This window comes from Rhizobacter sp. OV335 (assembly GCF_900142965.1).
Lineage (GTDB): Bacteria > Pseudomonadota > Gammaproteobacteria > Burkholderiales > Burkholderiaceae_C > Rhizobacter.
The window spans coordinates 56,025-168,306 of record NZ_FRCQ01000009.1; the positions used below are offsets into that span (position 1 = coordinate 56,025).

General features: G+C 68.5%; 98 protein-coding genes, 1 other RNA gene and 2 pseudogenes (2 of these 101 only partly in view). 56 read left to right on the plus strand and 45 right to left on the minus strand.

Annotated features, from left to right (window positions below; all coding sequences use genetic code 11):
- The 5 genes in view from BUE42_RS11630 to BUE42_RS11650 are tightly spaced (at most 42 nt apart) and all read right to left on the minus strand, a layout consistent with a single transcriptional unit that may run on beyond the window.
- On the minus strand, positions 1-418 hold the 5' portion of the coding sequence (locus tag BUE42_RS11630; protein ID WP_200798947.1) for an outer membrane protein transport protein. 944 nt of this gene lie to the left of the window's left edge; 418 of the gene's 1,362 nt are visible here — the first part of the coding sequence; the start codon lies at positions 416-418; the stop codon falls past the left edge of the window.
- 42 nt (positions 419-460) lie between these two features.
- On the minus strand, positions 461-1,288 hold the full coding sequence (locus BUE42_RS11635; RefSeq protein ID WP_073465272.1) for an oxidoreductase: 828 nt from the start codon (positions 1,286-1,288) through the stop codon (positions 461-463).
- On the minus strand, positions 1,289-4,384 hold the full coding sequence (locus BUE42_RS11640) for an efflux RND transporter permease subunit (RefSeq protein WP_073465273.1): 3,096 nt from the start codon (positions 4,382-4,384) through the stop codon (positions 1,289-1,291). It lies immediately after the preceding gene.
- Complete coding sequence (locus tag BUE42_RS11645) at positions 4,381-5,538, minus strand: efflux RND transporter periplasmic adaptor subunit (RefSeq protein ID WP_083614080.1); 1,158 nt, start codon at positions 5,536-5,538, stop codon at positions 4,381-4,383. The genes BUE42_RS11640 and BUE42_RS11645 overlap by 4 nt, the downstream gene beginning before the upstream one ends.
- Positions 5,535-7,016: an efflux transporter outer membrane subunit gene (locus BUE42_RS11650; protein ID WP_159445406.1), complete on the minus strand. Its 1,482-nt coding sequence runs from the start codon at positions 7,014-7,016 to the stop codon at positions 5,535-5,537. Before BUE42_RS11650 ends, BUE42_RS11645 begins: the two co-directional genes overlap by 4 nt.
- 77 nt (positions 7,017-7,093) lie before the next feature.
- On the opposite strand from BUE42_RS11650, the gene BUE42_RS11655 reads away from it, so the two are divergent.
- A complete protein-coding gene (locus BUE42_RS11655; RefSeq protein ID WP_073465276.1) occupies positions 7,094-7,750 on the plus strand; it encodes a TetR/AcrR family transcriptional regulator in 657 nt (218 codons plus the stop codon).
- A 131-nt stretch (positions 7,751-7,881) separates the two neighbouring features.
- Positions 7,882-8,886, plus strand: coding sequence for a phage tail tip lysozyme (locus BUE42_RS11665; RefSeq protein ID WP_235002279.1), 1,005 nt, complete (start codon positions 7,882-7,884; stop codon positions 8,884-8,886).
- Between the two features lie 75 nt (positions 8,887-8,961).
- Here the strand turns inward: BUE42_RS11665 and BUE42_RS11670 are convergent, their stop codons facing one another.
- A complete protein-coding gene (locus tag BUE42_RS11670; protein WP_073465279.1) occupies positions 8,962-10,125 on the minus strand; it encodes an epoxide hydrolase family protein in 1,164 nt (387 codons plus the stop codon).
- A 100-nt stretch (positions 10,126-10,225) separates the two neighbouring features.
- On the opposite strand from BUE42_RS11670, the gene BUE42_RS11675 reads away from it, so the two are divergent.
- Positions 10,226-11,122: a LysR family transcriptional regulator gene (locus BUE42_RS11675; RefSeq protein ID WP_073465394.1), complete on the plus strand. Its 897-nt coding sequence runs from the start codon at positions 10,226-10,228 to the stop codon at positions 11,120-11,122.
- Between the two features lie 122 nt (positions 11,123-11,244).
- On the opposite strand, the gene BUE42_RS11680 is transcribed toward BUE42_RS11675, so the two are convergent.
- A complete protein-coding gene (locus BUE42_RS11680) occupies positions 11,245-11,679 on the minus strand; it encodes an EamA family transporter (protein ID WP_073465395.1) in 435 nt (144 codons plus the stop codon).
- Between the two features lie 277 nt (positions 11,680-11,956).
- Positions 11,957-13,633 (minus strand): BamA/TamA family outer membrane protein, encoded by a 1,677-nt coding sequence (locus tag BUE42_RS11685; RefSeq protein ID WP_143171448.1) that lies wholly within the window; start codon positions 13,631-13,633, stop codon positions 11,957-11,959.
- 232 nt (positions 13,634-13,865) lie between these two features.
- On the opposite strand from BUE42_RS11685, the gene BUE42_RS11690 reads away from it, so the two are divergent.
- Positions 13,866-14,285 (plus strand): VOC family protein, encoded by a 420-nt coding sequence (locus BUE42_RS11690; RefSeq protein ID WP_073465281.1) that lies wholly within the window; start codon positions 13,866-13,868, stop codon positions 14,283-14,285.
- Between the two features lie 19 nt (positions 14,286-14,304).
- Here the strand turns inward: BUE42_RS11690 and BUE42_RS11695 are convergent, their stop codons facing one another.
- The 3 genes from BUE42_RS11695 to BUE42_RS11705 form a co-directional block, all read right to left on the minus strand.
- Positions 14,305-14,865 carry a cytochrome b/b6 domain-containing protein gene (locus tag BUE42_RS11695; RefSeq protein WP_073465282.1) on the minus strand — a complete coding sequence of 187 codons (561 nt, stop codon included), beginning with the start codon at positions 14,863-14,865 and terminating at the stop codon, positions 14,305-14,307.
- 4 nt (positions 14,866-14,869) lie between these two features.
- Complete coding sequence (locus BUE42_RS11700; RefSeq protein WP_073465283.1) at positions 14,870-15,145, minus strand: PepSY domain-containing protein; 276 nt, start codon at positions 15,143-15,145, stop codon at positions 14,870-14,872.
- A 197-nt stretch (positions 15,146-15,342) separates the two neighbouring features.
- A complete protein-coding gene (locus tag BUE42_RS11705; protein ID WP_073465284.1) occupies positions 15,343-16,257 on the minus strand; it encodes a hypothetical protein in 915 nt (304 codons plus the stop codon).
- A 75-nt stretch (positions 16,258-16,332) separates the two neighbouring features.
- On the opposite strand from BUE42_RS11705, the gene BUE42_RS11710 reads away from it, so the two are divergent.
- Positions 16,333-17,196 carry a class I SAM-dependent methyltransferase gene (locus BUE42_RS11710; RefSeq protein WP_073465285.1) on the plus strand — a complete coding sequence of 288 codons (864 nt, stop codon included), beginning with the start codon at positions 16,333-16,335 and terminating at the stop codon, positions 17,194-17,196.
- A 13-nt stretch (positions 17,197-17,209) separates the two neighbouring features.
- On the opposite strand, the gene BUE42_RS11715 is transcribed toward BUE42_RS11710, so the two are convergent.
- Complete coding sequence (locus tag BUE42_RS11715) at positions 17,210-19,243, minus strand: PAS domain-containing hybrid sensor histidine kinase/response regulator (protein ID WP_073465286.1); 2,034 nt, start codon at positions 19,241-19,243, stop codon at positions 17,210-17,212.
- 83 nt (positions 19,244-19,326) lie between these two features.
- Between BUE42_RS11715 and BUE42_RS11720 the strand changes: the two are divergent.
- A pseudogene (locus BUE42_RS11720) lies at positions 19,327-19,455 on the plus strand (TRAP transporter substrate-binding protein); the annotation flags it as partial.
- Between the two features lie 79 nt (positions 19,456-19,534).
- Positions 19,535-19,738: pseudogene (locus BUE42_RS11725) on the plus strand (DUF6691 family protein); the annotation flags it as partial.
- Between the two features lie 10 nt (positions 19,739-19,748).
- On the opposite strand, the gene BUE42_RS11730 reads toward BUE42_RS11725, so the two are convergent.
- From BUE42_RS11730 to BUE42_RS11740, 3 genes are all read right to left on the minus strand, one after another.
- Positions 19,749-22,004 carry a sensor histidine kinase gene (locus BUE42_RS11730; protein WP_073465288.1) on the minus strand — a complete coding sequence of 752 codons (2,256 nt, stop codon included), beginning with the start codon at positions 22,002-22,004 and terminating at the stop codon, positions 19,749-19,751.
- 28 nt (positions 22,005-22,032) lie between these two features.
- Positions 22,033-22,767 (minus strand): LuxR C-terminal-related transcriptional regulator, encoded by a 735-nt coding sequence (locus BUE42_RS11735; protein ID WP_073465289.1) that lies wholly within the window; start codon positions 22,765-22,767, stop codon positions 22,033-22,035.
- A 192-nt stretch (positions 22,768-22,959) separates the two neighbouring features.
- A complete protein-coding gene (locus BUE42_RS11740) occupies positions 22,960-23,934 on the minus strand; it encodes an NADPH:quinone oxidoreductase family protein (protein ID WP_073465396.1) in 975 nt (324 codons plus the stop codon).
- Between the two features lie 85 nt (positions 23,935-24,019).
- On the opposite strand from BUE42_RS11740, the gene surE reads away from it, so the two are divergent.
- Genes surE through rlmD form a run of 5 tightly spaced genes read left to right on the plus strand, consistent with a single transcriptional unit; the run spans position 24,020 to position 29,017 of the window.
- A complete protein-coding gene (gene surE, locus BUE42_RS11745; protein WP_073465290.1) occupies positions 24,020-24,775 on the plus strand; it encodes a 5'/3'-nucleotidase SurE in 756 nt (251 codons plus the stop codon).
- Complete coding sequence (locus BUE42_RS11750; RefSeq protein WP_073465291.1) at positions 24,772-25,578, plus strand: protein-L-isoaspartate(D-aspartate) O-methyltransferase; 807 nt, start codon at positions 24,772-24,774, stop codon at positions 25,576-25,578. Before surE ends, BUE42_RS11750 begins: the two co-directional genes overlap by 4 nt.
- A 14-nt stretch (positions 25,579-25,592) precedes the next feature.
- Positions 25,593-26,537, plus strand: coding sequence for a peptidoglycan DD-metalloendopeptidase family protein (locus tag BUE42_RS11755; RefSeq protein ID WP_073465292.1), 945 nt, complete (start codon positions 25,593-25,595; stop codon positions 26,535-26,537).
- Between the two features lie 35 nt (positions 26,538-26,572).
- Positions 26,573-27,628, plus strand: coding sequence for an RNA polymerase sigma factor RpoS (gene rpoS / locus BUE42_RS11760; protein WP_073465293.1), 1,056 nt, complete (start codon positions 26,573-26,575; stop codon positions 27,626-27,628).
- A 45-nt stretch (positions 27,629-27,673) separates the two neighbouring features.
- On the plus strand, positions 27,674-29,017 hold the full coding sequence (gene rlmD, locus BUE42_RS11765; protein ID WP_073465294.1) for a 23S rRNA (uracil(1939)-C(5))-methyltransferase RlmD: 1,344 nt from the start codon (positions 27,674-27,676) through the stop codon (positions 29,015-29,017).
- 64 nt (positions 29,018-29,081) lie between these two features.
- Here rlmD and BUE42_RS11770 read toward each other — a convergent pair whose 3' ends face one another.
- Positions 29,082-29,789: a Bax inhibitor-1 family protein gene (locus BUE42_RS11770; RefSeq protein WP_073465295.1), complete on the minus strand. Its 708-nt coding sequence runs from the start codon at positions 29,787-29,789 to the stop codon at positions 29,082-29,084.
- Positions 29,790-29,986: 197 nt separating this feature from the next.
- Here BUE42_RS11770 and BUE42_RS11775 point away from each other — a divergent pair, with 197 nt between their 5' ends.
- Positions 29,987-30,388 carry a GlcG/HbpS family heme-binding protein gene (locus tag BUE42_RS11775; RefSeq protein ID WP_073465296.1) on the plus strand — a complete coding sequence of 134 codons (402 nt, stop codon included), beginning with the start codon at positions 29,987-29,989 and terminating at the stop codon, positions 30,386-30,388.
- A 21-nt stretch (positions 30,389-30,409) separates the two neighbouring features.
- Here BUE42_RS11775 and BUE42_RS11780 read toward each other — a convergent pair whose 3' ends face one another.
- Both BUE42_RS11780 and bfr read right to left on the minus strand, forming a co-directional pair.
- Positions 30,410-30,616: a (2Fe-2S)-binding protein gene (locus BUE42_RS11780; RefSeq protein ID WP_073465297.1), complete on the minus strand. Its 207-nt coding sequence runs from the start codon at positions 30,614-30,616 to the stop codon at positions 30,410-30,412.
- A 119-nt stretch (positions 30,617-30,735) separates the two neighbouring features.
- Positions 30,736-31,215: a bacterioferritin gene (gene bfr, locus BUE42_RS11785; protein ID WP_056814305.1), complete on the minus strand. Its 480-nt coding sequence runs from the start codon at positions 31,213-31,215 to the stop codon at positions 30,736-30,738.
- Between the two features lie 303 nt (positions 31,216-31,518).
- Between bfr and carA the strand changes: the two genes are divergently transcribed.
- The 4 genes from carA to BUE42_RS11805 all read left to right on the plus strand — a co-directional run bounded on the left by carA (position 31,519) and on the right by BUE42_RS11805 (position 37,002).
- On the plus strand, positions 31,519-32,688 hold the full coding sequence (carA, locus tag BUE42_RS11790; protein ID WP_235002281.1) for a glutamine-hydrolyzing carbamoyl-phosphate synthase small subunit: 1,170 nt from the start codon (positions 31,519-31,521) through the stop codon (positions 32,686-32,688).
- A complete protein-coding gene (gene carB / locus BUE42_RS11795) occupies positions 32,681-35,947 on the plus strand; it encodes a carbamoyl-phosphate synthase large subunit (protein ID WP_073465298.1) in 3,267 nt (1,088 codons plus the stop codon). The genes carA and carB overlap by 8 nt, the downstream gene beginning before the upstream one ends.
- A gap of 82 nt (positions 35,948-36,029) precedes the next feature.
- A complete protein-coding gene (gene greA, locus BUE42_RS11800) occupies positions 36,030-36,506 on the plus strand; it encodes a transcription elongation factor GreA (protein ID WP_073465299.1) in 477 nt (158 codons plus the stop codon).
- A gap of 49 nt (positions 36,507-36,555) precedes the next feature.
- Positions 36,556-37,002: a DUF4149 domain-containing protein gene (locus BUE42_RS11805; RefSeq protein ID WP_073465300.1), complete on the plus strand. Its 447-nt coding sequence runs from the start codon at positions 36,556-36,558 to the stop codon at positions 37,000-37,002.
- A gap of 15 nt (positions 37,003-37,017) precedes the next feature.
- Here BUE42_RS11805 and BUE42_RS11810 read toward each other — a convergent pair whose 3' ends face one another.
- Complete coding sequence (locus BUE42_RS11810; RefSeq protein WP_073465301.1) at positions 37,018-37,491, minus strand: YhbY family RNA-binding protein; 474 nt, start codon at positions 37,489-37,491, stop codon at positions 37,018-37,020.
- A gap of 33 nt (positions 37,492-37,524) precedes the next feature.
- Here BUE42_RS11810 and BUE42_RS11815 point away from each other — a divergent pair, with 33 nt between their 5' ends.
- From BUE42_RS11815 to glmM, 4 genes are all read left to right on the plus strand, one after another.
- On the plus strand, positions 37,525-38,226 hold the full coding sequence (locus tag BUE42_RS11815; protein WP_073465302.1) for an RlmE family RNA methyltransferase: 702 nt from the start codon (positions 37,525-37,527) through the stop codon (positions 38,224-38,226).
- A gap of 99 nt (positions 38,227-38,325) precedes the next feature.
- Entirely contained in the window at positions 38,326-40,227 is a 1,902-nt protein-coding gene (gene ftsH / locus BUE42_RS11820; protein WP_073465303.1) for an ATP-dependent zinc metalloprotease FtsH, read from the plus strand.
- Between the two features lie 65 nt (positions 40,228-40,292).
- On the plus strand, positions 40,293-41,135 hold the full coding sequence (gene folP, locus BUE42_RS11825) for a dihydropteroate synthase (RefSeq protein WP_073465304.1): 843 nt from the start codon (positions 40,293-40,295) through the stop codon (positions 41,133-41,135).
- A gap of 48 nt (positions 41,136-41,183) precedes the next feature.
- Positions 41,184-42,515, plus strand: coding sequence for a phosphoglucosamine mutase (glmM, locus tag BUE42_RS11830; protein WP_073465305.1), 1,332 nt, complete (start codon positions 41,184-41,186; stop codon positions 42,513-42,515).
- A 5-nt stretch (positions 42,516-42,520) separates the two neighbouring features.
- On the opposite strand, the gene BUE42_RS11835 is transcribed toward glmM, so the two are convergent.
- On the minus strand, positions 42,521-43,006 hold the full coding sequence (locus BUE42_RS11835) for a fasciclin domain-containing protein (RefSeq protein ID WP_073465306.1): 486 nt from the start codon (positions 43,004-43,006) through the stop codon (positions 42,521-42,523).
- A 213-nt stretch (positions 43,007-43,219) separates the two neighbouring features.
- Between BUE42_RS11835 and pstS the strand changes: the two genes are divergently transcribed.
- The 7 genes from pstS (at position 43,220) to phoR (ending at position 49,868) form a co-directional block, all read left to right on the plus strand.
- The gene (gene pstS, locus BUE42_RS11840) at positions 43,220-44,257 is read left to right on the plus strand and encodes a phosphate ABC transporter substrate-binding protein PstS (protein ID WP_073465307.1); all 1,038 of its coding nucleotides are present in this window, start codon (positions 43,220-43,222) and stop codon (positions 44,255-44,257) included.
- A gap of 109 nt (positions 44,258-44,366) precedes the next feature.
- The gene (gene pstC / locus BUE42_RS11845; RefSeq protein WP_073465308.1) at positions 44,367-45,344 is read left to right on the plus strand and encodes a phosphate ABC transporter permease PstC; all 978 of its coding nucleotides are present in this window, start codon (positions 44,367-44,369) and stop codon (positions 45,342-45,344) included.
- Entirely contained in the window at positions 45,341-46,204 is an 864-nt protein-coding gene (pstA, locus tag BUE42_RS11850) for a phosphate ABC transporter permease PstA (protein WP_073465309.1), read from the plus strand. Before pstC ends, pstA begins: the two co-directional genes overlap by 4 nt.
- 18 nt (positions 46,205-46,222) lie before the next feature.
- Positions 46,223-47,008 carry a phosphate ABC transporter ATP-binding protein PstB gene (gene pstB, locus BUE42_RS11855; RefSeq protein WP_047588656.1) on the plus strand — a complete coding sequence of 262 codons (786 nt, stop codon included), beginning with the start codon at positions 46,223-46,225 and terminating at the stop codon, positions 47,006-47,008.
- A 14-nt stretch (positions 47,009-47,022) separates the two neighbouring features.
- The gene (gene phoU, locus BUE42_RS11860) at positions 47,023-47,730 is read left to right on the plus strand and encodes a phosphate signaling complex protein PhoU (RefSeq protein WP_073465310.1); all 708 of its coding nucleotides are present in this window, start codon (positions 47,023-47,025) and stop codon (positions 47,728-47,730) included.
- 34 nt (positions 47,731-47,764) lie between these two features.
- Positions 47,765-48,472, plus strand: a complete 708-nt coding sequence (gene phoB, locus BUE42_RS11865) for a phosphate regulon transcriptional regulator PhoB (protein WP_073465311.1) — start codon at positions 47,765-47,767, stop codon at positions 48,470-48,472.
- Positions 48,473-48,509: 37 nt separating this feature from the next.
- A complete protein-coding gene (phoR, locus tag BUE42_RS11870) occupies positions 48,510-49,868 on the plus strand; it encodes a phosphate regulon sensor histidine kinase PhoR (protein WP_073465312.1) in 1,359 nt (452 codons plus the stop codon).
- Position 49,869: 1 nt separating this feature from the next.
- Here phoR and BUE42_RS11875 read toward each other — a convergent pair whose 3' ends face one another.
- From BUE42_RS11875 to trxA, 4 genes are all read right to left on the minus strand, one after another.
- The gene (locus tag BUE42_RS11875) at positions 49,870-51,528 is read right to left on the minus strand and encodes a hypothetical protein (protein WP_073465313.1); all 1,659 of its coding nucleotides are present in this window, start codon (positions 51,526-51,528) and stop codon (positions 49,870-49,872) included.
- 137 nt (positions 51,529-51,665) lie between these two features.
- On the minus strand, positions 51,666-51,926 hold the full coding sequence (locus BUE42_RS11880; RefSeq protein WP_073465314.1) for a type B 50S ribosomal protein L31: 261 nt from the start codon (positions 51,924-51,926) through the stop codon (positions 51,666-51,668).
- Between the two features lie 103 nt (positions 51,927-52,029).
- Complete coding sequence (gene rho, locus BUE42_RS11885; protein ID WP_073465315.1) at positions 52,030-53,292, minus strand: transcription termination factor Rho; 1,263 nt, start codon at positions 53,290-53,292, stop codon at positions 52,030-52,032.
- A 273-nt stretch (positions 53,293-53,565) separates the two neighbouring features.
- Positions 53,566-53,895 (minus strand): thioredoxin TrxA, encoded by a 330-nt coding sequence (gene trxA, locus BUE42_RS11890; RefSeq protein WP_047511552.1) that lies wholly within the window; start codon positions 53,893-53,895, stop codon positions 53,566-53,568.
- A 172-nt stretch (positions 53,896-54,067) separates the two neighbouring features.
- On the opposite strand from trxA, the gene BUE42_RS11895 reads away from it, so the two are divergent.
- The 7 genes from BUE42_RS11895 (at position 54,068) to BUE42_RS11925 (ending at position 66,947) form a co-directional block, all read left to right on the plus strand.
- On the plus strand, positions 54,068-56,647 hold the full coding sequence (locus BUE42_RS11895) for a PD-(D/E)XK nuclease family protein (protein WP_073465316.1): 2,580 nt from the start codon (positions 54,068-54,070) through the stop codon (positions 56,645-56,647).
- Complete coding sequence (locus BUE42_RS11900; RefSeq protein WP_073465398.1) at positions 56,644-59,913, plus strand: UvrD-helicase domain-containing protein; 3,270 nt, start codon at positions 56,644-56,646, stop codon at positions 59,911-59,913. The genes BUE42_RS11895 and BUE42_RS11900 overlap by 4 nt, the downstream gene beginning before the upstream one ends.
- 119 nt (positions 59,914-60,032) lie before the next feature.
- Positions 60,033-61,904, plus strand: a complete 1,872-nt coding sequence (locus BUE42_RS11905) for an HDOD domain-containing protein (RefSeq protein WP_073465317.1) — start codon at positions 60,033-60,035, stop codon at positions 61,902-61,904.
- 36 nt (positions 61,905-61,940) lie between these two features.
- On the plus strand, positions 61,941-64,355 hold the full coding sequence (locus BUE42_RS11910; protein WP_073465399.1) for a serine/threonine protein kinase: 2,415 nt from the start codon (positions 61,941-61,943) through the stop codon (positions 64,353-64,355).
- Positions 64,356-64,400: 45 nt separating this feature from the next.
- Positions 64,401-64,799 carry a DUF2177 family protein gene (locus tag BUE42_RS11915; protein ID WP_073465400.1) on the plus strand — a complete coding sequence of 133 codons (399 nt, stop codon included), beginning with the start codon at positions 64,401-64,403 and terminating at the stop codon, positions 64,797-64,799.
- A 156-nt stretch (positions 64,800-64,955) separates the two neighbouring features.
- Positions 64,956-66,518: a protein kinase domain-containing protein gene (locus BUE42_RS31575; protein ID WP_083614083.1), complete on the plus strand. Its 1,563-nt coding sequence runs from the start codon at positions 64,956-64,958 to the stop codon at positions 66,516-66,518.
- Between the two features lie 177 nt (positions 66,519-66,695).
- Entirely contained in the window at positions 66,696-66,947 is a 252-nt protein-coding gene (locus BUE42_RS11925; protein ID WP_143171449.1) for a hypothetical protein, read from the plus strand.
- 18 nt (positions 66,948-66,965) lie between these two features.
- Here BUE42_RS11925 and BUE42_RS11930 read toward each other — a convergent pair whose 3' ends face one another.
- A complete protein-coding gene (locus BUE42_RS11930) occupies positions 66,966-67,889 on the minus strand; it encodes a LysR family transcriptional regulator (protein WP_073465320.1) in 924 nt (307 codons plus the stop codon).
- A 115-nt stretch (positions 67,890-68,004) separates the two neighbouring features.
- Here BUE42_RS11930 and BUE42_RS11935 point away from each other — a divergent pair, with 115 nt between their 5' ends.
- Complete coding sequence (locus BUE42_RS11935; protein ID WP_073465321.1) at positions 68,005-68,931, plus strand: alpha/beta fold hydrolase; 927 nt, start codon at positions 68,005-68,007, stop codon at positions 68,929-68,931.
- A 145-nt stretch (positions 68,932-69,076) separates the two neighbouring features.
- Positions 69,077-72,307: a glycoside hydrolase family 3 N-terminal domain-containing protein gene (locus BUE42_RS11940; RefSeq protein ID WP_200798948.1), complete on the plus strand. Its 3,231-nt coding sequence runs from the start codon at positions 69,077-69,079 to the stop codon at positions 72,305-72,307.
- Between the two features lie 6 nt (positions 72,308-72,313).
- Here the strand turns inward: BUE42_RS11940 and BUE42_RS11945 are convergent, their stop codons facing one another.
- Both BUE42_RS11945 and BUE42_RS11950 read right to left on the minus strand, forming a co-directional pair.
- A complete protein-coding gene (locus tag BUE42_RS11945) occupies positions 72,314-73,744 on the minus strand; it encodes a hypothetical protein (protein WP_143171450.1) in 1,431 nt (476 codons plus the stop codon).
- Positions 73,745-73,872: 128 nt separating this feature from the next.
- Positions 73,873-74,619, minus strand: coding sequence for an SDR family oxidoreductase (locus tag BUE42_RS11950; protein ID WP_073465324.1), 747 nt, complete (start codon positions 74,617-74,619; stop codon positions 73,873-73,875).
- Positions 74,620-74,746: 127 nt separating this feature from the next.
- Between BUE42_RS11950 and BUE42_RS11955 the strand changes: the two genes are divergently transcribed.
- Both BUE42_RS11955 and BUE42_RS11960 read left to right on the plus strand, forming a co-directional pair.
- Positions 74,747-75,721 (plus strand): LysR family transcriptional regulator, encoded by a 975-nt coding sequence (locus BUE42_RS11955; protein ID WP_073465325.1) that lies wholly within the window; start codon positions 74,747-74,749, stop codon positions 75,719-75,721.
- 79 nt (positions 75,722-75,800) lie between these two features.
- Positions 75,801-77,387 (plus strand): FAD-dependent oxidoreductase, encoded by a 1,587-nt coding sequence (locus BUE42_RS11960; protein WP_235002282.1) that lies wholly within the window; start codon positions 75,801-75,803, stop codon positions 77,385-77,387.
- On the opposite strand, the gene BUE42_RS11965 is transcribed toward BUE42_RS11960, so the two are convergent.
- From BUE42_RS11965 to BUE42_RS11980, 4 genes are all read right to left on the minus strand, one after another.
- Complete coding sequence (locus tag BUE42_RS11965; RefSeq protein WP_073465327.1) at positions 77,347-77,823, minus strand: MarR family winged helix-turn-helix transcriptional regulator; 477 nt, start codon at positions 77,821-77,823, stop codon at positions 77,347-77,349. The genes BUE42_RS11960 and BUE42_RS11965 overlap by 41 nt on opposite strands.
- A 128-nt stretch (positions 77,824-77,951) precedes the next feature.
- Positions 77,952-78,830: a hypothetical protein gene (locus BUE42_RS11970; RefSeq protein ID WP_143171451.1), complete on the minus strand. Its 879-nt coding sequence runs from the start codon at positions 78,828-78,830 to the stop codon at positions 77,952-77,954.
- Between the two features lie 129 nt (positions 78,831-78,959).
- An RNA gene (gene ffs / locus BUE42_RS11975) (signal recognition particle sRNA small type) lies at positions 78,960-79,057 on the minus strand.
- Between the two features lie 33 nt (positions 79,058-79,090).
- Positions 79,091-80,212 (minus strand): AIR synthase-related protein, encoded by a 1,122-nt coding sequence (locus tag BUE42_RS11980; RefSeq protein WP_073465328.1) that lies wholly within the window; start codon positions 80,210-80,212, stop codon positions 79,091-79,093.
- A gap of 96 nt (positions 80,213-80,308) precedes the next feature.
- On the opposite strand from BUE42_RS11980, the gene dnaX reads away from it, so the two are divergent.
- From dnaX to recR, 3 genes are read left to right on the plus strand one after another with little or no spacing between them, the layout of a single operon-like run.
- Positions 80,309-82,198: a DNA polymerase III subunit gamma/tau gene (dnaX, locus tag BUE42_RS11985; protein WP_073465329.1), complete on the plus strand. Its 1,890-nt coding sequence runs from the start codon at positions 80,309-80,311 to the stop codon at positions 82,196-82,198.
- A gap of 19 nt (positions 82,199-82,217) precedes the next feature.
- Positions 82,218-82,544, plus strand: a complete 327-nt coding sequence (locus BUE42_RS11990; protein ID WP_073465330.1) for a YbaB/EbfC family nucleoid-associated protein — start codon at positions 82,218-82,220, stop codon at positions 82,542-82,544.
- A 3-nt stretch (positions 82,545-82,547) separates the two neighbouring features.
- Positions 82,548-83,135 carry a recombination mediator RecR gene (gene recR, locus BUE42_RS11995; protein ID WP_073465331.1) on the plus strand — a complete coding sequence of 196 codons (588 nt, stop codon included), beginning with the start codon at positions 82,548-82,550 and terminating at the stop codon, positions 83,133-83,135.
- Between the two features lie 16 nt (positions 83,136-83,151).
- On the opposite strand, the gene BUE42_RS12000 is transcribed toward recR, so the two are convergent.
- Both BUE42_RS12000 and gloB read right to left on the minus strand, forming a co-directional pair.
- A complete protein-coding gene (locus BUE42_RS12000) occupies positions 83,152-84,723 on the minus strand; it encodes a transglycosylase SLT domain-containing protein (RefSeq protein WP_083614085.1) in 1,572 nt (523 codons plus the stop codon).
- Positions 84,723-85,493, minus strand: a complete 771-nt coding sequence (gene gloB / locus BUE42_RS12005; RefSeq protein ID WP_073465332.1) for a hydroxyacylglutathione hydrolase — start codon at positions 85,491-85,493, stop codon at positions 84,723-84,725. Before gloB ends, BUE42_RS12000 begins: the two co-directional genes overlap by 1 nt.
- Here gloB and BUE42_RS12010 point away from each other — a divergent pair.
- Complete coding sequence (locus tag BUE42_RS12010) at positions 85,492-86,388, plus strand: class I SAM-dependent methyltransferase (protein ID WP_073465333.1); 897 nt, start codon at positions 85,492-85,494, stop codon at positions 86,386-86,388. The two genes, gloB and BUE42_RS12010, sit on opposite strands and share 2 nt — an antisense overlap.
- Positions 86,385-86,855 (plus strand): ribonuclease HI, encoded by a 471-nt coding sequence (rnhA, locus tag BUE42_RS12015; protein ID WP_073465334.1) that lies wholly within the window; start codon positions 86,385-86,387, stop codon positions 86,853-86,855. Before BUE42_RS12010 ends, rnhA begins: the two co-directional genes overlap by 4 nt.
- A gap of 1 nt (position 86,856) precedes the next feature.
- Here rnhA and glp (BUE42_RS12020) read toward each other — a convergent pair whose 3' ends face one another.
- The 4 genes from glp (BUE42_RS12020) to BUE42_RS31580 are packed head-to-tail and all read right to left on the minus strand — an operon-like array spanning position 86,857 to position 90,650.
- Positions 86,857-88,149 carry a molybdopterin molybdotransferase MoeA gene (gene glp / locus BUE42_RS12020; RefSeq protein WP_200798953.1) on the minus strand — a complete coding sequence of 431 codons (1,293 nt, stop codon included), beginning with the start codon at positions 88,147-88,149 and terminating at the stop codon, positions 86,857-86,859.
- Positions 88,146-88,709: a GNAT family N-acetyltransferase gene (locus tag BUE42_RS12025; RefSeq protein WP_073465336.1), complete on the minus strand. Its 564-nt coding sequence runs from the start codon at positions 88,707-88,709 to the stop codon at positions 88,146-88,148. The genes glp (BUE42_RS12020) and BUE42_RS12025 overlap by 4 nt, the downstream gene beginning before the upstream one ends.
- A complete protein-coding gene (moaA, locus tag BUE42_RS12030; protein WP_073465337.1) occupies positions 88,706-89,827 on the minus strand; it encodes a GTP 3',8-cyclase MoaA in 1,122 nt (373 codons plus the stop codon). Before moaA ends, BUE42_RS12025 begins: the two co-directional genes overlap by 4 nt.
- Positions 89,828-89,882: 55 nt before the next feature.
- Positions 89,883-90,650, minus strand: coding sequence for a C40 family peptidase (locus tag BUE42_RS31580; RefSeq protein WP_083614092.1), 768 nt, complete (start codon positions 90,648-90,650; stop codon positions 89,883-89,885).
- 129 nt (positions 90,651-90,779) lie between these two features.
- On the opposite strand from BUE42_RS31580, the gene BUE42_RS12040 reads away from it, so the two are divergent.
- Complete coding sequence (locus tag BUE42_RS12040; protein ID WP_073465338.1) at positions 90,780-92,678, plus strand: propionate--CoA ligase; 1,899 nt, start codon at positions 90,780-90,782, stop codon at positions 92,676-92,678.
- Here the strand turns inward: BUE42_RS12040 and BUE42_RS12045 are convergent.
- The 3 genes from BUE42_RS12045 to BUE42_RS12055 form a co-directional block, all read right to left on the minus strand.
- On the minus strand, positions 92,675-94,357 hold the full coding sequence (locus BUE42_RS12045; RefSeq protein ID WP_073465339.1) for a PhoH family protein: 1,683 nt from the start codon (positions 94,355-94,357) through the stop codon (positions 92,675-92,677). The two genes, BUE42_RS12040 and BUE42_RS12045, sit on opposite strands and share 4 nt — an antisense overlap.
- Before the next feature lie 181 nt (positions 94,358-94,538).
- Complete coding sequence (locus BUE42_RS12050; RefSeq protein WP_073465340.1) at positions 94,539-95,012, minus strand: peroxiredoxin; 474 nt, start codon at positions 95,010-95,012, stop codon at positions 94,539-94,541.
- A 78-nt stretch (positions 95,013-95,090) separates the two neighbouring features.
- The gene (locus tag BUE42_RS12055; RefSeq protein WP_073465341.1) at positions 95,091-95,465 is read right to left on the minus strand and encodes an Mth938-like domain-containing protein; all 375 of its coding nucleotides are present in this window, start codon (positions 95,463-95,465) and stop codon (positions 95,091-95,093) included.
- 121 nt (positions 95,466-95,586) lie between these two features.
- Here BUE42_RS12055 and BUE42_RS12060 point away from each other — a divergent pair, with 121 nt between their 5' ends.
- The 10 genes from BUE42_RS12060 (at position 95,587) to clpB (ending at position 105,811) form a co-directional block, all read left to right on the plus strand.
- Complete coding sequence (locus tag BUE42_RS12060; protein WP_143171452.1) at positions 95,587-96,132, plus strand: hypothetical protein; 546 nt, start codon at positions 95,587-95,589, stop codon at positions 96,130-96,132.
- Positions 96,133-96,231: 99 nt separating this feature from the next.
- Positions 96,232-97,458: a pyridoxal phosphate-dependent aminotransferase gene (locus tag BUE42_RS12065; RefSeq protein WP_073465403.1), complete on the plus strand. Its 1,227-nt coding sequence runs from the start codon at positions 96,232-96,234 to the stop codon at positions 97,456-97,458.
- A 68-nt stretch (positions 97,459-97,526) separates the two neighbouring features.
- Positions 97,527-98,852, plus strand: a complete 1,326-nt coding sequence (locus BUE42_RS12070) for a homoserine dehydrogenase (protein ID WP_073465343.1) — start codon at positions 97,527-97,529, stop codon at positions 98,850-98,852.
- On the plus strand, positions 98,849-100,255 hold the full coding sequence (thrC, locus tag BUE42_RS12075; protein ID WP_073465344.1) for a threonine synthase: 1,407 nt from the start codon (positions 98,849-98,851) through the stop codon (positions 100,253-100,255). Before BUE42_RS12070 ends, thrC begins: the two co-directional genes overlap by 4 nt.
- Positions 100,256-100,262: 7 nt before the next feature.
- Positions 100,263-100,793, plus strand: coding sequence for a molybdopterin-guanine dinucleotide biosynthesis protein B (gene mobB / locus BUE42_RS12080; protein WP_073465345.1), 531 nt, complete (start codon positions 100,263-100,265; stop codon positions 100,791-100,793).
- The gene (gene glp / locus BUE42_RS12085) at positions 100,765-102,036 is read left to right on the plus strand and encodes a molybdopterin molybdotransferase MoeA (RefSeq protein WP_073465346.1); all 1,272 of its coding nucleotides are present in this window, start codon (positions 100,765-100,767) and stop codon (positions 102,034-102,036) included. The genes mobB and glp (BUE42_RS12085) overlap by 29 nt, the downstream gene beginning before the upstream one ends.
- Complete coding sequence (locus BUE42_RS12090; RefSeq protein WP_073465347.1) at positions 102,033-102,284, plus strand: MoaD/ThiS family protein; 252 nt, start codon at positions 102,033-102,035, stop codon at positions 102,282-102,284. The genes glp (BUE42_RS12085) and BUE42_RS12090 overlap by 4 nt, the downstream gene beginning before the upstream one ends.
- A 1-nt stretch (position 102,285) precedes the next feature.
- Complete coding sequence (gene moaE / locus BUE42_RS12095) at positions 102,286-102,768, plus strand: molybdopterin synthase catalytic subunit MoaE (protein WP_073465348.1); 483 nt, start codon at positions 102,286-102,288, stop codon at positions 102,766-102,768.
- Positions 102,765-103,166 carry a fluoride efflux transporter CrcB gene (gene crcB, locus BUE42_RS12100; protein ID WP_073465349.1) on the plus strand — a complete coding sequence of 134 codons (402 nt, stop codon included), beginning with the start codon at positions 102,765-102,767 and terminating at the stop codon, positions 103,164-103,166. Before moaE ends, crcB begins: the two co-directional genes overlap by 4 nt.
- 53 nt (positions 103,167-103,219) lie before the next feature.
- Positions 103,220-105,811, plus strand: a complete 2,592-nt coding sequence (clpB, locus tag BUE42_RS12105) for an ATP-dependent chaperone ClpB (protein ID WP_073465350.1) — start codon at positions 103,220-103,222, stop codon at positions 105,809-105,811.
- Positions 105,812-105,817: 6 nt separating this feature from the next.
- Here the strand turns inward: clpB and BUE42_RS12110 are convergent, their stop codons facing one another.
- Positions 105,818-107,206 carry a hypothetical protein gene (locus BUE42_RS12110; RefSeq protein WP_143171453.1) on the minus strand — a complete coding sequence of 463 codons (1,389 nt, stop codon included), beginning with the start codon at positions 107,204-107,206 and terminating at the stop codon, positions 105,818-105,820.
- Between the two features lie 197 nt (positions 107,207-107,403).
- Here BUE42_RS12110 and nadB point away from each other — a divergent pair, with 197 nt between their 5' ends.
- Complete coding sequence (gene nadB / locus BUE42_RS12115; RefSeq protein ID WP_073465352.1) at positions 107,404-109,020, plus strand: L-aspartate oxidase; 1,617 nt, start codon at positions 107,404-107,406, stop codon at positions 109,018-109,020.
- Here nadB and BUE42_RS12120 read toward each other — a convergent pair.
- The 4 genes from BUE42_RS12120 to BUE42_RS31585 all read right to left on the minus strand — a co-directional run.
- Positions 109,017-109,304: a late competence development ComFB family protein gene (locus tag BUE42_RS12120; protein ID WP_073465353.1), complete on the minus strand. Its 288-nt coding sequence runs from the start codon at positions 109,302-109,304 to the stop codon at positions 109,017-109,019. The two genes, nadB and BUE42_RS12120, sit on opposite strands and share 4 nt — an antisense overlap.
- A 110-nt stretch (positions 109,305-109,414) precedes the next feature.
- Positions 109,415-110,287: a carboxylating nicotinate-nucleotide diphosphorylase gene (nadC, locus tag BUE42_RS12125; protein ID WP_073465404.1), complete on the minus strand. Its 873-nt coding sequence runs from the start codon at positions 110,285-110,287 to the stop codon at positions 109,415-109,417.
- Positions 110,287-111,396 carry a quinolinate synthase NadA gene (gene nadA / locus BUE42_RS12130; RefSeq protein WP_073465354.1) on the minus strand — a complete coding sequence of 370 codons (1,110 nt, stop codon included), beginning with the start codon at positions 111,394-111,396 and terminating at the stop codon, positions 110,287-110,289. Before nadA ends, nadC begins: the two co-directional genes overlap by 1 nt.
- 32 nt (positions 111,397-111,428) lie before the next feature.
- A protein-coding gene (locus BUE42_RS31585; protein ID WP_083614087.1) for a roadblock/LC7 domain-containing protein crosses the window boundary here: on the minus strand, positions 111,429-112,282 show its 3' portion. The gene runs 412 nt beyond the window's last position; only the last 854 of its 1,266 coding nucleotides appear in the window; its start codon lies beyond the right edge, outside the window; it ends in the stop codon at positions 111,429-111,431.

The window sequence follows — 112,282 nt, forward strand, 5'->3', positions numbered from 1 at the left end:
AAAAGCCCAGGTGGATTCGATCCGTCACAGGCGTGTGGAAGTACAACGACGGCACCGCGGCGGTGTCGCCGGCGTTGCCGCCTTGCCCGCCGGACAGCGGGCGGCCCAGCGCGTCTGTGCCCGTGCCGTCGAACTTGACGGAGTAGTCGATCACCGCGATGTCGGCCTGGATCAACCGGCCGTTCAGCAGTGTCATGGCGGCGGGGTTGTTCGCGATCACGGTGGCGTCTGCGCCTTCGCTGATGGAGCCCGCGAAGGCGCGCCCCTGGCCGGTGGCGCTCTGCTCCTTGAGCTGGAAGGCAGCCGCATTGGCCGTGCCGACGCAGGCGAGGCTGGCCGCGATGGCGAGCAGCGTCTGATGTCGTACCTTGATGGAGTTCATGGGGGTGTCGGCCTCGGGGTGGTGTCGTGTGTTCATCTGATGTTTCCTTGCGCGTCGGCGAACGAAGGTGGGGCCGACCTACGCCGGCATCCGCAGCTGCTTGCGCAGGCTCTTGTCAAACGCGGAGGCCGGAACGAACCGGCGAAGCAGGCTCACCTGCCGTGCGAAGCCACCGGCGGCGTAGCGGCGGCGCGGGTTGGCCGCGGTGCAGGCCTTCAGGACGGTCTGGGCGACCGACTCCGGCGAGTCGGCGTTTTTCATCACGTCGCGCATGACGGCCTCCGCGTTCGAGCGCGCGGACCTGTAGTTGTCGAGCGGCTGGTCAGCCTGGATGAGATTGCTCTCGAACGAAGTCCGCGTGTAGGCGGGTTCGACGAGCACCACCCTGACACCCGCGTCCCTGATCTCATGGTCCAGCGACTCGGAATAGCCTTCCACGGCGTGCTTGCTCGACGCATACAGCGCCATGTAAGGCGCCGGGATCAGTCCCATGACGGAGCTGATGTTGACGATCCGGCCCCGACCCTGCCGGCGCATGACGGGAAGCACGGCCTTGGTGGTTCGCATCACGCCGAACACATTGACGTCGAAGAGTGACTTCGCCTGCTCGAGGGATGACTCCTCCGCCCCGCCCATCAGCCCGACGCCTGCGTTGTTGACCAGCAGATCGATGCGACCGGCCTTGGCAAGCACTTCGCTGAACGCGGCTTCGACGGACGCATCGCTGGTGACATCGCAAACCAGGTACTCGACACCCGCGGATTTCGATGGCGGCGGTTTGCGACAGGTGCCGAAGACTCGGTATCCGGCCCGCGCCAGTGCGAGCGCGGTGGCCTCTCCAATGCCGCCCGATGCGCCGGTGATGATCGCGACGCGCCCCTCTTGCTGCGTGTGGTCGTTGGACATTCATTGCTCCTTGGTTGAAAGGTGGTTGATGCCGGGGCTGTCACGCCGCACGCGGAACCAGGCGGCGTACAGCGCCGGCACGAAGACGAGGGTGAGCGCCGTGGCCACGACCAGGCCGCCCATGATCGAGATGGCCATCGGTCCCCAGAAGACGCTGTGCGTGAGCGGGATCATGGCCAGCACCGCGGCGGCGGCGGTCAGCACCACGGGGCGCGAGCGCCGTACCGTGGCGTCGACGATGGCGGTCCAGGGCGCCACGCCGCGCGCGATGTCCTGGTCGATCTGGTCGACCAGGATGATCGAGTTGCGCATGATCATGCCGCTCAGCGCAATCACGCCCAGCAGCGCGACGAAGCCGAATGGCGCCTGGAACAGCAGCAGCGCCGGCACCACGCCGATCAGCGCCAGCGGCGCCGTCATGAACACCATGAACAGGCGTGAAAAGCTCTGCAGCTGGATCATCAGCAGCGTCAGCATCACCGCGAACATCGCCGGGAACACCGCGAACAGTGCCTTGTTGGCCTTGTCGCTCTCCTCGATGGCGCCGCCGTCCTCGATGCGGTAGCCCGTGGGCAAGCTGTCGACGATGGGCTGCAGCGACGGCCGGATCTTCGCGGTGGCGTCCGGACCCTGCACGCCGTCGACGACGTCGCTGCGCACGGTGAGCACCATGTCGCGATTGCGCCGCCACAGCACCGGCTCTTCGAAGCCCGGCTCCACGCGGGCCAGCTGCGACAGCGGAACGGTCGCGCCGCTGCGCGTGAACACTGGCAGGTCGCCCAGTTGACCGATGCTCTTGCGCTCCTCGGGTGTCGCTCGCACGACCACGTCGATGAGCTCTTCGCCGCGGCGGATCTGCGTCACCGGTGCGCCGTCCAGCGCGGTCTGCACCAGGCCCTGGATGTCGGCAGTGGACAGGCCCAGCAGCCGTGCCTTGTCCTGGTCGACGTGGACCTGCATCGAGCGGACCTGCTCGTTCCAGTCCAACTGCGTGTCGCGAACCAGCGGGCTCTGGCGCACCGCGTCGCGCACCTTGTAGGCGATCTCCCGCACCTGCGCCTTGTCGGGGCCGATGACGCGGAACTGGACCGGGAACCCCACCGGCGGGCCGAACTCCAGGCGCGTGACGCGCGCATTGACGTCCGGCAAGGCCTCGCCCTTGGCGAACAGGTCCATCAGCCGGGCGCGCACCCGTTCGCGCTGTTCAATGCCCGCCGTCTTGACGACGAACTGTGCGAACCCCGGGTTCGGCAACTCCGGCAGGATCGACAGATAGAAGCGCGGCGTGCCGGCACCGGTGTACGCGGTGAAGAATTCGATGTCCGGGTCTTTCGCCAGTCGCGCTTCGAGCAGCTTCACCTGGCGCTGCGTCGCGGCGAAAGACGCCCCTTCGCGCAGCCTCAGGTCCACCAGCAGTTCCGGCCGCGATGCGGTGGGGAAGAACTGCTGCTGTACCGTCAGCATGCCGGCGCCGGCGATGGCGAAGACCAGCACCGTGGCACCGAGCACCCAGGCCCGGTGCTGCACCGCCCCATCGATGACGGCGCGCAGCCGGTGGTAGACGGGCCGGTCGTAGACGTCGTGGTGTATGCCCGTCTCCGGATTCCCCAGGTTCTTCGGCAACAGCAACACGCCCAGGTACGGCGTGAAGATCACGGCCACCAGCCACGACAGGATCAGCGCCACCCCGACGACCCAGAAGATGCCGCCCGCGTACTGGCCGGCGATCGATTTCGCGAAACCCACCGGCATGAACCCGGCCGCCGTGATCAACGTGCCGGTCAGCATCGGAAGCGCCGTGGTCGTGTACGCGTAAGTGGCAGCGCGCAGGCGGTCCCAGCCTTCCTCCAGCTTCACCACCATCATCTCCACGGCGATGATGGCGTCGTCGACCAACAGGCCCAGCGCGATGATCAGCGCGCCCAGCGAGATGCGGTCCAGGGCCCAGCCGGCGGCGTGCATGACGGCCGCCACCAGCCCGAGCACCAGCGGCACCGACGCGGCCACCACGACGCCGGTGCGCCAGCCCAGGAACAGGAAGGACACGGCCAGCACGATGGCCAGCGCCTCCAGGAACGAGCGCTCGAATTCCCAGACCGATTCCTCCACCACGCGCGGCTGGTCGGCGTACTGCTGGATCTGCACGCCCGCCGGCAGCTCCTGCCGCACCTGCGCCAGCCGCTGTTCCAGCGCGCGCCCGAAGTCGAGCACGTTGCCGTTGGCCTGCATCGTCACGCCGATGGCCAGCACCGGCACGCCGTTGTGGCGGATGGTCAGGCTCGGCGGATCCTCGTAGCCGGTGCGAACGGTCGCGATGTCGGCCAGCCTCAGCAGCTGGCCGCCCACTTCCAGCGTCACGTTGGCAACGTCAGCGGTGCTGTGCAATCCGCCGTCCACGCGCACCTGCACGCGGTCGTGCGTGGCATCGGCCGAACCGGCCGGGGCCACCAGGTTCTGGCGCGCCAGCGCGTCGAACACGGTGGTCGGCGCGATGCCGAGCGCGGCCAGCCGCCGGGTCGACAGCTCCACGTACACGCGCTCGGCCTGCTTGCCCAGGATGTCGACCTTGCCGACACCGTCCACGCCCTGGATGCGCCGCTTCACGTCTTCGGTGACGGTCAACAGCTCGGCCATCGACAGCTCGGGCGCGCTCAACGCGTAGAGCACGCTGTAGCGGTCGTTGTACTCGTCGTTGAAGAAGGGCCCGCGCACGCCGTCGGGAAACTCCTGGCGCACATCGGCGATCTTCTTGCGCACCTGGTACCAGGCGTTGTCGAGCTCCGCCTTGCTGGAGCCGCCCTTCATGTACAGCGTGACACCGCCATAACCCTGGCGCGAAAAGCTGCGCACGGATTCGAAGTGATCCAGCTCCTGCAGCCGGCGCTCGATGCGGTTGAGCACCTGGTCTTGCACGTCCTGCGCGGTGGCGCCGGGCCACACGACGATGGCCGTCATTTGCGGCACGTCGAAGTTGGGGTCCTCCAGGCGGCCCAGCCGGCTGAAGGACAGGACGCCGACGATGAGCGTCGCGATGATCAGGAACAGCACCATCGGCTGGTGCGTGACGGCCCATTCCGAGAGATTGAAGCGCTTCATGACTGCCCTTGCGAGCCGCTCTTGGCAACGGGGGCGGGCCCGGCTTCGGGCGAACGTTCGACGGCCCGCACCTTGATGCCGGCATCGAGCTTCTGGGCACCGACGCTGACCACCCGGCTGCCGGTGGCCAGGCCGGTGACGCGCACCGATGCGTCGTCCATGCCGACCACCTGCACGGGCTGGAACGCCAGGCCCGAGCCCTGGGCATCCAGCACCCAGACGCCCGCGGAGCCGCTGGCCTTCACCAGCGCAGTGACCGGCAGGGCGGCCGTCGCCGCACCCACGGTCGGGTCGGACAGGTTCAGCTGCATGGTGCTGCCCAGCGGCAGCGCCGCGACCTGCGCGCGCGATTCGGGGGTCGCGGCATAGCGCACGCGGAAGGTGCGGCCCTGCGCGTTGGCCAGTGGCGAGAGTTCGCGCAGCACCAGCCGCAGCGGCGCTTTGGCGTCTTGCGCCGCGCCCTGCCAGGGCGTGGCCACGGCGGCGAGGGTCCGCGCCCGGCCCACCCATTCCTCCGGCAGGTCGGCGACGATCTCGCGCTCCCCGTCACGGGCCAGCGACAGCACGGCTTGGCCCTCGGCGACCACCTGGCCGCGCTCGAAGCGCAGCGCCGTCACCACGCCGGCATAGGGCGCCACCAGCGTGGCATAGCCTTCGCGGTTGCGCGCCAGGTCGAGCTGGCGGCGGGCCTGGTCCAGGCGAGCCGCAGCCGCGTCGGCTCGCGCCTTCTGGCGCTCATGGTCGGCAGCGCCCACCGAACCGTCGGCGAGCAGGCGGCGCATGCGCGCCTCGTCAGCCGCGGCCTGTTGCGCATCCACGGAAGCCGCCTGCACCTGGTCGGCAGCGGCCCTCGCGCCCAACTGATAGTCGGCTGGATCGAGGCGAGCGAGTGCCTGGCCGGCCTTCACGACATCACCGAGCTCGACCAGTCGCTCGACCACTTTGCCGCCGGCGCGAAAACCCAGGTCCGTCTCGACACGAGCTCGAACCACGGAGGTGAAGGCGCGGGTTTGCGCGGACGCCGTCTGGGTCACCGTGGTCACGAAGACCGGCTTGACGATGGCGGCAGGCGCGCCGGGCTCGCTGCAGGCGGACAACAGCGCGCTGGCAGCGGCCATGACCGTGAGGGTCACGGCGGGGGAGATCCTGTTCATCGGGGCGTCCTTGCGGCAAGAGAAGTCGTGACGGCAGCGGCCGGAGGCGGCGCGAAGCCCCCGCCCAGTGCCTTGTAGAGTTGAACGTCGGCCAGCACCTGCTGAAGGCGGCTGCCCGACAGGGCGAGTTCGCTGGCCAGCACTGAACGCTGGACGTCCAGCAGCACCAGCAGGTCGATCTGGCCTTCGCGCTGCAGCGACTGGGCACGCTGCAGCGAGCGGCGGCGGTGATCGACGGTGCGGCTCAGCGCGGCGGCGCGCTCGGCTTCTTCGGTGCGCACCAGCAGGCTGTCCTCGACTTCCTGCACGGCCACCAGCACCGCCTTCTGCCAGGCCAGCAGCGCCTCGTCGGCCCGCGCCGACTGCACGCGGATGCCGGCGTCGATGCGCCCGCCATTGAAGATCGGCGCGGCAAACGCCAGCGCGACGTTCGAGAAATGCACCGGCGCGAGATCCAGCGCGTTCAGCCGCAGGTCCTCGCGGCCGAACAGGGCGCTCAGGAACAGCTTGGGCCACCACTGCGCGCGTGCCTCGGCGCCGCGCAGCGTCTCGGCCGCGACGCGCGCCTCGGCGGCGATCAGGTCGGGGCGACGCCTCAGCAGTTCGCTGGGCTGGCCGGTCCCGATGTCGCGCACCGAGGGCCACACGAACGCTGCGCCGTCGTCGACGACGCGTGCCGATGGGTTGCGGCCCAGCAGCACGGCCAGCCGGGTCTGCGAGACGCCGGCCAGCACCCGCAGCGGAGGCACCTGCGCGTCGAGCGCCTCGGCCTCGGCACCTGCGCGGTCGAGATCGAAGGCGCTGGCCTCGCCTTCGCGCTGGCGGCTCGCCACGCGGGTTGCCGTCTCGCGCTGGGCCGCGGCCAGTGCCTGCACGATGCGCAGCTGCTCTTCAGCGCTGCGCAGCACGAAGTACTGCCGCGCCACCTCGCTGGCCACCAGCAAGCGCGCGCCGTCGACGCCCGCGGTGGCGGCCGCGGCGTCGGCTTGCGCCGCATCGCGCGCAGCGCGCACGCCGCCGGCCAGGTCGATCTCCCACGCCACGTCGACGCCGGCGCGAAACGCGCGCGTGTCGGGCTGCCCCTGCTTGACCGGATCGGGCAGGCCGCTTTCGCTGCGCGAGGCCGACGCCTGCAGGCCCACCGTGGGCCACAGGCGCGAGCCCTGGGCATCGCGGCCCGCACGGGCCTGGGCGACGCGTTGCAGGGCGATGGCCACATCCTGGTTGGCGGCCAGGGCTTCGTCGACCAGCGCCGTCAGCGCCGGGTCGCCGTAGCCGGCCCACCAGGCGCCGTCGAAAGCCTGGCCGGCCACGGGCGCCGGCGTGCCGTGCGCAAAGGCGGCGGTCAGTGGCACCGACGGCGACGGGGGCTGCACGGGCGCCACCGAGCAGGCCGACAAGAACACCAGCGCGGCCAACGCCACGGGGCGGATCGCCCGGGTGCCGGGGTCGAGGCTGCGATGCAGGGGGGGCGTCATGAAGTGATTCATATACTGGACGATTGAGTCCAGTAAATGTACTCGACCAATAATGGACTTTCAAGTACATTAAATAGATGCCCAGGAACGAAACCGAGAACGATGCCGCGCCGACGCCGCGCCGCGGCAGGCCGCGGGACCCCGAGCGCGACCGCCGCATCCTGGATGCGGCGCGCAGGCACTTCTATGCGCACGGCCTGGCGCGATCCAGCGTGGACGCGATCGCCGCCGACGCCGGCGTCTCGAAGATGACCATCTACAGCCACTTCGGGTCCAAGGAGGGGCTGTTCGAGGCGGAGGTGCGCGACCGCACCGAGCGCGTGGTGGGCGGCCTCGCGGGCGCCGAAGCGCTGGACGCGAAGCAGCCGCAGAAGGCGCTGCTGGCCATCGGCGAACAGTTCCTGACGCTGGCGCGCGAGGACGAGGCGCTGTCGCAGTTCCGCTCGCTCTACGGCGCCGCGGGGGTACAACCCGAGGCCTGCCGGGCCTTCTACCGGCAGGGAGCCGACCGCTTGATCGGCGACCTGGCCGCGTACCTGCGCCGCGCCGACGCGGCCGGCGCGCTGAAGGTGCGGCACCCGCGGCAGGCGGCGGACCTGTTCCTGTCGATGTTCCTGGGCGATGGCCACATCCGGGGGCTGCTCATGCTCGACATGCCGGATGCCAGGGAGAACCGGGCCCTGTTGCGCGAGGCGGTCAGGGTGTTCATGGCGGCCTACGCGGAAGGTGGATGACGCGGCAGCAACCCGCGCAATGGGCTTCGCACTGCCGCACGGCGTTTCGCGCCGGCCGCCCCCGTGAGGGACGTGACGGGCCGAGCATGGCGGACATCACAACACCGCTGGCCAGCCTGAAGGAGATCCCCATGAGCGTAGGCGTCATGTCGCCGATGTCCCACTTCGGACCCATGGGTCATTGCGGCTCGATGGGCCACATGGGATCCCAGGGCGCCACGCATGCCGGTGGCTGCCACCCGGTCGACGAGTCGGCCGAGGCGCAATTGAGCACCGAGCTGCCGAGCGAGGATGCCTCGGTCGAAGGCGCCTGCGGTGCCGAAGGCCAGGACGGCGAGATGGACCCGAACGCCACCACGATGAACCCGCAGCTGCTGGAGATGCTGGCGTACATGATGATGCAGTTCATGGCTGCCTTCCAGCAGACTCCGTCGTCGGACGGAGGCGGTGGAGGAGGAGGCGGCGGTGTCTCGGGCCTTGGCGGCGTGGGAGGCGGTGGCGGGGGGTGGGGCGGCGGCGAGGCCGTGGCCGCCGCACCGGTAGAAGGCGCGAATCCCGGCGCGCAGGCGGTGCCGCAGCCCGAGCAAGGCCCCGCCGCGGTGACCGAGGCGCCGGCGCAGCCGGCCACCGGTGGCGGCGATGCCGGTCCGCTGAGTGGCGCGGCCCAGACCCAGGCATTGCAGCCGGGCGAAAGCCTGCAGGTCGCGCAACAGTGGAAGGACAACCTGAAGAAGGACTTCGGCCTGAACGACGCGCAGGCCGCCGGCATCGTCGGCAACCTGTGGCACGAGAGCGGCGGCATGAATTCCGGCATCACGCAGGGCGGCGGCATCGGCGGGCCGAACGGCAACATGGCCGACGACAACGGCAACGGCTATGGCATCGCCCAGTGGGGCGGGGTGCGCAAGCAGGGCCTGATCGACTTCGCCAAGGCCAACAACGTCGACCCGTCGAGCCAGGCCGCCAACTACGGCTACCTGAAGCAGGAGTTGCAGGGCGAGTACAAGGGCGCGATCGACGCGGTGAAGGGCACGAACGACGTGGCCGGCGCCACCGCGGCCTTCTGCAACAGCTTCGAGAAGCCGAGCGATCCGCAGATGGCGTCGCGGGTGGAGCACGCGATGAAGCTGGGCTGAGCGGGCATCAGTCAAGCTCGATGGCGCCTGCCTCTCCGGCACAGGCAGGACGCCAGCCGTTCCCTATCCCCTGGGTCAATGTATTTGCTCGAACGTCTTTCGAATGTCGTTCACGAGAACATCCGGTTGCTCCATGGCCGCGAAGTGCCCGCCGGCCGCGCCCTCGTTGAAATACACCACCTGGCTGTATCGCCGCTCGAGCCAACGACGTGACTTGCGCACATGCTCCTTCGGCAGCATCGTGAAGCCCGTGGGAACCGTGATCGGGCCGGGCGGCTGCCCTCCCGCAGGGCCACCCGCCTTGGCCAGCTCCCAGTAGAGCCGGGCCGCGGAAGCCCCGGAATCGTTCAGCCAATACATCATGACGTGGTCGAGTATCTCGTCCTTGGTGAACGTCTTCTCCGCATTGCCAGGCGTGCCTCCCGTGTCCTGGAACATCGCGTAAATCCACGCGGCCAGTCCCGCGGGCGAGTCCGCCAACGAGTAGCCGAGGGTCTGTGGTCGTGTCGATTGCACCTTGGCGTAGCCTGAGAGCTGATCCCAGAACTGGCCGGCGTCCTTCAGCATCTCCTTTTCGGCAGGCGTCGCTTCGGCGGCTTCGGCAGGCGTGGTCATGAACATCGCGAAGTTCAGGTGCATGCCCACCAGACCCTTGGGTCGCTTTCGGGCGATCGCGTCGCACACCCCGGCGCCCAAGTCGCCCCCCTGGAGCGCCCAGCGATCCTCATGGCCAAGACGCCGAACGAGCTCAATCCAGGCGTCGGCAATGCGCGGCAAGCCCCAGCCGGTGGCAGTGGGCTTGCCCGAAAATCCGAAGCCCGGCATCGACGGGGCAATGACATGGAAGGCCTGTGGCCGTGCTCCGTCGCGCGACGGCGGATGGGTCAGCGGCTCGATCACTTTCTTGAACTCCAGCACCGAACCGGGCCAGCCATGGCACAGGACAAGAGGGAGCGCATCCGGATGCGGCGACCGCGCATGAAGGAAGTGCACCGTGAGGCCGTCGATCTCGGTGGTGTATTGGCCAACCCGATTCAGCAGGTATTCAGTCTGTCGCCAGTCGTAGGCGGTGCGCCAGTGCTCGCACAAGGCGCGCATGGTTCCGAGACGGACACCCTGCGTCGTGTCCTCGACTGTCTCCTTGTCGGGGAATCGGGTGCGCGCCAGTCGTTCGCGCAGATCGAGGAGTTGCGCTTCAGGTACTTTCAACTGGAAGGGGGAGATGAGGGCTGTGTTCATGGGTGGCTTCTTTTCCGGTTCATGCATCGTAAGAAGCCGAGTCGTGCCGTCATAGCCACAAGGTGTGGACGCGTTGTTCCAGACATGGAACGATCGGGGCATGCAACTCTCCGATCTGAGGATCTTTCTTCGCGTGCTCGACAGCGGCTCGCTTTCGGGGGCGGCGCGTGCAACCGGCCTACCCAAATCGTCGATCAGCCGCGCGCTGAATCGCCTGGAGACCGACGTGGGCGCGGCTCTGCTCGACCGCTCGGGACGGCGCGTGAAGGTCACTGACGCAGGTAGCGCGTTGCAGCCGCACGCAGTGTCTCTGCTGAGCGCTGCCGAAGAGGCTCAGGCGTCAATCGACAGCACCGCCGGGCTGTTGCGCGGCACGCTCAAGGTGAATGCCCCGTTTGCACTCGCCGCCATCTTGCTTTCGCCCATGCTCGCGGACTTCCTGAAGCGGTATCCAGACCTCGACCTGGTGCTGGAAGTCGATAACCGCAAGGTCGATCTCGCCGCCGAAGAGGTTGACGTCGCCTTGCGTATCGGCCCGCTACCCAACTCGGAGCTCGTCGCACGCCACCTCACGGACATGGCGCTGTGGACGTGCGCCAGTCCTGCTTATCTGGTGGCGCACGGAACGCCCCACGAACCGTCGCAGCTGAGTGCCCATCGCCTGCTGTCACGCATCAACCAGCCCGCGCGCTGGCGCTATACCTCGGCAAAGGGCGAGCACATCGAAGTCAGCGTGCCTCCCCGCACCGTCATCCCCGATGTCGCCGCGCTGTTGCCGATCCTCGTCGGCGGCTGTGGCATCGGCCGACTGCCAGACTTCCTCGCGGCGCCAGCCGTCCGGGACGGCTCACTGTCGCGATTGCTGCCAGACCACGCGTCGGATGTCGTCGAATTGCACGCCGTCTACACGAACCGGAAGACGCTTTCGACGAAGGCGCAGGTCTTCATCGATGCCGTTGCTGGTCACCTGTCCGAACTGCAGCGAACGTGGAAATAGGCAGCCTCGACGTGCGCAGCTGGTCAGGCACCGGGTTCCTGGGTTGAACTCAGCGCTGCGCCAGCGGACCCATGCCGATCTGCTGCTTGCTGCTCACGGCGACGCATCCGGGTCCGCACGCTTCAGCGCCTGATCGACAGCACCAGCACCCCGCCCGCCACCATCGCGATGCCGGCCCATTCGCGCAGGCTCGGCCGCTCGCCGAGGAACGCGAAGGCGAACACCGCGACCAGCACCAGGCTCAGCTTGTCGACCGGCGCCACCTGCGACGCATCGCCGATCTGCAGCGCCCGGAAGTAGCAGACCCACGACGCCCCGGTGGCCAGGCCCGAGAGCACCAGGAACAGCCAGGTCCTGCCCGGCAGGTCGAGCGGGTTCGACCACTTGCCGGTCCCCGCCACGAAGGCCGCCAGCACGACCAGGATCACGCTGGTGCGCACCAGCGTCGCGAGGTCGGAGTCGACGCCCCGGATGCCGATCTTCGCGAAGATCGCCGTCAGCGCGGCGAACGCGGCCGACAGCAGGGCCCATTGAAACCAGCTGGCCGGCATGTTCATGTCAGGCTCCTTGCAGTTGAGAGAACGCCACCCGCACCTCCAGCCCCCCCGTGCGCCTGCGGCGTGTGCAGGCTGACGCTCGTGATGGCGCTCGGCGATCGCGCGCACGATCGCCAGGCCCAGGCCGCTGCCGCCGCCCTCCGGGACCAGCGACTGCGCGTTCTCGACCAGATTGTCGAGCAGCACGCGCAGCTGATGGGCGTCGGCCTGCACCCTCGATGCCGCCACCGACTGCGAGACGTTCTTCAGGTCGGCGTCGAACACCTCGTTCATCTCGTCAGAAACTGCGCTTGGCCTCGACGATGAACTGCACCTTCTTGATCGACTTGTCGCCGTCCATCGGGAAGGCCGCGTCCACGTGCACCACGGTGCCCAGGCCCGAGCGGCTGTTGCCCAGGCGCAGCCCGAAGCCCGCGTCGCGCAGCAGCCCCTGGGCCGAATCGCCCGGCCGCACACCGTCCCAGGTGCGGCCCATGTCGTAGAACACCGCGCCGCCGACGTGGAACAGCCGGAACGGGAACCAGTCGGAGTAGGCCCGCTGCTCGATGGTCGCCAGCCAGCGGCCGCTGCCGCTCTGGTAGCGCAGCGGGTAGCCGCGCAGCCCGGTGTCGCCACCGAGCGTGATCTGCTGGTCGGGGTCGAGCCGCACGCCGCGGTCGATGCCGATACCGGCAAACAGCGAGCGCTGCGGCGACTGCCGCAGGTACCAGCGGCCCGACAGCTTGAACAGGCCGCCGCTCACGCCCTCGCGCTCGACGCGGCCTTCGGCCGTGCCCGCCAGCAGCCAGGTCTGCGACGGGCTCGGCATCCAGCCCTTCGAGAAGCCGGCATCGAACACGCCGGCCGTGCGGTCGGAGCCGAGCCGGCTGGAGGCTGCGCCGAGCCGGCCGCGCACGTTCCAGCCCAATGCGATGTCCTCGGTCTTGCCGATCTGGTCCTGGTTGTGCGTGGCGATGAACTGGTCCTCGATCCAGCCGACGCCGATCCACGGAACCAGCAGGCGCCGCCCGTCCGGCGCGACGCTGGCGCTGCCCTGCGCAGGCAGCGCGGCGTAGCGCTGCTCGTCGAAGGTCAGGCCGGCGGTCCAGCGCAGTGCGGCGCCGTCGTGCAGCCCGTCGGACCAGCCGGTGTAGGCCGTCGCGTGCCGGGCGGCCACGTCGTACTGGTTGACGACCTGGCCTTGCGAGTACACCGAGTCGGTGCGGCGCTCGTTGCTGAGCGACAGGCCGCCGGCGCGGCGTGTGTCGAGCGCATAGAACGGCTTCTCGATCGCCAGCTTCTGCGCGCGCCCGTCGCTGTTGTCGTCGTACTCGCCCGTCAGCGTCCAGCGGCTGCCGAGCAACTGGTTGTCCTGGTAGGTCAGCGCTTTCGACCTGCGGTCGACGCCGGAGTGGATGTCCAGCCCGAGCTGCTTGCCGCGGCCCATCAGGTTGGTCTCCTGGATGCCGACGCTGCTGCTGTTGCGCCCGCCCTTGCGGCCGAACGACACGCCGGGCTTCAGCGTCCACACGTCCTGCGTGGCCACCACGATGTCGACCACGCCGTCGTGCACCGCGGCCACGCGGATGGCCGCGTCGCGCAGGTAGCCGTTGGCGCGCAGCGTGCGCTCCGATTCGCGCAGCAGCCGCGCGCTGTAGCGCTCGCCGGGCTTGAACAGCAACTGCTGCTCGATGGTCTCGCGCCGGGTCTGGATGTGCAGCCAGTTGGCGAGGCGGAACGCGGCGTTGTCTTCTTCGTCGAGCCGGGTGTCGAAGATGTCGAGGTTGTCGACGCGGATCTCGCCGATGACCGCGCCGGATTGCTCCAGGCTTTCGTCGGAAGGCAGCTCGGTGGTGGCGGGCGCCACCGGGTCGTCGTCGGCGCGCGCGGTCGACAGGCACATCGCACCGCAGGCGATCAGGCCGGCGAGAAGGCCGGCGGGAAGGGTCGGAAGGCGTCGTGTCTGGCTCGGCATGCATGCACTGTGCAAAGCCGAGGGTTAGTCGATCCTTAAGACATTGCGGCCAGTCCCCCGGGTCGTGGGAGATCGCACGGAATGCGGCGCGCGCCAAGTCGCAACCAGGTGCGCGGGGCCGATGTGGCCGCGATCACGAACTTGTCGATTCGCGCGGAGGTCGAACGTCGTACGGGTGGAGCCTGCGAAGCAGGACGCTTCCGCCCTTTCCACATCACCAGGAGCCCCCCCCGTGACCAAGATGATCTTCGTGAGCCTTCCCGTGACCGACCTCGCCGCCTCGATCGCTTTCTACAAGGCGCTGGGATTCGAACAGAACCCGCAATTCAGCGACGACACCGCGGCCTGCATGGTCTGGAGCGAGACGATCCACGCGATGCTGCTCACCCACGCCAAGTGGCGCACCTTCACCGAGCGGCCGATGTCGCCCGCCGGCACCAGCAAGGTCATGCTGGGCCTCACCGTGGACAGCCGCGAGGCCGTCGATCGGATGAACAAGGCCGCTGCCGAGCACGGTGGCCAGGCCGATGCGAACCCCGTGCAAGACCTCGGCTTCATGTACGGCCGGGACCTGGCCGATCCCGATGGGCACCTGTGGGGAGCGATCTGGATGGATCCGGCGGCGATGCCCTCGGACAACCAGGCTGCCTAGCTTCGATGGATCAGGTGTCTCACGGGTCGCGCCGCGCGGCCCGAGGACGCTTGCGCCCGCTGAGCATCGCCGCGGGCAGGTTCTCGCGCCAGCGCCAGCTCATCGCGGCCACGCCGGCCAGGTGCATCGCGACCGAGACCATCAACGTGTCCGCGAGCCAGGCGTGCAGGTCCTGCACCTGTTCATCGCCCCAGAAGGCATCGAGCCGGCTCATCCAGCCGGTCAGCCCGAGCAGCAGCACCAGCAGCCACAGCAGCCAGACCATCCACAGGCCCAGCGGGTTGTGTTCCAGCGTGCGCGGCGCGCCGCCGCGCAGGTAGCCGAGGGTGTCGCGCAGCGAGGGCTTCAGTGCGCGCCAGCCGCCGGGGCCGTGGTGCCGTGCCGCCCACAGGCAGCGCAGCGCGACCACGCCAACCGCCACGTAGCCGGCGAGCCGGTGCCACCGGTCGCCGTCGTCGCGCACCAGGTTCAGCACCACCAGCGCTGCGAGGCCCCAGTGGCACAGGCGGACGACCAGGTCCCAGACGCGGACGCGGTCATCGGCTGCGGGCGACGGCGCCTCGGGTCCGGAGACCGGCATCGGCCTACTTCTCGATCTCGGACTTCACCGGTTCCAGCGTCTTGGCATCGAAGTAGATCTCGACCTTCTTGCCTTCCTTGTTCTTGCCGTAGATCTCGTAGCAGTTGCCGTCGACCTTGAACTTCTTGATTGCGTAGCCCTGGCCTTCGAGCTTGGCCTTGGCGTCGGCTTCCTTCATCCATTCGGCCTTCGGGTAGGCCTTGCAGTCGGCCTTGGCGAAGGCGCTGAGCGGCGCGGCCGCGGCAATGCCGATCAGGGCGGCGAGGGCGAGTGGCTTCATGGCGGGCCTTTCGACGAAATCAGGGTGGGCTCGAAGTATGCACGTGCAGCAGCACGAAGCCGCCGACCAGGGTGCGCTCGGTGACGCTGCGGAAGTGCGCGAGGCCGGCGGTGTCATCCCGCAAAGGAGCGGATGACCATCAGGTTCACAAAAGCCACGGTCGTCTACGAGATGAACGACTTGGCGGCGAGTGAGGCTCAACCGCTGAGCAGCTTCGTCAGCCGCAGGGTCCTCGATGCAGCGGTCGGGCCTTGCGCGTCCGACGGGCCCGGCGTCTTCTCCTGCACGGTCACCAGCAAGGACCCATCGTCAGCCGTTTCGGCTGTCATCTTGAAGCGCGCCAGCTCCTGGCCGCCCGCGTCGCAGACCACGAAATCCAGGCCCATCGGCCAGACATTGGTGTCGAGCTCGTACCGCAGCGAGCGTCCGGACACGTCGTCACCGCCGCCGATCGTCTGCCCCTTCAACTCCAGGAATGCATGGCCATCCTCCAGCAGGCGAACGGAGAGCAGCTTGCCTGCCTCGTCGAGCCCGGCCCAGGTGCCCATCAGCTTGCGCCTGTATGAAGCATCGTCGCGCCTCATCACGTCGTCGCTGCAGTCCACGGTGACCGAGCTGCCGAAGTCCACGCGCGCGGTCGCACCTGAAACGACCGCCGTGGCGTGGATGGGTTTGCGCTGCAAGCGAGTCTCGCGCCGGCCTGCAGGGCCTGCGTCCAACGAAAGCAGCCCGTCCTTGTCCCAGCCCAGGGAGAGTTTCACCGCGTCGCCCATGCGCAGCGTCTGGAGGAGCTCGGTTGCACTGTTGCTGCGACCGAACAAGAAGGTCTGGGCGAGGTCGAGACGGTCCGGATCGCGATCGCCCAGCAACGAGGCCCGGTAGATGGGCTCATCGTTCGCATCGCGCAGCGTGATCGCGATCATCGCGGTCCACTGGCCCTCCGGAGTGGCGTTGAGCATCTGCATCGATCCGAGCAGGAAGGTCTTGTCCTCCTCCGTCTTGATGTCGCAGAGCTTGAAGTGGCCGCCTCTTGCGGACATTTCAACCGGTTCGGCGTGCACGGCAGCTGCCAGCGCCAGGCAGGCGGCGCTGATGAATCTGGGGAATGTCATGCAGAGATTATTGCCGCCGAACAAGTGCTCCCAAGTTGCGAGACTATCCTTCACCTCTTCACGAAAGCTGAAGGCATGACCACACCCGCAGCAGACAGCGACACCTTCAAGGCAGCCGTGCAGGCCCACTGGGACGCCGCGGCCGGCAGCTGGGACGCGCATTCGCCCGACATCCGCGCCTGGTTGCGCGGCGCGACCGACGCGATGATCGCCAAGGCCGGCGTCGTGCCAGGCTCCCGGGTGCTCGATGTCGCGGCCGGTGCGGGCGATCAGACGCTCGACCTCGCCGAGCAGGTCGGCCGATCCGGCGCCGTCGTGGCGACCGATCTGGCGCCGGCGTTCGTCGCGATCGTCCAGGACCGTGCTGCGCGTGCCGGGCTCCCGCAGGTGCAATGCCAGGTGGCCGACGGCGAGGACCTGCGCGTCGACGAAGCCTCGTTCGATGCGGCAGTCTGTCGGCTCGGTCTGATGCTGTTCCCGAATCCTCTGCAGGGCCTGCGTGAAATGCATCGCGCGCTGCGGCCGGGCGGCGGTGTCTGCACCGTGGTGTTCTCGGTGCCGCAGAAGAACCCCTGCATCTCGATCCTCACGGCCACGGCGCTCAGGCACGCAGGGCTGCCGGCGCGCGACCCCTTCGCACCCGGCAGCTTGTTCAGCCTCGGGCGCCCCGGCCACATCGACGACCTCTTCCGCACGGCAGGCTTCCGCGATGTCGCGACGACGGCCGTGGAGGCCGTGTTCCGCATGCCGTCCGTCGACCACTACATCGCCTTCGTGCGCAGCTCGGCGAGCCCGATTCTCCAGATCCTCGCGGGCCTCGGCGACACGGCGGCCAAGGCCGCGTGGGACGACATCCGGGCGCAACTGCAGGCCTTCACCACGCCGACCGGCTGGGCCGGCCCGAACGAACTGCTGATCACGGCGGCGCGGCGCCCTTGAGAGCCCCGGGCGCTCAGCGCCCCACCAGATTCGCCACCACCAGCACCAGCTCGGTCACGTCGAACGGCTTCGCCAGGTGGGCCTGGTAGCCCGCGAGCAGTGACTTCTTGCGGTCCTCGGCGCGCGCGAAGGCCGTCAGCGCCAGCGCCGGAATGCGCTCGTGGCGCGTCTCGCTCGCACGCAGCGCGCGCATGAACTGGTAGCCGTCCATCGTCGGCATGCCGATGTCGCTGACGATGACGGCCGGGCGGGCCCGCTCCAGCCCCGCCAGCGCCTGCTGTGCCGACGCGAAGGGCGTCACCTGCGCGCCCTGGTCCTCGAACACACGCTGCAGCAGGTCGCGCGCATCGGGCTCGTCGTCGATGATGAAGGCATGCACCCCGCCGAGCCGAGGCAGGGCGGGCAGGTCCGCGGCCGGCGCGGCCTCTTCCACCGTTGGCACCGCATCCACCGATTGCACGCGCTGTGCCTCCTCGGCTTCCAGTTGCGCATGCGAGACCGGCAGGTCGACCACGAAGCTGGCGCCGTGGCCCTCGCCGGCGCTGGTCGCCCGGATCGTGCCGCCGTGCAGCTCCACCAGCTGCCGGCAGATCGCCAGCCCCAGGCCCAGGCCGCCGAAGGCCCGCGTCGTCGAGCTGTCGTTCTGCGAGAAGCGGTCGAACACCTGCGGCAGAAAGCTCGCCGGGATGCCGATGCCGTTGTCGGTGACGCTCAGCGTCAGGCGCTGGCCGTTGCGCTGCAGCGCGACCTGCACCTGCCCGCCCTGCGGCGTGAACTTGATCGCGTTGGTGAGCAGGTTCCACACCACCTGCTGCAGGCGGCTGCCGTCTCCGCGCACCGTCGGCGCGTCCGGGTCGAGCCGGGTCGCCAGGCGGATGTCCTTGGCCTCGGCGGCGGGCCGGGCCGAATCGACGGCCGCCTGCACGACCTCCAGCAGCGGCACCTGCTGCGCATCGAGCCGGATCTTGCCGGCCATGATGCGGCTCAGGTCGAGCAGGTCGTCGATCAGCTTGACCTGGGCCCGCGCGTTGCGATCGATCACGTCGATGGCGCGTGCCAGATCGACCGGCTGGCCTGCTTTCTCGGCCCGGCGCAGCACCTGGGTCCAGCCGAGGATGGCGCTGAGCGGCGTGCGCAGTTCATGCGACAGCGTGGCCAGGAACTCGTCCTTGACGCGCGTCGCGCGCTGCGCCTCCATGCGGGCGCTGCGCTCGGCCTGCAGCAGTTCGTCGCGCTGCCGGCTGGCGAGTTCGGCCGCCGCGGCGTCCCGGCGCTCGGTGAGGTCGCGGGTCAGCTTGGCGAAGCCGAGCAGCCGGCCGTCGTCGTCGCGCAACGCGGTGATGGTGACGTTGGCCCAGAACATCGAGCCGTCCTGGCGCACCCGCCATCCTTCGTCGATGAAGCTTCCCTTCTCGGTCGCCACCAGCAACTCGTGGTCGGGCCAGCCGCTCGCGCGCGTTTCGCGCGGATAGAAGACCGAGAAGTGCCGGCCGATGATCTCGGCGGCCGCGTAGCCCTTGATGCGTTGGGCGCCGACGTTCCAGGTGGCGACCATGCCGTTGGCATCGAGCATGAAGATCGCGTAGTCGGACACGCCCTCGACCAGCAGCCGGAAGCGCTCCTCGCTGCGGCGCAAGGCCTCTTCATGGCCGCGCCGCTGCGTCAGGTCGCGCGTGACCTTGGCGAAGCCGACGAGCCGCCCGTCGGGCGCGCGCATCGCGGTGATGACGACGTTCGCCCAGAACTGCGAGCCGTCCTTCCTGACGCGCCAGCCTTCGTCCTCGAAGCTGCCGGTGGCCTGCGCCACCTCGAGCTCGTGCGCGGGCAGGCCGCGTGCCAGGGCTTCGGGCGGATAGAAGCGCGAGAAGTGCTGGCCGATGATCTCGTGCGCCCGGTAGCCCTTGAAACGCTCCGCACCGGCGTTCCAGGTGACGACCCGGCCGTGGATGTCGAGCATGAAGATGGCGTAGTCCCGCACGCTCTCGACGAGCAGGCGGAAGCGCGCTTCACCGTGCAGGGAGGGGTCCGCGGGGAGGTCGGCGGTCATGAGGCCGCACCCTAGCACAGCGAACGGCCTGCGCCGAGCCCTCGAAGGCCTGCTTCAGGCGGCCCGCTTCCGCAGCAGCGTGGAGGATGTCGGCCCCGGCGACGACCTCGCTGGCCGGCATCGTCAAGGAGTTCGGGCTGGTCGATTTCCCGTTCACCGTCGGCAGCTTCGCGCAGGCCGATGCGCTGCTCGACGGCCCGCTCGGGCAGGCGCGACGACCGTGTTCATGGCCGCCGGGTTCGCCGTGGTGTTCGTGGTCCGGCATGTGCTGACCCCTGTCGGGGGCGCGCTGTGATGCGCGTCCTGGTGCTCGGCAGCCTGCTGTTCGGCATCGGCTGGGGCCTCGCCGGCTTCTGCCCGGGGCCGGGGCTGGTCGCGCTCGGCATGGGCGAGTTCAAGGCGCTGGTGTTCGTCGCCGCGATGCTCGCGGGCACGGGCCTCTTCGAACTGATCGAGGGGCGACGCGGCGCGGGGCGGCTCACCGCGGACCGGTAGCGGCCCGCCGTCAGTGCCTCTCGGTCAGCTGCCGTATCGTCACCCGGCAGCGGATCCCGACCGCGCCGGCTTCCTTCCACTCGACCTCGCCGCCCAGCTGCTTCACCCGCTTGCGCACGCCACCCAGCCCGAGCCCGTGCGCCCAGGCCTGCGGGGTGCGGCCGATGCCGTTGTCGGTGATGGTCAGCTCGAGCCCGTCCTGCAGCAGGTGGAACTCGATGTCGACGCGGCGCGCCTTCGCATGCGCGATCGCATTGCTCACCAGCTCGCGCATCACGCGCGTCAGCGCCGACCACTGCACCACCGTCAGCGAGATGTCGCGGTCGAAGGTCAGGTTCCAGCCCAGCTCGATGTGCGCCGCGGTCAGGCGCTGCGTCAGGTCGGCCTTCCATTCGGCCGCGGCATGCGACAGCGGGTGGTTCGGCGCGGCGAGCCCGCGCGTCAGCGTCTTCAGGTCCTGCAGCGTGTGCCGCACGTACTCTTCCATCTCGGGCGACTGTGCCTTGTACATCAGCGTCAGCAGCCGCGCGCCGATGTCGTCGTGCAGGTCCTGCGCGAGGCGCAGGCGCTCCTCGCTGCGACCTTGCTCCACGGCCTTGTCGAACGCGATCGCCCGCCGCAGTTGCTCGAGGATGCGCTCGGCCAGCCGCGCGTCTTCGGACGTGAAGAGCCGCCGCCCGCGGTGCGCGAAGCGCAGCACCACCGAGCACGGCAGGCCGTCGCCGACGCCCGGCAGCTGCGGCACCGGCACCACCAGCGTCGAGCCGTCGCCGGCCACGCGTGCGCTGCGCGTGGACTTCTCGACCACCACCGCCTCCATCGGCTCGAACAGCTCGCGCAGCAACTGCATCAGCATGTCGGACGCGCGCTCGGGGTGCGTCTCGACCTCGCGCGCCATGCGGTAGAGCTTCTCGAACATGCGCTCGGTGGTCAGCACGTTGCTGCCGAGCAGCTGGTTCAGGATCCACTGGCGCGCACCCGAGTAGATGCCCAGCGACAGGAACAGCGCCAGCGTCACCGACGCGAACTGGCCGAGCGAGAACACCGCGACGAACAGCAGGTCGAGCGAGGTCGCGATGGTGCTGACGGCCGCCAGCAGCGAGAACTCGCGCATCACCTGCTGCGATTTCGACAGGAACGGCACCAGCAGCAGCAGCGACGCGAAGAACACGTACCAGATCGCCGGGCCGATGTTGGCCATCTGCTGCTGCACCGATGGCAGCCGGTGGCCCGCGGCGATGGCGATCGACAGCAGCGCCCAGGTGCTGATCGCCATCACGCCGAAGCGGCGCATCACGACCGCGAACGGATGCGGCTCGCGCCGGTACCACCAGCTCAGCAGGCCGAGTGCCACCAGCCCCAGCAGCAGGACGCCACCCTGTGCCCACCACCACGCGCCGCGCAGCGATCCGCCGGCGCACAAGACCGCCAGCAGCAGCGCGATGCCCCAGCCGGCCCACGCGATGCGCCGCCCGCCGGCCGGTGGTTGCTGTGCCGGATAAGCGGCGTGCACCAGCGCGGCGGCCGTGAGCAGGTCGAAGGCCAGGCGCAGCGGCAGGTCCCAGCGCAGGAAGCCGAGCGGCAGCCCGAGCTGCAGCGTCGACTCGACCGCCATGAAGGCGAGGCTGCCGGCCTGGCACAGCGAGGCCACGGCATACAGCAGGTTGCGCATCGACGGCTTGGCCAGCAGCACCACCATCGCCACCAGGTACAGCGTCAGGCTCAGCGCCGACAGCACCCAGAACATCATGCCCAGCCGCGTGAGCCCGCGCGGCTGCAGTGCCAGCTCGACCTGCCGCCCGCCGATGAAGAAGACCCGCACCGCACTGCCGCCCATCACCGCGGCGACCTGCTGGTGCTGGTCGAGGTGGCGCTCGCGCTGCGCATCGTTCGTGATCCAGCGCGGCGAGCGCTGCAGCGCCAGGCCGTCGACGATCGCGACCTGCCCGTTGTCGTTCAGCAGGCCGACCAGCGCGCGGCCTTCGAGCGGCTTCAGCGCAGCGTCGTCGGTGTGCACCAGTTCGATCTCGCCCTGCGCGCCGACGCGCCAGTCGGCCGGCAGGTGCGGCTGGGCGGCGAGCCAGCGCGCCGTCATCACCAGCGCCACGCAGCCGAGCAGCGCGGCCACCACCAGCAGGCGCAGCCGCCAGCCCATCCAGCGCGACAGGCGCTGGTCATCGCCGAGCGCGTGGTCGATCAGCCCGGAATCGAGTGCGGAATCGGTGTGGGTGTGCAGGCTCGCCGGCCGTGACGCGGGGGTGTCCATGCGCTGTCAGCCCCGCAGGGCCATGGACCTAGACGAGGCCCTGCTTGCTGGCCAGCACGGCCGCTTCGGCACGGCTGGACACGTTGAGCTTCTTGTAGATCGACTTGATGTGGTCGTTGACCGTGAACCACTTGATGCCCATCAGGTTCGCGATCTCCTTGATCGTGAAGCCCTTGCTGAGGTAGGTCAGCACCTCGCTCTCGCGCGGGGTCAGGCGCTCGTGGTCGAGCGGTGCGCCGCGGCCGAGCGGCATCGGGCGGCTGCTCTGGAAGCCCGACGGTGCCGGCTCGGACAGACCGCCCATGCCGCCGGGGCCCTGGCGGAAGTGGCCGAGCAGGCGCCGCGCGATGGCCGGCGACAGCGGCGGCTGGCCGCGCACGATCTTCTGCAGTTCCTCGACCAGCACCTCGAAGCGGTCTTCTTTCAGCAGGTAGCCGTCGGCACCGCATTGGAGCGCGGGGAACAGGTGGTCGTCGTCGGAGTACAGCGTGGTGACGATCTTGGTGGCCGGGTAGCGGGCCAGCTCGGCCAGCAGCTCCATGCCGTTGCCGTCGGGCAGTTCCAGGTCGACCAGGATCAGCTTGAACGGATCGGTCGGCGCGTCGATCTTCTGGCGGTCGGGCAGGCCGATGTGGCGGCGCGCGCTCTCGAGGTCGCCGGCCTCGGTGATGGCGATCGTGTCGCTGAAGCTTTCGCGCACCACGCGGCACAGGAAGCTGCGCGCGACGGGATTGTCTTCAACGATCAGGACCTTGATTGCCATGCCATGGTGCCGGGGGTGAACGGAGGGGACGCGGGGCGCGTCCAGCATCGTAGCGCACTCGACCCCGCGCAAACTGTGTCCAGCCGTGTGCGGCGCGGCTCGAGCCCCCCTCGGGTGAAGGGGTGCGATGGTCGGAGCGGCGGCCCGCATCCCCCCGGGGATCGGTCGACGTACCCGTCGACCGAGGGGCGGTCATGTCACCATCACGATCTTGCCCTGCACTTGGCGGCTGCCCATGCGGGCGAAGGCATCCGACAGACCGCTCATCGGCAGCGTGCGGTCGATCGCCGGCTTGATCTTGCCCTGCGCATACCAGCCGGCCAGCTCGGCCAGCGCGCGGGCGTTGTTCTTCGGCTCGCGGCGCGCGAATTCGCCCCAGAAGACGCCGACGATGGACGCACCCTTCAGCAGCGCGAGGTTCAGCGGCAGCGCCGGGATGCCGCCTTGCGCGAAGCCGATCACCAGGTAGCGGCCGCGCCAGGCGATCGAGCGGAACACCGGCTCGGCGAGGTCGCCGCCGACCGGGTCGTAGACCACGTCGGGGCCCTTGCCCTGGGTCAGCGCCTTCAGTTCTTCGCGCAACTGGCCGCGGCTGTAGTTGATGGTCTCGTCGGCGCCGAGCTGCTTGCAGAAGCCGCACTTCTCGTCGGTGGACGCGGCGGCGATCACGCGTGCGCCCGCGGCCTTCGCGATCTGGATCGCCGCGCTGCCGACGCCGCCGGCCGCGCCGAGCACCAGCACGGTCTCGCCGGGCTGCAGTGCCGCGCGGTCCATCAGCGCATGGTGCGTGGTGCCGTAGGTGCACAGGAACGCGGCCGCGTCCTCGAACGCGAAGCCCGGCGGCAGCGGCATCAGCAGCGCGGCGTTCACGCAGGCGTGCGTCGCGAAGCCGCCGGTGCCGGCGAACGCGGCCACCGCATCGCCGACCTTCAAGTGTTTGACGCCTTCGCCGACGGCCTCGACCACGCCGGCGTACTCGGCGCCGGGCACGAAGGGCAGCGGCGGCTTGATCTGGTACTTGTTCTGGACGATCAGCAGGTCCGGGAAGTTCAGGCTCGCGGCACGGATCGCGACGCGCACCTCGCCGGCGGCCGGCTGCGGCGTCGGCAGGTCTTTCCAGGTCAGCGCTTCGGGGCCGATGGGGTTCTCGCACAACCAGGCTTGCATCGTCATGTCTCCTTGGGGTCGGCGAATGATAGGCAGGCGAGTCGCGTGCGCGCGTCGCGCAGGTGACGAGTCCTACAATCGCCCGATGCGCATTCTGATCGCCAACGACGACGGCTACCTCGCCCCCGGCCTCGCGGCCCTGGTGAAGGCCTGCGAAGGGCTCGGCGAGATCGACGTGGTGGCCCCGGAGCAGAACGCGAGCGGCACCTCGAACTCGCTGACGCTGCACCGGCCGCTGTCGGTCTTCACCGCGGCCAACGGCTTCCGCTACATCAACGGCACGCCGTCCGATTGCGTCCACGTCGCGCTGACCGGGCTGCTCGAGCACCAGCCCGACCTGGTGCTCTCGGGCATCAACAACGGCGCCAACATGGGCGACGACACGCTGTACTCCGGCACCGTCGCCGCCGCGATGGAAGGCTTCCTGTTCGGCATCCCGGCGATCGCGTTCTCGCAGGTCGAGAAGGGCTGGGGGCAGGTCGATGCGGCGGCGCGCTTCGCACGCTCGCTGGTCGAGCAGGTGATCGCGCACCCGCCGGCGCCCGGCGCCTGGCTGCTCAACGTCAACATCCCGAACCGGCCCGACGCGATCGAGCTGCCGCGCCGCATCACGCGGCTGGGCCGCCGCCATGCGAGCGAGCCGGTGGTCTGCCAGCAGAACCCGCGCGGCGAGCCGATCTACTGGATCGGGCCGGCCGGCGACGTGCGCGAAGCGGGCGAGGGCACCGATTTCCATGCCACCGCCGACGGCTGCGTGTCGATCACGCCGCTGCAGGTCGACCTGACCGACCATGCCCGGTTGCCCGCGTGGCGGCAGTGGTCGCAAGCGGTGGGTGCATGAGCGAAGCACCGAAGCGACCGAAGTTCCCGCTGCAACTCGATCGGCTCACGCCGCCGGCCAAGGGCCGCGAGGTGCTGCGGCCGCAGCGGCCGGTGCAGCAGGCGGCGATGGCCGCCACGCAGCGTGTGGTGCCGACCGGCCTCGGCCTCGATTCGGCCGGCGTTCGCCAGCGCATGGTCGACCGGCTGCGCAGCGGCGGCGTGCGCGACGAGCTGGTGCTCGGCGCGATGGCCCGCGTGCCGCGCCATGCCTTCGTCGACACGGCGCTGGTCAACCAGGCGTATGAAGACACCAGCCTGCCGATCGGCCTCGGGCAGACCATCTCGAAGCCGTCGGTGGTGGCCCGCATGATCGAGCTGCTGATGGCGAGCCCCGCCGCGCGCACGCGCCGCACGCTGGGCCGCACGCTCGAGATCGGCACCGGCTGCGGCTACCAGGCGGCGGTGCTGGCGCAGCTGTCGCGGCAGGTGCTGTCGGTGGAACGGCTCAAGCCGCTGCACGACAAGGCGCGCGAGTTGCTGGCGCCGCTGCGCTTGACGGACATCCGGCTGGTGTATGGTGACGGGATGCGGGGCCACCCGCCGAACGCGCCGTACGACAGCATCATTTCGGCCGCCGGCGGCGACAACCTGCCGCAGGCCTGGCTCGATCAACTGGCCGTCGGCGGCCGCCTGGTGGCCCCGGTGCAGCGGGCTGCAGGGCAGGGCCAGGTGCTGGTGGTGGTCGACAGAACAGAGGGTGGCTACGAGCGCACGGTCCATGAGGCCGTGTTGTTCGTCCCCCTAAAATCAGGAACGGATTGATGACAGTGGCATTGATGGCAAGCACCCCGATTCCCGCGGCAGCGCGCCGCCGTTCGATCAGTCCGCGGTCGATCGCCATCGTGCTGGCGGCGCTCGCGCTCGCGGCCTGTTCGTCGCCGAAGGTCAAGGCGCCGGTCGAGGATCGCGGCGGCATCCGGGCGCCGGTCACGACGGCGGGCGGGTCGCAGGGCACGCCGATCGCGACGCCTGTGCCACCACTCGTCACGCCGGACGGCGTGAAGCCGCTGCCGGGCGCCGAGAACGCCGGCAAGCCCGGCTTCTACACGGTGAAACCAGGCGACACGATGATCCGTGTCGGGCTCGAGACCGGCCAGAACTGGAAAGACCTGATCAAGTGGAACAACCTCGACAACCCGAACGTCATCGAGGTCGGCCAGGTGCTGCGCGTCGTGCCGCCGGGTGCCGATCCGAACGCGGTGGCCACGCGCGGCGTGACCGCCGCGAAGATCGACGTGAAGCCGCTCGATGCGCCGCGGGCTGCTTCGGGCGCCTCGGGTGCGGCGGGGGTGTCGACGGCCTCGACGCCGGTCGCGGTGCCCCCCGCGGCAGCGGCCACCCCGCGCGATGACGACGACGTCAACTGGCAGTGGCCGGCCGCCGGCCCGGTGGTGACCGGCTTCGACGACGTGCGCAGCAAGGGCCTGTCGATCTCCGGCAAGGCCGGCGATCCGGTGCTGGCCGCGGCCGACGGCCGCGTGGTCTATGCCGGGTCCGGCCTGCGCGGCTACGGCAACCTCGTGATCCTGAAACACAACAGCACCTTCCTGACGGCCTACGCGCACAACCAGGCGCTGCTGGTCAAGGAAGACCAGACCGTGCGCCGCGGCCAGAAGATCGCCGAGATGGGCACCACCGATTCCGACCGGGTGCTGCTGCATTTCGAGATCCGCAAACTCGGCAGGCCGATCGATCCGGCCAAGCTCCTGCCGCCGCGCTGACGCGCGGCCCACCTTCCTCCAGCCCGGGCAACAGCATGGCCAAGAAGCGCAGCACACTGAACGGGCATGCGCTGGGCCAGGAGGCCGCGGTCAGGCCGCCGCTGCCGGTGCTGAGGGGGGGCGATGCGCAGGGCGAGCCGGCCGAGCCTCCGGAAGCGCCGCCTGACGGCGACCCGCGGGAACAGGCCGACGCAGCGTCCGACGATGCGCGCCCGGTGATCGAGATCGCCGCCGGCGATGGCGAGGTCGGCAACACGCTGCAGACCTATCTGCGCGACATCCGCCGCGCCCCGCTGCTGACCCCGCAGGAAGAGTTCGACACCGCGACGAAGGCGCGTGCCGGCGATTTCGCGGCGCGCCAGTTGATGATCGAGCGCAACCTGCGGCTGGTGGTCAGCATCGCGAAGAACTACCTGGGCCGCGGCCTGCCGATGACCGACCTGATCGAGGAAGGCAACCTCGGCCTGATGCACGCGATCGGCAAGTTCGAGCCGGAGCGCGGGTTTCGCTTCTCGACCTATTCGTCGTGGTGGATCCGCCAGAGCATCGAGCGCGCGATCATGCACCAGGCCCGGCTGGTGCGGCTGCCGGTGCACGTGGTGCGCGAGCTGAACCATGTGGTGAAGGCCCGCCGCGCGCTCGAAGCCGACGGCCTGCACGGCGACGGCACCGACAAGCCGGTGCGGGTCGAGGACATCGCGTTGCGCGTCGGCCGGCCGGTGCAGGAGGTCAGCGACCTGCTGAAGTTCGCCGAGCTGCCGGCCTCGCTCGACGCGCCGATCGACCGCGAGAACTCCGAATCGATGATCGACAGCGTGGCCGACGAGGGCGCGAGCGATCCGCTGTCGACGACGCTGAACCACGAGATCGACGTGCTGCTGCAGCACGGGCTCGACGAGCTGAACGACCGCGAGCGCGAGGTGCTGTCGGGCCGCTACGGCCTGCGCGACCGCGAGCCCGAGACGCTGGAGGTGCTCGCCGAGCGCCTGGGCCTGACGCGCGAGCGCATCCGGCAGATCCAGCAGGAGGCGTTGGTCAAGCTGAAGCGCCGCATGGCGCGCAGCGGGATCGACCGCGATTCGATCTTCTAGGCGGGGAGCTGAAAAACGGCGCCGGCGGCCTGAGACAATCGCCGGATGACAGCAAGCGATGAATGGCTGACGGTCGAATCCCTCGACCTCGAAGCGCAAGGCGTGGCGCACAACGCGGAAGGCAAGGTGGTGTTCATCGAGGGCGCATTGCCCGGTGAGCAGGTCCAGGTCAGCGTGGGGCGCCGCAAGAACAACTGGGAACAGGCGACGATGACGGCGCTGCGCCGCGAGAGTTCGCAGCGCGTGACGCCCGGCTGCCGGCATTTCGGCACCTGCGGCGGCTGCAAGATGCAGCACTTCCACGTCGGCGCGCAGGTCGCGACCAAGCAGCGGGCGCTCGAAGACGCGCTGTGGCACCTCGGCAAGACGAAGGCCGAGCGCGTGCTTCGGCCGATCGAAGGGCCGGCCTGGGGCTACCGCTACCGCGCGCGGCTGTCGGTGCGGCATGTCGTCAAGAAGGGCACGGTGCTGGTGGGTTTCCACGAGCGCAAGTCCAGCTACGTGGCCGACATGGACAGCTGCGAGGTGCTGCCGCGCCACCTGAGCGACCTGCTGCTGCCGCTGCGCGTGCTGATCACCGCGATGGACCAGCGCGACCGGCTGCCGCAGATCGAGGTGGCGATCGGCAGCGAGGTCACGGCGCTGGTGCTGCGGCACCTCGAGCCGCTGAGCGACGGCGACCTGCAGCGGCTGCGCGAGTTCGCGGCGGCGCACGCCATCCAGTGGTGGCTGCAACCCAAGGGGCCGGACACGGTGCACCTGCTCGACGAAGGTGGCCCGCCGCTCGCCTACGGGCTGCCGGAATTCGGCATCACGATGCCGTTCAAGCCGACCGACTTCACGCAGGTCAATCACCAGATCAACCAGGTGCTGGTGTCGCGGGCGCTGAAGCTGCTCGCCGCCGGGCCGGACGAGCGGGTGATCGACTGGTTCTGCGGGCTCGGCAATTTCACGCTGCCGATCGCGACGCAGGCGCGCGAGGTGCTCGGCATCGAGGGCAGCGAATCGCTGGTCGCGCGCTCGCGCGAGAACGCGCAGGTCAACGGGCTGGCGCACAAGACCTCGTTCGTCGCGCGCAACCTGTTCGAGATCACGCCGGCCGAACTGGCCGCGTATGGCAATGCCGAGAAGTGGCTGGTCGACCCGCCGCGCGAAGGCGCGTTCGCGCTGACCAAGGCGCTGGTCGACCTGCACGCCGATCCGGCGGTGGCACCGGGCTACCTGCCGCCGAAGCGCATCGTCTACGTGAGCTGCAACCCGGCGACGCTGGCGCGCGATGCCGGGCTGCTGGTGCACCAGGGCGGCTACCGCTGCACGGCGGCCGGCGCGGTGAACATGTTCCCGCACACGGCGCATGTGGAAAGCATGGCCGTCTTCGAGCGGGACTGATAGGCGGCGCCGAAAAAGCAGAAGGGGCCCGAGGGCCCCTTCCTTGTTCGGTCAACGGATCCGCTTATTCGCGGTCGCCGCCGAAGATGCCGAGCAGGTTCAGCAGATTGACAAACACGTTCAGCACGTCAAGGTAGATCGCGAGCGTTGCCGACACGTAGTTCGTCTCGCCGCCATCGATCACGCGCTTCATGTCGTAAAGCATGTACGCCGAGAAAATCACGACCGCGAGGGTCGAGACCACCATCGAAAGCGCGGTCATCTGGAAGTAGATGTTGGCCAGGCTGGCAATGATCAGCCCGATCACGGCGACGAACAGCCACTTGCCCCAGCTGGCGATGTCGCGCTTCATCGTGGTGGCTAGCGTGGCCATGCCGAAGAACACGAGGCCGGTGCCGCCGAATGCCAGCACGATGAGCTGGGCGCCGTTGCGATAGCTGCCAAGCACGCGCCCGATCGTCAGCGACAGGATCAGGCCCATGAAGAACGTGAAGCCCAGCAGGACCGCGACGCCGAGACCCGAGTTTTGAGTGTGCTTGATCGCGAAGATGAAGCCGAAAGCGACGGCCAGGATCGCGACGAAACCGAGCAGCGGGCTGCCGACCAGCAGGGCGCCGAAGTTCATCGTGACGCCGAGCCATGCACCGAGGACGGTTGGCACCATCGACAGTGCGAGCAGCCAGTAAGTGTTGCGAAGGACCCGGTTGCGCTGTTCAGCGCTCGGAACCGAGCCGATGTAGCCGCCGTAGGCAGCTTGCAGGTTGTCGTTCATGAATCCTCCAGAGAGTCGAACCACGGGTATGGACCCGGACGGCGCATTGTAGTTCCCGGTAACAACTGACATGGGATGACATGGATCCCTGCGCCGCATTGGTTGGCGCCGGCGCAGGGGTGTTCTGCGCCCGTGGGCCTTGGCCGGGCCGGCGCTGTCGCACTACAGTGCGGCTTTCCCAACTCCTGCCCCTGCGCATGAACAGCAAACCCGTGTTGACCCTCGACGACGTGAAGCGCATCGCCGCCGCCGCCGAGGCCGAGGCCTTGAAGAACCAGTGGGCCGTGACGATCGCGATCGTCGACGACGGCGGGCACCTGCTGTGGCTGCAGCGGCTGGACGGCGCGGCGCCGATCTCGTCGCACATCGCCCCGGGCAAGGCCCGCACCGCGGCGGTCGGCCGCCGCGAGAGCAAGGTCTACGAAGACATGATCAACCAGGGCCGCAGCGCCTTCTTGAGCGCGCCGACGCTGGAAGGCATGCTCGAGGGCGGCGTGCCGATCGTGGCGCAGGGCCAGTGTGTCGGTGCGGTAGGCGTCAGCGGGGTGAAGTCGAGCGAGGACGTGCAGATCGCGAAGGCAGGGATCGCGGCGCTCTGATCCGCGCCCGGGTCGCCGTCGTCAGGCGGCGATCTTCAGCGGGATGATGGTCATCCCGCCTTGTGCGGTGCCGGCGGTCTCGAACACCTCGCGTGCGCAGTCTTCGCAGCGGCCGCAGCAGGTGGCGACGCCGGTTTCCAGCTGCAGGGAGTCGAAGCTGTCGCACCCACCCCGGACATGCCGTTCGATGTCCCGGTCGGAAACGCGTTCGCAGACACACACGATCATCAGATGCACTCCCGGCCGCCGAGCGAGGGCCGATGGAGGCATCTTAAACAAGAACGATTCGCACTTCAAGCTTGGGGGCATCCCCGCACCGCGGGGGTGCGAGGAATCGGTCACGGGGCTCAGGCTTCGACTTCACCCATTTGTGACTGGAGGTAGTTCTGCAGGCCGACCTTGTCGACCAGGTCGAGCTGCGTCTCCAGGAAGTCGATGTGCTCCTCGGTGTCGTCGAGGATTTCCTGCAGCAGGTCGCGCGAGACGTAGTCGCGCACCGTCTCGCAGTGGGCGATGCCGTCCTTGATGGTGGCCTGTGCGCCTTGCTCGGACTTCAGGTCGCACTGCAGGATCTCGACGGTGTCTTCGCCGACCATCAGCTTGCCCAGGTCCTGCAGGTTCGGCAACCCGTCGAGCGTGAAGATGCGCGTCATCAGCTTGTCGGCATGCTTCATCTCGCCGATCGACTCGGCGTATTCCTTGGCGGCCAGCTTGTCGAGGCCCCAGTGCTTGAGCATGCGGTAGTGCAGGAAGTATTGGTTGATCGCGGTCAGCTCGTTCTTCAGCTGCGCGTTCAGGTGTTCGATGACTTTGGGGTCGCCCTTCATGTGAGGCTCCTTCTTGTTGGGTGTGAGAGGTCGGATCAGCGCGCATTATCGGAGTCGATCGTCGCGCAACGAAACGCAAATCCGACTGCTGCGCTCGCGTTGCACACGGCAATCGCTCGCATTCGTGTGCTGCATGCGCCGCTCAGGGTCAACCCTCGAAGCTCGTCTATAATCCCGCGGTTTACCTGCAACCCGCCCGCCCCAGCGAAACCCTCGCCGTTTCCTGTCGAAAACTCCCCCAGTTTTCTCCCCGGTCCGACGCTCGAGAAGAGCAGAGCTGGGCGCGCACCAACGGAGATACGTGTGCCGCCTCAACTGCTGACAAACCCAGGACAGGCTCTGCTGGCACTCGCGGACGGAACGGTCTTTCAGGGCGTCTCGATCGGCGCGCCCGGCGAGACCATCGGCGAAGTGGTGTTCAACACCGCGCTGACCGGCTATCAGGAAATCCTGACCGACCCGAGCTACTGCCGCCAGATCGTCACGCTGACCTATCCGCACATCGGCAACTACGGTGTCAACGATGAAGATGTGGAAGCCAACCGCGTCTTCGCGGCCGGCCTGATCATCAAGGACCTGCCGCTGCTCGCGTCGAACTTCCGCCAGACGATGACGCTGGCGCAGTACCTGCAACGCGAAGGCACGGTCGCCATCGCCAACATCGACACCCGCCGCCTGACGCGCGTGCTGCGCACCCGCGGCGCGCAGAACGGCTGCATCGTCACGCTGGCCGTCGGCCAGGCCGTGACCGACGAGATCCGCAACGGCGCCATCGCGAAGGCCAAGGCCGCGCCCAGCATGGCCGGGCTCGACCTGGCCAAGGTGGTCAGCGAGACGAAGCCCTACGACTGGACCGAGACCGAATGGACGCTCGGCGAGGGCTACGGCACGCTGAAGGATCCGCGCTTCCACGTCGTCGCGTACGACTTCGGCGTCAAGCGCAACATCCTGCGCATGCTCGCGGCCCGCGGCTGCAAGGTCACCGTGGTGCCGGCGCAGACCCCGGCCGCCGACGTGCTGGCCTACAAGCCCGACGGCATCTTCCTGAGCAACGGCCCCGGCGACCCCGAGCCTTGCGACTACGCGATCGCCGCGACGCGCACGCTGATCGACACCGGCATCCCGACCTTCGGCATCTGCCTGGGCCACCAGATCCTCGCGCTGGCCTCCGGCGCGAAGACCTTCAAGATGAAGTTCGGCCACCACGGCGCGAACCACCCGGTGAAGGACCTCGACAACGGTCGCGTCAGCATCACGAGCCAGAACCACGGCTTCGCGGTCGACGAGAAGACCCTGCCTGCCAACCTGCGCCCCACGCACGTCAGCCTGTTCGACGGCACGCTGCAGGGCCTGGCACGCACCGACAAACCCGCTTTCTGCTTCCAGGGCCATCCAGAGGCCTCCCCGGGACCCCATGACATCGGCTACCTGTTCGACCGCTTCACGGCCATGATGGAGAAGAACAATGCCTAAGCGCGCCGACCTCAAATCCATCCTCATCATCGGGGCCGGTCCGATCATCATCGGCCAGGCCTGCGAGTTCGACTACTCCGGCGCGCAGGCCTGCAAGGCGCTGCGCGAAGAGGGCTACAAGGTCATCCTCGTCAACAGCAATCCGGCGACGATCATGACCGACCCGGAGATGGCCGACGTCACCTACATCGAGCCGATCACCTGGCAGGTGGTCGAGAAGATCATCGCCAAGGAGCGCCCCGATGCGGTGCTGCCGACGATGGGCGGCCAGACCGCGCTGAACTGCGCGCTCGACCTGCACAAGCACGGCGTGCTCGCGAAGTACGGCGTCGAGATGATCGGCGCGAACGAGAAGGCCATCGAGAAGGCGGAAGACCGCCTGAAGTTCAAGGACGCGATGACCGGCATCGGCCTGCATTCGGCGCGCTCGGGCATCGCCCACTCGATGGAAGAGGCGCTCTCGGTGCAGAAGCGCATCACCGCCGAAATTGGTGGCACCGGCTTCCCGATGGTGATCCGCCCGAGCTTCACGCTCGGTGGCACCGGCGGCGGCATCGCCTACAACCCGGAAGAGTTCGAAGAGATCTGCAAGCGCGGCCTCGACCTGTCGCCCACCAAGGAACTGCTGATCGAGGAAAGCCTGATCGGCTGGAAAGAGTACGAGATGGAAGTCGTGCGCGACCGCGCCGACAACTGCATCATCGTCTGTTCGATCGAGAACCTCGACCCGATGGGCATCCACACCGGCGACTCGATCACCGTCGCGCCGGCGCAGACGCTGAGCGACAAGGAATACCAGCTGCTGCGCAACGCCAGCATCGCGATCCTGCGCGAGATCGGCGTCGACACCGGCGGCTCGAACGTGCAGTTCTCGATCAACCCGGTCGACGGCCGCATGGTCGTGATCGAGATGAACCCGCGCGTCAGCCGCTCGTCGGCGCTGGCCTCGAAGGCCACCGGCTTCCCGATCGCGAAGGTCGCCGCCAAGCTGGCGATCGGCTACACGCTCGATGAGCTGCGCAACGACATCACCGGCGGCGCGACCCCGGCGTCGTTCGAGCCGAGCATCGACTACGTCGTCACCAAGATCCCGCGTTTCGCGTTCGAGAAATTCCCGGCGGCCGATTCGCGCCTGACGACGCAGATGAAGTCGGTCGGCGAGGTGATGGCGATGGGCCGCACCTTCCAGGAGAGTTTCCAGAAGGCGCTGCGCGGGCTCGAGACCGGCATCGACGGGCTGACCGAGCGCACCTCCTGCAAGCAGGAAGACCGCGACGAGATCATTGCCGAGATCGGCGAGGCCGGCCCGGAGCGCATCCTGTTCGTCGGCGATGCGTTCCGCATCGGCATGAGCCTGCAAGAGGTCTTCGAAGAGACCGCGATCGACCCGTGGTTCCTCGCGCAGATCCAGCAGCTGATCAAGTTCGAGCAGGCGCTCGCCGGCCGCACGGTCGCCAGCCTGTCGACCGAGGAACTTCGCTTCCTGAAGCAGAAGGGCTTCTCCGACCGCCGCCTGGCCAAGCTGCTCGGCACGCACCAGCACGAGGTGCGCGAGGCGCGCTGGGCGCAGAACGTGCGCCCGGTCTACAAGCGCGTCGACACCTGCGCCGCCGAGTTCTCGACGCAGACCGCTTACATGTACTCGACCTACGACGAGGAATGCGAGGCCGAGCCGACCGACCGCAAGAAGATCATGGTGCTGGGCGGTGGCCCGAACCGCATCGGGCAGGGCATCGAGTTCGACTACTGCTGCGTGCATGCCGCGCTCGCGATGCGCGAGGACGGCTACGAGACCATCATGGTCAACTGCAATCCCGAGACGGTGTCGACCGATTACGACACGTCCGACCGCCTGTACTTCGAGCCGGTGACGCTGGAAGACGTGCTGGAGATCGTCGCGAAGGAAAAGCCGGTCGGCGTGATCGTGCAGTACGGCGGCCAGACACCGCTGAAGCTCGCGCTCGACCTCGAGCGCGCCGGCGTGCCGATCGTCGGCACCTCGCCCGACAGCATCGACATCGCCGAAGACCGCGAGCGCTTCCAGAAGCTGCTGCACGAACTCGGCCTGAAGCAGCCGCCGAACCGCACCGCGCGCACCGAAGAGGCCGCGAAGACGCTGGCCGCCGAGATCGGCTACCCGCTGGTGGTGCGCCCGAGCTACGTGCTGGGCGGCCGCGCGATGGAGATCGTGCACGGCGAGAAAGACCTCGAGCGCTACATGCGCGAGGCGGTGAAGGTGTCGGAGAAATCGCCGGTGCTGCTCGACCGCTTCCTCGACGACGCGATCGAGGTCGACGTCGACTGCATCAGCGACGGCGAAGAGGTGATGATCGGCGGCATCATGGAGCACGTCGAGCAGGCGGGCATCCATTCGGGCGACTCGGCCTGTTCGCTGCCGCCGTATTCGCTGCCGAAGGCGCTGCAGGATGAACTGCGCCGCCAGACGGTGCTGATGGCCAAGGCCTTGAAGGTCAAGGGCCTGATGAACACGCAGTTCGCGATCCAGGGCGAGGGCGCCGATGCGGTCGTCTACGTGCTCGAGGTCAACCCGCGTGCGTCGCGCACGGTGCCCTTCGTCTCGAAGGCCACCGGCCAGGCGCTCGCGAAGATCGCGGCGCGCTGCATGGTCGGCCAGAAGCTGTCGAGCCAGAAAGACCGCCACGGCAAGCTGCCGCGCGAGGTGATCCCGCCGTACTTCTCGGTGAAGGAAGCGGTGTTCCCGTTCAACAAGTTCCCCGGCGTCGATCCGATCCTCGGCCCGGAGATGCGCTCCACCGGCGAGGTGATGGGCACCGGCCGCACCTTCGGCGAGGCGATGCTGAAGAGCCAGCTCGGCGCCGGCTCGCGCCTGCCCGACCGCGGCACCGTCTGCATCACCGTGAAGAACGGCGACAAGGCGCGTGCGGTGGTGGTGGCGCGCGACCTGCACGCGCTCGGCTTCCAGGTCGTCGCGACCAAGGGCACGGCCGCGGCCATCGCCGAGGGCGGCGTGCCGGTCAAGGCGGTCAACAAGGTGAAGGATGGTCGCCCCCACATCGTCGACATGGTGAAGGCCGGCGAGATCCAGCTGGTGTTCACGACGGTCGACGAGACGCGCACGGCGATCGCCGATTCGCGCCACATCCGCCAGGCGGCGCTGGCCAACCGGGTGACCTACTACACCAGCATGGCCGGCTGCGAAGCGGCGGTCGAAGGCATGAAGCACCAGGACGATCTGGTCGTGCTTTCCCTGCAAGAGCTGCACCGCGAACTGCACTAAACTTTCTGAAACACATCGGCCGCCGCCGGGCCTCCCGCGAGGGAGAGGGCGGCGGCTTCATTTTTGCCTCCAGGGTTCCACCATGACGACCATCCCCATCACCGTGCGCGGTGCCGAAAAACTCAAGGAAGAACTGCATCGGCTGAAGACGGTGGAACGCCATTCGGTCATCCAGGCGATTGCCGAGGCGCGCGCGCAGGGCGACCTGTCCGAGAACGCCGAGTACGAAGCCGCCAAGGACAAGCAGGGCTTCATCGAGGGCCGCATCCTCGAGATCGAAGGCAAGCTCGCCGCCGCGCAGATCATCGACCCGAAGACGCTGAATGCCGAAGGCCGCGTGGTGTTCGGCGCCACCGTCGAGCTCGAGGACGAGAAGACCGGCAATCCGGTCACGTACCAGATCGTCGGCGAGGATGAAGCCGACCTGAAGGAAGGCCGCATCTCGATCGGCTCCCCGATCTCCCGTGCGCTGATCGGCAAGGTGGCCGGCGACGTGGCCGAGGTGCAGGCGCCCGGTGGCGTCAAGAGCTACGAGATCATCGAAGTCCGGTATGTCTGAAGTCCGCCATGTCTGACAAGCGGCTCGGTGGGCGCCGCTTGAGGCGGACATGAGCTCGCACAGATTGCAGCGCTTCGCGGGCTGGCTGGCCGGCCTGTGGGCCGGCGTGCTGCTGGGCGTGGGCTTCATCGGCGCGCCGGCCGGGTTCGCGAGCACCTTCCCCGAGACCGCCGGGCGGATCGCCGGGCGCATGTTCATGCAGGAGGCCTACCTGAGCCTCGGCCTGGCGGTGCTGCTGTTGATGGTGCTGCGCCGGATCTGGCAGCAGACCGAAACCCGCGGCAGCGTGCTGGGCGCCGATGCGCTGATGCTGCTCGCGGTTGCGTTCTGCACGGTGCTGGGCTGGTTCGGCTTGCAGCCGGCGATGGCCGCGGCGCGGGGCGGGCAGGGCGCGATGTCGTTCGGCGCCTTGCATGCCTTGTCGATGGCGCTGTACGCGACCAAGACCGCGCTGCTGCTGGTGCTGGCCTGGCGGCTCCACGGGAGCCGGGCCTGACGGCCGCGCGTCGATTCAGTCGGCGGCGGTCTTCTTCAGGCTCGTGATGCGCTTCTTCGCGCGCTTGATCTCGCCGCCGGCGGCGACGCGCTGGTTGCCCAGCACCTTGAGCTTCTTGACCTGCGGGCGGTGGTTGCCGCTCTTCGAGAACTTCAGGATCTTGACGGTGCGCGGCCCCGGCATGCGGTCTTCGCGCTCGGCCTTTTCCTTCGGCGGTATCGGGCGCCACAGCACCAGCAGCTTGCCGATGTGCTGGATCGGTGCGGCATTCAGCTGGTCGCTCAACTGGGCGAGGATGGCCTCGCGGGTGGCGCGTTCGTCGGAGAAGACGCGCACCTTGATCAGGCCGTGGGCATTGAGCGCAGCATCGGCCTCCTTGATCACGGCAGGAGTCAGGCCGTCACCGCCGATCAGGACGACCGGGTTCAGGTGGTGGGCTTCGGCGCGCATGTCCTTGCGCTGGGCGGGGGTCAGTTCGATGGCAGGCATCTCGGTATTATCGTTTGCAGTGAGCGTAAGCCAATGAAAATCAAGACAAAAAGCAAGAAGGTCAACAAGGCGTGGTTGCATGACCACCTCAACGACACGTACGTCAAGCTGGCCAAGAAAGAGGGCTATCGGGCCCGTGCGGCCTACAAGCTGAAGGAAATCGACGAGGAGCTGAAGCTGATCCACCCGGGCCAGCTGGTGGTCGACCTGGGCGCCGCGCCCGGGGCCTGGAGCCAGTATGTGCGACGCAAATTCGCCCCGAAGGAAGTCGGCGGGCTCGGGGGCGCCGCCGCCGGCGAACTGAACGGCACCATCATCGCGCTCGACATCCTGCCGATCGAGCCGATCGAAGGCGTCGTCTTTTTCCAGGGCGATTTTCGCGAGGATGCGGTGCTGGCGCAGTTGCACGAGCTGGTGGGCGGCCGGCCGGTTGACGTGGTGATTTCCGACATGGCGCCCAATCTGTCGGGCATCGAGAGTTCCGATGCGGCCCGCATGGAGCACCTGGTGGAGCTGGCGGTCGAATTCGCGCAGAACCATCTGACGCCGAATGGCGCACTGGTCAGCAAGGTTTTCCACGGCAGCGGCCACAGCCAGTTGGTCGAAATATTCAAGAAAACCTTCCGGGTCGTGAAACCGATCAAACCGAAGGCATCGCGCGACAAATCGTCCGAAACCTTCCTGGTCGGGATTGGTCTCAAGAATCCTGGGATCCAGGTCGATAAGCGTTCGTGAAGTCGCGTGGGTTGAGTGGACTAGAATCGTCCCCAGATGCCGTGGATGTTGGGCACGTCCTGTGCCCGCGCTGAGGATTTATCGCAAGAAGGAGCCGCGGTGAACAATCAATGGTTCTCCAAAGTCGCTGTCTGGCTGGTGATCGCACTCGTGCTGTTCACCGTGTTCAAGCAGTTCGACAAGGGTGCAATGCAAGGCAACCAGATCGGCTACTCCGACTTCCTCGAGGAAGTTCGCAGCAAGCGGATCAAGAGCGTCCAGCTCCAGGAAGGGCCTTCCGGTACCGAGATCAAGGCCAAGACCACCGACGACAAGGACCTGCGCACCACCGCAACCTTCCTCGACCGCGGCCTCGTGGGTGACCTGATCAACAACAACGTCAAGTTCGACGTCAAGCCCCGCGAGGAGCCGTCGATCCTGTTGAGCATCCTCGGCTCGTGGGGCCCGATGCTGTTGCTGATCGGCGTGTGGATCTACTTCATGCGCCAGATGCAGGGCGGCGGCAAGGGCGGCGCGTTCAGCTTCGGCAAGTCGAAGGCGCGCATGCTCGATGAAGCGAACAACACCACCACCTTCGCCGATGTCGCCGGTTGCGACGAGGCCAAGGAAGAGGTCAAGGAGTTGGTCGACTTCCTGAAGGACCCGCAGAAGTTCCAGAAGCTCGGCGGCCGCATTCCGCGCGGCGTGCTGCTGGTCGGCCCTCCGGGCACCGGCAAGACGCTGCTGGCCAAGGCGATCGCCGGCGAGGCGAAGGTGCCGTTCTTCAGCATCTCCGGCTCCGACTTCGTCGAGATGTTCGTCGGCGTCGGTGCGGCCCGCGTGCGCGACATGTTCGAGCAGGCGAAGAAGAGCGCGCCCTGCATCATCTTCGTCGACGAAATCGACGCGGTCGGCCGCCACCGCGGTGCCGGCCTCGGCGGCGGCAACGACGAGCGCGAGCAGACGCTGAACCAGATGCTGGTCGAGATGGACGGCTTCGAGACCAACCTCGGCGTGATCGTGATGGCGGCCACCAACCGGCCCGACATCCTCGACCCCGCGCTGCTGCGCCCGGGCCGCTTCGACCGCCAGGTCTACGTGACGCTGCCGGACATCCGCGGCCGCGAGCAGATCATCAACGTGCACATGCGCAAGGTGCCGGTCGGTGCCGACATCCGTGCCGACATCCTCGCGCGCGGCACGCCGGGCTTCTCGGGTGCCGATCTCGCGAACCTCGTCAACGAGGCCGCGCTGTTCGCCGCGCGCCGCAATGGCCGGGTCGTCGAGATGATCGACTTCGAGCGCGCCAAGGACAAGATCATGATGGGCGCCGAGCGCAAATCGATGGTCATGGACGAGGACGAGCGCCGCAACACCGCGTACCACGAGTCCGGCCACGCGCTGATCGGCCGCATGCTGCCGAAGCTCGACCCGGTGCACAAGGTCACCATCATCCCGCGCGGCCGTGCGCTGGGCGTCACGCTGTCGCTGCCCGAGAAGGACCGCTACAGCTACGACCGCGAGTACATGCTGAACATGATCAGCATGCTGTTCGGTGGCCGCATCGCCGAAGAAGTGTTCATGAACCAGATGACCACCGGCGCCTCGAACGACTTCGAGCGTGCGACGTCGATGGCGCGCGACATGGTCACCCGCTACGGCATGACCGACGAGCTGGGCCCGATGGTCTATGCCGAGAACGAGAGCGAGGTCTTCCTCGGCCGTTCGGTGACCAAGCAGGTCAATGTGTCCGAGCAGACGATGCAGAAGGTCGACGACGTGATCCGCCGCATCATCGACGAGCAGTACGCGGTCGCCCGCAAGCTGATCGAGGACAACCAGGACAAGATGCACGCGATGGCGAAGGCGCTGCTCGAATGGGAAACCATTGACGCCGACCAGATCGACGACATCATGGACAACCGCCCGCCGCGTCCGCCGAAGGACTGGGGCCCCAGTTCCGGCAAGCCGAGCGGCCCGACGCCGCCCGTCAAGACGGACGGCGCACCGGCTGCGGCCTGAGCGAGCTGACGGATTCAGACGACGGGGCTTCGGCCCCGTTTTCAATGGCGGAACAGAACCCTGCAATGCACTGGCAGACCACGCGCTTCCCGATCGACCTGACGCGCCCGCGCGTGATGGGCATCGTCAACCTGACGCCCGATTCGTTCTCCGACGGCGGCCAGCATGCGACGACGCGCACCGCGCTGGCGCACTGTGAGCAGTTGCTGAAGGAGGGAGCCGACATCCTCGACCTCGGGGCCGAATCCAGCCGGCCCGGTGCCGACGCAGTGTCGCTGGACGACGAACTGGCGCGCTTGCTGCCGGTGCTGCGCGAGGCGCTGCGGCTGCAGGTGCCGCTGTCGATCGACACCTGCAAGACCGAGGTGATGCGCGCCGCGCTGGACCTCGGTGCCGACATCGTCAACGACATCTTCGCGCTGCAGGCGCCAGGCGCGGAGGAAGCGGTCGCCGCGCATCCGGCCTGCGGCATCTGCCTGATGCACGCCCAGGGCGAGCCGAAATCGATGCAGGCGGCGCCGCACTACGACGATGTCGTCGCCGACGTGCGCGATTTCCTCGCCGGGCGCTGCAATGCACTCGCGCAGCGCGGTGTCGCCGCCGAGCGCATCGTGATCGACCCGGGCATCGGCTTCGGCAAGACGGTCGCGCACAACTTCACGCTGCTGGCGCGCCAGCGCGAGCTGCTGGCGCTGGGGTATCCGGTGCTGGCAGGGTGGTCGCGCAAGAGCAGCCTCGGCGCCGTCACCGGGCGGCCGGTGGGCGAGCGGCTGGCGGGCAGCCTCGCCGCGGCGCTGGCGGCCGTCCAGAACGGTGCCCGTGTGTTGCGGGTCCACGACGTCGCCCCCACGGTGGACGCCCTCAAGGTGTGGGGTGCCGCCGGCCTGATCGACGGCGACGGCCGATAGTTGCCGCAAAATCCCGTCCTGATCGATCCTGGGCGTGGAGACAAGCGAATGAGCAGAACCTATTTCGGCACCGACGGCATTCGCGGCACCGTCGGCCAATCGCCGATCACCCCTGATTTCATGCTGCGCCTGGGCCATGCGGTCGGCCGGGTGCTGAAGGCCGGCATCGCCAAGCCGACGGTGCTGATCGGCAAGGACACGCGGATCTCCGGCTACATGATCGAATCGGCGCTGGAAGCCGGCTTCGCGTCGGCCGGCGTCGACGTGCTGCTCACCGGCCCGCTGCCGACGCCGGGCGTGGCCTACCTCACGCGTGCGTTGCGGCTGGATCTCGGCGTCGTGATCAGCGCCTCGCACAACGCCTACCCGGACAACGGCATCAAGTTCTTCTCGGCACGCGGCGAGAAGCTGCCCGACGAATGGGAGCAACGCGTCGAGGCCACGCTGTTGGAGCCGGCGCAATGGGTCGACTCGGCCCAGCTCGGCAAGGCGCGCCGGCTCGAGGCCGCACGCGGCCGCTACGTCGAGTTCTGCAAGAGCACCTTCAGCAACGACCTGTCGCTGAAGGGCCTGAAGATCGTCGTCGACGCGGCGCACGGCGCCGGCTATCAATCCGGCCCGGACGTGTTCCATGAACTGGGCGCCGAGGTCGTCGCGATCGGCTGCAGCCCCGACGGCGTCAACATCAATGCCGGCTTCGGTGCCACCGCGCCGGCGGCGCTGGTCCAGGCGGTGCGCGAGCACAAGGCGCACTACGGCGTCGCGCTCGACGGCGATGCCGACCGCCTGCAGCTGGTCGATGCCGATGGCCGCTTGTACAACGGCGACGAGCTGCTCTACGTGATGGTGGCCGACCGCTTGGCGCAGGGCCAGCGCGTGCCCGGCGCGGTCGGTACGCTGATGACCAACATGGCGGTCGAGGTGGCGCTGAAGGCACAGGACATCGAGTTCGTGCGTGCCAAGGTCGGTGACCGCTACGTGCTCGAAGAGCTGGCCGCGCGCGGCTGGCTGCTCGGCGGCGAAGGCTCGGGCCACCTGCTGGCGCTCGACAAGCACACCACCGGCGACGGCATCGTCAGCGCGCTGCAGGTGCTGCAGGCGGTGAGCCGCAGCGGCAAGTCGCTGGCCCAGTTGGTCGAGGCGGTGACGCTGTTCCCGCAGGTGCTGATCAACGTGCGGCTGAAGCCCGGCCAGGACTGGAAGTCCGCACCCAGGCTGGCCGAGACGCAGGCCGCCGTGCAGCGCGAGCTGGGCAACGACGGCCGCCTGCTGATCCGCCCCTCCGGCACCGAGCCGCTGGTGCGCGTGATGGTCGAGGCCCGCGACGCGGCGCAAGCCAAGGCCTGCGCAGAGCGTCTGGCCGACACCCTGCGCGCCTGAGGCGCTTACTTCGTGGCCGGGATGAAGACGCGGTCGACGATCTGAACGACGCCGTTGGTGGCCTTCAGGTCGGCCTGCGTCACGACGGCGTCTTCGACCGTCACGAACGTGCCCGACTTCGACAGCGCGAGGTTGCCGCCCTGCAGCGTCTTGACCGGGCCGTTCTTGATGTCGGCCGAGGTCAGCTGGGCCGGCACCACGTGGTAGTTCAGCAGCGCGACGAGGGCGGCCTTGTCCTTGGCCAGGTTCTCCATCGTCTTCGCCGGCACCGCCTTGAAGGCGTCGTTGCTCGGCGCGAACACCGTGTACGGGCCGGGGCCGCTCAGCGTGGCGGCGAGGCCGGCATCGCCGATCAGCTTGTTCAGCGTCGACAGCTCGGGCGTCGTCGCGGTGACCTCGGCGATGGTCTTCGGGGCCGGCGTGGTCGCGCAGCCGGCGGCCAGCAGGGTCAGGGCGGAGGTGGCGGCGATCAGCCAGATTCTCTTGTTCATCGAAGGTCCTTCAGGGGTTGGGATGGCTGGCCGGCAGCATATGGACCGCATGTGACAGGGCCGTGAATACTTCATGACAGCCCGGGTTGCCGGGCGTCAGCCCGAAAATCGCGGCCGCGAACCGCATTCGATGACAGCGATGTCACCGCCTTGTCACACAGCACTTTTACAGTCCCTGGCATTCCTCCAGCCAGTACCCGAAAGGTGCGCACAATGAATCTCAAGTCGTTCCGGTCCGTTGCCACCCTGGTGGCTGTCAGCGCGGTGTCGTCGATGGCCTTCGCTCAAGACATCACCGGCGCCGGCGCCACGTTCCCGGCCCCGCTGTACGCCAAGTGGGCCGAGGCCTACAACAAGGCCAGCGGCGCTCGCATCAACTACCAATCGGTCGGCTCGGGCGCAGGCCTGAAGCAGATCCGCTCGAAGACGGTCGACTTCGGCGCCTCCGACATGCCGCTGAAGGACGACGAACTCGCCAAGGACGGCCTGGTGCAGTTCCCCACCGTGATCGGCGGCGTCGTGCCGGTCGTCAACATCAAGGGCATCCAGCCCGGCCAGATCAAGCTGACCGGCCAGGCGCTCGGCGACATCTACCTCGGCAAGGTCACCAAGTGGAACGACCCGTCGCTGGCCGCGCTGAACCCGGGCGTGCCGCTGCCGGACGCCGCGATCTCGGTGGTGCGCCGTGCCGACGGCTCGGGCACCAGCTTCATCTTCACGAACTACCTGTCGAAGGTGAACGCCGAGTGGAAGGACAAGGTCGGTGAAGGCACCGCCGTCAACTGGCCGACCGGTGCGGGCGGCAAGGGCAACGAAGGCGTCTCGTCGTACGTGCAGCGCCTGCCGAACTCGATCGGCTACGTGGAATACGCCTACGCGAAGCAGAACAAGATGTCGTACGTGCAGCTGAAGAACAAGGACGGCAACTTCGTGTCGCCGGACGATGCCAACTTCAAGGCTGCCGCGGCCGGCGCCGACTGGAGCAAGACCTTCTACCAAGTGCTGACCGAGCAGGCCGGCAAGGACTCGTGGCCGCTGACCGGCGCGACCTTCATCATGATGCAGAAGTCGCAGGACAAGCCGGTGCAGGCCTCCAACTCGCTGAAGTTCTTCGACTGGGCCTACGCCAACGGCGACAAGATGGCCGCCGAGCTCGAATACGTCGCGCTGCCCGATGCGGTGAAGGCGCTGGTCCGCAAGCAATGGGGCGAGATCAAGGACGCTTCGGGCAAGGCCGTCGCGGTCAAGTAAACCCTGCAAGCAACCACCGGCGGCGAGTGCCTTCGGGCCTCGCCGCCCTCGCCTGGATGGAGGAATCGTGGCCGCTACACTCCCCGCATCGCACTACAACAAAGACGAGATGCAACGCTCCGACCCCCTGGGGCAGCCGCCCTCGGTACGCCGTTCCGCGCCGTGGGCCGACACGGTCTTCTCGGTGCTGGCGCATGGCGCCGCGATCCTCACGCTGCTGCTGCTGGCCGGCATCATCGTCTCGCTGGTGATCGGCGCCGCGCCGGCCATCCGCGAGTACGGCCTGAGCTTCCTGTGGCGCAGCGAGTGGGATCCGGTGAAGGATCAATACGGCGGCCTCGTGATGATCTACGGCACGCTCGCCACCTCGGCGATCGCGCTGCTGATCGCGGTGCCGGTGAGCTTCGGCATCGCGCTGTTCCTGACCGAACTCTCGCCCAACTGGCTGCGCCGCCCGCTCGGCGTCGCCATCGAATTGCTGGCCGCGGTGCCGTCGATCGTCTACGGCATGTGGGGCCTGCTGGTGTTCAGCCCGGTGCTGTCCGAGTACGTGCAGCAGCCGCTGCAACGCGTGCTGGGCGACGTGCCGTTCTTCAAGAGCCTGGTCTCCGGCGCGCCGGTGGGCATCGGCATCCTGTCGGCCGGCATCATCCTCGCGATCATGATCATCCCGTTCATCGCCGCGGTGATGCGCGACGTGTTCGAGGTCACACCCGCGATGCTGAAGGAGTCGGCCTACGGGCTCGGCTCCACCACCTGGGAGGTGGTGTTCCGGGTCGTGCTGCCGTACACCAAGACCGGCGTCATCGGCGGCATCATGCTGGGCCTGGGCCGTGCGCTCGGCGAGACGATGGCGGTCACCTTCGTGATCGGCAACGCGAACCAGCTGAACGGCCCGTCGCTGTTCGAAGCGGCCAACAGCATCACCTCGGTGCTGGCCAACGAATTCGCCGAGGCCAGCGAGGGCCTGCACCAGGCCTCGCTGCTGTACCTCGCGCTGGTGCTGTTCTTCATCACCTTCGTGGTGCTGTCGATGTCCAAGCTGCTGCTCGCGCAGCTCAAGAAGGGTGAAGGGGGCCGCTCATGAGCGCCGTGATCGATGACGGCCGCCAGGCCAAGGCGCGCAGCCGCCGCCGCGTCAACGCGGTCGCGCTGACGCTGTCGATGGCCGCGATGGCCTTCGGCCTGTTCTGGCTGATCTGGATCCTGATCGAGACCTTCCGGCTCGGCGTCGGCGGCCTCACCTGGACGGTGCTGACCGAGATGACGCCGGCCCCGCAGGCCGAGGTCGGCGGGCTGGCCAACGCGCTGTACGGCTCGCTGCTGATGGTGTCGCTGGCCACGCTGGTCGGCACGCCGATCGGCGTGCTCGCCGGCATCTACCTGGCCGAGTACGGCCAGAAGACCTGGCTGGGCAGTGCCACGCGCTTCATCAACGACATCCTGCTGTCGGCGCCGTCGATCGTGATCGGCCTTTTCATCTACGCGGTGATCGTCGCGCGCTTCAAGACCTACTCGGGCTACGCCGGCGTGCTGGCCCTGGCGCTGATCGTGATCCCGGTCGTGATCCGCACCACCGAGAACATGCTGTCGCTGATCCCGCATGCGCTGCGCGAGGCGGCCTACGCGCTCGGCACGCCGAAGTGGAAGGTGATCTCCAGCGTCACGCTGAAGGCCGCCCGCGCCGGTGTGATGACCGGCGTGCTGCTCGCCTTCGCCCGCATCGCCGGCGAGACCGCGCCGCTGCTCTTCACCGCGCTGTCGAACCAGTTCTGGTCGAGCAACCTGTCGGGGCCGATGGCCAACCTGCCGGTCACGATCTTCAAGTTCGCGATGAGCCCGTACGAGAACTGGCAGAAGCTCGCCTGGGCCGGCGTGTTCCTGATCACCCTCGGCGTGCTCGCGCTGAACATCTTTGCGCGCGTGGTCTTCCGCAACAAGCACTAGAGAACCAGAAAGCACGACATGGACGTCAAAGTCGAACTCCCGGTGACCGAGAAGGCCAAGATCTCGGTGCGCAACCTGAACTTCTATTACGGCAGCTTCCATGCGCTGAAGCGCATCAACCTCGACATCCCCGAGAAGAAGGTCACCGCCTTCATCGGCCCGTCGGGTTGCGGCAAATCGACGCTGCTGCGCACCTTCAACCGCATGTTCGAGCTCTACCCCGAGCAGCGCGCCGAAGGCGAGATCCTGGTCGACGGCGAGAACGTGCTGAAGAGCAAGCAGGACGTCTCGCTGGTGCGCGCCAAGATCGGCATGGTGTTCCAGAAGCCGACCCCGTTCCCGATGTCGATCTACGACAACATCGCGTTCGGCGTGAAGCTGTTCGAGACGCTGCCGCGCGTCGAGATGGACGAGCGCGTCGAGTGGGCGCTCAAGAAGGCCGCGCTGTGGAATGAAGTGAAGGACAAGCTGAACCAGAGCGGCTCCGGCCTCTCCGGCGGCCAGCAGCAGCGGCTGTGCATCGCGCGCGGCATCGCGATCAAGCCCGAGGTGCTGCTGCTCGACGAGCCGTGCTCGGCGCTCGACCCGATCTCCACCGGCAAGATCGAGGAGCTGATCCACGAGCTGAAGAACGACTACACCGTCGTGATCGTCACGCACAACATGCAACAGGCGGCGCGTTGCTCCGACTACACCGCCTACATGTACCTCGGCGACCTGATCGAGTTCGGCGTCACGTCGGACCTGTTCATGAAGCCGAAGAAGAAAGACACTGAAGACTACATCACCGGCCGGTTCGGTTGAGCGGAGGAAGCACCATGACGGACAAGCACCTTTCCACCCAGTTCGACACCGAACTCAGCGGCATCTCGACGCGCGTGCTCGAGATGGGCGGCCTGGTCGAGTCGCAGGTCGCGCAGGCGGTCTATGCGCTGACCCACTTCAGCGGCGACATCGCGAGCGACGTGCTGCGCAACGAAGAGCGCGTCAACGCGATGGAGATGGAGATCGACCGCGACCTCTCCAGCATCATCGCGCGGCGCCAGCCGACCGCCCGCGACCTGCGCCTGCTGATCGCGATCTCGAAGACCATCGCCAACCTGGAGCGCGTCGGCGACGAGGCGGCCCGCATCGCACGCACCGTGCAGCGGCTGATCAACACCGGCGTCTCGAGCCGGCTGCGCCTGCCGGTCAACGACCTGGCCTTCGAGGCCGAACTGGCGGTGGCCCAGCTGCGCAAGGCGCTCGACGCGTTCGCGCGGCTCGACACCGCGAAGGCCCTCGAGGTGCTGAAGCAGGACGACCAGATCGACCAGGAGTTCGACGGCCTGATGCGCAAGCTGATCACCTACATGATGGAAGATCCGCGCACCATCTCGTCGAGCATCGACCTGGTGTTCGTCGCGAAGGCGATCGAGCGCGTGGGCGACCATGCCAAGAACCTCGCCGAGGTCATCATCTACGTGGTGATGGGCACCGACGTGCGTCACAACTCGCTCGAGAACGTCGAGTCGATGGTGCGATGACGCGATCCGAAGCAGCAGCAAAGGGAAAACCGCAATGAGCCAGGTGCTGGTGGTCGAAGACGAATCGGCAATCGCCGAACTGATGTCCATCAACCTGCGCCATGCCGGCTACGAGGTGGTGGTGGCGGCCACGGCCGACGAGGCGCTGTTGCAGGTCGATCGCGTGCTGCCCGACCTGGTGGTGCTCGACTGGATGCTGCCCGGCGAATCGGGCATCACGCTCGCGAAGCGCTGGCGCTCGCAGCCGCGCACCCGCGAGCTGCCGATCATCATGCTGACCGCGCGCGCGGCCGAGTCCGACAAGATCTCGGGCCTGGATGCCGGCGCCGACGATTACCTCACCAAGCCGTTCTCGACGCACGAGCTGATGGCGCGGATCCGCGCGGTGCTGCGCCGCAAGGCCCCCGAGGCGCTCGACTCGGCGGTCGAGGTCGGTGCGCTCAAGCTCGACCCGGCGACGCGCCGCGTGTCGCGCGAAGGCCAGGAGGTGCGCGTCGGCCCGACCGAATTCCGCCTGCTGCACTTCTTCATGACGCACCCGGAGCGCGTGCACAGCCGCTCGCAGCTGCTCGACCGGGTGTGGGGCGACCACGTCTTCATCGAGGAGCGCACCGTCGACGTGCACGTCAAGCGCCTGCGCGAAGCGCTGAACCCGGTCAACTGCTCGCAGATGATCGAGACCGTCCGTGGCGCCGGCTACCGGCTGACGCAGCAGGTGCAGTCGCAGTCGCTGTCGGCCTGAATCGGCCCTCCCGCGACCGCACAACGGACCCGATGCGATGAACTGGCTGCTGCCGCGCTTCCTGGCCGGCGTCTTCGCGATGGCGGTGGGTGGCGCGCTCGGCCATGTGCTGGGCGAGATGGCGCATGCGCCGCTGGTCGGGCTGTGGCTCGGCACGCTGGTCGGCGCGAGCGCGGTGGCGCTGATCGACGCGGTGCGCGGCTACCGGCTGATGCGCTGGCTCAGCGGCTCGCTCGAAGGCTCGGCGCCGCGCGACACCGGCTTCTGGGGCGAGATGGGTTACCGCATCGAACGCGCGGTGGTGGCGCGCGACCGCACCGTGAGCCGCGAGCAGGGGCGCCTTGCGCATTTCCTGTCGGCCATCGAAGCCTCGCCGAACGGCGTGCTGCTGCTCGACGAGAACGACCAGATCGAATGGTGCAACTCGGTCGCGGCCGACCACTTCGGGCTCGACCCGGTGCGCGACAGGCGCCAGCGCGTGACCAACCTCGTGCGCGCGCCGGCCTTCGTCAGCTACCTGCAGGCGGGCGCGTTCGATCAGGCGGTGTCGGTGCCCGACCTGCGCAACCGCGGCACCTTGTCGGTCTACATCCGCCCGTATGGCGACGGCTTGAAGCTGGTGCTGTCGCTCGACATCACCGAGCGCGAGCGCTCCGAGGGCATGCGGCGCGATTTCGTCGCCAACGTCTCGCACGAGATCCGCACGCCGCTGACGGTGCTGTCGGGCTTCATCGAGACGATGAGCAACCTGCCGCTGACCGAGGTCGAGCGCCGCCGCGTGCTGACGCTGATGGGCCAGCAGACGCAGCGCATGCAGACGCTGGTGGCCGATCTGCTGACGCTGGCGCAGCTCGAAGGCAGCCCGCGCCCGCCGAGCGACCGCTGGGTGGCCGTCAGCAAGCTGTTCGGCCAGGCGCAGGCCGATGCGACCGCGCTGTCGATGGGCCGCCACCAGCTGAGTTTTGCCGGCGCCGATGCGGCCCAGCTGGCCGGCAGCGAGAGCGAGCTGATGAGCGCGGTCGGCAACCTGGTGACGAACGCGGTGCGCTACACGCCGGAGGGCGGGCGCATCGCGGTGAACTGGCGCATGCGCGAGGACGGGGCCGGCGAGGTGTCGGTCAGCGACAGCGGCCCGGGCATCGCGCGCGAGCACCTGCCGCGCCTGACCGAACGCTTCTACCGCGTCGACGGCAGCCGCTCACGCGACACCGGCGGCACCGGGCTCGGGCTCTCGATCGTCAAGCACGTGGTGCAGCGGCATGGCGGCGAGCTCGACATCCACAGCGAGATCGGCAAGGGCTCGCGCTTCTGCCTGGTGCTGCCGGCGGCGCGGGTGCGCTTTCTGGAGCCGGCGCCGGATCCGCGGCGCGCCATGCCGCAGGTTCAAGACTCGTAGGCTACGGACTGCGGCGGTAGACCGCTGCCACCTCGTCGCTGTCCGACGGCCGCAATTCCCGCGTGATCAGCTGCCAGCCCTTCGGCGCCGGCGCCTGGCGGCGCAAGGTCTCCATCACCACCAGGAACTCGCACAGTGTGCGGTCCGGCATCTGTGTTGCGTCGACGCGATACCCGCCGAAGTACTCCAGCGCCACCAGCTGCGCGCGGCTCAGGCCGGGTGCCGCGATGCAGACGTCGCCCGGCACGTGGCGCGCGATGCGCGTCACCAGCGGGCGGTAGCTGCGCGCGTAGTCGAACAGCGGCAGCCCGAGCGTCATCAGCAGCGACCAGCACAGCGCGACGCCGCTGGCCGGCAGCACCAGGCTCTTCCACAGCGGATGGCGGTGCCGCCCGGTGCGCCACTTGACCAGCCACAGCCAGGCCAGCGTCGCGGCGATCGCGGTCAGCAGCGCCAGCAGCGAGAAGTTCGGGATGAAGCCCGGCGCGAGCCGCGCGACGTTGGCCGCCGGCTTGGCCGGCACGCCGGTGTAGACCGACGCGTAGACGACCCAGATCGCCAGCGCCCAGACGCTGAAGAAGAACACCGAGAACCAGTCCATCGCGGCCGAGGTGCCGCGGTGCAGCGTCGGCAGCGCGAACGCCGCCAGCACCGCGAGCGGCGGCAGGCCGAGCATCAGCGCGCGGTCCGACCCGCCCATCGCGAGGCAGGCCCCCACGCTGACCAGCACGCAGCCGAGCGGCGCGGTGATGTGCCGGTTCAGCCACTGCGCGCGCCAGCGCCACAGCGTCCAGAACGCGAGCAGCCAGCCCGGCCACATGAACCAGACGAAGAGCTTGCCGAGGCTGACGAAATCGCTTGCCTCGACATACCCGTCGAGCCGCCAGCCCCAGGCGCCGAGCAGCGTCGCGACGACCAGCCCCAGCACGCCGCCGGCGGCGATCCACAGCGTGAAGCGCCGCGCCGGTTCATAGCTCGATCGGCCGCAGACGATGCCGCCGGTGACGGCCAGCAGCGCACCGATCATCGGCGCGCCGCTGGCCGCGAGCGCCGGCAGCGCGACCACCACCGCCGCCTTGCTCTGCCAGCCGCGGAACGGGCAGGCCGCCAGCGCATAGAGGAACAGCGACACGCTGGCCAGCTGCGCCAGTTCGGGCGTGGTCTCGTGGCCGAGCTGCAGCAGGCCGAGGCTCGCGATCAGCGCGAGCAGCGCGCCGTCGGCCACCGCGCGCGCATAGTCGATCGGGCTGGCCTCGCCGCCGAACGCGAACGGCACCGGTTGGGCCGCCTCGGTGCGTGCGAAGTGGTAGGTGCTGTACCAGGTCAGCAGCAGCGTGACGCCCAGCAGCAGCGTGAACGGGATGCGGGCGGCGAGCGGCGGGCCGAGCAGGCCGCCGAGCAGCTTGATGAAGACGGCACCGAGCCAGTAGGGCAGCAGCGCCGAATCGCTCGGGATGCCCGCGACGGTCGGCGACCACCAGCTGGTGCTGCCCTGCGCGATGTCGACCATGTAGCCGAACGACGTCATGTCGGCGGCCTTCCACGGGTCGCGACCGAACAGGCCGGGCAGCAGGTAGGCCGCGCAGAACAGCAGCAGGGCCAGGCGCGGCAGGCGCTGGGCCGCACGCTGGGTGACGAGGGCGGGGGTGGGAGAGTTCAAGGACGGTGGCGCAGGCTGTTCTCGGGACGGCGACGATGATGCAGCAACTTGTGCACGAAGTTCGGGCGCGCCAACGAAAAAGGCAGCCCGCAGGCTGCCTTGGTGTCGTCGCGTCACGCTGGGCGCGACGGGGCGAATTACTTCGCCTTCAGGTGCGCAAACTTGTTGCGGAACTTCTCGACGCGGCCGCCCAGCGAGTCGATGCTCTTCTGGGTGCCGGTGTAGAACGGGTGCGATTCGCTGGTGGTTTCCAGCTTGATCAGCGGCAGCTCACGGCCATCTTCCATCTTGATGGTTTCCTTCGACTGCGCGCACGAGCGCGTGACGAACTTGAAACCGTTGGACAGGTCCACGAAGCAGATGTCGCGGTAGTTCGGGTGGATGCCTTCTTTGGCCATGAGAAACCTCTTCAGCGCTGTGATACCGGGAGCCACGCCAAACCACTTGGCGCACTTTCCGGAATGCGGAAAACCGCGGATTATAGCGTCGCGCGAACAGGCATCAACCGCCGCGGCGCATCATGTCGAAGAAATCGTGGTTGTTCTTCGTGGATTTCATCTTGTCGAGGATGAATTCCATCGCTTCGATCTCGTCCATCGGGTACAGCAGTTTGCGAAGGATCCAGGTCTTCTGCAGGATCTCGGGCTGCAGCAGCAGCTCTTCGCGGCGCGTGCCGGTCTTGTTGATCAGGATCGACGGGTAGACGCGTTTCTCGGCCATGCGGCGATCCAGGTGGATCTCGCAGTTGCCGGTGCCCTTGAACTCTTCGTAGATCAGGTCATCCATGCGGCTGCCGGTGTCGATCAGCGCGGTGCCGATGATGGTCAGCGAGCCGCCTTCTTCGACGTTGCGTGCCGCACCGAAGAAGCGCTTCGGGCGCTGCAGCGCGTTCGAGTCCATGCCGCCGGTCAGCACCTTGCCGGACGAGGGCAGCACGTTGTTGTAGGCACGGGCCAGGCGGGTGATCGAGTCGAGCAGGATCACCACGTCCTTGCGCATCTCGACGAGGCGCTTGGCGCGCTCGATCACCATTTCGGCGACCTGCACGTGGCGCGCGGCCGGCTCGTCGAAGGTGGAGCTGATGACCTCGCCGCGCACCGTGCGGACCATTTCGGTCACTTCTTCCGGCCGTTCGTCGACCAGCAGCACGATCAGGTAGATGTCGGGGTGGTTGGCGACCAGCGCATGTGCCAGCTGCTGCATCATCACCGTCTTGCCGGTCTTCGGCTGGGCCACGAGCAGCGCGCGCTGGCCTTTGCCGATCGGCGCGATCAGGTCGATGATGCGGCTGGTGACGTTCTCTTCGCTCTTGATGTCGCGTTCGAGCTTGAACTGTTCCTTCGGGAACAGCGGCGTCAAGTTCTCGAACATGATCTTGTGCTTGCTCTCCTCGGGCGTCAGGCCGTTGACACGGTCGACCTTGACGAGCGCGAAGTAGCGTTCGCCGTCCTTCGGAACCCGCACTTCGCCTTCGACGGCGTCGCCGGTGTGCAGGTTGAAGCGGCGGATCTGGCTCGGCGACAGGTAGATGTCGTCGGTCGAGGCCATGTAGCTGGCGTCGGGCGCCCGCAGGAAGCCGAAGCCGTCGGGCAGCACTTCGAGCACGCCGTCGCCGAAGACCTGCTCGCCGCCTTTCGCGCGCTTCTTCATGATCGCGAACATCAGCTCCTGCTTGCGCATGCGGGCGACGTTCTCGATCTCCAGCGCCTCACCCATCGTGATGAGCTCGGAAACGTGGAGCGCTTTCAGTTCAGACAAATGCATGGGCAGTGCCCCTGGAAAGAGTGCAAGCAGGATCCTTGAAACCGGACCCGGATCGATCGCTGCGACAAGTTTCGCGAGCAACCCGACATCGGGCTGCAGGACAACTTGGCACCGCTTTCGCGACGACGACTATCTGGGATTTGAAACGCTGGAGTTTTGTGCCGGACCGGTGCGCCGCTGCCGTTGTCGGCATTGGGCGGGGTGGCAATCTTCAGGTGGTGGCTTCAGTCCGTCCGGGGAGAACGGGGCCCGAGGCCACCACGATTCGGCGGATTATAGATGACCGTCGAGGAAGGCCGTCAACTGGGCCTTCGAAAGTGCGCCGACCTTGGTGGCGGCGAGCTGGCCGCCCTTGAACAGCATCAGGGTCGGGATGCCGCGGATGCCGAACTTGGCGGGCACGTCGCGGTTGTCATCGACGTTCAGCTTGGCGATCTGCAGGCGGCCGCTGTAGTCCTTCGACACTTCGTCGAGGATCGGGGCGATCATCTTGCAGGGGCCGCACCATTCGGCCCAGTAGTCGACCAGGACGGGCTTGTCCGCCTGCAGGACGTCGCTGTCGAACGACGCGTCGGTGGTGTGCTTGATCAGTTCGCTGCTCATGGGATTTGTCCTTGGACATGTGCCACCCGTTGCGAGTGGCAAGGCACAATGATTCTGACACAAAGCCCCTGCGCACGCGGCGCGTCCCGACCTCACCGCGGCTATGGCTTCGATAGCTGCAACGCCTTCTCCAAGCCTTTTTCACGCCACTTTGAGCGACCTAGACACCCCGGTGATCGACACCCTGCCGGCCGCCGCACTCGACGGGCCGGGCCTCGTCGCGCAGGTGCGCGCGTGGATGGCGCGCGGGGGCATCGAGGCGCGCGGCTGCGTGCTGCTGATGCCGTTCGCGCAACAGCTGGGCGCGGCGCGTGCCGCCTGGGCGCAGGCCGGCGGCTGGATGCCGGAGATCGAGACCACGCAGACGCTCGCGCAGCGGCTCGGCCCGCCGCCGGGGGCGCAGGAAGGCCAGATCAGCTTCGATGTCCACCTCGATCGCCTGGCGGCCGCGCGCATCCTGCGCAGCCAGGCACGGCTGCAGGCCTGGGGCCGCACCGATCCGCGGGCTTTCGACGATGCGGTGGCCGGCTTCGTGCGGCTGTCGCACGGGCTTGCGCGCGCTGCGGCGGCGATCGAGCCGTCCGGCCGCGAAGCCCATTGGCGACAAGCCCGCGCGCTGCTGGCCGCCGGCGACGGGCCCGGGCTCACCGAGCGTCAGATCGCGGCGATCGCGGTCGAATGGGCCGCGGCCGCCGCGCCGCCGCACACCGACGCGCTGTTCGCGCTGCGTCCTGCCGCCTGGATCGCGGTCCGCGTCGGCGGCAGCGATCCGCTGACCGACGCGCTGCTGCGTGCCGCGAACGTGCCGGCCGTCGTCATCGACACCGATGCCGCGGCGCTGCGCCTGCCGTCGCGCACGCCGGCCGTCGCGCTGTGCGAGGGCTTCGAGGACGAGGCGCAGTGCACGGCCGCGCAGGTGCTCGCGCATGTGCAGCGCGGCGAGCTGCCGGTGGCGCTGGTCGCGCAGGACCGGCTGCTGGTGCGCCGTGTGCATGCCTTGCTGGCGCGGCAGTCGGTCGCGGTGCTCGACGAAACCGGCTGGAAGTTGTCGACCACGCGGGCCGCGGCGCAGCTGATGGGGCTGTTGCGCGCGGTCGGTGCGTCGAGCGCCGATGCGACGCTCGACGCACTCAAATCGCTGACCGCGCCGTGGCCCGGCCTCGGCCCCGTGGCCGCGCTGACGCAATCGCTCGAAGCCACCTGCCGCCGCCAGGGCTGGCGCCGCACGTCGCAGATCGATGCCGAGCGGCTGCACCCGGGCGAAGCCCGCTTGTGGGCCGCGTTGAGCGCCGCGCTGGCGCCGCTCGCCGAGCCCGGCCGACGCCCGTTGCGCGACTGGTGCGAGGCCTTGCAAGGCCTGCTCGGCGCAGCCGGCCTGGCCGATGCGCTGGCCGATGACGCGGCCGGCGCCCAGGTGCTGGCTGCACTGTGGCTGTCCGAAGGCCGCGGCTGGCCGGCGCAGGCGGGGCAGACCTCGATGACGCTGGAGCAATTCCGCCAATGGGTCGACGGCGTGCTCGAGGAGTCGTCGTTCGTGCCGCCCGCGCCGCCGCAGCCGGCGGTCGTGATCACGCCGCTCGCGCATGCCACGCTGCGGCCGTTCGCCGCGCTGGTGCTGCCCGGCGCCGACGAGCGCCACCTCGGCGCCGGCGTCGATCCGCTGCCCTTCATCAGCGATGCGCAGGCGGTGGCGCTCGGCCTGCCCAGCGCGGCCAGCCGCCGCGAGCGCGAGGCCTTGTCGTTCGCGCATGCGATGCATGCCGCGCAGGTCACGCTGCTGCGCCGGCATGTCGACGGCAGCGAGCCGCTGTCGGCCAGCCCGCTGGTCGAGCGGCTGTCGCTCGCGCTGCAGAAGGCGTCGCGCGCTTTCGAGCCCTGGGCCGATCCGCGCCCGTCGCAGGCGGTCGAACCGCAGCCGGTCTTCATGCCCGCGCCGTCGGCCGCTGCCTTGCTGCCGGACCGGCTGTCGGCCAGTGCCTGCGAAGCGCTGCGCGCCTGCCCGTACCGCTTCCACGCGCTGCACATGCTGAAGCTGCGCGAGCCCGGCGAGCTCGACGAAGAGGTCGAGAAGCGCGACTACGGCAACTGGCTGCACGCGGTGCTGCAGGCCTTCCACGAGACGCGCGCCGAGCCGGGCACGCCGGCCGACGAGACGGCCCGCCTGCTGCACCTGGGCCGCACGATGCAGGACCGCGCCGGCCTCGCCGATGAGGATTTCCTGCCGTACGGGGCCAGCTTCGAGCAGCTCGCGCCGCGCTACATCGCGTGGCTGCACGAGCGCGATGCGCAAGGCATCGCGTGGGCCGAAGGCGAGCAGGCGCACGAGATCGACCTGCCGGCGCCGGCGGCCGTCACGCTGCATGGCCGCATCGACCGCGCCGACCGCCGCCGCGACGAGGGCGCCGACGTGCTGGAGCTGATCGACTACAAGACCGGCAGCGAGAGCGCGCTGCGCCAGCAGGTGCGCCAGCCGCTCGAAGACACGCAGCTCGCGTTCTACGCCGCGCTGATGCGCCCGCACACCGACGCCGGCCTGCAGGCTGTCTACCTGCTGCTCGATGCCGGCCACGAGATCCGCCAGGTGCCGCACCCCGAGGTCGAGGCGAGCGCGCAGGCGCTGGTCGAGGGCCTGTCCGATGAACTCGCCCGCATCCGCGCTGGTGCCGGCCTGCCGGCGCTCGGCGAGGGCCGCGTCTGCGATTTCTGCGAGGCCCGTGGGCTGTGCCGCAAAGACCAATGGAGCGCACGATGAACGCCCCGGCCTACCAGGCGGACGGCGCGCCGGTCTCGCGCGAGGCGTTCTACACGATCGCCTGCGACCCGCAGCGCAGTGTCGTCGTCGAGGCCTGCGCCGGCGCCGGCAAGACCTGGATGCTGGTGTCGCGCATCGTGCGCGCGCTGCTCGACGGCGCGCGCCCGCAGGAGATCCTCGCGATCACCTTCACCCGCAAGGCGGCTGGCGAGATGCGCGAGCGGCTCAACCAGTGGCTGGCCGATTTCGCGTCGCCGCTCGTCGACGATGCGAAGCGCGCGGCCGAGCTGGTCGCGCGCGGCGTGCCGCCGGCGCAGGCGGCGGGGCTCGCGGCGCGGCTGGCCGGCCTGCACGAAGAGGTGCTCACCACCGGCCGGCCGGTCGAGATCCGCACCTTCCACGCCTGGTTCTCGCAGTTGCTGAAGACCGCGCCGCTCGACCTGCTGGCCGAGCTCGGGCTGCAGCCCGGCATGAGCCTGATCGAGGACATCGACGAGCACCTCGGCGAGATCTTCCGGCGCTTCCACGCGGCGCTGCTCGACGACGATGCGCTGCATGCCGACTACCGCGCGCTGATCGAGCGGCGCGGCCGTTCGCAGACCGCGAAGTGGCTCGCGACGGTGCTCGACAAGCGCGTCGAGATCGAGCTCGCCGACGAGGCCGGCGTGCTCGACGAGAGCGTGCCGTCGGCCGCGCAGCTGTGGCCGGCGCTGGCCGCGCTGCCGCATCCGGGGCACCGGCTGAACGACGCCGAGGCGCGCGCGTTGCTGCTGCGCGTGGCCGCGGCGCTCGGTGCGCAGACCAAGGCCACGCCGCGCAAGCAGGGCAGCCTGCTCGAGCAGGCGCTGGCGCTCGACGAGCCCGAGGCCGCGTTGAACGCCGCACGCAGCGCCTTGCTCAACAGCAGCGGCCAGTTGCGCGCCCACCTGGCCGCGCCCGAACTCGACGACGCGGTCGCGCTGCTCGACGCGATCCACCACGCCACGCGTCAGCAGCTCGCGCACGACGAGCACCTGCGCATGGCGCGGCTGTCGCGCGTGCTGCTCGCGCAGTTCGCCGCGTTCAAGCGCCTGCGCGGGCTGGCCGACATGGCCGATCTCGAACGCTGCGCGCTCGCGCTGCTGCGCGACGCCGACCTGTCCGGCTGGGTGCAGGAGCGGCTCGATTCGCGCGTGCGCCACGTGCTGATCGACGAGTTCCAGGACACCAGCCCGCTGCAGTGGCATGCGCTGCACAGCTGGTTGTCGGCCTATGCCGGCGCCGGCGGCGGCGCGAGCGGTCAGCGGCCGCCGTCGGTCTTCATCGTCGGCGACCCGAAGCAGAGCATCTACCGCTTCCGTCGCGCCGAGCCGCGGGTGTTCGCCGCGGCCGCCGAGTTCGTCGCCGACGGCCTGGGTGGACATGTGCTGGCCTGCGACCACACGCGGCGCAATGCGCCCGAGGTGATCGCCGCGCTGAACCAGGTGTTCGAGGCGGCGCAGCGCGATGGCGAGTACAGCGATTTCCGCGCGCACAGCACCGAGATCGCACCGATTGCCGGCGCCGGCCTGCGCGCGTTGCCGCCGGTGCCGCGCCCGCCGCGCGAGTCCGCCGCGCGCCATGAAGGCACGCTGCTGTGGCGCGACAGCCTGGCCACGCCGCGCCACGAGCCCGAAGAAGTGCTGCGCGAGCAAGAGGCCCATTGGGTCGCGCAGGCGGCCGGCGAGCTCGTGGCCAGCGGCGCGTTCGCGCCCGGCGAGATCTTCGTACTGTGCCGCAAGCGCGCGTCGCTGCGGCTGGTCGCGCAGGCGCTGCAGGCGCGGCACCTGCCGGCTGCGGCCGTCGAAGACCAATCGCTGATGGATGCACCCGAGGTGCGCGACCTGATCGCGATGCTCGATGCGCTGGCCTCGCCGCAGCACCGGCTGTCCCTCGCGCAGGCGCTGCGCAGCCCGCTGTTCGGGGCCGCAGACGGCGAACTGATCGCACTGGCGCAGCAGGTGGCCGATGGCGGCGACTGGTTCGGCGCGCTGCTGGCCGGGCCGCACGACGGCCACCCGGCGCTGCAGCGCGCGCAGCGGCTGCTGCCGGCCTGGCTGCAGGCCGCGCGCGAGCTGCCGCCGCACGACCTGCTGGACCGCATCGTGGCCCAGAGCGGCTACCGCGAGCGGGTCGCGGCCACCGTGCCGCCCGAGCAGCGCGCCGCGGCGCTGAACGCGATCGACGCGCTGCTCGGCCAGGCGCTGACGCTCGACGGCGCGCGCTACGCGACGCCGTACAACTTCGTGCGCGCGCTGAAGCGCCGCGCGCTGAAGGTGGCGCCGCCGGCCCAGCGCAACGCGGTGCAGCTGCTGACGGTGCACGGCGCGAAGGGCCTGGAGGCGCGCGTCGTCTTCATCATGGACAGCGCGCCCGAGCGGTCCGGCACCGACACCGCCACCGTGCTGGTCGACTGGCCGGTCGAGCTGGACCGGCCGGCGCGCTGTGCCTTCGTCTACTCCGAGGGGGACGTGCCGCCGTCGCTGGCGCCGGCGATGGGGGCCGAGCTGGCGGCGCGGCAGCGCGAGGAGCTCAACGGCCTGTACGTCGCGATGACCCGGGCCCGCGAGCAGGTGGTGTTCAGCCGCACCGAGCCGCACATCGCGGCGCCCGGCGCGTCGTGGTGGCAGCGCGTCGACGCGCTCGCGCGGCCATGGCTGCCGGCCGACGTGGCGTCGGCCGAGGCGGGGCAGGGCGCCTTCGCGCTGCCGGTCTTGCCGGGCTTGCCGCCGGTTCCGGTGGCAGGTCTCGCGCCGCTGGCCTTCGCCGCGCGCGACGATCGTGCGTCGCGCCTCGGCCAGGCGGTGCACCGCACGCTCGAATGGGCGACGGCCGAGCGCGCCACCGGCGCCGTCGACGACGCCGCGCTGGAGGCCCTTGCCACTGCTGCCGCCAGCGCCTTCGACAGCCCGCCGCGCGAGGTGCTGCGCATCGCGTCGACGATGCTGAAGCACGCCAGCGGCCGCCGCTTCTTCGAGCGCGCCGGGTTGCTGTGGGCCGGCAACGAAGTGGCGGTGGCGCAGGGCGCGCAGGCGCTGCGCATCGACCGGCTGGTCGCGCTGGACGAAGGCGGCGAGCGCGTCTGGTGGGTGCTCGACTACAAGCTGGCCCACAAGCCGCAGGCGCAGCAGGAGTACCAGCAGCAGATGCAGCGCTACCGCGACGCGGTGCAGGCGCTGCAACCCGGCGAGCGCGTGCGCTGCGCGCTGATCGCCGGCACCGGCGAGGTGGTGGAGCTCGACATCTGACGCTCGAAAAGCTGCCACCCTGGCTGAAATTGGCAGGGCTTTTCCGGGTTCATCTGCGCACCACGATGCAGCATTCAGTCGTCCAATAAGCCAACTTCGTCCCATTGCGCCCTTCGCCCATGTCCGTTCCGGAGACTCCTGCCGCCAAGACCGCGCCGACGCGTGCGTTCGGTCGCTATCAGCTGCGCCAGCTGCTGGGCAAGAGCGACCGCAGCATGGTCTGGCTGGCCTTCGATCCGCGCGCCTCGCAGGAGGTGATGTTGACGCTGCCGCGCGTACAGCCCGCCGATGCGGCCGGCCTGGAGGCCTGGACGCGCGACGCCAAGCTCGCCGCGCGGCTCGACCACCCGAACCTCGCCCACGTCATCGAAGTGGGCGTGCAGGACCACTGGCCGTATGTCGCGGTCGACCGCGCGCTCGGCAGCACGCTGGCCGAGCGGCTCGCGGCCACGCCCGGGCTGACCGCCAACGAAGCGGTGGGCTGGATGATCCAGGCGCTCGAAGGCCTGGCCTTCGCGCACGACGCCGGCGTGGCGCACCGCGACCTGCAACTGCACCACGTGCTGCTCAGCGAGCAGGGCACGGTGCGCGTGATGGCGCTGGCTGTCGCCTCGTCCGCGCCCGCCGCCGCCGGCGAGGCGGCTGCCACCGATCGCGCCCATGACCGGGCGCACGACCGCGCGATGCCGATGGACCCGAACCAGCTGCGCGCCGCCCGCGTCGCCGCGGAGCGCGACGTGCTGTGTGCCGGCCTGGTGCTGCACCATCTGCTGTCGGGCCAGCCCGCGCTCGACGAACCCGACACCGCCCGCGTCATCGACCTGCTGCCGCCGACCGGCCGCGAGATCATCCGGCTGCCGTGGGGCACGCCCAAGCCGATTCCCGATGCGCTGCGCGCCATCGCCAACCGCGCGACCGACCGCCAGGAGCGCCAGCGCTACCACAGCGCCCGCACGATGCTGCGCGCGATGTCGGGCTGGCGCGAGACCGATGCGCAGGACAGCGGCGGCGCGATCGCGCTGCTGATCGACCGCATGCGCAGCATCGGCCACCTGCCGGCGGCGCCCGGCGTCGCGCAGCGCGTCGGCCGGCTCGCGATGGCCGAGGGCCAGCGCACCGACGAGATCGCCCAGCAGATCCTGCAGGACATGGCGCTCAGCTTCGAGCTGCTGCGCACCGTCAACTCGGCCCAGGTGCAGGGCACGCAGATTTCCGGCAACGGGCCGGTGCTCACCATCCGCCGCGCGGTCGCGCTGATGGGGCTGAAGGGCGTGCGCAGTGCGGCCGCGGTGCTGCGGCCGTGGCCCGGGCCGCTGTCGCCCGTGCATGCCGATGCCTTGCAGAAGCTGATGGACCGGGTGCGCCTGGCCGGCCACACCGCGCAGGTGCTGCGCCCGGCGGGCTACGACCCCGAGGTGATCTACCTGATCGCGACGCTGCAGAACCTGGGCCGGCTGATGGTGCAGTACCACTTTCCGGACGAAGCCGAACAGATCCGCCAGCTGATGCAGCCGATCCCGCCCACCGAGCCGGGCGAGGCCGAGCAGCCGGGCATGACCGAAGAGGGCGCGTCGTTCGCGGTGCTCGGCGTCGACAGCGAACTGCTGGGCGCCGCGGTGGCGCGCCACTGGGGCTTGAACGACGAGGTGCTGCACATGGTGCGCCGCTTGCCGGCCACGCGCCCGGTGCGCACCGCCGACAGCGATGGCGACGTGCTGCGCATTGCCGCGAGCGCCGCCAACGAGGCGGTCGACGTGGTGAGCCAGATGCCTGCCGCGCGCATCGGTGCCGGCCTGGCCGCGGTGGCGCAGCGCTATGCGCGGCCGCTGGAGGTGACCGCGCGCGACATCGGCGAGGCGCTGCAGAGCGCCCGTCAGGCGATGACGACCGGTGGCGTGGCCGTGTCGCCGCGCCATCCGCCGGCCGACGATGCGGCGCCGCCCGCGGGCGGGCTGCGCGGGCTGGCCGCGTCGCGATCGCGCCCGCAGTAAGCCGCTGCCGTACCGAACCTGATGCCCGCTGCCGCCATGGCCTCGCGCCCTGCCACCCTGGGCCGCTTCGAACTGCGGCGAATGCTCGGCAAGGGCGCGCAGGCGACCGTCTGGCTGGCCCATGACCCGCGCCTGGAGCGCGAGGTGGCCGTCAAGCTGATGCGCCCCGGCGCCGACACCGAGACGGTCGGCCATTTTCTGCAGGAGGCGCGCAGCGTCAGCCGGCTGACCCATCCGCACATCGTGCCGGTCTTCGAGGCTGATGTTCACGAGCAGCAGCCCTACCTCGTCTTCGAATACGTGGCCGGCCCGACGCTGGCCGAGAGCTTGCGCGCGAAAGGCGCGATGCCGGCGCGCGACGCGGTGGAGATGATGCTGGGCGTGCTGGACGCGCTGACCGCCGCGCATGCGGCCGGCGTGATCCACCGCGACCTGAAGCCGTCGAACATCCTGGTGGACGGCGAGGGCCGGGCGCGCGTGATGGACTTCGGCATCGCCGCGAGCGTGAATGCACAGCACGTGCAGCAGGTGGTCGGCACGCCGGGCTACATGTCGCCCGAGGCGACGCACGGGCTGAAACCGGCGCCGGCGATGGATCTGTTCTCGGCCGCGCTGGTGCTGGCCGAGATGCTGTGCGGGCGGCAGCTGCTGATCGAGAAAGACCCATTCCGCGCGATGTACCGCGTGGCGCATGAAGACATGGTGTGGCCGAAGGATGCCGCCGGCGATGCCGACGACGCGCTGCGCGCGATCGTGATGCGCAGCCTGGCACGCGACCCGGCCCAGCGGCACGCCGACGTGGCCGCGTTCCGCAAGGCCTTGCAGGAGTGGCTGGTGCCGGCGGGGGCTGATGCGCCAGCGGCGGGGCAGGCGGCGCCATCGAGCAGCGGCACGCTGGAGTTCCTGCTGCGCCGCATGCGGCACAAGAGTGATTTCCCGGCGATGTCGGATTCGGTGGTGCGCATCCAGCGCGTTGCCAATTCGGAGACCGAGAGCCTCGCCAGCCTGTCGAGCGAGATCCTGAAGGACGTCGCGCTGACCAACAAGCTGCTGCGGCTGGTGAACACCGCGCACTACACGCAGTCGGGTGGCGGCAGCATCAGCACGGTGTCGCGCGCGGTGGCGTTGATCGGCTTCGCCGGCATCCGCAACATCGCGCTCAGCCTGGTGCTGCTGGAGCACATGCACGACAAGGGGCATGCGAACCAGCTGAAGGAAGAGTTCCTGCGCTCGCTGATGGCCGGCTCGCTGGCCAATGAGCTGCTGCCGGGGTCGAAGGAGGGGGAGGAAGCCTTCATCGGCGCGATGTTCCAGAACCTGGGCCGGCTGCTGACGGAGTTCTACTTTCCGGACGAGGCGCGGCAGGTGCGCAAGCTGACCGGGACCAAGGGCGTCGGCGGCTCGACGATGGGCGAGCATGCGGCGTCGATCAGCGTGCTGGGCTTGAGCTTCGAGGAGCTGGGGCTGGGCATCGCGAAGGCCTGGGGCTTCCCCGAGAGCCTGCAGCGCTGCATGCGCCGGCCGGTGGGCGACTTCCCGACGCGGCCGTGCGACAAGGCCGACCGCATGCGCTGGATCGCGCTGGCCGCCAACGAGGTGACCGACGCGATGATGCAGGCCGAGCCGGGCCGCGCGAGCAGTGCGATCGCGGCGGTGGCGCAGCGCTATGCGCGCGTGCTCGAGATCAGCCCGCGCGACATGCAGGCTGCGGCGCTGCTCGCGCAGCAGCGGCTAGCAGGCCTGGCCCAGGCGATGAGCCTGAGCGTGCAGCCGGGCTCGCCGGTGCGGCGATTGCTGGAGCAACCGGGCGGCAACGGCACGGCGAAGACGATCGTCGATGACGCCGACAGCCTGTCGGGGCATGAACTGCAGGCCACGATCGCGATCGACGTGACGCAGCCGGCCGAGAAGCCGTTCGACCAGGACGCAGCAGCCGCGATGCTGGGCGCGGGGATCCAGGACATCACGAACACGATGGTCGAGGATTTCAAGCTCAACGACGTGCTGCGGATGATCCTGGAGACGATGCTGCGTGCGCTGGGTTTCCGGCGCATCGTGTTCTGCCTGCGCGACCCGAAGACCGAGATGCTGACCGGGCGCTTCGGCATGGGCGATGACGTCGACAGCGCGTGCAAGCAATTCAAGGTGGCGCTGAAGCCGGCGCCGGGCACCGCGCCCGACCTGTTCAGCGCGGTGTGCCTGAAGGGGGCGGACACGCTGATCTCGGACGCGACGGTGCCGAACATCGCCGCAAGGCTGCCGGCGTGGTACCGGCAGCAGGTGAATGCGCCGGCGTTCCTTCTGCTGCCCTTGCTGATGAAGGGCGCGCCGTTCGCGCTGATTTATGCCGACAAGGCGCAGCCCGGCGGCATCCAGCTGGGAGAGCGGGAGCTCTCGCTGCTGCGCACGCTGCGGAACCAGGCGGTGATGGCGTTCAAGCAGTCGCGCTGAGCCTCGTGCTGAGGGGCGTTGCGGGTGCGGCGTAGCATCGGCCGCATGCGTACTTACCTTGTTTCCTATGCGGCGGCACTGGTCGTGCTGCTGGCGCTCGACGGCCTGTGGCTCGGGCTGATCGCGATCGACTGGTACCGCGCGGGCATCGGGCACCTGATGGCGGAGCAGGTCAACGTCATCGCGGCGGGCGTGTTCTACCTGCTGTTCCCGATCGGCGTGGTGGTGTTCGCGGTGCTGCCGGCGCGGGATGCGTGGCATGCGGCGCGGCTGGGTGGGTTGCTGGGGTTCCTCTGCTATGCGACCTATGACCTGACGAATCTGGCGACGCTGAGGGGGTGGCCGGTTGGGATCACGGTGGCGGACATCGCGTGGGGGACGGTGGTGGGTGCGCTGTCGGCGAGCCTTGGGCTGTCGGTGCGACAGGGGCGTAGTTCGAGATGAGTCATAGCGCTTGGCGCTCCCCGACTCGTGAAAGTTCCTACCTGAACGGAATACACGTCAATTCGGTAGCTGACATGGATATCTGTATTGGCTCGGATTCGGAACCTTGCCGGTTGATCTGTCACTGAGGGTTCGTGTCAGCAACAGTGAGTCCCCATGTTGTCCAGGTTCATCAGTGTCGTTCGGAAGCCGCAGCCTTCAACTCGTGCGAATCAAGTCGAACGGAAGCCATCCGCTGGTACACGTGCTGCACCGTCGGAACCTCACGACGATACTGATCCTGCATCCGATGTACACCGCAAGTGCGCTGAATACTCTGAGGCTTCGGGTCGCCCATATCTCACTCTGAGTGATGGAAATTGGAATGATAACGGAATTGCTGAAGGTATGGCCGAATTCCTTGGAAAGGCCGCAGCCGGGGATAGACTTGCCGCAAGATATTACACTTTACCGTCGGGTGAAAAGAAAATTGAATTATATTTTGCGCCGAAGCGCAGTCGTTTGGAAAAGCTGAGTGCCTTGACGAGTGGCGAGCTGTACCGGGAAAGCGTTGCGGCGAGAATAGTATTGCAACGTGTTGGAGTCAGTCTGGGGGTTCCGCAGTGGGCGAAATTGCAAACAAGAGGATTTTCGAAGGCTCCGCGTAGACTCGAGGCGGAAGACCAAAGGAATAAATTCAATGAGTTTTGCTCTCACCCAAAGAAGTTCAGTTTCAATGGAGAGGAGTGGGCGGTTGAAAAGGATGGAATCGGTACTGTCTGTGGAAATGAAAGCAATCCAATATTGCTTGCAATCAGCTCCAATGGAGAAAAGATGGTCTTGAAGCCTATGGGCTATGAGGGCTTGGTACCTCCGGCCGCGTACAAGGAAAGTGCGATTTACGAAAAACTCAGCAAGGCGGGCAAGAATTCTAATATCTTGGGTTACAAGGGTGAATTTGTCTTTGGGAGCAGAAGATTTCTCTGTACGGAGTATGCGGATCGCGGGACGCTGCGTGGTTACTTGGAGAAAATCCGTGATTCCGATGCCCGGCACGAGACCAAGCAGAGTCTTCTGCTGGAGTCATTACGTGGTGTGATTTCCGGTATGCAGCAAATGAAGGAAGCTGGGTACTTGCACTTCGATATAAAGTGCGAGAATTTTTTCGTTCAGACTGATAAAGGTAGTGGGTCGGTTACAAAATTGGCGGATTTCGGTACGGCAGAAAATATCGCAAAAAAGAAGTGGGCAATTTCCCCAAGTGATGCGGTGAAATACATGTCGCCAGAATTGATTGGCTTGTACCATGACAGAGATAATCGTTTCGCAAATGATAAACTGGCAGAGGTCAAAGAGCGTATAAAAGGGCGGCGTGTCATTTTTAATGATTCAACGCTTGTTGCCTTGAACAAAAAACAGAAGGCTCTTGCCAGAAAAATACGCAAAGACAGGAGGGAATTCTCAGCGGCTGCAGATGTGTGGCCTTTGGGGCCGGTGGTCTATGAATTGTTCTGTGGCGAATTGTCGTCGGAAAGGATAGCGGCGGCCCGAGGTGATGGTGGGAAGGAGCCCAGGCCGCTTAAGCTGCAAGGCAAAGGAATTTTTACTCATCAGGACGTTCGAGACGCATTGAATATGTTAATCCTCAACGTAATGAAACATGATCCGAAAGATCGTTGGTCGATTGATCAAGTTTCCGACTTCTTTGACCAGCATCTCAGTCAGTTTCTTCCCGAATGATCGAGCGATGCAGCGTTCCGTCGATTCGACACTGTCGGGCCAATTGATTCAGAGGGAACGGCGGGCGGTGAACTCCTACGATGAGAAGTGGGCTGGGCTGACAAGGTATCGAGAACCGGTCCGGCACTGCAAGGTGGTTCGTTGACTATGGTTGTGAAGCCATTCAAGGAGATCGCCATGAGCCAGCAACCCAAGCAATCGCAGCCCGGCAAGCAACAGCCCCAAGCTGACCTGAGCCACGTCCAAGGCGAAGGCGACTACGAAGCCGGCCGCCACTACGACGAGAAGACGCGCGAGTTCGTCAAGTCGGGCAAGGTCGACGAGGCGGCGCGCAATGCGCATCCGAAGTCGCCGCGCGAGCAGCAGGAGATGCAGAAGGCGGAAGAGATCGGCAAGTCGCGCTCGAAGGGCGAAGACCCGCACGGCTGACGGGTCGACGATGGGCGTTCAGCGCCCGTCAACCAGCTTCGCGAATTCCGCTGCGCGGAAGCGCTCCATCACGAAGTCGACGAACACCCGCGTCTTCGCGGGCAGCAGGCTGCGGCTCGGGTAGTACAGCGAGAGCGGCCCCGCATCGCTGTACCACCCCGGCAGCAAGCGCACGAGTTCGCCGCTCGCGATGGGCGCAAAGGCGAATGGCATCGGCAGCAGCGCGACGCCGAGCCCCAGCTTCGCTGCCTCCGCAATCGCCTCGGGGTCGCTGAAGATCAGCCGCGGCTTGCACGGCACGGCCTGCTCAGCATTGCGCTTCGTCCGCAACGTCCACGGCCGCACCCGCCCGGTCGGTGACGAGCGCCGCATGATGCCGTCGAACGACGCGAGGTCTTCAGGCGTGCGCGGCGCCTGCCGCCCGTTCATGTAAGCCGGCGACGCCACCGCGACGATGTGCACCGGCGCCAGCTCGCGCGCGACGACACCCGGGGTCAGCTCGAAACCGCCGCCGATCGCCACATCGAAGCCTTCGCCGACGAGGTCGACTTGGCGGTTGTCGAAATGCCAGTCCGGCAGCACGGCCGGGTAGCGCCCGAGGAAATCCTCCAGCAGCGGCACCAGGAAATGCCGCCCGAACGCCAGCCCCATGCTGACCTTCAGCGTGCCGGCCGGCTCTTCATCGCCCCGCTGAACACTGGCAATGGCCGCCTGCAGCGAGCCGAGCGGCCCGTTCATCTGCTGCAGGAAGCGCTCGCCGCTTTCGGTGAGTGCGAGCCGGCGCGTGCTGCGATGAAAGAGCCGCACGCCGAGATCGGCCTCGAGCTTCGCGACGTTCTTGCTGACGCCCGCCGGCGTCAGCCCCAGCACCCGTGCCGCCGCCGAGAAGCTGCCGTGCTCCGCCGTGTGGACGAACGACACCAGGTGCTGCAGGTAGGTCATGCCGGATCTTAAACCGATGGTTGAAGCTGATTGCGTCCGTTTCCGGCTAGTCGGTTCAAGCCGATTTCAAGACACTGGCGGCAGTTGTTCTCGATTCACCCCAACGGAGATCCTCATGCGACCCCTCATTTCCCTGGCCCTGGCATCGCTGACGCTGCTGGCCGTTCCCGTCTCGGCCTCGGCCCAGGCACCCGCCCTCAAGTACCCGGCGACCTTCTCGACCCGCGAGGTCACGACGAACGGCGCGACCATCCACGTCCGTTCCGGCGGCAAGGGCCCGGCGGTCGTGCTGCTGCACGGCTATGGCGAAACCGGCGACATGTGGGTGCCGCTCGCGGCAGACCTGGCGCGTGACCACACGGTCATCGTGCCGGACCTGCGCGGGCTGGGGCTGTCGTCCAAGCCGGCGGGCGGCTTCGACAAGAAGACCCAGGCCGCCGACGTCAGCGGCGTGCTCGCGGCCTACGGCGTGCAGCAAGCCGACGTCGTCGCGCACGACATCGGCAACATGGTCGCCTTCCAGTTCGCCGCGCAGCACCCGGAACAGGTGCGCCGCCTGGTGCTGATCGACGCGCCGGTGCCCGGCGTCGGCCCGTGGGAAGAGATCCTGAAGAACCCGCTGCTGTGGCACTTCCGCTTCGGCGGCCCGGACATGGAGCGCCTCGTCGCCGGCCGCGAGCGCATCTACCTCGACCGCTTCTGGAACGAGTTCTCGGCCACGCCCGCGCGCTTCAGCGAAGCCGCCCGCGCGCACTACGCGAAGCTCTATGCGCGCCCGGGTGCGATGCACTCCGGCTTTGCGCAGTTCGCCGCGTTCGACCAGGACGCCATCGACAATCGCGCCTACCTCGCCAACAACCGGTTGAAGATGCCGGTGCTGGCCTTGGGTGGCGAGAAGTCGTTCGGGCCGATGATGGCCACCGTGATGCGCGCCGGTGCCGACGACGTGACCGAGGGCATCGTCCCCGGCTCGGGCCACTGGATCATGGAAGAGAACCCGGCGGCCACGGGTGAACTGGTGAAGGCCTTCCTCGCCAAGTGAGTCACCCGCGGGCAACGGGCGTGCCCGCGGTAATGAGTAGTTAACCTAGTGAAATATTTCGACAAGATCTCCTAGAGTCGCCGCTGCACCGGAGTGGAAACGGTTCCATCCGGTGCACGTAAAAGACGATCAAGGAGACGACAGGATGAAACGGTGGCTCACACTGGGGCTGGCCGCGCTCGCGCTCGGCCTGGGCGGATGCGGTGGTGGCGATGACGACGATCCTGCTGCGCCGCCGCCTCCTCCCCCTGAGAACAAGCCCATGGACGACTGGCCCGCGATCAAGAGCGCGATTCCGCAGGACGCCTCGCAAGAGGCGCAGATCAAGGGCCTCGTCGCCAGCATGACGCTGGCGCAGAAGGTCGGGCAGATGACGCAGCCCGACATCCGCAGCATCACGCCCGACCAGGTGCGGCAGTACTACATCGGCTCGGTGCTGAACGGCGGCGGCGCCTGGCCCGGCAACAAGAAGAACGCGGCCGTGGCCGACTGGCTGGCGCTGGCCGATGCCTACTGGCAGGCGTCGATGGACACCGACCTGGCCGTCAAGATCCCGGTGATCTGGGGGACCGATGCGGTGCACGGCCACGGCAACGTCTACGGCGCTACGCTGTTCCCGCAGAACATCGGCCTGGGTGCCGCGAACGACCCCGAGCTGATCGAGCGCATCGGCGCGGCCGTCGCGATGCAGGTGCACTCGACCGGCATCGACTGGACCTTCGCACCGACGCTCGCGGTGGTGCGCGACGACCGCTGGGGCCGCACTTACGAAGGCTTCTCCGAAGACCCTGCGATCGTTGCCAGCTACGGCGGGCGCTACACCACCGGGCTGCAGGGCAGCTTCGCCGCATCGGGCCGGCCCACCGTGGTGGCCACCGCCAAGCACTTCATGGGCGACGGCGGCACCGACCTGGGCAAGGACCAGGGCGAGAACAAGGCGACGCTCGCGGAGATGATCAACATCCACGGCGCGGGCTACTACACCGCGCTGGCAGCGGGCGCGCAGACCGTGATGGCCTCGTTCAACAGCTGGACCTTCCAGGGCACCACGAAAGACGGGCTCACGCTGGACTTCGCCAACGCGAAGATGCACGGCAACAAGTACCTGCTGACCGACGTGCTGAAGACGAAGATGGGCTTCGACGGCCTGATCGTCTCCGACTGGAACGGCATCGGCCAGGTGAAGTACACCGACGCCAACGGCGTGGTGAAGACCTGCACCAACTCGTCGTGCCCGCCGTCGATCAACGCTGGCATGGACCTGATCATGGTGCCGGACGACTGGAAGGCCTTCATCGACAACACCATCGCGTCGGTGAACGCCGGCGAGATCCCGATGACCCGCATCGACGACGCGGTGACGCGCATCCTGCGCGTGAAGCTGCGCTCCGGGCTGATGAAGCTGGAAGGCGGTGCGACCGTGTCGACCAAGCCCTCGCTGCGCCCCGGCGCCGGCGACCCGGCCGCGCTGCAGCACCGCGACCTGGCGCGCGAGGCGGCCCGCAAATCGTTGGTGCTGCTGAAGAACGACGGCGGCGTGCTGCCGCTGAGGCGCGGCGAGAAGCTGCTGGTGGTGGGCCGCAGCGCCGACAGCATGTCGAACCAGACGGGCGGCTGGTCGCTCACCTGGCAGGGCACGTCGAACACGAACGCCGACTTCCCGAACGGCGACACCGTGCTGGCCGGCATCCGCGAGGCGGCGGGCGATGGCAACGTCACCTTCTCGGTCGATGCGGCCAACGTGAACGTCGCCGACTACAAGGCGGTGATCGCTGTCATCGGCGAGACGCCGTATGCCGAAGGTGCCGGCGACATCGGCAAGACCGGCACGCTGGAGCATGCCAAGCGCTACCCGGCCGACCTCGCGGTGCTGGAGGCGGTGAAGGGCAAGGGCGTGCCGGTGGTCACGGTGCTGTTGAGCGGCCGGCCGGTGTGGGTGAACAAGGAGCTGAACCGCAGCGATGCGTTCGTCGCGGCCTTCCTGCCGGGCACAGAGGGCAAGGGCGTGGCCGACGTGCTGTTCCGCAAGGCCGATGGCGCGGTGAACTTCGACTTCCAGGGCCGGCTCTCGTACTCGTGGCCGAAGGAGGCGTGCCAGACGGTGCTGAACCGTGGTGACGCGACGTATGCGCCGCTGTTCGCCTACGGCTACGGCCTGGGCTATGCAGACGCCGGCGCGGCGCTGGGCAATGCACTGGACGAGACCACGCCGACGCTCGGTTGCGGGCAGGGCGCCAACACCGGCCCGGCGGCGACCGAGCCGCTGGACGTGTTCAACCTGGTCGAGAACCCGACCTTCCCGCTGTTCATCGGCTCGTCGCCGAACTGGATGATCCCGATCGGCGCCGACCTGAACGCGACCGTGGTGACGCAGGACGGCACGCTGACGCTGCAGACCGCGCAGGTCAACGTGCAGCAGGACGGCAAGAAGCTGACGTGGACCGGCTTGGGCGAGTTCAAGGCGATCGCGTCGGACCCGGCCAGCACCAGCGTGCGCAACCCGCAGAACCTGGAGAGCTATGCGCACCCGGACGCGAAGGCGGTGCTGGCGTTCGACATCGTGATCGACCAGGCGCCGCAGGGCAGCGTGAAGATCCGCATCGACTGCGGCTACCCGTGCCGCGGCGAGTTGGACGGCACCGCGGTGCTCTCGGCGCTGCCGCTGGGCACGAAGGCCACGGTGAAGATCCCGCTGTCGTGCTTTGCGGATGCGGGCGCGGATTTCTCGGCAATCGACACCGCGTTCCTGGTGCAGACCGACAAGCCGTTCAGCGCGAGCTTTGCGAACATCCGCTGGCTGGTGGGTGCGAGCGCCGATGCAGACACGCACGCGTGTGCCGAGCTGGCACCGCCACCACCGCCCGCGATCGAGCCGCTGCCGGGACCGAGCGCGACGCTGCTGGGTGTGGATGGCTTGCTCACGGGCCTGACGACGGGCATGTACACCTCGACGCCGACGCACGTGGTGGCAAGCATCGCGAACGGCGAGGCCGACCTGCAGTTCGCGGCCGATGGCGGCAACGGCACGTTCTACTTCACCGGCAGCGGGCTGAACCTGAGCGGCTATGCGGGCGGCACGCTGCAGTTCGAGCTGGCGGTGAGCAGCTGGGGGACCAACACCAAGGGCCTCGCGATCAAGATGGAGAGCCCGGGCGATGGCTGCCGCAATGTCGACTACGTGCTCCCCGATGCGATGAAGCCGCCGGCCGATGGCGCCTTCCACGCCGTCACGCTGAACGTGGCGGACGTGATCGCGGTGAAGAACGCGCCGTGCTTCACGCTCGACAACATCACCGTGCCGTTCGGGATCTTCCCGGTGTGGGACGACCAGCAGGGGGTGAACTTCAAGGTGAGGAACGTGCGGCTGATGCAGTGAGCGCGATCACTTCGTCGGCAGCGGGTTGATCGGAAACAGGTGGCTGGTGCCGGTGCTGGTGGTCGAGAAGTGGCAGCCGAAGCAGCCCATCGACGCTGACTTGCCCTGGGTCACCACCTGGTGGTAGGTCTCCATCGTGGTGTTGGCCAGCAGCAGCGAGCCGCGCAGCGCCGGCGCCGTCGGGCCTGCAGGGATGGAGCCGTCGCTCGTCCACACGGCGCCCACCTGCATGTAGTTGGCTCGCACGTCGCCCACCAGCCCGAGCATCGCGAGGATGTCGAGGTTCAGCGAGATCAGCTGGCTGTTGTTGACGGCCGAAGCGGCGGTGGGTGCATTGCCCCACGGGTTGACGCGGTAGACGTTGTTCTGCCGGATCGTGTTGCCGTTGGTGGCGACGACGTTGCCGGTGGTGGGGTCGATCGTCATCTGCGGCACGAGGGCGCCGCTCTGAGTGCCGCCGCTGGCCATGAAGGACCAGGTGCCGGTCGAGTTGTAGGGCACCTGCACCGTGCTGCCGAAGAGGGTGTTGAAGTAGAACGAGTTGTTGGGCGCGTTGTTGCGGTGCTCGAAGGTGGCCCACACCATCTCGGGGTGGCCTTGCACCGCACCGACGATGTGGATGCCCACCAGGGCCAGCGTCTTCGCGACCGTGGGCGACTGCTTGTTGATCGTCCACAGTGCGGTGCTGGTCTTCACGTAGTTGGGCACCGTCGCGTCGATGGTCACGTAGTCGGCCGCGTTGGGGACGGTGGCGGCATCGACCCAGGCCGTCTTCAGCTCCAGTCCGAGGGCGTTTGCATCAGGCAGCGAGGCACCCTGGCCCGCGGCGTAGCTCACCACCGAGGCGAGCCCCGCCGGCGTGTTGGGGAAGGGCGCGCTGGTGGGGATCACCTTGTTCGACACCGCGGTGTTGAACCACGCGTAGACGTCGTTCGCGTGCACGCCGAAATACACCAGCGAGCCGTTCATCGACAGCACGGTGTCGCCACCGCCGGCCTGGCCGCCGGGCTGGATGCTTTGCGTCTTGGTGCCGCGCACCGCGAAGCTGTGGCGCGCGACGCCCGCGGTGTTGGGAATGTAGTGTCCGCCCTGGGCGTCGAAGTTGATGTCGAAGAAGGCCGGCGACTCGAGCACGACGCCCCCGGCCGCCGGCGACGAGATCCACAGGAACATCTGGTGCGCCCACTTGTAGAAGTCGCAGGTGGTGTTCTGCGCCGGGAAGGCGATGCTGTTGGCGAAGGTCACGAACCCGCCCTTGCTGACGCGGCCGGAGACGAACCAGTTGCCCAGCTCCTTGGGCGACACCGAGCAGGCGGCGTTGGTGTATTGCAGGTTGGCGGGGAAGGCCTGCACTGGGGTCTGCACCTGGGCGTGGACCGGGCTGAAGGTGGAGGCTGCGAGCGCGGTGGCGGCGAGCAGTCGGCGGGTGATGCGCATGGGGGCTCCCTGTGGTGGGTGCCGCCCTTGGCGGTACTGCTGGCGGTCGGGCTGGCGTGAGGTGGATCAGACCAGCGAGGCGGGGGAGGGGGAATCAGCTCCGGGCTGATTCGAGGCAGGTGAAATGCCTAGGGCAGCTGACGGGTCGGCCGGAAGACGATCTCGTTCACGTCAACGTCGTCGGGTTGTTCGATGGCGAAGGCGACGGCCCGCGCGAAGGACTCGGCCGGGATGGCCGTGGCCTGGTAGAAGCCGCGCATGCCTTGCGCCATGTCCGGCTCGGTGATGCTGCCCGGCAGCTCGGTGTCCACGGCGCCGGGCGACACGACGGTGGTGCGGATGTTCCACGGCTTGACCTCTTGCCGCAGGCCTTCGGACAGCGCTCGCACCGCATGCTTGGTGGCGGAGTAGACGGCGCCGTTGAGCATGACCTTGTGGCCGGCCACCGACGACACGTTGACGAACTGCCCGGACATCTGGCGCTGCATGTAGGGCAGGGCCGCCGCGATGCCGTGCAGCACGCCCTTCAGGTTCACGTCGATCATGCGGCTCCAGTCGTCGACCTTCAATCGATCGAGCGCCGAAACCGGCATCAGTCCCGCGTTGTTGATCATCACGTCGATGCGTCCGAAGGTCTGCACGGCCGTGTCGACGAGGTGCTTCACCTGATCGAGCACCGCGACGTCGGTGGCGACGGCGATCGCGCGCTGCTCCGGGCGATTCAATTCGTCGGCCAGTTGCTGCAGGCGATCGATGCGCCGCGCACCGAGCACGACGAATGCGCCCTGCGCGCTCAGGAGGCGCGCGGCCGCCTGGCCCAGGCCGCTGCTGGCGCCGGTGATGACGATGACCTTGCCTTTGATTCTGTCGCTCATGGGGGCCTGTTGGTGGTGATGCGGGACTTGACTGTAAGCAGCGGACTGTCAAGCCACTAGTGGGCTGCGGCTTGATCCAGTGGCAAGCTCAGGTTGATACTGTCGGCTCGACCCTTGAGGAGTTCACGTGCCCATCAGCGACCTTCGCGCCATCGAGACCTTCACGAAGGCCATCGAACTCGGCAGCATCCGGCGCGCAGCCGCAGCCCAGGGCGTCAGCCCGCAGGCCGCGAGCCAGGCGCTCGCTGCGCTCGAGGAACGGCTGGGCGTGCGCCTGCTGCATCGCACGACGCGCAGCATCGCGCTCACGTCCGAAGGGCATCAGTTCCTCGAGGCCGCGCAGCCTGCGCTCGCGGCACTGGAGCGCGCCGCCGATCGCATTCGCAGCGCGAAGGACGAGATCGCCGGCCCGTTGCGCATCGTCGCCCCGAAGTACTCGTTCCTGCCGGTGCTGTGGCCGCTGGTCGACGAGTTCTGCCGGCGCCATCCCGAGGTCCAGCCGGACGTGAAGCTCGACGACCGGATCGGCAACTGGGTGCAAGACCGCACCGATGTCGGCTTTCGCATCGGCTCGCCGCCGGAAGATGGTCTTTCGGTGCGCCGGCTCTTCGCGATGCAGCTGATCGTCTGCGCGGCGCCGGCCTACATCGCGACACACGGCGCGCCGACCTCGATCGAGGCGCTGGCCTCGCATCGATGCAGCGCGTTCCGGCATCCCGGCAGCGGCCGCGTGGTGCCCTGGCTCTTCAAGGTCGATGGCGAGGTGGTTGCCCGAGACATCTTTCCGACCTTGTCGACGAACGACGCGCAGCTTGAAACCGAGGCGGTGTTGTCGGGTCAGGTGATCGGCATGCTGCCGGGCTTGTCCGCGGCGGGCCTGATTCGTGCGGGGCGGCTCGTGCCGCTGCTCGTGGAGCACATCACCGACCACATGGGCGTCCACGTCTACTACGGAAGCCGCACGGCGCAGCCGTCACGGGTGCGGGCGTTCATCGATCTGGCCGTGGAGCGGTTGGCTGGGTCCTCGGATTACGTGCTGGACGCGCGGGAGCTCGCGGCGGCGACATCGAAAGGGCGGGGGAAGGCGAGGCGGCGATCGTGAGCGGTCAGATGGATGAACGGAGATTGAATAGAGTGCATGTTGCACTCAACGATGAAAAATCCTAATATGTGCACAGTGCATGCATCGCATGGCGTCCCGGCCGGACACGCTTCACATCAAAGGATTCCCGATGACCTTTATCACCCACGACGTCCTGATCGTCGGGGCCGGCGCTGCCGGCCTGACCCTGGCCCTCGAGCTGGCGCGCCGCAAGCTGCCGTTCCGCCTGATCGAGAAGCTCGAACACCCGTTTGCCGGCTCGCGCGGCAAGGGCATCCAGCCTCGCACGCAGGAGATCTTCGAGGATCTCGGCGTCATCGACCGCCTGGTGGCAGCGGGGGGCCTCTACCCACCGCCGCGGGCGTACCGCGAGGACGGCACGTTCGAAGACTCGCCGTCGGCAACTGCCACTGACGCCCGGCCCGGCGAACCGTACAACCTCCCGCTGATGGTGCCGCAGTTCCTGACGGAACGCGTGCTCCGGGAGCGGCTGCGCGAACTCGGGCATGCGCCCGAATTTGCGTGCGAATTGACCGCATTCGAGCAGGACGACGACGGCGTGACCGCCCGCCTGGCCGGCCCGCGCGGCGACGAGGTGCTGCGGGTGCGCTACCTCGTCGGCGCAGACGGCGGCCGCAGCTTCGTGCGGCGTGCGCTGGGCATCGGCTTCGAAGGCAAGACGCTCGGGGTCCGCGCGGTGGTGGCCGACCTCCTGCTGCACGGGCTGGGCCGCGATGCGTGGCATCGATTCAATGACGGCTCGATGGAGCGCCAGATGTCGCTCTGCCCGCTGGCCGGCACCGAGCTCTTCCAGCTGCAGGCGCCGGTGCCGATGCAGGGCGAGGTGGCCGTGACCGCCGCGGCGCTGAACGACATGGTCGCCAGCCGCACCGGCCGCGCCGATATCGTGATCGACGAGGTGCGCTGGGCTTCCGTCTACGAGATGAACGCGCGGCTGGCGGACCGCTACCGCGTCGGCCGGGCGCTGCTGATCGGGGACGCCGCGCACACGCATCCGCCGACCGGCGGGCAGGGCCTGAACACCAGCATCCAGGATGCGTGCAACCTGGCATGGAAACTCGCCGCGGTGTTGCGCGGCGCGCCCGCGTCGCTGCTGGACACCTATGAGGAGGAGCGGCGTCCGATCGCGGCCGAGATGCTCGGCATGGCCACGCGTCTGCTGCGTGAAGCGTCGCAAGGACCGATGCGGCGCGGCCGCGAGGTCAAGCAGCTCGACATCAGCCATGCCGGCTCGTCGCTCGCGCTCGACAGGTGCGCGGGAGGCCGGGCGGTTGCCGCCGGTGACCGCGCGCCCGACGCCCTGTGCCGTGGCGCGGGCGGGTTGCCGCGCCGCCTGTTCGAGCTGTTCCGGGGCACGCATTGGACCCTGTTGTGCCACGGGCCGCTCGATGCGGCATCTGCCCCGCCGGCGCGGGCCGGCCTGCACAGGCACGTCGTCGGCGAGACCGGCGACATCCTGGATGTGCACGGTGAGTTCCGTGCCCACTATGGCGTCGAGCCCGGCGATTGGGTGCTGGTGCGTCCCGACGGCTACATCGGCGCGATGCTCACCTCGGGCGATGCAATCGCGCTCGAGACGTTCCTGGGCGCGGTGGGCCTGGGCGTCAGCGCGCCCACACCAGCGCGCTGTCGGCCAGGCGCCTGAGCAGCAGTGCCAGGCGCTGCACGTCCTCGTCGGACCAGTCGGTGAGCATGGCCGTCACGACGCGGTTGCGGGCCGTGTCGATCTCACTCACCATCTCGCGGCCCTTGTCGGTGATCAAGGCCTCGTTGACGCGCGCATCGGCCGATGAGGGGCGGCGCACGATCAGCTCCTGTGCCTGCAGCTTGCTCACCTGGCGGCTGACGGTGGTGTAGTCGCGCCCCGTGCGGTCGGCCAGCTCCATGACACCGACCGGTCCCAGCCGGTCGATCCCGATCAGCAGCGAGAACAAGGTGCTGTCGAGCTCGATGCCGGCCTCCTTCACCATCTCGGCGTCGCGCTGCGGCTGGTTGATGATCCCGACGAGGTCGACCAGTGCGCCGTGCAGCATCCGGATCTCGCGGTCGATGGATTTCCGGGGGGGCTTCTTCTGCGCCATGCTGCGGGGCGGTGGAGGGGAATGCGTGAAGCTTACATGCAATGTCACACGTCGGACGGACTGTCCGCGGCGCCAAGCTGAAGCTGCCCACCTCGGGCCACGTGTCGAGCCCGGTTCGAATCAGCCTGCTAAGGGGTGCCGCTCAGCCAGCGCCGCGCCACGCGAGAAGCCGGGTGCCCGGCGTGCCCGACCACGTTGTAGCGGGGCGGCTCGAAGTGGTGCTCGGCGGTGAACGGAGCGCGGAAGCGGCTGGCATCGGCTTCTGGCGAGGCCACGAAGAAAGCGTTGATCCCCAAGGCATCGCAGCCCACCAGGTTCATTTGCTTGGAGGTACCGATCTGCTCCAGCGCCTTCAGGCTGGCACCGAACCAATTGCTGCCATCCCACACGCCACTGGGGGCGTAGGGCACTTCCAGCGGCACGGCGGCCGGGAGCGAGGCGTTGTATTCGATGCACACCACGCGCGCGCGTTGCGTCAAGGCGCGCCAGACATGTGAGGTGTTCTGATCGATGTCCAGCGACAGGAAATCAAACTCCTGCGGCACGCCGGCGTCTTGCAGGAGTGCTGAGATGGTTTCTGCGGTGACGAGCGACTCGACCAGGCGCAAATGCCCCGAAGCAATGAACTGGGCGAAGGTGTCGCGGGCGCGTTGCGCGAACTCGGCGCTGCCTTCGACCCACACGCCGCGCCAACCCTGCTCCAGCAGAAAGCGGGTGTTGTTCTCTTGGCCGTCGCCGATGCCGATCTCGACAAAGAAGCGGTCTCGCGTGCCGATGCGCCTGAAGGTTTCGGCAATGATGCCGTCTTCCCCGTTCTGGCTGTACACCTGGGCTTGATGGCGCGCCAACCCGAGAGGGTCTGCATAGCGGCCATCGGCACCCATGATTCCTTGTGTGAGGCTGGCCAATGCCGCCTCCTTGCCGACCCAGGTGTTGCTGGCCACACGACCCAGCCAGGCACGCGGGCTGACGACCTTGGATTTTTTACGGAACAGTTTGTCGAACATGCAGTTGCGGCTCCCTCGGGCCAGGCAGTAGGGCAAAAGCCTGGATTGTGGGCCCAGCCGGCGCCGGGAAAGGGCCGGTCACTGCGGGAACCCGCATGAACATTGGGGAGGAGGGAGGAGGGTGGGATAGGTGACGAGCCTTACCCCCGGCACTGGTCGCAACAGTTAGGGCTGCTTCGTTCCCGACCTGACCCGTTTGGCCGTGCTTCCATGCGGGGAGGCCCGTCGCCGCGGATTGTAGGCGACGGGCAGAGCCCTTCTCAGCGCAGCTGCAAAGAATCGTCGCCGAACTCGATGTTCAGCGGCTCGATCAGCAGCCGCTTCGGCCCGGCCTCGACCGCGCCTGCCACCATCGCCTTCACGCCCGCGGCCTGCGCCACCTCCACCGTGCGCTGCGCATCTTCCGCCTTCACGAAGATCGCAAACCCCGCGCCCATGTTCAGCGTGCTGTACGCCTCTTGATCATCCTGCTTCGCATGCTGCTGGATGAACTTCAGCACCGGCGTCACCTCGGGCACGCTGTGGATGCGGTACGTGTGCGTCGCCGGGTGCCGCAGCAGCTTGCGCCAGCCGTGCCCGGTGATGTTGGCGCAGTAGTGCGGCTGGATGCCGGCCTTGTAGAGCGCCTCGGTCACCGGCGAATACAGCACCGTCGGCGCCAGCAGCGCCTCGCCGTAGCTCAGCCCCGGAGACACCTCGGTCAGATACCCCTTCGGCAGACGCTCCACCAGCTTGCGCGCCAGGCTCAGCCCGTTCGCATGGATGCCGCTCGACGCCAGCAGCACGATCGCATCGCCCGGCGCCAGCTTGTCGCCGACCGACAGCCGCTCCTTCGGGTTGATCAGCCCCGTGCAGCTCGCCGCCAGGTCGATGCGCCCGTCGGCCACGATGCCCGCGAGCGCCGGCGTCTCGCCGCCGCCCCAGGCCACCTGGCAGGTGTCGCACGCGGCCTTCCAGCCTTCCACCAGCGCCTGCGCGCGCTGCGCGTCGGAGAACCAGTCGGAGCCGCCGGCCGCCCAGTAGGCCTGCACCACCAGCGGCGTCGCGCCCACCGTGATCAGGTCGTTGATCGCCATCGCGATCGTGTCCTGCGCAATGCCGGCGTAGTAGCTCTTGCCGGTCAGCGCCTTCATCTCGTCGGCCACCAGCGCCTTCGAGCCCAGGCATTCGACGATCGACGCCAGATAGAACGGCCCCACGTCCACCACGTAAGCCGATTCGCCGCGCGAGGCCTCGACTTCGGTGAACCCGTGCACCGCCAGGTGGGCGCCGGTGGCCTTCGCGGCGCGCTGCGCGGCCACCTTCAGCGGGTCGATCAGGTCGTAGTTGACGCCGGCCTGTTCGTAGCTGAGCGTGTCGGGGGAAGCAGGGGTGGATTTCATCGGAGCAGCAAGGTCGAAACCGCGATTATCGGATACCACCGGCCCACGCTCGTCCGCCCCCCGGCCGAGGGTGTCGGGCCCCCGTAGAATGCCCCGATGTCCTATCTCGTCCTGGCCCGCAAATACCGCCCGCGTGACTTCGAAGGCCTCGTCGGCCAGGAGCACGTCGTGCAGGCGCTGGCCAACGCGCTGACGCAGCAACGCCTGCACCACGCCTACCTGTTCACCGGCACGCGCGGCGTCGGCAAGACCACCGTCTCGCGCATCCTCGCGAAATCGCTCAACTGCACCGGCGCCGACGGGCAGGGCACCATCACCGCCCGGCCCTGCGGCGTCTGCGATGCCTGCCGCGACATCGACAGCGGCCGCTTCGTCGACTACGTCGAGCTCGATGCGGCCTCGAACCGCGGCGTCGAAGAGATCTCGCAGCTGCTCGACCAGGCCGTCTACAAGCCGGTGGTCGGCCGCTTCAAGGTCTACATGATCGACGAAGTGCACATGCTGTCGAACACCGCGTTCAACGCGATGCTGAAGACGCTCGAGGAGCCGCCCGACTACCTGAAGTTCGTCCTCGCGACGACCGACCCGCAGAAGGTGCCGCCCACCGTGCTGTCGCGCTGCCTGCAGTTCAACCTGCGGCCGATGGCGCCGCAGACGGTGCAGGAGCACCTTGCGACGGTGCTGAACGCCGAGCAGATTGAGGCCGAACCCGGCGCGCTGCGGCTGCTGGCGCGTGCCGCCCGCGGTTCGATGCGCGATGCGCTGTCGCTCACCGACCAGGCCATCGCATTCGGCGCCGGTGCCTTGCTCGAAGCGGGCGTGCGCCAGATGTTGGGCGCGGTCGACCGCAGCCATGCGGTGCGGCTGGTCGAGGCGCTGGCCGCCGGCGATGGCGCCGACGTGGTCGCCACCGTCGACGGGCTGCGCTCGCTCGGCCTGTCGTGCAGCGGCACGCTCGAAGAGATCGCCACGTTGCTGCAGCAGATGGCCGTGCTGCAGGCGGTGCCGTCCGCGGCCGACGAGAGCGATCCCGACACGCCCGCCGTGCAGCGCCTGGCCGCGCTGCTGGCGCCCGACGAGACGCAGTTGCTCTACAGCATCGTGCTGCACGGTCGCGCCGAACTGGGCCTCGCGCCCGACGAATACAGCGGCCTCGTGATGGTGCTGCTGCGCCTGCTGGCCTTCAAGCCGGGCGGCACGCCGGCCCCGCGCCGCGAGGCCCCGGCGATGGTCAGCGGCCGCAGCAGCGTGGCCGTGGTGCCGGCGGCTGTAGCTGCGTCCGCGGCGCCTGTGCGACGCCCGCCGCCGGTCGTCGCGGCGCCGCCAGTGCGGCCTGTGCTTGCGCCGCCTGCCATCGCCAGGCCGCCCGCTGCGGCCACGCCGGTGCAGGCTCGCCCCGCGGCGCGCCCCGAGGTTCGCGACAACGAGCCGCCGCCCTGGCTCGACGTGCCCTTCGACGACGAACCGGGCGGTTCGTCGGCCCCGATGCCTGAGCCCGAAGACGAGCCGCGGGCGCGCAGCGCGGCACCGTCCGCGCCGGTCCCGGTGCCGATGGCCGCGACCCCGGTGCCGAGCGTCGATCGCACGCCGCTCGGCGACCGCTGGAACGACACCGTCATGCAGATGGTGCAGGCCAATGCGATCGGCGCGCTGGTGCGCGAACTGGCGCTGCAAGGCCAGTGCATCGCCGTCGACGAGCAGGGCGCCGAGCAGGTCTGGCGCCTGCGTGTCGAGCGCGAGACGCTGCGCGCCGACGTGCAGCGCAACAAGCTGCAGGCGGCGCTCGCCACGCAACTCGGGCGCCCGGTGCGGCTCGAGGTCGAGCCCGGCGTGCCCACCGATTCACCGGCCTTGCGCGCTGCCGCCGAGCGCGCGCGCCGCCAGGCCGAGGCCGAACAGATCATCCACAACGACCCGCTGGTGCAGGCCCTGATGCAGCAGTTCAAGACGGCGCGCATCGTGCCCGGCTCGGTCAAACCCCACTGAAACACGAGGACCCCACACCATGATGAAGAACCAACTCGCCGGCCTGATGAAGCAGGCCCAGGCGATGCAGGACAACCTGAAGAAGGCGCAGGAAGAACTCGCCCACATCGAGGTCGAAGGCCAGTCCGGCGCCGGCCTCGTGAAGGTCACGATGACCTGCAAGCACGACGTGAAGCGCGTCGTGATCGACCCGAGCCTGCTGGCCGACGACAAGGACATGCTCGAAGACCTGGTCGCTGCCGCCTTCAACGACGGCATCCGCCGCGCCGAAGAGGTGTCGGCCGAGAAGATGGGCAAGCTGACCGCCGGCATGCCGCTGCCCCCGGGCATGAAGTTCCCGTTCTGATCCGTGGCCGAGCCTGCACTGGATGGATTGATCGAAGCGCTGCGCCGCCTGCCCGGCGTCGGGCAGAAGTCCGCGCAGCGCATGGCCTTCCACCTGCTGCAGCATGACCGCGATGGCGCGGCGCGCATCGCCGCGTCGCTGCAGAAGGCGATGGCCGACGTGCGCCACTGCGAACGCTGCCACACCTTCACCGAAGGCGCGATCTGCAGCACCTGCGCCGATGAGCGGCGCGATGCGCGGCTGCTGTGCGTCGTCGAGACGCCGGCCGACCAGGCGGCGCTCGAGCGCACCGGCAGCTACAAGGGGCTGTACTTCGTGCTGATGGGGCGATTGAGCCCGCTCGATGGTGTCGGTGCGCGCGACATCGGCCTCGCGCAGCTGATCGAGCGCGCCACCGACGGCTCGGTCAAGGAAGTGATCGTCGCGACCAACTTCACCGCCGAAGGCGAAGCCACCGCGCACGTGATCGGCGAGACGCTCAAATCACGCGGCTTGCGCGTCACGCGCCTGGCGCGCGGCGTGCCGATCGGCAGCGAACTCGAATACGTCGACCTGGGCACGATCGCCCATGCGTTGAGCGATCGGCGCTAGGAACGGGGCAGGGGTCTCAGCGCTTCGCGACCCGCGTGGTCCGCTTGGCGGCCGGCCGATGCGCCTTCGACGCCGTGCGCACCGGCTTGCGCGCCGTCGCCTTGCTCGCGACGAACACGTACACCGTCTGCCCCGGCTTGAAGTTCGCGCCGACCGTGGTCTTGTTCCACAGCGCCACCTGCGCCGCGCTCACGCGGTAGCGCTGCGCGACCGTGGCCACGCTCTCGCGCTTGCCGGCCTTCAGCGCCATGCGGCGCAGCGCCGGCGATTCGGACACCAGCGACATCATCGCGTTGTCCGCCAGGTGCTCCGACACATCGGTCTGGCGGCTCTCGGCACGCGGCACCAGCAGCGTCGACCCGGCCCGCACCAGCATGCGCGGCGGGATGTTGTTGACCTCGCGCAACTGCTCCTCGGTCATCCCCACCTGCTTGGCCGCATCGGCCGGGCGCAGCGTGCGCGGTGCGACCCAGGCCGTCCAGGTGGCCAGCGGGCCGCGGTGCTCGCCGATGCTGCGCACGAACTGGGCCGCGTTGTCGTAGGGCAGCAGCAGCTGCGGCGTGCCGGCCGCCAGGATCACCGGCCGGTTCATCTGCGGGTTCAGCGTCTGGAACTCGTCGTGCGACACGCCGGCCAGCCGCACCGCGAGCGCGACGTCGATGTCGCGCTCGATCGGCACGCTGAGGAAGTACGGGTGGTTGTCGAGCGACGGCAGCGCCAGCAGGTAGGTCTCCGGGTGCAGCACGATGTTCTTCACCGCCTGCAGCTTCGGCACGTAGTACGCCGTCTCGTTCGGCATCTTCAGGCTGAGGTAGTCGGTCGGCTTGCCGGCGCGCCGGTTGCGCGCGATGGCGCGCTGCACGTTGCCTTCGCCCCAGTTGTAGGCGGCGAGCGCCAGGTGCCAGTCGCCGAACATGTCGTGCAGCCGGGCCAGGTAGTCGAGCGCGGCGCGCGTCGAGTCGAGCACCGAACGGCGGTCGTCGCGGAACACGTTCTGCTTCAGCGAGAAGGTGCTGCCGGTCGCCGGCATGAACTGCCACATGCCCGAGGCCTTGGCCGACGACACCGCCTGCGGGTTGAACGCGCTCTCGACGAAGGGCAGCAGCGCCAGCTCGGTCGGCATGCCGCGGCGCTCGACCTCCTCGACGATGTGGAACAGGTAGCGGCTGCCGCGCTCGGTCATGCGCTGCACGTAGTCGGGCCGCGAGGCATACCAGCGCTCGGCGGTGCGCACCTGGTCGGTGTCGAGGTCGGGCATCGCGTAGCCGTGACGCAAGCGCGCCCACAGGTCGATGGTCGCGGTGGGCGCGTCCAGGTCGACCTTCTCTTCAGGGCGCAGCGGGTCGATCGGCGGTGCGACGGCCGGGCCTTCGGCGACGGTGCTGCCGTCCACCCCCGAGGCGGCCGACGCCGGGGCGCTGGCCGCGGCCGACACCTCGGGTGCGGAGGCGGCGGAGGCTGCGCCTTCGACGCCACCCCCGGTGGTGGTGGTCGTGGCACACGCGGCCAGCAGCGCCAGCACGGCGAACAGGCCCAGGCCGCAGCCTCGTCGCAGGATCAGGGGCGGCGTCAAGCTCAGGTCGGTCATCAGAAGTTGTTTTTCCAGTGGCGCAGCGCAGCCAGCACGTCGACTTCGTCGTCGGGCCGGGCGCCGCGGGTGGCGGCGGCAGCAGCCACCTCGGGTTGCGCACAGCGCATGAAGGGATTGATGCGGCGCTCTTGCGCGATCGAGCTCGGCAGCGTCGCGCGGCCGTCGGCGCGCAGCGCTTCGCAGCGGGCGGTGTAGTCGAGCAGGTCGCGGTTGTGTGGCTCGACGGCGCGGGCGAACTTCAGGTTCGACAGCGTGTACTCGTGCGCGCAGCACACCCGCGTGTCGCCGGGCAGCGCGGCCAGGCGCGACAGCGAGTGGTGCATCTGCGCCGGCGTGCCTTCGAAGAGCCGGCCGCAGCCGCCGGAGAACAGGGTGTCGCCGCAGAAGAGGATCGGTGCATCGCCGTCGCTCGCCGCGCAGAAATAGGCGATGTGGCCGGCGGTGTGCCCCGGCACGTCGATCACCTCGAAGCGCTGGCCGAGCCAGTCGACGGCATCGCCGTCGTTCAGCGGTGTGAAGGGGGTCGGGATCTTCTCGCGCGCCGGTCCGTACACCGGGCCTTGCAGGCGGGGCCGCAGCGCATCGACGCCGCCGACATGGTCGCCATGGTGATGGGTCACTAGAATCGCCGACAGCCTCAGGCCCTGTGCGTCCAGCGCTTGCTCCACCGGTGCCGATTCACCCGGATCGACGACGAGAGCCTGCCGGCCATCGTGAAGCATCCAGATGTAGTTATCGGCGAAGGCTGGCAGGGCAAGCAGTTTCATGACACAAGTCGGCGGGATTATAGGTTTGGCCCAGTGGCTGGAGACCCCCCCGGGGCGCTACCTGCTGGCCTGGGAACAGGCCCAACTGGATCGAAACGTGGCCGATGTGTTCGGATTTCACGCTTTGCAGCTCGGCATGACCGAGCTCGAGGGCCTGCGTGCCAACCGCATGCCCCACCGTTGGGTGGCCCTCGACGCCAACGGTGTGGAGGCGCCAGGGCCGGTGGTGGAGGGCGATGCGGCCGCAGAAGTTCCCGCCGATGTGGCTGCGGATGTTTCCATCGCTGTCTCCGGCGATGTGCCAGGCGGCCGCGTGGCGGTGGTGCTGCGCTGCGATTTCGATGCGCTGCCCTTCGATTCGCAGAGCCTCGACCTGGTCGTGCTGCCGCACACGCTGGAGCTTGCGCGCGACCCGCACCTGGCCCTCGGCGAGGTCGAGCGCGTGCTGCGGCCCGAAGGGCGCGTCGTGATCCTCGGCTTCAACCCGACCAGCCTGTGGGGCCTGCGCCAGCGGCTCGGCCGCTTGCTGCGCTACATCGGCTTTTCGCGCCAGAAGCCGCTTTTCCTGCCGAGCGACGGCGAGTTCCTCGGCTATTGGCGGCTGCGCGACTGGCTGCGGCTGCTCAGCTTCGAGGTGCAGGGCGGGCGCTTCGGCTGTTATCGTCCGCCCCTCAAGACCGATGCGTGGCTGGCGCGCTATGCCTGGACCGAACGCATCGGCGAACGCTGGTGGCCGGTGCTGGGCAGCGTGTACCTGCTGGTGGCGGTGAAGCGCGTGCGCGGCATGCGGCTGGTCGGCCTGATCCGCCAGCAGCGCACCGCCGGCCAGCGCGCGGCCACAGTGGCCAGCCATCGCGCCCACCAGCGTGCAGATTCTTCTTCCGAGACCCCATGACCGAAGCACTTCCCGAACCGCCGCAGATCAAGCGTCCGCAGGTCCTCATCTACACCGACGGCGCCTGCAAGGGCAACCCCGGCAAGGGCGGCTGGGGCGCATGGCTGCGCACCGGCGAGCACGAGAAGGAGATGTTCGGCGGCGAGCGCCTGACCACCAACAACCGCATGGAACTCACCGCGGTGATCGAGGCGCTCGCGTCGTTGAAGCGCACCTGCGACGTGATCCTCTACACCGACAGCGAGTACGTGCGCAAAGGCATCACCGAGTGGATCCACGGCTGGAAAACGCGCGGCTGGAAGACGGCCGACAAGAAGCCGGTGAAGAACGCCGAGCTGTGGCAGCGGCTCGACGGGCTGCGCAACCTGCACCACGTCGACTGGCGCTGGGTGAAGGGGCACGCGGGGGATCCGGGGAACGAGCGGGCGGACCAGTTGGCGAACAAGGGCGTCGAGAGCGTTCGCTAGGTCAAACCAAACCGTCGAACGGCAGGATCTCGACCACGCTGCCGGCAGCCACATCGCCCTGCGCATGTGGCAACACCACCAGCCCGTTCGCCTCGCTCATGCTGCGCAACACGCCCGATCCCTGCGCGCCGGTGATCGCGACCTGCCACGCTCCATCGGCCGCGCGCGACACGATCCCGCGCTGGTACTCGGTGCGCCCCGGCCGCTTGCGGATCAGCGTCGTGCAGCGCGCCTGCAGCATCGGCAGCGGCCACACCGTGGCACCCGACATCGCGAGCAGCGCATCGCGCACGAAGGCGTAGAAACCGACCATCACCGCGACCGGGTTGCCCGGCAGCCCGAACAGCACCGCCTCGCGGCCGTTGCTCGCGATGCGGCCCACCGCCATCGGCCGCCCCGGCCGCATCGCGATGCGCCAGAACAGCACCTCGCCGAGCCGCGCCATCACCGCACGCGTGTGATCGGCCTCGCCGACGCTGACGCCGCCCGAGGTGATCACCACGTCGGCGTTCTCGACCGCATGCCGCAGCGCGGCTTCGAGCGCGGCGGGCTCGTCGCGCACGACGCCCAGGTCGAGCACCTCGACGCCGAGCCGCCGCAGCATGCCCCACAGCGTGTAGCGGTTGCTGTCGTAGACGCAGCCTTCGTCGAGCGTCTCGCCGACCGAGCGCAGCTCGTTGCCGGTGGAGAAGAAGGCCACGCGCGGGCGGCGCCACACCGGCAGTTCGCCGCGGCCGAGCGAGGCGATGAGACCGAGATCGGCCGGCCGCAGCGCGCGGCCGGCATGCAGCGCGATGCTGCCGCGCGCCAGGTCTTCACCGGCCAGCCGCCGGTTCGCCCCTGGTTTCACGGCGTCGGCAGGCACGGTGATGCGGTCGCCGTCGACGGTCACGAATTCTTGCGGCACGACGGTGTCGAGCCCGGCCGGCATCACCGCGCCGGTCATGATGCGCACGCACTGGCCCGCGGCGATCGCCTGCCCGATCACCTGGCCTGCGAGTTCGGTCGCGGCCACCGTGAGCGTGACGGCTCCAACGGCGCGCAGCTCGCTGCCGCGGAACGCATAGCCGTCCATCGCCGCGTTGTCCTGCGGCGGCACCGGGATCGTCGAGACGATGTCCTGCGCCAGCACGCGGCCCAGGCTCGCGCGCAGCGACAGGTGCTCGACCGCCTGCACGCGCGGCAGCATGCGCGCGATGAAGGCGCGCGCCACGTCCACCGGCAGGTCGTCGGCGTCGTAGCCGTGCAGCCCGAGGGCCAGGTCGTTCAATGCGGGCATGGGAGCGGGTGTCAGCAGGGAACCGACAGGGTCAGCGACATCAGGTCCTTGTCATGGTAGACGCCGTCGAGCTTGATCGCGTGCTTCAGCGTGCCGTAACGAACGAAGCCCGCGCCCTCGTAGAGCCGCACCGCGCGCCGGTTGGTCGACGTGACCGACAGCGTCAGCAGCTCGATGCCGTCTGCCGCTTGCGCCTGCTCGATGCAGGCGGCCAGCAAGGCCCGCCCGATGCCGCGGCCCGCCGCCTGCGCCTGCACCATCATCCCGACGATGTGGCCGATGTGGCGGACCTTGGCGCGGTTCTCGCGCTCGCAGGTGAGGGCGCCCAGCAGCTCGCCGTCGTCCCAGGCGCCGAGCGTGAACTGGCCGCCGCCGACGTGGCCCAGCCCGAGCCGGGGCAGGTAGACCTCGGCCGGCTTGCGCGATTCGGTGTGCGCGTCGGAGGTGAAGGCGTCGGGGAAGGCGTGCAGCATGCCGTCGCGCAAGGCCTTGTAGGCCGGCAGGTCGGCCACGCCCAGCGCGCGGATCACGAGCAGGTCGGGGGCGGCGCGGCGCGCGGAGTCGGCCGCGTTCATCCGCCGATGTAATGCATCTCGACGCGGCGCCCGGCCGGTGCGGACGACGGCTGCGCACCGGCCTCGCTGCGCAGTTCGGAATAGCGGTCGGCGCGGCGGTTCCAGACGCCGCCGATCGCTGCCGAGATCTCGGCATCGCTGCGGCCTTCGCGCAGCAGCGCGCGCAGGTCGTGGCCGCGGTTCGCGAACAGGCAGAGGTAGAGCTTGCCTTCGGTGGAAAGGCGCGCGCGGTTGCAGTCGTGGCAGAAGGCCTGCGTGACGCTCGAGATCACGCCGATCTCGCCGCCGCCGTCGGCATAGCGCCAGCGCTGCGCGGTCTCGCCCAGCTGCTGCGCACCGATCGGCAGCAGCGGGAACTCGGCGCCCAGGCGCGCGATGACCTCGGCCGACGGCAGCACCTCGTCCATGCGCCAGCCGTTGGTGGCGCCGACATCCATGTACTCGATGAAGCGCAGCACCACGCCGGTGTGGCGGAAGTGCCGCGCCATCGCGACGATCTGGTCGTCGTTGGTGCCGCGCTTGACCACCATGTTGACCTTGATCGGGCCGAGCCCCACGCGCTGTGCCGCGTCGATGCCGGCCAGCACGTCGGCGACCGGGAAGTCGGCGTCGTTCATGCGGCGGAACACCGCGTCGTCGAGCGCGTCGAGGCTCACGGTGATGCGCTGCAGGCCGGCATCCTTCAGCGCCTGCGCCTTGCGCGCGAGCACCGAGCCGTTGGTGGTCAGCGTGAGGTCGAGCGGCGCGCCGTCAACGGTGCGCAGCGTGGCCAGCATCCCGACCAGGCGCTCCAGGTTCTTGCGCAGCAGCGGCTCGCCGCCGGTCAGGCGGATCTTGTGCACGCCGTGCGCGACGAACACGTCGGCCAGGCGCGCGATCTCCTCGAAGCTCAGCAGCGAGCTGTGCGGCAGGAAGTCGTAGTGCTTGTCGAAGACTTCCTTCGGCATGCAGTAGCTGCAGCGGAAGTTGCAGCGGTCGGTCACCGAGATGCGCAGGTCGCGCAGCGGCCGGCCGAGCGTGTCGGCCAGCAGGCCGGTGGGGGCCGTCGAATGCTGGGGCACCACCGGCACGCTGGAGGCGTAGCGGTGGTCTGCCAGCGGGATCACTTTGTCGACCATGGGCGGATTGTGCCCGGCCGGTATTTGTCGGATGGGCGTGGGGCGATTCGGCCGCTCAGGCCTTGACGGCGTGGGCGGACTTCAAGGCCGGCTTGCGGCGTGTCTTGTGGCTGGCCTTGCGCGTCGCCGGTGGGCTGCTCGGCTTCAGCACCTCGGGCAGCGGCTCGGCGGCTGCGGTCGCCTCGAGCGCCGGCGCATCATCGGCCTGCTCGGCACGGCGCGCGCCGGTGAAGCGCTTGGCCCAGTAGGAGAAGCGCATGTCCTCGACCCGCACTTCGCCGCCCGGCTTGGGCGCATGGATGAACTTGCCTTCGCCGATGTAGATGCCGACGTGCGAGAAGGTGCGGCGCAGCGTGTTGAAGAACACCAGGTCGCCGGGCTTCAGGTCGTCGCGCTTGACGGCGAGCAGGCCCTTGGCGCGCGCCTGCTCGTCGGCACGGCGCGGCAGCACCAGGCCCAGGCTGCTCTCGAAGATGTGGCGGGTGAAGCCGCTGCAGTCGAAGCCGGAATCGGCATCGTTGCCGCCGCGCCGGTAAGGCACGCCGAGGAAGTTCATCGCGGTCAGCACCATGTCGGACGCCTTCTGGCGGACGTGCTGGGTGAAGCTCTCGGGGGCGACTGCGGCCGGCATTGCAGCAGGGGAAGATGCCGGCTCGGCAGGCGGTACCGCGGCCGGGGTGGCGGCCGCGCCGCCCGGTGCAATCAGGCCCTTGTCGCTCAGCAGGTTGATGATCTGGTCGGTGTCGGCCCAGGCGCTGCCGCACGCGAAGGCCAACGCCACCACGGAGCTGCGCACGAAAAGAGGGACGACCAACCGAAACATGCCGCGCAGCATAAAAGAGTCACCGGCCACCGTCAACGGCAAAAGTCCTTTGAAAACCGGCACTTAGCACGTTCTTTTCAGGCTTTTCCTGGGTTGTTGCGGGGGTGTTTCTGTGGTGTAACAGAGGGTATGGACTCCTACCGCGACTTTCATGCGCGCTCGCTGGCCGACCGCGACGGCTTCTGGTCAGAACAGGCGGCGCTGATCGAGTGGGAGCGCCCGTTCGACCAGGTCTGCGACCCCAGCCACCCGCCGTTCGCGCGCTGGTTCGTCGGCGGGCGGACCAACCTGTGCCACAACGCGGTCGACCGGCACCTGGCTGTGCGCGCCGACCAGGACGCGCTGATCCACGTTTCCAGCGAGACCGGCGACGAGCGCCGCTACAGCTTCCGCGAGCTGCATGCCGAGGTGCAGCGCATGGCGGCCATCCTGCTGGCGCTGGGTGTGAAGCAGGGCGACCGCGTGCTGGTCTACCTGCCGATGATTCCGGAGGCGGCGTTCGCGATGCTCGCCTGTGCCCGCATCGGCGCGATCCATTCGGTGGTGTTCGGTGGTTTTGCGAGTGCGAGCCTGGCCAGCCGGATCGACGATGCGCAGCCGGTGCTGATCGTCAGCGCCGATGCCGGCAGCCGCGGCGGCAAGGTCGTCGCCTACAAGCCGCTGCTCGACGAGGCGATGCGGCTGGCCGATCACCCCACGCCGCGCACGCTGATGATCGACCGCGGGCTCGCGCCGATGCAACTCGATGCGCAGCGCGATGCGTCGTACGAGACGCTGCGAGCGGCGCACTTCGATGCGGTCGTGCCCTGCACCTGGGTCGAGTCCACGCAGCCGAGCTACACGCTCTATACCAGCGGCACCACCGGCCGGCCGAAGGGCGTGCAGCGCGACACCGGCGGGTACGCGGTGGCACTGGCCGCGAGCATGAAGCACATCTTCCAGGGGCGGGCTGGCGAGACCTTCTTCTGCACCAGCGACATCGGCTGGGTGGTCGGCCACAGCTACATCGTCTACGGGCCGCTGATCGCCGGGATGGCGACGCTGATGTACGAGGGGCTGCCGATCCGTCCCCATGCGGCGGTGTGGTGGAGCCTGGTCGAGAAGTACCGCGTCAGCGTGATGTTCAGTTCGCCGACCGCGGTGCGGGTGCTGAAGAAGCACGACGTCGCGCTGCTGAAGCGGCACGACCTGTCGAGCCTGCGCGCGCTGTTCCTGGCCGGCGAGCCGCTGGACGAGCCGACCGCGCGCTGGATCGCCGAGGGCATCGGCAAGCCGGTGATCGACAACTACTGGCAGACGGAGACCGGCTGGCCGATCCTGACGATCGCGAATGGCGTCGAGCCGGCAGCAGGCAAGTTCGGCAGCCCGGGCGTTGCGATGTACGGCTACGACGTGAAGCTGGTCGACGAGCTGAGCGGCGAGGAACTGACGAAGCCGAACCAGAAAGGCGTGCTGGTCATCGAGGGGCCGCTGCCGCCCGGCTGCATGCAGACGGTGTGGCGCGACGATGCGCGCTTCGTCGACACCTACTGGAAGACGATTCCCGGGCGCATGGTCTACAGCACCTTCGACTGGGGCGTGCGCGACGAGGACGGCTACTACTTCATCCTCGGGCGCACCGACGACGTGATCAACGTGGCCGGCCACCGGCTGGGTACGCGCGAGATCGAGGAGAGCATCAGCAGCCACCCGGCGGTGGCCGAGGTGGCGGTGGTGGGCGTGGCCGACGCGCTGAAGGGCCAGGCCGCGATGGCCTTCGTCGTGCTGCGCGATGCCAGCCTGGTGGGCGACGAGGGCGCGCGGCTGCGGCTGGAGGGGGAGGTGATGAAGACGGTCGAGCAAGGGCTCGGCGCGATCGCGCGGCCTTCGCGCGTGCACTTCGTCAATGCACTGCCGAAGACGCGCTCCGGCAAGCTGCTGCGCCGCGCGATCCAGGCCGTGTGCGAGCACCGCGACCCGGGCGATCTCACCACCATCGAGGATCCGACCGCGTTGCAGCAGATCCGCGATCGGGTGTCCGCCGGCTAGAGCACCTCGGAAGCGAAGTCCGCGAGGCGCGAACGCTCGCCACGCGCCAGCGTGACATGCCCCGAATGCGGCCAGCCCTTGAACCGGTCGACCGCGAAGGTCAGCCCCGAACTGCCCTCGGTCAGGTACGGCGTGTCGATCTGCGCCAGGTTGCCCAGGCACACGATCTTCGTGCCGGGCCCGGCGCGCGTGATCAGTGTCTTCATCTGCTTGGGCGTCAGGTTCTGCGCCTCGTCGATGATCACGAACTTGTTCAGGAAGGTGCGCCCGCGCATGAAGTTCAGGCTCTTGATCTTGATCTTGCTGCGCACCAGGTCGTTGGTGGCCGCACGGCCCCATTCGCCGGCGGCACCATCGGTCTTGGACAGCACCTCGAGGTTGTCGTCGAGCGCGCCCATCCACGGCGACATCTTTTCTTCCTCGGTGCCCGGCAGGAAGCCGATGTCTTCACCGACCGGCACCGTCACGCGGGTCACGATGATCTCGGTGTAGCGCCGATCGTCCATCACCTGCGACAGCCCGGCCGCCAGCGTCATCAGCGTCTTGCCGGTGCCGGCGGTGCCGGTCAGCGTGATGAAGTCGCAGTCCGGATCCATCAGCAGGTTCAGCGCGAAGTTCTGTTCGCGGTTGCGCGCGGTGACGCCCCACACCGCGTTCTTCTGGTGGGTGTACTCGCGCAGCGTGCGCAGCACCGCGGTCTTGCCGGTGATCTCGGTGACCTTGGCGTACAGCGGCGCCGCACCCGGGGCTTCGAGGTAGACGAACTGGTTGACGAGCAGCGCCGGCACCATCGGCCCGCTGATGCGGTAGTAGGTGAGGCCGCCCTGGTTCCAGCTCTCCATGGTCTTGCCATGGCGATCCCAGAAATCAGCCGGCAGCGCGAGCACGCCGGTGTAGAGCAGGTCGCCGTCGTCCAGCGTCTTGTCGTTGGTGTAGTCCTCGGCGGCCAAGCCCAGCGCACGCGCCTTGATGCGCATGTTGATGTCCTTCGACACCAGCACCACCTCGCGGCCTTGCTGCTGGTCGCGCAGCGCCTGCACGACGCCCAGGATCTGGTTGTCGGCCTTGCCCTGCGGCAGCCCTTGCGGCAGCGTCACGTTGACCAGCGTGGTCTGGAAGAACAGCTTGCCGCCGGCCTCGCGGTGGCCGGTGGTCGCCAGCGGCAGGCCGTCGGCCATGTCGCGCCCGGGCTGGTCGGACAGGCCGCCGGCCAGCGCGTCGAGGTCGCGGCTCACCTGGCGCGCATTGCGGGCGACTTCGGACATGCCTTTCTTGTGATCGTCGAGTTCCTCGAGCGTGATCATCGGCAGGTAGACGTCGTGTTCCTCGAAGCGGAACAGGCAGGTCGGGTCGTGCATCAGCACGTTGGTATCGAGCACGAACAGCTTCGCTGGCCCGCTGCCGCGCGGCTTGCGCAGCTTCGGCTCGGGGGCAGGGCGGCGTGCCGCCGTGGTGGCCGGGCCCGCGGCCGCAGGGGCCGTCACCGGGGCGATGGCCTTGGCCGTGACCACCGGTGCGGCTTCGCGCGGCGCGTCGAACAGGTCGAGCACCGCCGGCGAGGCGGGTTCCTCGCTGCGTTTGTTCTGCGTGCGTTTGCCGGGCTTGGGAGCGGCCTGGGATTCGAAATCGGCGGGGGTCAGGAGGGCGGCGCGTTTGGCAGGCGGCTTGGGCAGTGGCATGGGTGTGTGTCAGGTAGGAACAAAAAAGCCGCGCGGTTGCCCGAGCGGCTTGATGATGACTGGCTGTCTGAATTCACAACTCACAGGCATGGCCCATTATGCACATCCACGATGACACCTCAACAAAACTCCCGCCATCGTGGATTTGGTGATTCGAGCGCCGTGATCCGTGTGGGCCGGATCAGCCCTTCTTCAGGCCCTTGACGGCCTTCAGCACTTCGTCGACGTGGCCGGCGACCTTGAGGCCGCGCCATTCGACCCGCAGCACGCCTTCACCGTCGATCAGGAAGGTGCTGCGCTCGATGCCCTTGACCTTCTTGCCGTACATGATCTTGTTCTTGACGACGCCGAACATGTGGCAGAGCTTTTCTTCGGTGTCGGCGATCAGCTCGAACGGCAGCTCGAGGTTCTGCTTGAACTTGTCGTGCGAACTCATGTTGTCGCGCGAGACGCCAAAAACCACCGCGCCGGCCTTGACGAAATCCTTGTGCCGATCGCGAAACTGCATGGCCTCGGTGGTACAACCGGGCGTGTTGTCCTTCGGGTAGAAGTAAAGAACGACGATCTGCCCCGCGAAGGCGGCGGGCGTGAACTTCACGCCCCCGGTTGCGAGCGCTTCAAATTCCGGGAGGGGTTTGTTGAGGGCTGGCGTCATGAAGAATTCTGGGGAGTTGCGCCGCGGGAGGCGTAGCCGTTGATTATAAGGCCATGGCCATTGCGCCCCGGCACCCCCTCAGCCCCCCAACAGCAGGCCGACCACCGCACGGCGTCCTTCGGACACCAGCACGTTGTAGGTCCGGCAGGCCGCCGCAGTGTCCATCGTCTCGATGCCGATGCGCTTGTCGATCAACGGGCGCAGCAGCGCGGGTGACGGGAACCGGATGCGATCTCCGCTGCCGAAGATCACCAGTTCGGGGGACAGCGCCGCGATCGCGGCGAAGTGCTCGGCCGTGAGGTCCTCGAAGCGCTCGACATTCCACGCCACCACCTCGCCCTGCCAGGGCACGACGATGCTGCTGCGATGCACGACGCCGTTGATCGAGACGGCCCCGGGGATCAGGCCGGAGACGGCGTTGACGCCTTCGATGCGATCGGGTTGGAGTTTCATCCGGAAATTCTCTTCTATCTGGCCCACTTTTGAAGATGGCGTTATCTGGAAATTGGATGGCACGACTGCGACCCGAGCGTTACGAAGTGGACGCTCAGGGACACATCCAAAACGCGAGCGCATGGCAACGACACAAGCAGAACGGGCATTGAGGGAGATGGGGGCGGCGTGCCGTCGCTTCAACAGGTTGATCGGCGATTTGCATGCGCGCATCGACGATGATCGAACTCGGGCTGGAAACGACTTCAAGCGGCACGCCAGCATCCGCTTGCCGACCGGGGCGGCGGGCGCCGACTTCCCGAGCGTGCTGGCGGGACTGCTGGACCTGTCGGGCGTCACCTGGCCGGGGCAGGTCACGCGAGCCCTGGGCACGCTGTGGACTGGCCTGGTCTGTGCTGCCCGAGTCCGCTACCTGCTTGCCTGGGAGAAGCCGGAAGACACGCCGCGGCCGGGCGGCGCGGGTTCGCTGGCGGCGAAGCGCTTGCGGAAATCGATGAGCAGCCTGTCCGGCATCAGCCTCGACGACAAGCCGATGACGCCGCGCGAGAGGCCCATCAAGCAAAAGCTCGAAGCATGGACGCCCCGCAAGCCACCCGAGTCGCACGAGTCCTCTTCGTCGACATCGCGCGGATCCCCGGCGTCTTCTTCCGACGACAACCCGTCTTGACCGACCGCTGCGATGCCTGTGCGAAAATTTCCCTCCCGCCACCGTGGCGTGCCGAGCACCGCATCGCATGGCACCCGCGACCCCGACCCGGAGCCCCCGTTGAAACCCATCGCCAAGTCCAGCAAGCTCGCCAGCGTCTGCTACGACATCCGCGGGCCCGTGCTCGAGAAGGCCCGGCAGATGGAGGAAGAGGGCCAGAAGATCATCAAGCTGAACATCGGCAACCTCGCGGTGTTCGGCCTGGAGCCGCCGGACGAGATCGTGCAGGACATGATCCGCAACCTGCCGCATTCGGCCGGCTACACCGATTCGAAGGGGTTGTTCGCCCCGCGCAAGGCGGTCGTGCACTACTCGCAGGAGAAGAACATCGCCGGCGTCACCGTCGACGACGTCTACCTCGGCAACGGCGCTTCCGAGCTGATCGCGATGAGCATGAACGCGCTGCTCAACGATGGCGACGAGGTGCTGGTGCCGGCGCCCGACTACCCGCTGTGGACCGCCTCGGTGGCCCTCTCGGGCGGCACCGCGGTGCACTACGTCTGCGACGAGCAGAGCGACTGGTTCCCCGACATCGCCGACATCAAGGCCAAGATCACGCCGAACACCAAGGCGATCGTCGTGATCAACCCGAACAACCCGACCGGCGCGTTGTACTCCGACAGCCTGCTGCTCGAGATCGTCGAGCTCGCACGCCAGCACGAGCTGATCATCTTCGCCGACGAGATCTACGACAAGACGCTGTACGACGGCAACACCCACACCAGCATCGCGTCGCTCGCGACCGACGTGCTGTTCGTCACCTTCAACGGCCTCAGCAAGAACTACCGCTCCTGCGGCTACCGCGCCGGCTGGATGGTCGTCTCGGGCGAGAAGCGCCATGCGCGCGACTACATCGAGGGGCTGAACATGCTCGCGTCGATGCGCCTGTGCTCCAACACGCCCGGCCAGCTCGCGATCCAGACTGCCCTCGGCGGCTACCAGAGCATCAAGGACCTGGTCGCCCCGGGCGGGCGGCTGTGCCGCCAGCGCGACCTCGCACACCAGCTGCTGACGCAGATCCCCGGCGTCAGCTGCGTGAAGCCGAAGGCCGCGCTGTACATGTTCCCGCGCCTGGACTCCAAGCTGTACCCGATCGCCGACGACCAGCAGTTCGCCTACGACCTGCTCGCCGACGAGAAGGTGCTGATCGTGCAGGGCACCGGCTTCAACTGGCTGCAGCCCGATCACTTCCGGCTGGTCTTCCTGCCGAACTCCGACGATCTCTCCGACGCGATCGGCCGCATCGCGCGCTTCCTCGACCACTACCGCAAGCGTCACTCGCACTGATCTTTTTTTCGCACCGCTCTCTTTTCGCACCGATTCTTCAACCAGCCCTCGCAGGGCGCTCTCCCACCATGAAGCCAATCCAAGTCGGTCTGCTCGGCCTCGGTACCGTCGGCAGCGGCACGTTCAACGTGCTGCAGCGCAATCAGGAGGAAATTCGGCGTCGCGCCGGCCGCAGCATTCAGATCACGATGGTGGCGGCGCGCAATGTCGAACGCGCGAAGGGAATCGTCGGCGATGCGGCGAAGGTGGTGGCCGATGCGCGCGAGGTGATCGCGAACCCGGCGATCGACATCGTCGTCGAGCTGATCGGCGGCTACGACATCGCCCGCACGCTGGTGATGGAAGCCATCGCGGCCGGCAAGCACGTGGTCACCGCCAACAAGGCGCTGCTCGCGGTGCACGGCACCGAGATCTTCGCGGCCGCGCATGCCAAGGGCGTGATGGTGGCCTTCGAGGCCGCGGTGGCCGGCGGCATCCCGATCATCAAGCAGCTGCGCGAGGGCCTGTCGGCCAACCGCATCGAGTGGATCGCCGGCATCATCAACGGCACCACCAACTTCATCCTGTCGGAGATGCGGGCCAAGGGCCTCGATTTCGACGCGGTGCTGAAGGAGGCGCAGCGCCTGGGCTATGCCGAGGCCGACCCGACCTTCGACATCGAGGGCGTCGATGCCGCGCACAAGCTGACCATCATGAGCGCGATCGCGTTCGGAACGCCGGTGCAGTTCGAGCGCGCCCACATCGAGGGCATCACGAAACTGCAGGCCGCCGACATCACCTATGCCGAGCAGCTCGGCTACCGCATCAAGCTGCTGGGCATCACGAAGCGGCGCGACGACCTCGGCCGCAACGCCGGCATCGAGCTGCGCGTGCACCCGACGCTGGTGCCCACCAAGCGGCTGATCGCCAACGTCGAGGGCGCGATGAACGCCGTCGTCGTGCACGGCGATGCGGTCGGCACGACGCTGTCGTACGGCAAGGGCGCCGGCTCCGAGCCGACCGCGTCGGCCGTGGTCGCCGACCTCGTCGACATCACGCGGCTGCACACCGCCGACCCCGACCACCGCGTGCCGCACCTGGCCTTCCAGCCGAACCAGCTCACCGACACGCCGATCCTGGGCATGGAACAGGTCGTTACGTCGTTCTACCTGCGCCTGCAGGTGGCTGACCAGGCCGGCGTGCTGGCGCGCATCACCGGCATCCTGGCCGAGCACGAGATCTCGATCGACGCGCTGCTGCAACGGGAGTCGGCTGAAGGCGAAGCCCACACCGACGTCATCATCCTGACCCACGACACCGTCGAGGGCGAGATGAACAAGGCGCTGGCGCAGATGCAGGCGCTGCCGACCGTGCTGGCGCCGATCGTGCGCATCCGCAAGGAAGAGCTGTCGTGAAATACATCAGCACCCGAGGTGACCGCACCGAACGCGGCTTCTCCGACATCCTGCTCGAAGGCCTCGCGCCCGATGGCGGGCTCTACCTGCCCACGCACTACCCGCAGGTCGACGCCGCGACGCTCGCGCGCTGGCGCGAGCTGCCGTACCACGCGCTGGCGTTCGAGATCCTGTCGCTCTACATCGACGACATCCCGGCCGCCGACCTGCGCCGCCTGACCGCGAAGACCTACACGCAGGCGGTGTTCAACAGCACCGAGATCGCACCGATCACCGCGCTGCGTCCCGGCCTGTACCTGCAGGGCCTGTCGAATGGCCCGACGCTCGCGTTCAAGGACATGGCGATGCAGCTGCTCGGCAACCTGTTCGAGTACGAACTGGGCCGCCGCGGCGAGACGCTGAACATCCTCGGTGCGACCTCGGGCGACACCGGCAGCGCGGCCGAGCACGCGATGCGCGGCAAGCAGGGCATCAACGTCTTCATGCTGAGCCCGCACGGCCGCATGAGCCCGTTCCAGCAGGCGCAGATGTTCAGCCTGCAAGACGCCAACATCCACAACATCGCGATCGAAGGCGTGTTCGACGACTGCCAGGACATCGTCAAGGCGGTCTCCAACGACCTGGCCTTCAAGCGCGCGAACCGCATCGGCACCGTCAACTCGATCAACTGGGCGCGGCTGCTGGCGCAGGTGGTGTACTACTTCGCCGGCTGGCTGCAGGCGACGCGCGACGGCGCGAAAGAGGTCAGCTTCGCGGTGCCGTCGGGCAACTTCGGCAACATCTGCGCCGGCCATGTCGCGCGCAGCATGGGCCTGCCGATCAAGCAGCTGGTGCTGGCGACGAATGAGAACCGCGTGCTCGACGAGTTCTTCCGCAGCGGCACCTACCGGGTGCGCGCCGGCAGCGAGACCTTCGAGACCTCGAGCCCGTCGATGGACATCTCGAAGGCCTCGAACTTCGAGCGCTTCGTGTTCGACCTGCTCGGCCGCGACGGCGAGCGCACGCGCGCGCTGTTCAAGACCGAGATCGAGCTGCACGGCCGCTTCTCGATCACGCCGGACGAATTCGCGCGCATCACCGGCTACGGCTTCGTGTCGGGGCACAGTACGCATGCCGACCGGCTCGCGACGATCCGCCTCGCGTACGAACGCTTCGGCGCGATGATCGACACCCACACCGCCGACGGGCTGAAGGTCGCGCTCGAGCACCTCGACCCGGCGGTGCCGATGATCGTGCTCGAGACCGCGCTGCCGGCCAAGTTCGCCGAGACCATCATCGAAGCGCTGAACCGGCAACCGGCCAGGCCGCACCTGCTGCAGGGCATCGAAGACCTGCCGAAGCGCTTCACGGTGATGCCGGTCGATGCCGAGGCGGTCAAGCGCTACATCACCGAACACGTGTGAGGCCCGCGTGAAAGTCATCGGCTTCAGCGGCTACTCGGGCTCCGGCAAGACCACGCTGGTCGAGCAGCTGATCCCGCTGCTGCGCGCGGCCGGCCACCGGGTGTCGGTGGTCAAGCATGCGCACCACGATTTCGACATCGACCAGCCGGGCAAGGATTCGTACCGCCACCGCCAGGCCGGCGCGTTCGAGATCGTGATCGCGTCGGACCGGCGGCTGGCCAAGATCCGCGAGTACGAGCAACTGGCCGAGCCGACGGTGCACCAGCTGATCGCTGAACTGGTCGACTGCGACTGGGTGCTGGTCGAGGGCTTCAAGCACGCCGACCTGCCGAAGATCGAGGTCTGGCGCGCGGCCACCGGCAAGCAGGCGAACTACCCGACCGATCCGTTCATCGTCGCGATCGCGACCGACAGTGCCGACCAGTTGCCCGAGCCCACGTCGCGCCCGCTGCTCGACCTGAATGACCCTGCGGCAGCGGCCGCCTTCCTGCTGGCCGATGCTTCGCGCTATGACTACCAGCCTCCCGCCATCCCCTGACCGCTCGCCATCGGCGGTCCGGTCGCCGTTGCTGTCGCTCGACGACGCGCTGGCACGCCTGCTGGCCGCGGTGCAGCCGCTGCCGGCCGACCAGGCCGAGACGCTGTCGACCTTCGACGCCCTCGGCCGCGTGCTGGCCGCCGACGTGCACTCGCGGCTCGACGTGCCGCCGCTCGACAACACCGCGATGGACGGCTATGCGCTGCGCAGCGCCGACGTGCCGACCGCCGGCACCTTGCTGCCGGTGAGCCAGCGCATCCCGGCCGGCAGCGTGCCGAGCGAGCTGCAGCCCGGCACCGCGGCGCGCATCTTCACCGGCGCGCCGATCCCGCCCGGCGCCGATGCGGTCGTGATGCAGGAGCAGTGCGAGGCACTCGACGGCCAGGTGCGGATCAACGAGGTGCCGGGGGCAGGGCAGTGGGTGCGCCGCCGCGGCGAGGATGTGCAAGAAGGCAGCACCGTGCTGACCCACGGCCAGCGGCTGACCCCGCAGGCGCTCGGCATGGCCGCGTCGGTCGGCGCAGCCACGCTGTCGGTGATGCGCCGGCCGCGCGTTGCGCTGTTCTCCACCGGCGACGAGCTGGTGATGCCGGGCGAGCCGCTGCGCCCTGGCGCGATCTACAACTCCAACCGCTACACGCTGCGGGCGCTGATCCAGGCATTGGGCGGCGAGGTGACCGACCTCGGCATCGTGCCCGACCGGCTCGACGCGACGCGCGATGCGCTGATGCGAGCCGCGCAAGGGCACGACCTGATCGTCACCAGCGGCGGCGTGTCGGTCGGCGAAGAAGACCACCTGCGCCCTGCCGTGCAGGCCGAAGGGCGGCTCGACCTGTGGCAGATCGCGCTGAAGCCGGGCAAGCCGCTGGCGTTCGGCAGCGTGCGGCGCGGCGACTTCACCGAGGCCTGGTTCATGGGGCTGCCGGGCAACCCGGTGTCGAGCTTCATCACCTTTTTGCTGGCGGTGCGCCCGGTGCTGCTGCGGCTGCAGGGCGCCGCGGCCGAGATGCCCGACGGGCTGCCGATGCGGGCCGATTTCGCGTGGCCGAAGCCGGACAAGCGGCGCGAGTTCCTGCGGGTGCGCCGCACGCCGGAAGGCGGGCTGGCGCTGTTCCCGAACCAGGGCTCGGGCGTGCTCAGCTCGGCGGTGTGGGGCGACGGTCTTGTCGACAACCCGCCCGGCCAGGCCATCGCCGTGGGCGACACGGTGCGCTACATCCCGTTCTCGGAGCTGCTCGCATGAAGCTGCGTGTCCGCTATTTCGCGTCGCTGCGCGAAGCGCTCGGCGGCGGCGAGACGCTGGAGCTGCCGGCCGGTGCCGACGTGGCTGCGGCGCGCGATGCGCTGATCGCCCGCGACGAGCGCCACGCCGCGGCGCTGGCGCGAACGCGAGCCTTGCGCTGCGCGCTCGACCAGGCGCTGTGCGACGAAGCCGCGCCCTTGCACGACGACGCCGAGCTCGCCTTCTTCCCGCCCGTCACCGGAGGCTGACATGAGCCGCACGCGTGTGTCGATCCAGACCGACGACTTCGACCTCGGCGCCGAGGTGGCTGGCCTGCGTGCGGGCGACGGCGGCGTCGGCGCGGTGGTCGCATTCGTCGGCACGGTGCGCGATCGCAGCGAGGGCGCCGACGTCAGCCGCATGGAGCTGGAGCACTACCCGGGCATGACCGAGAAGGCGATCGACGCGATGATCGACGCGGCGGCGGCCCGCTTCGACATCCGCGCCGCGCGCGTGATCCACCGCGTCGGCGTGCTCGATGCGCAGGACCAGATCGTGCTGGTGGCCGTCACGTCGGCGCACCGCGGGTCCGCCTTCGAAGCCTGCGAGTTCCTGATGGACTACCTGAAGACGCAAGCCCCGTTCTGGAAGAAGGAGCACACGCCGCAAGGCGCGCGCTGGGTCGACGCCCGCAGCCACGACGATGCCGCGCTGCAGCGCTGGGGCATCACGAGCGGGAACCTCGCACCATGACGGCGGGCGCGGGTGTGGGCATCACCTGGTTGCAGGTGCTGGCGGTCGCGACCGGCGCCGTCTTCGGCGCGCTGCTGCGCTGGTGGGCCGGGCTGTGGCTGAACGCGCAATGGGCGGGCTTCCCGCTCGGCACGCTGCTGGTCAACTGCGCCGGCGGGCTGCTGATCGGCATCGCGCTGTACTGGTTCCAGCGCAGCCCGAACGAGCTGCTGCGGCTGCTGGCAGTGACCGGCTTCCTCGGCGGGCTGACGACCTTCTCGTCGTTCTCCGGCGAATCGCTGGCGCTGATCCAGCGCAACGAGTGGACGCTGGCCGTCGGTCACACTCTGGCCCACGTGCTGGGGTCGCTGGCCTGTGCCGGTGTCGGATACAAGCTTGCGAGGGTTGTTCTGGCTTAGCTTGAAATCCGGGACGATCCCCTCAAATCCGCTGCAATCGGAGGATTCGTCCCATGCGACTCGACAAGCTCACCACCAAGTTCCAGGAAGCGCTCGGCGAGGCCCAGAGCCTCGCGCTGAACCGCGACAACCCCTACATCGAGCCAACACACTTGCTGGCCGCAATGCTGGCCCAGGCCGACGGCCCGAAGGCGCTGCTCGATCGCGCTGGCGTCAATTCATCGAAACTGCAATCCGCGCTCGACAGTGAGCTGCGCAAGCTGCCGCAGGTGCAGGGCGGTGAACAGGTGCAGGCCAGCCGAGAACTCGGCGCGCTGTTGCAGGCCTCTGAAAAAGAGGCCACCAAGCGCGGCGACCAGTTCATCGCGAGCGAGATGTTCCTGCTCGCCGCGACCGATGCCAAGTCGGCGATCGGCCCGTTCGTCAAGGAGCACGGCCTGACCCGCAAGTCGCTCGAGGCCGCGATCGACGCGGTGCGCGGCGGCCAGAAGGTCGACAACGCCGATGCCGAAGGCCAGCGCGAAGCCCTCAAGAAGTACACCATCGACCTGACCGAGCGCGCGCGCCGCGGCAAGCTCGACCCGGTGATCGGCCGCGACGACGAGATCCGCCGCGCGATCCAGGTGCTGCAGCGCCGCACCAAGAACAACCCGGTGCTGATCGGCGAGCCGGGCGTCGGCAAGACGGCGATCGTCGAGGGCCTGGCGCAGCGCATCGTCGCCGGCGAGGTGCCCGATTCGCTGAAGAGCAAGCGGGTGCTGGTGCTCGACATGGCCTTGCTGCTGGCCGGCGCCAAGTTCCGCGGCGAGTTCGAGGAACGGCTGAAGTCGGTGTTGAAGGAAGTCGCGCAGGACGAGGGCCAGACCATCGTCTTCATCGACGAGATCCACACGATGGTGGGCGCCGGCAAGGCCGAGGGCGCGATCGACGCCGGCAACATGCTGAAGCCGGCGCTCGCGCGGGGCGAGCTGCACTGCATCGGCGCGACCACGCTGGACGAATACCGCAAGTACATCGAGAAGGATGCCGCGCTGGAGCGCCGCTTCCAGAAGATCCTGGTCGGCGAGCCGACGGTCGAGGCCACCATCGCGATCCTGCGCGGGCTGCAGGAAAAGTACGAGGTGCACCACGGCGTCGAGATCACCGACCCGGCGATCGTCGCCGCGGCCGAGCTGAGCCACCGCTACATCACCGACCGCTTCCTGCCCGACAAGGCGATCGACCTGATCGACGAGGCCGCGGCCAAGGTCAAGATCGAGATCGACTCCAAGCCGGAGGTGATGGACAAGCTCGACCGCCGGCTGATCCAGCTGCAGATCGAGCGTGAGGCCGTCAAGCGCGAGAAGGACGAGGCCTCGCAGAAGCGCCTCGGCCTGATCGAGGAAGAGATCGTGCGCCTGCAGCGCGAGGCCGCCGACCTCGAAGAGATCTGGAAGGCCGAGAAGGCAGCAGCCCAGGGTTCGGCCCACGTGAAGGAAGAGATCGACCGCATCCGCTTCCAGATCGAGGAGTTCAAGCGCAAGGGCGATTTCAACAAGGTCGCCGAGCTGCAGTACGGGAAGCTGCCGGAGCTGGAGAAGGCGCTGAAGGACGCGCAGGCCACCGAGGTCCGCAAGGGCGCCGATGCGAGCCGCCCGCAGCTGCTGCGCACGATGGTCGGTGCCGAGGAGATCGCCGAGGTGGTCGCGCGCGCCACCGGCATCCCGGTGTCGAAGCTGATGCAGGGCGAGCGCGAGAAGCTGCTGCAGATGGAAGGCAAGCTGCATGAGCGCGTGGTCGGCCAGGACGAAGCCATCACCGCGGTGGCCGATGCGATCCGCCGCTCGCGCGCGGGCCTGTCCGATCCGAACCGCCCGACCGGCTCGTTCCTGTTCCTCGGCCCGACCGGTGTCGGCAAGACCGAGCTGTGCAAGGCGCTGGCCGGCTTCCTGTTCGACAGCGAGGACCACCTGATCCGCATGGACATGAGCGAGTTCATGGAGAAGCATTCGGTGAGCCGGCTGATCGGCGCGCCGCCCGGGTACGTCGGCTACGACGAGGGCGGCTACCTGACCGAGGCGGTGCGGCGCAAGCCGTACAGCGTGCTGCTGCTCGACGAGGTCGAGAAGGCGCACCCCGATGTCTTCAACGTGCTGCTGCAGGTGCTCGACGATGGCCGGCTGACCGACGGGCAGGGCCGCACGGTGGACTTCAAGAACACGGTGATCGTGATGACCTCGAACCTGGGCTCGCACCAGATCATGCAGATGGTGGGGCAGGACCCCGAGGCCATCCGCGCGGCGGTGTGGGAAGAGGTGAAGCAGCATTTCCGCCCGGAGTTCCTGAACCGCATCGACGAGACGGTGGTGTTCCATGCGCTGGACGCGAAGAACATCGAGGCCATTGCGCGCATCCAGCTGAAGACGCTGGAGCAGCGGCTCGACAAGCTCGAGATGAAGCTCGACGTGTCAGCGGCCGCGCTGGCGGTGCTGGCGAAGGTCGGCTTCGATCCGGTGTTCGGTGCACGGCCGCTGAAGCGGGCGATCCAGCAGAAGATCGAGAACCCGGTCTCGAAGCTGATCCTCGAGGGCAGGTTCGGGCCGAAGGACGTGATTCCGGTGGATGTGAACGGGACCGAGTTCAGCTTCTCACGCGTCGTGCACTGACCTGTTTCAGTCGAGCAGGTTGTCCATCCGGACGACCTGCAGCCGCACCAGCGTCAGGTTCGCGTGCGTCTTGTCGAGCACCGCGTGCAGTGCCAGGCCGGGATGGTTCGGCACCGCGCGCAGCAGCAGGTGGTGCGCGCCCAGCGTGATCGCGGCCTCAGGCACCGCGTGGCCGAGGCCCATCGTGCGGGCGGTGGCCGTCATCGCGCCGAGCAGTGCCGCCCCATGGTGGGCCAGGATGTCGGGTGAGGGCCGCGCGCCGGCATGCACCAGGTCGCGGCCGCTGGCGATGTCGAACACGCAGCAGCTGACCATGCCGGTCAGCTCGATCAACTGGTTCACGTAGCGCTGCAGCGGCGAATCGGGCTGCGTCGGCGCCACCGGCCGGGTCGGCGGCATCGGCCGCATCGCGGTCGACGAGGGCGCGAACATCGCCTGCTGTGGCGTCGGCGGCATCGCCGCGTACGAGGTCGGGTAGGCCACCGCGGGTGGCGTCGCCAGCGGCAATGTCGGGGTGGGTGCCGCCAGCGCAGCCGGCACCGACGGCGAGAACGACCCGCTGGGCCGCGGCGCCATCGGCGGCATCGCGTTCAGGCCGGGCGGCGGCGCCGGCGTGCCGGCCGGCCGCGCGCCGACACCTTGCTCGCGCAGCTTGTTCCAGGTGCCGCTGATGAAGCCCCAGGCATCCGCCGGCCGCGTCACCTGCGGCGTGGTGCGCACGTTCACGCCGGTGCCGCGGGCCATGTCGGTGGCGAAGCTGGTCAGCGTGGCGGTGGTCGCCGTCAGCGGCAGCAGCAGCATGTGCCGGTTGAACCACGGGCCGCTGACCATCGCTTCGTGCAGCGGCTTCAGCGTCGATTCGAGCAGGTGGGCCGGCAGCGCGCCGACCATCAGCACCGCGAGCTGGCTGTAGCCCATCAGCACGCGCGCGAGCGCCTGGCGCGCCACGGTGTCGGCATCGGCCTGCGTGGTGTACAGCCGCAGCAGGTTGCCGTCGGCCCCGGGGAAATCGACGAACTCGAGCGTCGCGAGCGGCGTGCCGTAGCCCTGGCGGCGGATCACGAGCTTCTGCAGCGTGCGGTTGCTGGCGGTGGCCACGCCGGCCAGCAGCTTGCGCGACGACACGGTGCCGACGTCGTGCAGCGCGATGTAGTCGGGTTGCAGCAGCTCGAACTGCTGCTGCATCGCCTCGGCCGGGTCGCACGAGACGAACAGCTCGCGCTGGTCGGCGCTGACCTGGCGGCCGATGTCGCGCTGCCCGTCGGCCGCGTCGTCGTCCGCATCGGCGAGGAGTTCGGTGGTCACCTGGGTCTGGGCCCGTGTCGCCTGCCAGCCGTCTTCGACGCCTCCACCCTGGGGATCGGTACCGGTGGAAGAAGGGGGGATGCTCGACATGGGACCTGCTGCTGGGGATGACCTGACGGGGCAGTGTAGAAGTTTGTTTCAGGATGTGACAGGGGCAAAGGTCGCAAAAAACATGTCGTTGCTCCGCCGACTTGGGGCTTGACGCGCGGCCCCGCCTTTGCCATGGGTGCCACGGGGGCCATGGGCGCGCCGATAGAATCGCCCACCTCCTACTTTGCGTCCGCCTCATGGCCCCGTCGCGCGCTGAAGCTGTTTCTTCCCTGCCGGTCGTGATCGTCGGCGCGGGCCTGGCGGGATTGACCGTCGCGCTGCACATCGCGCAGACCCGCCCGGTGGTCGTGCTGGCCAAGCGCAACCTCGACGAGGCCGCCACCGCATGGGCGCAGGGCGGCATCGTCGGCGTGCTCGGCACCGACGACAGCATCGAATCGCACGTGCGCGACACGCAGGACGCCGGCGCCGGGCTGGTCGACGAGCACACCGCGCGCTTCATCGCGCAGCACAGTGCGCAGGCGATCGAATGGCTGGTCGAGCGCGGCGTGCCGTTCTCGCCCGACCCCGAAGGCCCGCTCGGCCTGCACCTGACGCGCGAAGGCGGCCATGCGGTGCGCCGCATCGCGCATGCGGCCGACGCGACCGGCAAGGCCATCCACGACGTGCTGCTCGACGAGGTGAAGCGCCACCCGAACATCCGCATGCTCGAGCGCTGGATGGCGGTCGACCTGATCACCTCGCGCCACCTGAAGCGCGACGAGCTGCCGCGCTGCTACGGCATCTACGCGCTCGACATCGACAACCAGCGCGTCGAGACGCTGGCCGCGTCGGCGGTGGTGATGGCCACCGGTGGCGCCGGCAAGGTGTACCGCTACACGACCAACCCCGACACCTCCACCGGCGACGGCATCGCGATGGCCTGGCGGGCCGGCTGCCGGGTCGGCAACATGGAGTTCATCCAGTTCCACCCGACCTGCCTGTACCACCCGCAGGAGCGCAGCTTCCTGATCACCGAGGCGCTGCGCGGCGAGGGTGGCCACCTGCTGCTGCCCGATGGCACCCGCTTCATGCAGGCGCACGACCCGCGCGGCGAGCTGGCGCCGCGAGACATCGTGGCCCGCGCGATCGACTTCGAGATGAAGAAGCACGGCGTCGACTACGTGCTGCTGGACGCGACCCACCTGGGCGCCGAGTTCCTGAAAGAGCATTTCCCGACCATCCATGCGCGCTGCCTGAAGCTCGGCATCGACATCACGACCCAGCCGATCCCGGTGGTGCCTGCCGCGCACTACACCTGCGGCGGCGTCGTCAGCGACCTGCACGGGCGCAGCGACCTGCCGGGGCTGTATGCGGTGGGCGAGACCACCTACACCGGGCTGCACGGCGCGAACCGGCTGGCCAGCAACTCGTTGCTCGAGTGCGTGGTGCTCGGCAAGACCTGCGCCGACCACATCCTGTCGAACGCGCCGAGCGAGCAGCCCGGGCTGCCGGCCTGGGACGAGAGCCAGGTCGAGAACGCCGACGAGCAGGTGGTGATCGCGCACAACTGGGACGAGCTGCGCCTGCTGATGTGGAACTACGTCGGCATCGTGCGCACCACGAAGAGGCTGGAGCGGGCGCTGCACCGCATCGATCTGCTGCGCAACGAGATCGACGACTACTACGCGAACTTCCGCGTCACGCGCGACCTGCTGGAGCTGCGCAACCTGGTCGATTGCGCCGAGTTGATCGTGCGCTCGGCGCTGATGCGGCACGAGAGCCGCGGGCTGCATTTCAGCCGCGATTTCCCGCGCACGCTGCCGGTCAGCTTCCCGACCATCCTGGTGCGGCCGGCGACGAGCCGCGGCTAGTTCCGGGCTTTCATCGCGGTGCGGGCCAAGACGAACTGGAACGCGAAATCGACCGCCTCGCTGATCGCCACCTCGATCACGTGGCGCTCCTTCTCGCTCAGGTAGAACGAGAAATCGACCGCGTGCCGGATGTAGCGCGGCGGTAGCCGGTTCAGCGCGACGCAGGCGATGTCGGCGAGCAGCTCGCTGCCATGCAGGTGCGGGTGCTGGGTGGCGGCCGCGGACACCGCCTCGAAGACGGCGCGCTCGTGGTAGTTGAAGATCGTGTCGAAGTCTGCGCTCATGGGGTCCGCCATTCGGTCAGGATGTCCCATCGACTGTAGTCAGTGCGGGCCGCGCCGGCCATCCCGAGAGTGCGGCAAAAGTCCGCGCCGACGGCGACTCTCACCCGCAGTCAGATCCGCTCGAGCACCCGCATCGAGTAGTCGGTGGCGCGCACGTCCTTCGTCAGCCGGCCGATCGAGATGCGGTCGACGCCGGTCTCGGCGATGCGCCGCACCTGGTCGAGCTGCACGTTGCCCGAGACCTCGAGCAGCGCGCGGCCGGCCGTCACCGCCACCGCCTCGCGCATCAGCGCCTCGTCGAAGTTGTCGAGCAGCACGCTGACCGCGCCGGCCTCCAGCGCCTCGCGCAGTTGCGCGATGCCTTCGACCTCGATCTGGATGTCGACGCCCGATTGCAGCGCCTGCGCATTGCGCAACGCAGCCGCCACGCCGCCGGCCGCCGCGATGTGGTTCTCCTTGATCAGGATGCCGTGCCACAGCGCGAGCCGCTGGTTCTGCCCGCCGCCGATGCGCACCGCGTACTTCTGCGCGAGCCGCAGCCCGGGCAGCGTCTTGCGGGTGTCGAGGATCGCGCAGCCGCGCGGGTTCGGCGACGCGCCGGCGATCGCGTCGACATGGCGGCGCGTGACGCTGGCGGTGGCCGACAGCAGCTGCAGGAAGTTCAGCGCCGGCCGCTCGGCCGACAGCAACGCGCGCGCGTCGGCCTCGATGTGGCAGACCAGCGTGTCGGGTGCCATGCGCGCGCCTTCGTCGACATGCCAGTCGATCGCGGCCTGCGCATCGAGCGCGCGCACGCAGCCGTCGAACCAGTCGCGGCCGCACAGCACCGCGTCTTCGCGCACCAGCACGCGGGCGCGCACGCGGCGCCCGGCCGGCACGAGCTGCGCGGTCCAGTCGCCGCGGCCGATGTCTTCGGCCAGCGCATCGCGGATGTTGCGGGTGCGGGCCTGTTCCAGCGTCTCGTTGAACTCGAAGGCGATCATCATGCGGCACCGATGTTCTTGACCATGCCGAGCTTCTGCGTGCTCGATGGGTTGGCCTTGACGAAGTCGAGCATGCGGTCGATGCAGCCGAGCGCCTGGCTGCGCACCGGCTCGTCGACGTGGATCTCGCCGCTGCCGTGTTCCAGGCAGGCGACGACGCCTTGCAGCGCGTTCATCGCCATCCACGGGCAGTGCGCGCAGCTCTTGCAGGTGGCGCTGCTGCCGGCGGTGGGCGCCTCGATCAGGATCTTGTCGGGCGCGAGCTGGCGCATGCGGTGCAGGATGCCGTTGTCGGTCGCGATGATGAAGTGCTTGGCGTCCATCTGCAGCACGGCGTTCAGCAGCTGCGAGGTGGAGCCGACCATGTCGGCCTGCTCGACCACCGATTTCGGCGATTCCGGGTGCACCAGCACCTTCGCGCCGGGGTACTCGGCCTTCAGCAGGTCGAGCTCCAGGCCCTTGAACTCGTCGTGCACGATGCAGGCGCCGTTCCACATCAGCATGTCGGCGCCGGTTTCTTCCTGGATGTAGCGGCCGAGGTGGCGGTCGGGCGCCCACAGCACCTTTTCGCCGCGATCCTTCAGGTGCCGCACGATCGCGAGCGCACAGGAGCTGGTGACCATCCAGTCGGCGCGCGCCTTCACGGCGGCGCTGGTGTTGGCATAGACGACGACCTTGCGGTCGGGGTGGGCGTCGCAGAAGCGCGCGAAGTCGTCGGGCGGGCAGCCGAGGTCGAGCGAGCAGGTCGCGTCGAGGTCGGGCATCAGCACGCGCTTGCCGGGGCTCAGGATCTTCGCGGTCTCGCCCATGAAGCGCACGCCGGCGACGACCAGCGTCTTGCTCGGGTGGTCGCGGCCGAAGCGCGCCATCTCGAGCGAATCGGCGACCAGGCCGCCGGTTTCCAGCGCCAGGTCCTGCAGGTCGCCGTCGACGTAGTAGTGGGCGACCAGCACCGCGTCGTGCTGGGCCAGCAGCGCCTTCGCGCGGGCCTTGTGGTCGGCGCGGCCGGCGGGCGTCAGCGGTTCGGGCACCTTGGCCCAGGCGTGGGCGGTGCAGGTGGCGCCGGCTGCGTCTTGCAGCGGGTAGTCGAAGAGAACTTCTTGGCTCATCCCCGCATGTTATCGAAGCCCCGCAACCCTTTTCAGGACAGGCTTTGTTCTGCCTCCATCAGCTTGTAGCGCGCCAGCGCCAGGTTGCTGCGCTGCTTGTCGAGCAGCGCGAAAATGAACAGCCCGCCGTGCCGCGACAGCGAACGGATCAGGTGGTGGCGCGTCGGCGTGCTGGTCATGATCTCGTGCACCGCATCGGTCAGGCCCATGTCGCGCGCGTGGCGGTCGTGCACGCGCAGCACCTGGGTGCAGGCAGCAGCCGCGAGGTCGATGTCGACCGGGTGCTCCTCGCGCACCTTCTGCGTGACGACCAGGCCGGTCGCGGTGTCGACGACCGCGCAGCCCAGCAGGCCGTCGACCTGCAGCATGGCGTCGAGCGCGTGCGCCGCGCGCTGCGGGTCGAGCACCGCGCGCACCGGCGCCTTCGTGACGGCGCTGCTCCGCAGCGACGACTCGGCGGCTCCGGCCGCCGCGGCCGCATCGAGGTCGGCGACCTTGATCGGGAAGCCGTCCGGCCCCTGCACCGACGCGAGCGCGGCGACCGGCGGCGGGCCCCAGACCGGCTCGGTCTTCACGCGGTTCCACTGGCCCAGCAGCGCATTCCACACCGCCGACGCGCTCGACAGCGATTCGTTCAGCACCTGCACCTTGAGCCGCTGCGGCCACTGGATCATGCCGATCTTGTTGGCGATCCACACGCCGTTCGGCGGCAGCATGAAGAGCAGCGTCGGGCAGCGCCAGCCGGGCTGGTTCACGGCGTCGTACAGCGTGTTGAGCATGCCGTCGATCGCATGCGGCTGCATCGCGCCGACGATCACCGCGGTCATGTGGCTGCGCTCCATCAGCGCGACCGGGATCGCGGCGTTGTCGGGACCCGGCGCGCGCA

What these genes read in the sequence shown, in the direction of transcription:
- BUE42_RS11990 (WP_073465330.1), top strand. Translation starts at nt 82,218, where the DNA reads ATGATGAAGAACCAACTCGCCGGCCTGATGAAGCAGGCCCAGGCGATG.
- BUE42_RS11835 (WP_073465306.1), bottom strand. Translation starts at nt 43,006, where the DNA reads ATGAACAAGAGAATCTGGCTGATCGCCGCCACCTCCGCCCTGACCCTG.
- BUE42_RS11905 (WP_073465317.1), top strand. Translation starts at nt 60,033, where the DNA reads ATGTCCGTTCCGGAGACTCCTGCCGCCAAGACCGCGCCGACGCGTGCG.
- greA (WP_073465299.1), top strand. Translation starts at nt 36,030, where the DNA reads ATGACGACCATCCCCATCACCGTGCGCGGTGCCGAAAAACTCAAGGAA.
- BUE42_RS12045 (WP_073465339.1), bottom strand. Translation starts at nt 94,357, where the DNA reads ATGCCACTGCCCAAGCCGCCTGCCAAACGCGCCGCCCTCCTGACCCCC.
- BUE42_RS11965 (WP_073465327.1), bottom strand. Translation starts at nt 77,823, where the DNA reads ATGGCGCAGAAGAAGCCCCCCCGGAAATCCATCGACCGCGAGATCCGG.
- BUE42_RS11880 (WP_073465314.1), bottom strand. Translation starts at nt 51,926, where the DNA reads ATGGCCAAAGAAGGCATCCACCCGAACTACCGCGACATCTGCTTCGTG.
- nadC (WP_073465404.1), bottom strand. Translation starts at nt 110,287, where the DNA reads ATGATCGCCTTCGAGTTCAACGAGACGCTGGAACAGGCCCGCACCCGC.
- BUE42_RS11960 (WP_235002282.1), top strand. Translation starts at nt 75,801, where the DNA reads ATGCATCGCATGGCGTCCCGGCCGGACACGCTTCACATCAAAGGATTC.
- BUE42_RS11775 (WP_073465296.1), top strand. Translation starts at nt 29,987, where the DNA reads ATGAACAGCAAACCCGTGTTGACCCTCGACGACGTGAAGCGCATCGCC.
- carB (WP_073465298.1), top strand. Translation starts at nt 32,681, where the DNA reads ATGCCTAAGCGCGCCGACCTCAAATCCATCCTCATCATCGGGGCCGGT.
- moaE (WP_073465348.1), top strand. Translation starts at nt 102,286, where the DNA reads ATGAGCCGCACGCGTGTGTCGATCCAGACCGACGACTTCGACCTCGGC.
- BUE42_RS12055 (WP_073465341.1), bottom strand. Translation starts at nt 95,465, where the DNA reads ATGAAACTCCAACCCGATCGCATCGAAGGCGTCAACGCCGTCTCCGGC.
- BUE42_RS12120 (WP_073465353.1), bottom strand. Translation starts at nt 109,304, where the DNA reads ATGAGCGCAGACTTCGACACGATCTTCAACTACCACGAGCGCGCCGTC.
- BUE42_RS11730 (WP_073465288.1), bottom strand. Translation starts at nt 22,004, where the DNA reads ATGGACACCCCCGCGTCACGGCCGGCGAGCCTGCACACCCACACCGAT.
- BUE42_RS11810 (WP_073465301.1), bottom strand. Translation starts at nt 37,491, where the DNA reads ATGCCTGCCATCGAACTGACCCCCGCCCAGCGCAAGGACATGCGCGCC.
- BUE42_RS12060 (WP_143171452.1), top strand. Translation starts at nt 95,587, where the DNA reads ATGGCAACGACACAAGCAGAACGGGCATTGAGGGAGATGGGGGCGGCG.
- trxA (WP_047511552.1), bottom strand. Translation starts at nt 53,895, where the DNA reads ATGAGCAGCGAACTGATCAAGCACACCACCGACGCGTCGTTCGACAGC.
- phoU (WP_073465310.1), top strand. Translation starts at nt 47,023, where the DNA reads ATGACGGACAAGCACCTTTCCACCCAGTTCGACACCGAACTCAGCGGC.
- BUE42_RS11645 (WP_083614080.1), bottom strand. Translation starts at nt 5,538, where the DNA reads ATGAACAGGATCTCCCCCGCCGTGACCCTCACGGTCATGGCCGCTGCC.
- BUE42_RS12025 (WP_073465336.1), bottom strand. Translation starts at nt 88,709, where the DNA reads ATGAACGCGGCCGACTCCGCGCGCCGCGCCGCCCCCGACCTGCTCGTG.
- BUE42_RS12050 (WP_073465340.1), bottom strand. Translation starts at nt 95,012, where the DNA reads ATGACGCCAGCCCTCAACAAACCCCTCCCGGAATTTGAAGCGCTCGCA.
- BUE42_RS31580 (WP_083614092.1), bottom strand. Translation starts at nt 90,650, where the DNA reads ATGTTTCGGTTGGTCGTCCCTCTTTTCGTGCGCAGCTCCGTGGTGGCG.
- BUE42_RS11805 (WP_073465300.1), top strand. Translation starts at nt 36,556, where the DNA reads ATGAGCTCGCACAGATTGCAGCGCTTCGCGGGCTGGCTGGCCGGCCTG.
- BUE42_RS12000 (WP_083614085.1), bottom strand. Translation starts at nt 84,723, where the DNA reads ATGACCGACCTGAGCTTGACGCCGCCCCTGATCCTGCGACGAGGCTGC.
- BUE42_RS11900 (WP_073465398.1), top strand. Translation starts at nt 56,644, where the DNA reads ATGAACGCCCCGGCCTACCAGGCGGACGGCGCGCCGGTCTCGCGCGAG.
- rlmD (WP_073465294.1), top strand. Translation starts at nt 27,674, where the DNA reads ATGACAGCAAGCGATGAATGGCTGACGGTCGAATCCCTCGACCTCGAA.
- BUE42_RS11750 (WP_073465291.1), top strand. Translation starts at nt 24,772, where the DNA reads ATGAGCGAAGCACCGAAGCGACCGAAGTTCCCGCTGCAACTCGATCGG.
- BUE42_RS11780 (WP_073465297.1), bottom strand. Translation starts at nt 30,616, where the DNA reads ATGATCGTGTGTGTCTGCGAACGCGTTTCCGACCGGGACATCGAACGG.
- BUE42_RS11665 (WP_235002279.1), top strand. Translation starts at nt 7,882, where the DNA reads ATGAGCGTAGGCGTCATGTCGCCGATGTCCCACTTCGGACCCATGGGT.
- nadB (WP_073465352.1), top strand. Translation starts at nt 107,404, where the DNA reads ATGGCCCCGTCGCGCGCTGAAGCTGTTTCTTCCCTGCCGGTCGTGATC.
- glmM (WP_073465305.1), top strand. Translation starts at nt 41,184, where the DNA reads ATGAGCAGAACCTATTTCGGCACCGACGGCATTCGCGGCACCGTCGGC.
- bfr (WP_056814305.1), bottom strand. Translation starts at nt 31,215, where the DNA reads ATGAAGGGCGACCCCAAAGTCATCGAACACCTGAACGCGCAGCTGAAG.
- BUE42_RS11740 (WP_073465396.1), bottom strand. Translation starts at nt 23,934, where the DNA reads ATGCAAGCCTGGTTGTGCGAGAACCCCATCGGCCCCGAAGCGCTGACC.
- BUE42_RS11640 (WP_073465273.1), bottom strand. Translation starts at nt 4,384, where the DNA reads ATGAAGCGCTTCAATCTCTCGGAATGGGCCGTCACGCACCAGCCGATG.
- BUE42_RS11695 (WP_073465282.1), bottom strand. Translation starts at nt 14,865, where the DNA reads ATGCCGGTCTCCGGACCCGAGGCGCCGTCGCCCGCAGCCGATGACCGC.
- BUE42_RS11755 (WP_073465292.1), top strand. Translation starts at nt 25,593, where the DNA reads ATGGCAAGCACCCCGATTCCCGCGGCAGCGCGCCGCCGTTCGATCAGT.
- BUE42_RS12040 (WP_073465338.1), top strand. Translation starts at nt 90,780, where the DNA reads ATGGACTCCTACCGCGACTTTCATGCGCGCTCGCTGGCCGACCGCGAC.
- nadA (WP_073465354.1), bottom strand. Translation starts at nt 111,396, where the DNA reads ATGAGCCAAGAAGTTCTCTTCGACTACCCGCTGCAAGACGCAGCCGGC.
- BUE42_RS11910 (WP_073465399.1), top strand. Translation starts at nt 61,941, where the DNA reads ATGGCCTCGCGCCCTGCCACCCTGGGCCGCTTCGAACTGCGGCGAATG.
- BUE42_RS11700 (WP_073465283.1), bottom strand. Translation starts at nt 15,145, where the DNA reads ATGAAGCCACTCGCCCTCGCCGCCCTGATCGGCATTGCCGCGGCCGCG.
- surE (WP_073465290.1), top strand. Translation starts at nt 24,020, where the DNA reads ATGCGCATTCTGATCGCCAACGACGACGGCTACCTCGCCCCCGGCCTC.
- rho (WP_073465315.1), bottom strand. Translation starts at nt 53,292, where the DNA reads ATGCATTTGTCTGAACTGAAAGCGCTCCACGTTTCCGAGCTCATCACG.
- moaA (WP_073465337.1), bottom strand. Translation starts at nt 89,827, where the DNA reads ATGGTCGACAAAGTGATCCCGCTGGCAGACCACCGCTACGCCTCCAGC.
- BUE42_RS11710 (WP_073465285.1), top strand. Translation starts at nt 16,333, where the DNA reads ATGACCACACCCGCAGCAGACAGCGACACCTTCAAGGCAGCCGTGCAG.
- BUE42_RS11705 (WP_073465284.1), bottom strand. Translation starts at nt 16,257, where the DNA reads ATGACATTCCCCAGATTCATCAGCGCCGCCTGCCTGGCGCTGGCAGCT.
- BUE42_RS11930 (WP_073465320.1), bottom strand. Translation starts at nt 67,889, where the DNA reads ATGACCTACCTGCAGCACCTGGTGTCGTTCGTCCACACGGCGGAGCAC.
- BUE42_RS11950 (WP_073465324.1), bottom strand. Translation starts at nt 74,619, where the DNA reads ATGAGCGACAGAATCAAAGGCAAGGTCATCGTCATCACCGGCGCCAGC.
- pstA (WP_073465309.1), top strand. Translation starts at nt 45,341, where the DNA reads ATGAGCGCCGTGATCGATGACGGCCGCCAGGCCAAGGCGCGCAGCCGC.
- BUE42_RS11980 (WP_073465328.1), bottom strand. Translation starts at nt 80,212, where the DNA reads ATGAAATCCACCCCTGCTTCCCCCGACACGCTCAGCTACGAACAGGCC.
- BUE42_RS11715 (WP_073465286.1), bottom strand. Translation starts at nt 19,243, where the DNA reads ATGACCGCCGACCTCCCCGCGGACCCCTCCCTGCACGGTGAAGCGCGC.
- BUE42_RS11815 (WP_073465302.1), top strand. Translation starts at nt 37,525, where the DNA reads ATGAAAATCAAGACAAAAAGCAAGAAGGTCAACAAGGCGTGGTTGCAT.
- BUE42_RS11945 (WP_143171450.1), bottom strand. Translation starts at nt 73,744, where the DNA reads ATGCGCATCACCCGCCGACTGCTCGCCGCCACCGCGCTCGCAGCCTCC.
- BUE42_RS11735 (WP_073465289.1), bottom strand. Translation starts at nt 22,767, where the DNA reads ATGGCAATCAAGGTCCTGATCGTTGAAGACAATCCCGTCGCGCGCAGC.
- folP (WP_073465304.1), top strand. Translation starts at nt 40,293, where the DNA reads ATGCACTGGCAGACCACGCGCTTCCCGATCGACCTGACGCGCCCGCGC.
- clpB (WP_073465350.1), top strand. Translation starts at nt 103,220, where the DNA reads ATGCGACTCGACAAGCTCACCACCAAGTTCCAGGAAGCGCTCGGCGAG.
- BUE42_RS12110 (WP_143171453.1), bottom strand. Translation starts at nt 107,206, where the DNA reads ATGTCGAGCATCCCCCCTTCTTCCACCGGTACCGATCCCCAGGGTGGA.
- BUE42_RS11670 (WP_073465279.1), bottom strand. Translation starts at nt 10,125, where the DNA reads ATGAACACAGCCCTCATCTCCCCCTTCCAGTTGAAAGTACCTGAAGCG.
- BUE42_RS11675 (WP_073465394.1), top strand. Translation starts at nt 10,226, where the DNA reads ATGCAACTCTCCGATCTGAGGATCTTTCTTCGCGTGCTCGACAGCGGC.
- BUE42_RS11655 (WP_073465276.1), top strand. Translation starts at nt 7,094, where the DNA reads ATGCCCAGGAACGAAACCGAGAACGATGCCGCGCCGACGCCGCGCCGC.
- BUE42_RS11770 (WP_073465295.1), bottom strand. Translation starts at nt 29,789, where the DNA reads ATGAACGACAACCTGCAAGCTGCCTACGGCGGCTACATCGGCTCGGTT.
- crcB (WP_073465349.1), top strand. Translation starts at nt 102,765, where the DNA reads ATGACGGCGGGCGCGGGTGTGGGCATCACCTGGTTGCAGGTGCTGGCG.
- BUE42_RS11635 (WP_073465272.1), bottom strand. Translation starts at nt 1,288, where the DNA reads ATGTCCAACGACCACACGCAGCAAGAGGGGCGCGTCGCGATCATCACC.
- BUE42_RS11940 (WP_200798948.1), top strand. Translation starts at nt 69,077, where the DNA reads ATGAAACGGTGGCTCACACTGGGGCTGGCCGCGCTCGCGCTCGGCCTG.
- BUE42_RS11685 (WP_143171448.1), bottom strand. Translation starts at nt 13,633, where the DNA reads ATGCCGAGCCAGACACGACGCCTTCCGACCCTTCCCGCCGGCCTTCTC.
- pstB (WP_047588656.1), top strand. Translation starts at nt 46,223, where the DNA reads ATGGACGTCAAAGTCGAACTCCCGGTGACCGAGAAGGCCAAGATCTCG.
- BUE42_RS12090 (WP_073465347.1), top strand. Translation starts at nt 102,033, where the DNA reads ATGAAGCTGCGTGTCCGCTATTTCGCGTCGCTGCGCGAAGCGCTCGGC.
- BUE42_RS11915 (WP_073465400.1), top strand. Translation starts at nt 64,401, where the DNA reads ATGCGTACTTACCTTGTTTCCTATGCGGCGGCACTGGTCGTGCTGCTG.
- rpoS (WP_073465293.1), top strand. Translation starts at nt 26,573, where the DNA reads ATGGCCAAGAAGCGCAGCACACTGAACGGGCATGCGCTGGGCCAGGAG.
- BUE42_RS11680 (WP_073465395.1), bottom strand. Translation starts at nt 11,679, where the DNA reads ATGAACATGCCGGCCAGCTGGTTTCAATGGGCCCTGCTGTCGGCCGCG.
- phoR (WP_073465312.1), top strand. Translation starts at nt 48,510, where the DNA reads ATGAACTGGCTGCTGCCGCGCTTCCTGGCCGGCGTCTTCGCGATGGCG.
- rnhA (WP_073465334.1), top strand. Translation starts at nt 86,385, where the DNA reads ATGACCGAAGCACTTCCCGAACCGCCGCAGATCAAGCGTCCGCAGGTC.
- dnaX (WP_073465329.1), top strand. Translation starts at nt 80,309, where the DNA reads ATGTCCTATCTCGTCCTGGCCCGCAAATACCGCCCGCGTGACTTCGAA.
- glp (WP_073465346.1), top strand. Translation starts at nt 100,765, where the DNA reads ATGACTACCAGCCTCCCGCCATCCCCTGACCGCTCGCCATCGGCGGTC.
- BUE42_RS12010 (WP_073465333.1), top strand. Translation starts at nt 85,492, where the DNA reads ATGACACAAGTCGGCGGGATTATAGGTTTGGCCCAGTGGCTGGAGACC.
- BUE42_RS11925 (WP_143171449.1), top strand. Translation starts at nt 66,696, where the DNA reads ATGAGCCAGCAACCCAAGCAATCGCAGCCCGGCAAGCAACAGCCCCAA.
- phoB (WP_073465311.1), top strand. Translation starts at nt 47,765, where the DNA reads ATGAGCCAGGTGCTGGTGGTCGAAGACGAATCGGCAATCGCCGAACTG.
- BUE42_RS11935 (WP_073465321.1), top strand. Translation starts at nt 68,005, where the DNA reads ATGCGACCCCTCATTTCCCTGGCCCTGGCATCGCTGACGCTGCTGGCC.
- BUE42_RS31575 (WP_083614083.1), top strand. Translation starts at nt 64,956, where the DNA reads ATGTTGTCCAGGTTCATCAGTGTCGTTCGGAAGCCGCAGCCTTCAACT.
- BUE42_RS12070 (WP_073465343.1), top strand. Translation starts at nt 97,527, where the DNA reads ATGAAGCCAATCCAAGTCGGTCTGCTCGGCCTCGGTACCGTCGGCAGC.
- BUE42_RS11970 (WP_143171451.1), bottom strand. Translation starts at nt 78,830, where the DNA reads ATGTTCGACAAACTGTTCCGTAAAAAATCCAAGGTCGTCAGCCCGCGT.
- pstC (WP_073465308.1), top strand. Translation starts at nt 44,367, where the DNA reads ATGCAACGCTCCGACCCCCTGGGGCAGCCGCCCTCGGTACGCCGTTCC.
- BUE42_RS11650 (WP_159445406.1), bottom strand. Translation starts at nt 7,016, where the DNA reads ATGACGCCCCCCCTGCATCGCAGCCTCGACCCCGGCACCCGGGCGATC.
- pstS (WP_073465307.1), top strand. Translation starts at nt 43,220, where the DNA reads ATGAATCTCAAGTCGTTCCGGTCCGTTGCCACCCTGGTGGCTGTCAGC.
- gloB (WP_073465332.1), bottom strand. Translation starts at nt 85,493, where the DNA reads ATGAAACTGCTTGCCCTGCCAGCCTTCGCCGATAACTACATCTGGATG.